We start from the raw sequence: 115343 nt of genomic DNA on the forward strand, positions 1-115343 counted from the left end.
CCCAACTCAACGATAAATTTTATCAAAAAATAAGAGGCTAGGATCTATCACCATAGCCTCTATAACTAGACTTGCTTTACCTTGTTTAGCAAGCTTAGTCTTCAATATCTGTATTGTAATAAACGTTTTGCACGTCATCATCATCTTCCAATTTATCGATTAAGCTTTCAAATTGTGTTTTATTTTCAGCTTGTAAAGGGATTTTAGTTTTAGGGACCATAGTTAATTCACCAGTCGCAAACTTGAATCCTTGCTCTTCTAAGGCATCACGGACATCTGCAAAGTCTTCGGCTTCAGTATAAATTTCAAAAACTTCATCAGAAGTTTGTAAATCTTCTGCACCAGCTTCGATAACAGCTTCAAACATTTCGTCTTCGTCGGTATCTAAACCTTCACGTTCAATGGCGAAATAACCTTTACGATCAAACATATAGGCCACAGAACCAGATTCTCCTAGACTACCACCATTCTTATTGAAAATGGTCCGTACGTTAGTTAAGGTCCGCATATTGTTATCAGTCAAGGTTTCCACGAAGACAGCAATCCCATCAGGACCGTAACCTTCATAGGTGATTTCAGCATAGTCTTCACCACCAGCAGAACTAGAGCCCTTGTCAATTGCCCGTTTGACATTATCATTAGGCATATTGGCGGACTTCGCCTTGTCCATTACCAAACGCAAGGAAGGGTTTGAGTCAGGGTCAGGGCCTCCTTGTTTTGTCGCCATATAAATTTCTCGAGATAATTTTTGGAAAACTTTAGCACGCTTGGCATCAGCGTCCCCTTTTTTGTTTTTGATCTTACTCCACTTATTATGTCCAGACAAGACAATACCTTCTTTCCTAATGTAAAATTCACCTTACCATTATAGCAAAAGACTAGACCTATAGCAATTTATGCTTTTGGCACCATCACTTTAAGCTTACTTGGCAAAATACTTAACTCCAAGGGAAGAGTCGGACCTGGGTCCCCGTCAACATTAGACTCAATATCATCTGATTTGTCATCGCTAGTAATTTCAATGTGCTGTCCCTTATAATAGCTCACATTATTGGCCTGTGAGACATTTCCATCGAATAAATTCTGCAAGGCCTCTTGACCAATTTCTAAGGCATTAGTATCCTTTAATACTAATAAATGCAACAAACCATCATCTACTCTAGCATCAGCCACCATCTGTTCCACTGAGCCCACACTATTGGTTAAAGCCACCAGGATAATTTCTGTGGTAATAGCATCAAGCTCTTCCCCATCTAACTTAATATGATAGGTTTGACCCTCATCATTAATTAAGGCATTGAAGCCATCTTTCAGGTAGGCAAAAAAGCCAAATTTTGACTTCTCTTCGCTCGATGTATGGTTTACTGCGTAAGGAATCTCTCCCAAGGCAACAACATTCATAAAATATTGGTCATTAATTTGACCAACATCTAATGGCTGCCAAGTGATATGCTCCAAAGCGCTTAATGCGTCTTCAAGTTTCAATGGGATTCCTAAGGCACGTGCTAAATCATTGACAGTACCCATTGGCAAAAAGCCAAATTTTAAAGGATTTTCCATCTTGGCTAAACCGTTAATGGCTTCATTTACGGTACCATCACCACCAACAACAAAATAGGTGTCCATATTTAAATCTTTGGCTAAATCAACAAAGGCTTCCGCATCTCCTGCTTTTTCTGTATAACGTAGCTCTATACGATCGAAATGCTTAGAGAGCATAGCCGAAATCTTCTCACTTAACCCATCTTTATTTTCTTTACCTGAACTAGGATTAATCACTAGTAAACAACCACTCATAAAACTTTCCTCCTCCAGTAATTCTAGAAGTTTGTAATAGTCACTCCCAGTATTCTTTGATATAATGATACCGTTAATTATTAAATTTGTCTTTAGATAAGAGAAGAAATTTGAGGTTTTTGTTATGGCGAATAGAGAAAATAAAGAATCAGTCTTTTTTTCTGTCAATGTTTTTCTTAAGGTACTTAAACGTTTTTTAGGACTCACCGCTTTAGGTCTGGGTCTATCTGCTTTACTAGGCTTAGGACTGGGTGTAGGTTACTTTGTAGGTTTGGTTGAAGATATGCCCGTCCCCAGCCAGGAAGAATTTGCTGGCACTATCAATAATGTAGAAGAACGCTCTCATCTCACTGACCACCAAGGAGAAGAAATCGGCACCTTACGGACAGACTTAGTCAGAACTAATGTGCCACTTGCTAACATTTCCGCGGATGTTGTTAACGGCTTGGTCGCCACTGAAGACGAAAACTTCTTCCACCATAATGGTGTAGTTCCTTCAGCAATCATTCGGGCTTTTGTGTCCCAATTTGCTTCTTCTGGTGCCTCTTCAGGAGGATCAACCATTACCCAACAATTAGTTAAACAACGCTTATTAACCAATGAGGTATCCATGGAACGTAAGGCTAAGGAAATTTTACTGTCCTTGCGTTTAGAACAGTTCTTCTCCAAAGAACAAATTCTAGAATCTTATTTAAATATTTCTCCTTATGGTCGTAATAACAAGGGAGAAAATATTGCAGGGATAGAAGAAGCTGCCAAAGGAGTATTCGGTGTGTCCGCTGATGAATTAAGCCTAGCCCAAGCGGCTTATCTAGTAGGAATGCCACAAAACCCTTACGCTTACACGCCTTACCAACAAGACGGTAGTTTAAAAAGCCAAGCCGAGTTACAAGCAGGTTTAGAGCGTCGTAAAGAAGTGCTCAATCGGATGTACCTAGAAGGCATTATTTCCAAATCAGATTACGACCAAGCCATGGCCTATGATGTCCGTCAAGACTTTATTGAGACAGAAGAAAGCGAATTGGAAGACGAAGATGACGATGAACGCTCATCCTTCCTCTACCAAGCCATTGAACGGGAAGCCCGACAATTGTTGTTTGATTATCTTCTTAGTAATGCTAACTTAGAAGCAGCCAACTTGTCAGATGAACAATATGCTAGCTATATGGAAGAAGCCGATTCTATGCTACGCAACAATGGCTTGACTATCCAATCTAGTATTGACTTAGACATATACAATGACATGAATGCCAATATAGAAAATGCCTATACTTCCTTTGGACCAACTTATACTTCTAGTCAAAATGATCCTGAAACCGGCGAAGAAGTCGAAGTCGTTGAACCCGTCCAAAATGGTACTGTCCTAATTGAAAATGCCACAGGTCGAATCATTGGTTTTGTTGGTGGGGTAGACTTTAATATCAGCCAAGTTGACCATGCCTTTTCATCACGGCGATCACCAGGATCAACCTTTAAACCCTTACTGACTTATGGACCTGCTATTGAAGAAGGCCTTGCAAGCCCAGCCACACCATTGGCAGATACTTATATGAAAGCCAAACAAGCTGACGGGACATACTGGGAACCAAGCAATTATGGTCAAAACATTTCTCACAGCTTTATTCCAGCCCGTCAAGCATTAGCTAATTCCCTCAACAATCCAACCATTTATCTCTATAATGAGTTATTAAATCAGGGGGTAGATGTTCAATCTTATGCCCAACGCTTAGGATTAAATAATGCTATTGCTGATGACGAATTTGAAAATATTGCCTTGTCGGTCGGAGGCACTTCTACTGGTCCAACCGTAGTGGAACTTGCTGGTGCCTATGCCAGTCTATCTAATCAGGGACAATACATCCAACCTTATCTGATTGAAGCCATCACCGATAGCAATGGCCATGAAATTTACCGTCACCAAGGGCAACCTGTCCAAGCCTTCTCACCTGATACAGCTTATATCGTAGGCGATATGTTAAGGGATGTGCTAACATCAGGCACTTGGTCACGGTTCAATGGGCAATTAGACACAAGTTTTGATTATTTCATCAAAACAGGAACATCAGAAGATAACCGTGACCTCTGGGTATCTGGTTCGACGCCAAGTGTCACCCTAACCTCTTGGATTGGTTATGACAATCTAACCCAATCACGAAATTTAGGTGATGATGCCCCATCAGATGTCTATGGTATGCCTGATAGCCGCCATGCCAATTATTGGATTCAACTCATGAATAACCTTGGAGCACAATACCCTGACTTAATGGGCGCCAATCAGATGCACCAAGAGCCAGAAGGTGTCCATGAAGAAACTATTGTTGCTGATACGGGTACCCTGCCAGGGTCATTTGAAGGACCTTACGGTAGCTCTTATACCATTCCAAATTCTGCTGAAATGACTACTGATCTCTTTCCAGCCGATATGAGTCCAAGAGAAGCTAACTTCTCTTATGCCATTGGTGGTAAATTAGATGAATTAGTCGAAGCTCTAGAAAAATATCGTAACCCTGGTAATGGACAAACAGAAACGCAGATTAATCGTGTGCGTAATAATTACCAAGAAAGACGAGCTGAGAATGAACGCGCCCGTCAAAACTTAGGTAATTAAAGCTTAAATGATATATAAAAAAAGCCGCCTATTTCAATAGGCGGCTTTTTTAGGTTATTAACCCATTATTTTGTAGAACCTTGTTCATTGATTTGATAATCCAAGGTCACTTTATTTTCAATTTCTTCGTCATCGTCAGCTTTACCCATTAATTTCGTTAAAATACGCATAGACACTGCTCCAATGTCGTATAGAGGCGGTTTAATAGAGCTTAAGTGTGGTCTAACTAGGTCAACTAATGGTGAGTTGTTAGATGAAACCACTTGGAAGTCCTCAGGAATTTTAACCCCATTGTCAATTAGGTAGTTACTTACAGTGACAGCTAGTTCGTCTCCTACAACGGCCAAGGCGTCAGCATCAGATGCCAAAATATCTTTGGCTACGTCATCACCGTTTTTGAAACGGGTGTCCTCAACCTTGAAGAGTAAGTTTTCATCCAAAGCAATACCTGCCTCTTCAAGTGCTTGTTTATAGCCATCAAAACGGTCAGTATTGTTATCAAAATAAGGTTCTGCTGCTAAGAAGGCAACTTTTTTAGCACCCTTATCAATCATACGCCCTACCATTTCCTTGAAAGCAGCCGTATAGTCAATATTAACTGAAGCAATGTCACTTTGATCATCTGATAAACCGGCCAAGACAAAAGGTGTCAACCGACGTTCCATTTCATCACGCACTTGATCAGGTAAATAATGTCCCATATAAACAATACCATCAACTTGTTTAGATAGGATTGAGGTTAAAACCTTCTGTGGATCCTTGGAATCCGCGTTAGCTAAAATGATATTGTAATCATACATTGAAGCTACATCATCAATTCCCAAAGCTAGAGAAGAGAAGAAAAGGTTTGTAACATTAGGAATGATTACACCAACTGTAGTGGTTTTTTTGCTGGCCAAACCACGAGCGACAGCATTAGGACGGTAGTCTAATTCTTTAATTACTGCTAGTACACGTTCTCTAGTCGCCGGTCTAACATTTGAATTTCCATTAACAACACGTGACACTGTGGCCATTGAAACCTCAGCTTCACGGGCAACATCATAGATTGTTACCGTTTGTTTTTCCATAAGTTAACATCTCCAATACACAATGATTTGATTTTAATATATCACGCGAACAGAAAAGGTGCAAGCGTTTCCTTTCACAGTCTTTTCTGTTTTCATCAACTTTCATAGTGTAACAGGAGAAAATAAAAATTGCAAGGAATAAGTTTTTTTAATCGGTTACCTTTCTTACTGGAAACGAAATCATCATTTGGCTAAGATAATATCGCAATAAAATTTATGCAGAGACTAAGGTAATCAATACAAAAAGAGGCTAGCACATTAGGCCAACCTCTTTAGGAATGATAAGTAATTATTTGTTTTCTTTATGATCTTTGGCTGTTGCCTTTACATCTTTAGCCACTTTGTCGGCATCTGCTTTTAAAGGTTGGGCAGTAGTTTTAGATTTTTCATTGGCTTTTTCTGCTTGTTTCTTACCATCTGCTAATTCTGCTTCAGCTTCTTTTGAAGCGTCTTTGGCTGTTTCTTTAGAGTCTTGGTAAGCTTTCTCAACTTCTTCACGAGCCACTTGATATTCCGAGCTAGCCACATCAGATACTTCATTTAATTGTACCTTCAAATTATCAGCACTTTCACGTAAGTTAGCGCGAATATCGTCTGCCGCTGTTGTTGCTGTGTCACGGATAACTGTTCCTTTTTCAGCTGCGATATCCGCATAATCCATAGCTGTCTCACGTAAACTTTCAGCTTGTTGGTTAATGTCTGCCCGCAATTCACGACCAGATTTTGGTGCGAATAATAAAGCTGTCACTGCAGCAGATGCTCCCCCGATAATTGCTCCTAATAAGAATGAACTTGTATTTCCTTTACCCATAATTAATCCCTCTTTCTATTAAAATGATTTTGATTTAGAGTGTTCTTTTGCTTTACGAATTTGCCGTCTTTTGGTCATTGCTTTAGCTGACTTACCAATTTTTTCGATCCCTGACACCCTAACTTTTTGACTGTCTTGATCGTCTTCTTGGTTATCATTGGTCATTTTGGCCTTGACGTCATCAACCTTTGTATTGGCAGTATTGGTGACATTCAACACTAAATCGCGGGTTGAATCATTGACATCAGAAACGGTAATCCCAATATCACCAATAGCTTTAAACAAAGGATCGGTATGGGAAACCTTACCATTGATATCATCTAATAAAACATTAGATTTATTGAGTAAGCCTTGTGCCTCGATAGAAATGCCATCGACATCCTTACGTAGTACCGCAATAGTTTGATTGGCTTCTTCGACCGTTTTACTTACTTCAGAAATTGTTTTGGTGAGTTGCCGTAACAATAGAATAATAAAAACGACCAGCGCAGCAAAGGCAACGGCTGCAATCAAACCAGCAACTTGGCCCCATGTCATTCGCTCATCACATCCTTCTCCTAATTATCATTAGATATTTTTTATAAGAATATAGTAACATTAATTGAAAGGCATTACAAAAGATAATTCGTTAAGCTAACAAATTATTCCAATCTTTGGTAAACTAACATTAAAATTGTGAAAGGATAAGATATATGCAATATATTCGTCAAACTTTAGTTAATTATTTTCAATCCATTGATTTTTCAGCGGTCATCGAAACGATACTCTTACGCACCATCCAAATTATTATGACTGTTATTATTTTATGGCTTTTAAAACGGATCTTGAGTCGTTTGGTAGAAGCTTATTTCGATAAAACCAAAGCGGTTGATGGCTCGCTCTACCGTCGCCTCACCCTTAAAAAACTCTTGCTCAATATCATCCAATACTCTTACTACTTCTTACTCGCCTACTCCTTATTAGCCATTATTGGCGTTCCTGTAGCCACTCTCTTAGCTGGGGCCGGGGTGGCCAGCTTAGCGATTGGTCTTGGAGCCCAAGGTTTTGTGACTGACATGGTCAATGGCATTTTCATTCTAGTAGAACGGCAATTCGATGTAGGTGAAGATGTTAGAATTAATGATTATTCGGGCACCATTGAAAATATTGGTATCCGAACAACTGTTTTGCGTGATTTTAATGGGGCAGTCCATTTCATTCCTAATCGTAATATCGAAAATGTTACCAATGATTCTCGCCTACCACGTCGAGCTGATATTGATTTAATGATTGATCCCACGACTGACATGGAAGCATTGGATCAATTAATTAAAGACACTGTTACTGCCAGCCTACCTAATGACCATCTCGTTCAAGAACCGAATTTTTATGGGGTGACTCGTGATAGTGAGGGGCGGTTAATTTACCGCGTTCGCTTTATGTGTAAAAACGATGAACAATGGGATGTCGAACCTTATTACTACGCCCTACTCACTCATACCCTGGCTAAAAATCATATCAACCAACCGCTTATAGTAAGTCCTTCCACCATAACTCCTAAATAATTAAACAACTAAATCATAAAAAAAGCGCTAGATCTGAGTGTAAACTACCACAAGAGCTAGCGCTTTTCATTGTTCAATTATTGCCAATAGTCTTCTGGAATTAAATTATTATCCCGATTATAGAAGGCCACTGATTTATTTCCTGCTTTATCTATAGTTAAAATGGCATAAGAAGGTTTTGGGTATTCTCCTCTTGGTAGGCGAATACTTCCAGGATTAATTATTAAAACACCCTCTGTTTCATGACAATCCATCACATGAGTGTGACCATAGCAAACAATATCTGCTTGCTTTTCTTTGGCTAAGGACACTAATGTCTGGTCCCCTTGCTTCACTTGGTGGAGGTGGCCATGGACAATGACAATTTTCCCTTGGTCAGTGTCTAAGACTGCCTCAGTCGCAAAAGGATAAAAATCCATATTGCCTTGAACAGTGGTATAGAGATTCCAGATAGTGTCTTGGTCAGATAATTCGGAATCACCACAATGAATATAATAATCCACCTGATCACTATAACGGCTAACTAAATCCGTTAAGATTTGACTGTCCCCATGGCTGTCACTAAGAATCAATATTTGCAAATAGGACACTTCCTTTCTCGTTGAAGTCAGCAGCGAGTTGGCGTAAGGCTTGACCGCGATGGGAAATGGCAGCTTTCTCTTCGGCAGTCATTTGGGCAGTGGTTTTATCCTTACTAGGAACATAAAATAAGGAATCATAACCAAAGCCGTTATCGCCAATTTCTTGCATCAGAATTTCACCTGCTAATTGCCCTTTATAGTCCCTTACTAATTGTCCCTGACCATCCGCAAGGGCTAAGACACAGGTGAAATGGGCTTGCCGCTTGCCAACTGGAACATCATTTAATTCTCGCAATAATTTTTCTCGGTTGGCTTGATCATTTTTTTCCAAGCCCGCATATCGGGCTGAATAAATTCCTGGGGCACCATCTAAGGCATCAACACTTAAACCCGAATCGTCGGCAATCACTGGTAAGCCTAAAAATTTGGCTGCTGTTTGGGCTTTAATAGCAGCATTTTCTGCAAAAGTTTGCCCTGTTTCGGCAATATCACCAATTTCAGGATGGTCTAATAAACTTTCTACTGTAATTCCAGACTCAGCAAACATTTGCTCAAACTCAGTTACTTTACCTGGGTTACTAGTAGCAATCACTACTTTTTTCACCACAACACTCATCCTTTCTCTGCTATATCGATATGCTTGGAACTTACGTTTCTGCCTAACCATTCACTGGCAATTTCATCAAATAATTCAGTCGATCCTGTTGTATAGAAATGGTACTGGGGTCTTTGCGCTTCTTCAGCCGTCAAATCTTCATAGTCTAAGATTGAAGCCAGGTCCGCTACAGTTTCCTTACCTGAGTCTATTAAACCAACACCAGATCCCATCGTTTTTTGAATAATAGGCGCCAATAAGGGAAAATGTGTACAGCCTAAAATCAGGGTATCCACTTTGGCCCGCCGCATACCTTGCAGTTGTTGGTGGACTAATTTTTTGGCTAGTGGGCTTTTATAATCATGACTCTCCACTAAGGACACAAAATTAGGACAAGCTAAAGCAGTGACTTGGAGATTAGGGTTTTTCTTATAAAGAATTCGTTCATAATAACCTGATTTTACGGTTCCCTCTGTCGCTATTAAACCAATCCGTCCAGTTTGACTATACTTATTGGCGGCTAAAGCTCCCGGCTTAATGACACCCAAAACTGGAATAGGCATATGGTCCTGTAAATAAGTCAAAGCAACGGCTGTAGCTGTATTACATGCAATGACTAGTACTTTAATGCCTTGGCTTAACAGAAATTGAGCAAGTTCCTCAGTAAATTCTAAGATTTGACTCGCCTCTCTCGGCCCATAAGGACAGCGTGCATTATCTCCTATATAAATCAAAGACTCATTAGGTAGCTGACGCATGGCTTCTTTAAAGACGGTCAACCCACCAACTCCCGAATCTAATATTCCAATGGCTCCTGACATGTCAATACCTCCAATGTCATGTTGCGCCTATTTCAAGGCCAATATGCTATAATTATATCAAAACAACTTATGAAAAACGACTCAATCAGCTTGCTTTAAAGGAGGAGCTTATGAATATTGCACTCATTGCACACGATTCAAAAAAGGCTTTAATGGTTGATTTTACGACGGCCTACCAAGATATTTTGGCTAAGCACCAGCTCTATGCCACTGGAACCACTGGCCAAAAAATTATGGATAATACTCAGTTAAATGTTCATCGTTTTCAATCTGGGCCTTTGGGAGGAGACCAACAAATTGGTGCTGCTGTCTCAGAAAATGACATGGACTTAGTCATCTTCCTCCGTGACCCCCTTGCAGCCATGCCCCATGAACCTGATGTCAACGCATTAATTCGACTTTGTGACGTTTACAATGTGCCCCTAGCCACTAATATCGGTACCGCTGAAGTCTTAGTACGGGGGCTAGAGGCTGGCTTCATGGACTGGCGCCCTAACTATGAACATGGAAGTCTTAACAAGGATATTCGGGCCAATCTTGCCCATGGAGATATTGACCGCGACTAGGCTTTCATCACGTCTTGAGGCTGTGATGGAGAACATAATAAATAAATAGTTAGATAATACAAAAAGAGAGGCTGGGACAAATGTCCCAGCCTCTTCGTAATATATGAACTCTTATCACTTCGTTGAATTCGCAAAAGCAAGAGCTTTGGTAGCTAATCGCTATCTTCAGTGTTTTGGTCCAAGGCTTCAGTTCTCCCGCTTTTTAGCGCATCTTCTCACAATTTTATTGATATTGTTCTAGAATTTGTTCTAAGCGTTCTTTTGGTGTATAACCAACTAATTGGTCAACCACTTGCCCGTTCTTTTTAATCATCAAGGTTGGGATAGACATGATACCAAATTCACTCGCTGTTTGCGGATTATCATCCACATCCATCTTAGTGAATTTCACTTGGTCGCCCATTTCATCATCTAATTGCTCCACGATTGGGGATTGCATCCGACATGGACCACACCAAGTTGCCCAAAAGTCGATTAAGACTAAACCGTCTTGAGTTTCTTCTGTAAAGTTTTGATCTGTAATTGCTTTAACCATTTACACGACCTCCTTAGTCAGTATTATAACATCGTCATCTTTGAATCCAGAATAATGTGCTTAACCTTTGAATTTAACAATGGTAGCACCATTACCTCCCATATTGTAAGGAGCGAATTCAAAACTTTCAACTTGGGAGTGTTGGCGCAAGTATTTATGGACACCCTTACGTAGGGCGCCCGTGCCGTGACCGTGAATAATGGTCACTTGACCATGGTTAGCTAATAAGGCCGAATCGATAAATTGGTCAAGCTGGGTCATGGCCTCTTCATAACGTTGCCCCCGCAAGTCTAACTCGGTTTTAACACTTTTGGCTTTTTTTGCTTTGATACCGGCCCGTTTGCCAGAATTCTCCTGGTGATTGTTTTTGGCTTGGATTAGAGTCACATTCTTTTTAGGCACTTCGACCTTAAGAGCACCCATTTGAACCAACCAGCCGCCATCACGTTTTTCCACCAAGGTTCCTCTCTGGTCATAAGGAGCAATCTTAACTTCATCTCCAGGACCAAGTTTATGGTCTTTTTGTTTTTGACGTTTGGCTTTTTTCAATACTTTATTATCTTTTAATTGTCGTTCTTCTTGACTTAGATTGTCAATTTCTTTTTGTTTGGCAATCATCTGGTGCTCTTTGACTGCTTGGCCATTAGGATTAGCCCGTTGCCATTCACGGATATCACCAATAAGTTTTTTAGCTTGGTCTTTGGTGTCAGAAACAATGGCATTGGCTTCTTTGCGCGCTCGTTCTAAGTAACGTTCCTTATCCGCTCTTAATTTATTATATACATCAGCAATTTCTTGTCGCAATTGTTCTGATTCTTGAATCTCTTGATTGAGATTAGCCAATTGTTCTTCATATGCCTGCCGTTTACTTTCCATTTCTAATAACATGTCATTGAGATTCTTCTCATCATGCGCAAGTTCAGACCGTGCTTCTTGAACGATGTTACTATCGAGGCCTAAACGTTGGGAAATATCCAAGGCATTACTCCCGCCCGGTATACCAATTAATAGTTCATAGGCAGGCTGCAAGCTCTCTTCATCGAAAACCATAGAGGCATTTATGGCTGCTGGATGGTCGAAAGCATAAGCCTTTAATTCTGGATAGTGAGTAGAGGTTAGCACCGTTGCTTGTAAAAAAGCCAAACGATTTAAAATGGCTTTAGCCAATGCTGCCCCTTCCTTAGGATCGGTTCCTGAACCCAACTCATCAATTAAAACCAAGTTCTGAGAATCCGCCTGCTCCAAAATATCAATAATATTTTTCATATGGCCTGAGAAAGTTGACAAACTTTGTTCCAAGGATTGCTCGTCACCAATATCGGCATAGATAGCGTTGAAAACAGCAATTTCACTACCTTCTTCTGCAGTAATATAGAGACCGGCTTGACCCATTAGCTGTAATAGCCCAGCTGTTTTTAAGGTGATGGTTTTCCCACCAGTGTTAGGGCCCGTAATAACAATCATGTCATAGTCATCGGTAAAATAAATATCATTGGCCACCACCTGGTCAATAGGAATAAAGGGGTGCCGTGCGCTATTCAAGTGCATATTTTGCTTGCTAGCCAGTTGAGGACGTTTGGCTTGGATGCGCTTGGCATAACGATACTTGGCTTGAACAAAGTCCAGATAAGCTAAGATATAGGCATTATGCTCAATCGCATCACGATAAGGCATCAAAGTTTGCGAGAGATCAGCTAAGATTTGCCGGATTTCTTCCTTTTCCTCACTGCGAAGACTAGATAACTTATTATTAGCATCTAGAACTGATTGAGGTTCGATATACAAGGTTTGCCCGCTAGAAGATTGGTCATGAACTACCCCACCAAAAGCATAGCGGTACTCTTGTTTAACTGGTAAAACAAAACGATTATTACGAATAGTAATTAATTGGTCACTCAATTGTTTGGCCTTATCAGACTTAATTAATTGATTGAGTTTAACCCGAATTTGTGCTTCTTCAGATTTTATCGCTTGACGTAAGCCATGGAGTTTAGGACTGGCCGCATCATAAACAGTTCCATCATCAGCAATCGACTCCACCAAACGCTTGCTTAGCTTAGACACATCCGCTAATTCTTCTTCATAAACTGCTAAAGCAGGTATTTCGATATCTGTTTCAGCAACTTTCTTATAAAAATCTGCCACCTCAGTTGCAGCACGTAAGACTTTAGCAATGGTCGCTAGTTCCTTACCGTTTAGGTCAGCTTCCATCGCTAGACGCTGCAAATAAGGACGTATATTCGCTAATTGTCCAATTGGAAAAGCCATTGCTTCTTCATCTAGACGCTGTACATCTTCAACCTCGTCTAGAGCTTTAACGATCGCTTGAGCATCAGTCATCGCTTCCAATTTCAAGGCCCGTTTTTGACCTAATTCCGTCTGCGTTTCTTGGGCCAATTCACGTCGGACCTGATCAAAAGCTAGTAATTGGTATATTTTTTGGTTCAATACAATCTCCTCTAATCATTCATCATTTCATTCTATAAAGTTGCTACCCCATCTAGCCATAAGGAGAGGATATGTTTAGAAAAGAATGGGACTTGGCGAATAAAGAAATCACTCACCATATTATCAGCTAGAAAATTCTGTAGCCACGGGAAAGTCAACGTTGCTAAAAAAGTAAACAAGAGACAAAGGCACAAGCTAGTATAAATAATAGCAACTATTCCCCCGACTAAAACATCGCGATTTTTAGGATACATTTTATCTTGTTTAGAGGGCATAAAAGCCTTGATACTGTGGGTTACAATCATTATTAGAATAAAGATTAAAATAAAGGCCACCGCTTGAAAATAAACCTGGTCCATCTGTCGAATCATATTTTGAGGAAAATAAACAAAATCACTTTGCAATGATAAGCCTGGATAAGGAACCCACAAAGCTGTCCAAGCCGCTAGGGGCTTGTAGAAAATACTGGCACAAAAATAGGCAAGTAACATGCCTACAAACTTTGCGGTTGCCTGGCGACTACCCTCTTGAATCGTGTGGAAGGCATCTAAACTATATAAAACCAAAACTAGGATTAGGGTCATAGTAAGCTCCTTTAAGGTCTAGGGGTTTGACGTAACTGATTTAAGCGTTTAGGCGCCTGGCTGAGTTGTTCGCTTAAGCGTCTAGGATTATAAGCTTTTAAATCATGATGATTTTTATTGACTTGTGCTGTTTTTTGACCACTCAGCATGGTGGCCTTTGTTGAAGACTTAGGATCGATAGACTGGGTTTTTCTTGTTTCTCCCGCAATGATAGGAGCAGTTTTAGTTTCAAATGGTTCTTGGTCAGTCTTATTATTTGGGTTTTCTGGGATTGGTCGACCACTAGAATCTTTGTCAGGTTCATCTCCATATTCCGCTACTTTACTTCCCTCTAATTCGGTATTTTCTGAATTAGCTACTTGCTGATTTTGCTTGCTAGCGTCTAGTTTAGCTTCTAAGGCCGCTAATTTATCCTCTAAGATTTGATTGCGTTCTAATAAGAACTTCTTATCTTCTTGGATGGTTTTTAAGTCATTAGCCAAGGTCATCCGGTCTGAATAAGCATTAAAAACTAACAAAGCCAATAAATCTTCCAAGGACCGATCAGCTTGCCGAATCGATAAAGACTTTAAATCCCCGTTTAACGACTGGCTGACTTTTTTGACTTGGTCGGCGGACCGATCAGTTCGTAAGGTTAATTTTTTATACCCAATATGGGTTGTATAACGTTTACTCATTGAGACATCTTCCATTTCCTTAAGTATTCATTGCTTGATTACTTAGTCTATTATGCCTTATTTTATCATTTTATCCCTTAACTGGCTAGTTCAGTTAATTAAAGCTTTTCTCATTTTAGCATTGCTTTTTTATTTAAATTAGTGTATCTTGATTACTAACAACCGAAAACACATTTTGAGATAGAGGAGCAAAACTCATCAGTAAACCACTGAGCGGCAGCTAGGAAGTGGTCAAAAGGGGTGTTTTGCCGAAGTTGGCTAGGCGTGGCGACGTCTACCTCCTGGGTATAAGTCATAATAGGCTTGTAACTGTCACGATTGTGATGTGCTATCCGAAAAGCATTGACTTTGGGGCCCCATTGTCTAACTTTTCCGTACCCTCCTCTACTCAATTATTGTGTAGAGGATTTTTATTTAGGAGGAAAACAAATGAAAAGCAGAACATGGACCCCCTTATTAACAACTTTATTATCCCTATTATTAGTGCTTAGTCCTTGGTCTTACCAAGTCGCCAAAGCCAACCAAAACGCAATCGCTGTTGATCAGAATGAATTAAACGCCAGCCTAGAAACTGACGGTGTCTTACGAGTCGGAATGGAGGCTGACTATGCGCCCTTCAACTGGACGCAGACTTCGGCTAGCGATGGGGCCGTTCCTATTAGTAATTCCCAAGGCGAATATGCCAATGGATACGATGTTCAAATCGCCAAAGCGATTGCTCAGCAGTTAGGTCTAGAATTAGAAATTGTCAAGGTAGAATGGGACGGCCTACCACCTGCCTTACAATCTGGCAAAATCGATGCCATTATTGCTGGGATGTCACCAACACCAGAACGTTTAGAACAGATTGATTTTTCTGATTCCTATTATGATTCTGATATTGTGGTAGTTACAGAGAGCGACAGTCAGTACGCTGATGCCAGTTCTCTAGCAGACTTATCCGGAGCCAGTCTTACTGGCCAACTTAATACTTTCCATTATGATTTAATTGACCAAATCCCTAATGTCAATAAAGAAACTGCCTTAGATACCTTCCCTACTATGATCACTTCCGTTCTATCAGGAAAAATTGATGGTTATATTTCTGAACGACCAGGCGCCTTAGCTGCCCTAGCCGCTAACCCAGACTTAAACATTGTTGAATTTGCTGACGGTCAAGGCTTCGACTTAGGAGACCAAACCACTGACATTGCAGTTGGGGTTCGTAAGAATTCTTCCCTAACGAACTACATCAACCAAGCACTAGAAACTATTCCCCAATCTGACCGCGATCAAATGATGGAGGACATGGTAGACCTAAATGAACGCGGCGAAAGTCAAGGTTTCTGGGCCGAAGTTGCAGGTATTTGGTCAAATTACGGTAGCCAATTTTTACGTGGCGCCCGTAACACCATGTTTATTGCCCTAATTTCTACTTTAATTGGTTTTATTATCGGTTTAATTATTGCCATCATTCGTTCCTTAAAAGTTGGCAAGGATAATCTGATTGCTTTTGTTTTCTATAAGCTTGTTGATTTCTTGATTGCTTGCTACATTGAAATTTTCCGTGGCACACCAATGATGGTCCAAGCCATGTTAATTTTCTATGGCTCTAAACTTTTCTTTGATTTAGACTTGTCATCAATGGCTGCTGCCCTACTCATTGTTTCCATTAATACTGGTGCTTACTTAGCTGAAGTTATCCGGGGAGGGATCAGCGGAGTTGACAAGGGCCAAACCGAAGCCGCTAAAGCGATTGGAATGAATCACTTCCAAACGATGACATCAATCATTTTACCCCAAGCCATTCGCACTACCCTGCCTGCCTTAGGAAATGAATTTGTCATCAACATCAAGGATACTTCCGTCTTGAACGTTATTGCGGTCACTGAACTATTCTTTATTACCCGGTCTACTGCTGGTTCAACCTACCTAACCTTCCAAACATTCTTTATCGCATCTATAATCTACCTAGTCTTAACCTTTACAACAACGCGACTATTGAATTTTGTGGAACGCAAATTTTCTGATGACCATTCTTACCGTGTTCATACCTCATCAACAATCCAACAGTAAACCATTAGGAGGAGTAAACTATGACAGAGCAATTAATTTTACAAGTTGATCATTTAGAGAAGACTTATACCGATAATTTAGTGTTAAAAGATATCGACTTCACTGTAAATACCGGTGAAGTCATCTCCATCATCGGTTCATCAGGTTCCGGGAAATCAACCCTATTACGATGCTTAAACTTGTTAGAAGAACCGACTAATGGTGATATTCGTTACCATGGAGAGTCCATACTTGCCCCTAAGTTCAACCGCAACCATTATCGGTCACAAGTTGGCATGGTCTTCCAACAATTTAATCTTTTCAAAAATATGAATGCCTTAGAAAACTGTGTCATTGGTCAAAAGAAAATCCTAGGTCGTAGCCAAGAGGAAGCTGAAAAAATCGCCCTTGCTAATCTAGAAAAAGTTGGCATGGCCCCATACCGCGAAGCCAAACCTCACCAATTATCTGGTGGGCAACAACAGCGGGTAGCCATTGCCAGAGCCTTATCTATGGAACCTGAGCTCTTACTCTTTGATGAGCCTACTTCCGCTCTAGACCCAGAAATGGTAGGTGAAGTATTAGAGACTATGACTCAATTAGCCAAAGAAGGTTTAACCATGATTGTGGTGACCCATGAAATGGAATTTGCCCGTGATGTATCAACTCGCGTTTGCTTTATGGACCAAGGGGTGATTGTTGAAGACGGCCCATCACAAGACGTTATCGGTAACCCTCAACACCAAAGAACCAAAACTTTCTTATCACGCTACCTCAGCGAACGCCAAAGTATCTAGTATAAAAAGGCTTAGCAACAGATCGTTCTGTGCTAAGCCTTTTATTATAACCACATTAATCTAATCGCGGCTGTATTTTTCTTCGATGCCTGAGAACCAATAAGAAAAAGCAATTCCCAAAGCAAACATTACTAATGAAATCAACAAGGTCATCATAAAGGATAAGCCTGTTTCCGCCAATGCTTCTGCCGTAAAAGCCGGAAAAACGACTGTTGGGAAGATGGCTAATGATGAGCCAATAACAGTCCCTAAAATAAAGTGATACATCTTGGCATAATAATGCGCAAAGGCCCAATTAGCGACTTTGGCTAAAGACAAGACACAAATCACCAATCCTAAGGCTAAGGGAATAATCACACCAAAATCAAAAGAAGAAATTCCCGCGGCCATTTTATCATATAAACCAAAATAGATAAGGAAGTTACTTGGACTCATACCAGGGACAATAACACCTAAGCCAATTAAGGCACCCGATAAGATCCAGGCCCAAAATGACGGTTGAACTTGAGTTAGAGACTGCCCTCCTATGACCATCAATAGGAAGATAACTAAGGCTGATCCTGTCATGGTTATTAAATCACTAGTGTCACGGCCTTTCTGACCCGCTTGCTTAAAGAGCGATGGCAAGGTACCCACTACAAAACCAATAAACAAACACGTAAAAAGCGCTTGGTAGCTACCAAAGGCCTTCTCCACCACTACGGAGAAAAGGACCACTCCCAGAACACCACCAATTCCAACTGGAATAAAATAAATCACATTTTTCCAGAAATCTTTGGTGATATTTCCGAGGAAGCTCAACATTTTATCGTAAATTCCAAAAATAACTGCTAAAACCCCACCAGATAGGCCAGGTAAAATACCCCCAATTCCTACTGTGGCCCCTTTAAACAGGCGAATTAGCCAGTCACGCATATCAACATTATTCATTGTTTCATTCCTTTCTCATTTCTCCATCTATTATACACATCTTCAACTCGCTTGGCGATAGGACCCACCGACTTTAAGAAAAATTGAAAAAATCACAAATAGAGCTGAGTCAGTCGCTTGAAAAACGAGAGATTTGTCATAATAGAAAAAGGATTGGGGGCTTAAATTCTCTGGTTTAAAAGATAAATGATCGAAGAACGCAAAAAGACTGGGACAAAAGCCCCAGTCTTTTTGTATAATCTTCTAGTCGGACTCCAAAAATTTTTGATAACTTATCGCTATCTGCAGTCTTTTGGTCCAAGGCTTCTGTTCTTAACGACTTTACTCCCCTTCTACTATTACTATGAAATAATTAACGGATACCGCCTCCGGATCCACCACCAAAGGAACCGCCTCCTCCGCCTAAGCTGGAGAATCCTCCGGCACCACTTGAGCTAGAAGGACTACTTGGTTTTGGTCTATTGAGTTCTCGGTAATAAGTATTAATGGCACGACTGAAGAGGTAGTACTGAGTGAAAGTAAAGTCACCGCTTCCGCCACTATAAACAGATTCTGTACGGTAATCTGGATAGAGTTTAGCAAATTCTGCTTCAACTTCATCAAGAATACCTAAGGCCGCCGCATATAACATTAGTTCATCCCATAAAACGACTTCTTTAGCGGACCGTTCATTAAGCAAAGAGTAGTCCTTAAGGTAATTATGAAACTTAACTAATTGATTGCGCTTTTCTAACCCTGTTTGAGTTAATGGGAATGCCGCTTCTTCGTTAGCTTTGTCCAAGTCGGTCATATCGGATTTCTTTTTAGCCGTCAAATGTTCTTCTTGATAGCCCTGAGCAAGCATATACTCTTCACTAGTTGCCTTAATTTTTTTAATATAGCGAGTAAAGTCACTGGAATGAGATTTTAAATACGCTTTAAAACGCTTTTCTTCGATATAACCTTCTTTATCAGCAGCTTTGACCAATATATCGTAAAACATAGCAATTGGCTCATCAAGTTCTGCCTCTTTATTGACAATTTGGAATTGCCCCTTGTCTTGTTCTGCTTCACCAAGAGGACGCAGATAACCTGCCTTAATCAACCATAGTAAACTAGCAGTCCACATTCCTTCTGAGGCCTCTTCTGTTTCTTCAGACATATTGTGGTTAGAGAGTACAACTAAACTGACGTAGGAATCAAAGACAGTTTCAAAGGGCTGATCACGATAGTACTCTCCTTCAAATTCATTCGAAAGATTTTCTAACTTAGGATACACCCGTTTCATGCGCCGACGTTGCTGCCAAAGCTTGATTCCTAATCTTAGTGATACAACAACAGAGGCTAAGCCAGCAAGGATAAATGCTCCTATTACGCCAATTTCAAAATTTGACATAGGGTCGGTTTCAACGTCCATTTTTTGTAAATCTTCTTGACTAGCATCCGGATCATAATCTTCCCAATTATAATTGGAGCCTGCAAAAGATTGTTTGACATAGTGATCAAAGTCATTATCTAAATGAAATCTTGTACTGTAGGCTTGGTCGGGGAGTCGCAATAAGATGGTTACGTAATTCCCTTCATTAAAATCGCCCTGACTCTCAGCTAAAACAGTTCCCTGCTTGGTAAAGCTAATATCACCATTATAACCAAATCCCCACACTCGATGGTCTTCAGCAGTAATATCACCTAATTCAGAAGCAATTTCCACCCGTACTGATTCAGGTGCTGGTGACATTGAATCATTGATAAACTGCCAATAAATCATCTGATAACTTTGGGTTTGAGCCACAAAATTAGTCACGGTATAAGTGATTTCATAAGTATTTTCACCATACTCAGAAATCCCCCAGTTCAACTCGTCAGAACCTTGGCCGTATTGATAAGCTTTACTGTCAAAATCAGCATCCACATCCCATGAAGCCACTTTTTGCATAGCGGTGCCATTTACGGATACCTGATAATCCGTGATCGTTTGTTCACTAGTTAATTCAATGGGTTTATATAGCTCTGTCCCTTCATCAACATCGGCTTTCCAAGTTTCAGTAAACTGGGCGGACCCATCTGACTGCAACTGCACTTGGACATCAATGCTTTCAATCGTGTTGGCCGCTACTAAACCATTGTCTACAATAAATAAAGTTAAAAGTAAAAGAACAATGGTCAGGACATTAGCTCTAATGGATTTTACCATTGAGGCATTTCCTGTTTTTCTACTGACGCTTCAAAGTAGTCAGATGCTTTAAAGCCAGTAATACCTGCCACAATTGAATTCGGGAATGTTTTAATTAAACGATTATATTTTGTCACCGTATCATTAAAAATCATCCGCGCTTGACGCACATTATTTTCATAATCGTTAACACTATTCATAGTACTTTGGTAGACATTAGCTGCTTTAAGGTCTGGATATTGTTCCACTACCACATCAATAGCACGCATGGCTTTAGCAAAAGCTTGGTCGTCTTTTTCAACATCTTTTACTGACGAGTTTTTGTCCACACCTGACCGATGTTTAACAATAGTTGTTAAAGTCTCGGATTCATGACTTTGGTATTTTGTCGTCGCTTGGATTAAGTTAGTCAAAGCATCCCAACGCGACTCCACTTGAGCAGCAATTTGTGCCATAGCATTAGTCACCATCTCTTGGCTTCCAATCATTTGGTTGTATAGTTTTATCCCCCAAACAACAAGCCCAACAATTAAAACAACAATTACAATTGCGATAATCCATCCAATATTCATAGGAAAACCCCCTCTTTTTGTTAATTTTAGTATAACGCATCCATAAGTTCTAGTCACTTATAAGCCGAAACTAGCTTGTCGAAATTAAATCAATTTCAGCATAGGCTCTCAACTACTTACAATCCATAACAATAAAAAAGCAGCTAGAAAACTAGCTGCTTTTAACACTTCATTATTTTGCTGTTTGTTGGCGAGCTTTTTTCCCATAGAGGTAACCCAGCAGACAAATGCCTAAGCAAATTAAGATAAAGATTGGTAGGAGTTGAGGACTAGCTAGATAACCCCCACCTATAATGACCAAGGAACCCAGGATTGCTAGTGAAGGAATCACTATACCCATAAAACGATTAGTAATTTCACCTTGCCGGCAAAGTTGGATCACTTTAGCATAAAGTAGGATATAGCCAATATAATTAAAGATAATAGCAATTTCACTAACATCACTGTGACCTAATAAGGCAAAACGTTGGACCACATAATGGATGGCCAGCCAGACTAAGGTCAAAGCAAAAGCAACTAGGGTTGAAGCTAGGGATAAGCCCCGTTGAAAATTAATTTCTTTGATTTGTTGAGAGTAAGGAATAATTTCTTTCAAAGCCAAGGCCTGGGGTAAGCGAATGAAGCCTAAAATCATTCCATTAACCACACCTACCACAGCCAACAGAATAAAGAAGGTAAGAATCTTGTCACCCCAAGCACCTAATAAGTTTTGTCCAACCACAGAAACAACACCGTCTCCAAGGCCAACAATGGCATCAACACCAGCTAAACGGACCAAACCGATAAAATAAGCCAGGTAAATAAGCAGAACAATAATTGGCCCAAAAAATAAGGCCAAGGGGATGTTTTTCTTAGCATCTTTGATTTCATTGGATATTCCAGTGGCAACAATCCAACCTTCATAGGAGAAAACCATTGGCGTCAAAGCAGCTAGCCAGGATAAAGGATGGGAATTAGTAGTCATCAATTCACCACGAGCTGGGGTCTGATCAACTTGACTCACTAGGAAGAAACTCACTAAGCCTATCCCTACTAGGGGAATTAATTTACCTATAGTCGTTAAATTTTGAAAACGCCCCGCCATAGTCAAGGATAAATAATTCATGGCGAATAACAATACCACATAGGTCACAGCAATTAGTATCTCCCAGGCCAGATTAGCTGGAAAACCGAACAACTGTAGGGTGTAAATTCCTGCAACCCATGACACCACTGCAGTAATGGTTGGATAATATATTAATAGGTAAAACCAGCCAAAACCATTACCAAAATCCTTAGAAATAAACTCATCGAAGTAAGCAACCACCCCACCAGTCTCGTTGGACCGGGTGGCCAATTGAGAGATGGACATGGCTCCAGTAATGACACATAGGGCAGCAATAATAAAAACCAATATACTCAATGCGACATTCCCATTGGTCAATGTTAAAATATTATCAGCCTTAAAGAAAATTCCCGATCCCACACAAATTCCTACAATCATGGAGATAGCGGTAAATAATCCGTAATGTTTTTCTTTGGCTTGCATAAATAAATCCTCTTTCTAACCCTTTATATAGGGAGGAAAATTTCACTAAAAAATATCAGCAAGCCTCATTATACAGAATTGTCAGTCAATAATCTAGCCTGAATGGAGTGGTCTTATGAAAATTTTAATTGATGGTGATGCCTGTCCAGTAAAAGCCGAAGCCATCGCCCTAGGGCAAAGCCATCATTGGCCCGTCACTATTGTTACGAGCATCGATCATTACAGTCCAAAGGCCAATCTTGAGGGTGTCTCAACCGTCTATGTCGATGCAGGTCCTGACGCAGCCGATTATAAAATTGTTGCTCTAGCAGAGAGAAACGATATCGTCATCACCCAAGATTACGGTCTCGCTTCCTTAATGATTAATAAGACAGAGGTCATCCACCACAGCGGTTTACGTTATTCTCAAGAGAATATAAACAGACTCCTAATGCAACGCTACCAAGGACAGCAAGCAAGGAAAGCAGGACAAAAAACTAAAGGACCCAAAGCGTTTACGGCAGCAGACCGTCGCTACTTCAGTAATCAGTTAGAAAAACTCATACTGGACTTAGAAAGAAGACAAACTAACGACCATTAAAACAGGCTGTAATTTAGTGTTAGATAATGCTAGACCTCTTATTCATAGAAAACATACTCTAAACAATCTACTGGATAATGTGTTTCCAACCATTCCATTAAATCAAGTAGACTTTGTCGGGTAGATTGATAACTGATACCTACTTTAGCTAGGCCAATAACTGCCAAGTTGACCGTGTCTTGCTCAGCCACTTCAGCAATGGACACACCAAACTTTTTAGGCGTTCTATCCTTAATTGACCGGAGAACTTGTCGCTTATCCTTTAAAGAATAGGCTTCAGGCAAACGTAAGATCAATTCTAATCCAATCATATACAAGATAAAGTCCCCCTTTTCTTTTATACTAGCACAGCTATACGTCCTGAAAATTTTCTTTTTCTATAATTAACAAATATCCTAGCCCCTGGATTGAATTTAATGGAAAAATCCCTTAAAGTTAGATTAAGACAAATTTCAAGTATTAGAAAGGTATGATATCATGCGTATTCATTTAATTGAGCCCCTACGTGTTCCAGAAGAAAAGATCAAGCAACTTGCTCAACCCTTGATTGATGCCGGTCATGAGTTCAAGTATTTTGACAATAAAACGACAGATCCTAATGAGCTGATTGCACGTTCTGAGGGAGCAGACATTGTCACTATTGCGAATAATCCCTATCCTGCTGAGGTTATTGCAGCCAATCCACAAATTCAACTATTAAATGTCGCCTTCACTGGGGTGGACCATGTCGATGCCGAGTCAGCCAAAGAAAATGATATCCAAGTTGCCAATGCTTCAGGTTATGCCAACACAGCGGTGAGTGAGTTAGTGATTGCACTGACCTTAGCCCTTTATCGGCAAATTCCCCAATCAAATGAAGCGATCCGTCAAGGAGAAAATTTCTCTGGGCCAATCCAAGGCCAAGAAATCAAAGGCAAAACAGTGGGAATTATTGGAACAGGAAATATTGGCTTAGAGACTGCTAAATTATTTAAAGCTTTTGGAGCCAATTTAATTGCTTATAGTCGCACAGAAAAAGAGGAAGCCAAAGAACTTGGCATTACTTATACTGACTTAGATACCCTATTAAAAACCGCAGACATTATCTCTGTTCATTTACCATTAAATGACCATACTAAGAATTTCTTGTCTCAAGAGAAACTAAGCTTAATCAAAGACTCTGCTATCTTAATCAATGCAGCACGAGGGCCTATCATCGATAACGCTGCCTTAGCTGACTTACTCAACAACGACCAAATTGCCGGAGCTGGGATTGATGTTTTTGATGGGGAACCGCCTTTAGCAGATGACTATCCGCTATTAAAGGCTAAAAATACTGTCCTTACCCCACATATCGCCTTCTTGAGTGATGAAGCGATGGTCGCTCGTGCTGAAATTGCCTTTGCCAATATTCAAGCCTTTATTGATGGTAAGCCAGAAAATATTGTAGAATTGTAGGCGAACTATGTCCAAAAAAGTAAAAACCAATGTAATGCGTCGCTTAGACCAAGCCAAAATTTCTTACCAAGATCAGGCTTATTTCGGTGATGATGTCCATAATGGTGTGGAAATCGCCAATAAATTGGGTAATGACCCTCAAGAACAGTTCAAAACATTAGTCACCCAAGCCAAATCTGGTGATCACTACGTTTTCCTCGTACCAGTTGCAGCCAGTCTTGACTTAAAAGCTGCTGCCAAAGCCGTCAACGAAAAATCAGTCACTATGATTAAAGAAAAAGAGCTCGAACCTTTGACAGGCTATGTTCACGGAGGCTGTTCACCAATTGGGATGAAACATGACTTTTTAACGACAATTGATGATTCTGCCCAAAATTATGAGCAAATTATTTTTTCAGCAGGTAAGGTGGGAGTTAGTGTCAAAGTCGCTACTAGCGATTTAGACGCGGCCATCAAGAAATTACAATTTGCCCCAGTGGCTCAATACAAGTAAAGTTTAAACCTATAATCAATAAATCTAATCACGAATAGCTGCGCTAAGTCTCTCTTGGCTTAGCGCCTTACTCATTTAATCCTAGGAGGAAAAAGAATGGACCAATCCTTTGCCGGTAGTATATTTCTCTTCGGCTTATGTGTCGTTTTATCAGCTTATTTTTCATCGTCAGAGACCGCCTTTACTTCGGTTTCATCGATCCGTCTACAAAATCAAGCAGACAATGGTGACCGGAAAGCCCAACAAGCTTTACACTTACTAGATAATTTTGAATCCTTATTATCGACCATTTTAATTGGAAATAATATCGTCAACATTGCTGCTTCAGCAATTGCAACAGTTGTTTTATTGGTATGGTTTCCTCGTTACGGGGCAACCCTATCAACCATTGTTACCACTGTTGTTCTCTTATTATTTTCAGAAATTACGCCAAAATTAATCGCTAAAATGGTTCCTGAACAGTTTGCTAAATTTTCCGCACCTATCCTACGTTTATTTATGGTAATTATGACACCTATTGTTTGGTTAATTAATGGTTGGCAACGAATGATCCAACACATAATTCCCCTAGAAAGTGATGATAGTATTAGTGAGGACGAATTACTATCCTTGGTCGATGAAGCACGATCTGGTGGTTCTATTGAATATGACGAACAACGCTTGGTTAAAGCTGCCATCAATTTTGACGACCGGACAGTTTCTTCCACCCTAACACCCCGAGTAGATGTTGAAGCGGTAGATATCAATGACTCTGACGATACCATTGACCAAAGCTTCCTCACCCACCCTTATTCACGTTTAGTCGTTTATGATGATACCATCGATAATGTTGTTGGGGTCTTACACGAGCGGGACTTTAATCGCTACCTACGTGCCAAACACAATAATAAGTCAGTTATCTTGCCAAGCATTGTCTCAGATGTTTTATTTATTCACCCTACGATTAAATTAGCTGACCTCTTGAGACAAATGCAAAAGCAAAAAATTCATATGGCAGTGGTCCGTGATGAACACGGCGGCGTCAATGGGATAGTGACTATGGAAGATGTTCTCGAGGAACTGGTCGGTGAGATTTGGGACGAAGATGATGTGGTGTCAACTGATATTAAGGAACTCTCGCCGGGGAATCATTATCAATTCAATGGAGTATGTTCCATAGAAAAAGCCTTACCATTATTAGGTATTCCCTTAGAAGAGCCCCAAATTTATCGAACCGTTAATGGTTTCGTTATCAACCAATTAGGCAAATTACCCGCTACTGGTGACCAATTCTCCACTAAGGGTTGGACCTTCCAAGTCTTATCAGAAGACAAACAACGCGTCTCGCTTCTAGACGCTAAGCGATTAGATTACGAAAGTGATGAAGATGTTGACCAATAGTATAAGCATAAAAACAAGCCCCTCAAAAAGTGAATTTTTGAGGGGCTTGTTGCATTTTAAACTGTTTCCTTATTTCACCTTAGCCAAGGCACCCATTGGATCCCATGGTTCCAATTCAATCGTCCCTTGGTCAAGAGCTTTTAACCATTCTTCAGGAATGTAATCTTTTAGGGCAGCGATTTGATAAGTGTATTCATCAAACCATTCATCTGACATAGAGAAAATTCCTTTGTCACCTACTTCATCACCCCAAGAGTTTTCAACCTTCCAGTTAATCGCGTGGCCTTGGTCATCAAGATCAACACCAACTAATACCATGGCATGAGTCAATAATGAGTCCCCATAATTCAAACGTTCAGCCTTGTTTAATTGGCTATAACCACCCAAGGTATCCGCATAATTATAGAGATCTAAATCCATGATTCCAGCTTGTCGGTCAGAAATTTTACCGACATCGCAACCAAACCAAACCGGGTGGCCATCCTTAATGGCATCAATAGCGGCTTGTTTTAAAACTTCCATTGGCACATTAATGTATTGAATAGCTTTGGCTTCTTTAATGGTACCTAGATATTTTACTGTAAAAGCTCGGCCATAAGGTTTGTCTTCGGTTGGCGCATTAATTAGACTCACCATATTATCAAGGTCCCAACCCACATAATCAGCAAAGAAGGTTTGTGGGGTCATTTTTTCTAAGCGGTGGAAGTTACCTTCTTTATCACGGTATTGATAGGTAAATTCACTCGGTGGCGTTCCCAAAGCTTTCACTAAGACTTGGTAAACAAAATAAAGCATATCTTCTTTTAAATTGGCCAATTCATCAAGCGTTTTGCCGTCGAAGTATGCCTGTCTAAGGGTATGTGCAAATTCCCGTAATTTAGAAGTGAGGAAAGAATCTAACACATTGGTATTAGAGGAGTGGTAAGTTTCCGGCATTTGTTCTTTGGGAACAGCACCATATTTCTGCAAGATACCAGCAAACATATCCCATTGTCCGCCATCCCCTAATGGATCAAACAATAGATGGGAAACAAGCCGGCCCGCTAAGTCTTCATCCACTGTCTCAATAATGGAGTCCAAGAAGTAATTGCTACGTTCTAATTTATCCCAGAACAAGGTGTAGTTTTGTGAAAACTCAAAAGTTTCTGCGCCTAACTTATCCATAGTGTCTACCCGCGCCGTGTTTAGAGCCGCAAACATCCAGCAGCGGCCAGATTTCTTTTGATTAGTAATTTTGCCACGTTTGGTTTCATGAGAAAAGGTAAAATCATGACGTCGTCGAGTGTTGTTGTTGTAGGTAGCCTGGTCAATACCAACCTTGGCAATGGCATTTTCCACGGCCTTATTAGCAGCTTGACCTTGATATTTATCATTGAAGCGTGAAATTAAATCTTGATTAATCATCACTCAACCTCCTTAAAAGTTTATAATAATAATCTTAGCGTTTTTTCATTTTTTTGCAAGGGTTGTCTCATAATTTTTTGCTAAATGAGTTTATGTAAACAATATTGTATTTTTTACCCTTACCTAGCTTGTCATCTTAGCCAAGGCTAGCATATCTCTAGCCATTTATGTTTTATTTTTCTATAATGGACAAAAGGAGGTAATTATGACAACAATTATTCGACCTTACAAAGATTCTGACTTTGATGCCTTGCATCTAATGACCAGACAAACATGGTATGCCGAACCCTATCAAAAAAGTCCCAAAATGACAGACGTTTTTGTTTCTTTGGACTCTAATCTTAGGCTCTACCAATCATCATTTGGGCTCACTGCAGAAAAAGATGGTGAAGTTCTGGGTATATTCTTAGGAAACATCCTTTCTCATGCCAAGGCCTTGCGTCTCTTTATGCGGGAAACCTTTAATGATGCTAAAGAATTAGGATTATCAACTGATCCAGTCAAAGATGAGCTACTCAAACAACTCGATGAAGAAAACGAGATCAATGTTGAACTCGATAAAAATCATCAAGAAGTCAACCAAGCGGTAGTTGAATTATTTATCCTCAGTCCTAGTGCTCGAGGCAAAGGAATCGGTGGCGAACTTTGGAAACAAGGATTAGCTGAGTTTAAAGACCATGGTGTTAGCCATTACACTTTGCACACGGATTCTGCCTGTGACTATGGCTTCTATGACTATAAGGGTTTAAAGGCTGACCCAGCCATCCCTTCTAGCAATGATCCTGATTACAAATTCTTCCTCTATGCCGGCAACATTGAAACTGATGAAAAAGCGTAGAAATTCTTTTTAAAGGATGATCAAAAAGCGTTTAGGCTTTAAACCTAAACGCTTTTTTGTCTCAACATAATTATAAAAAAAGCCAGTGTTTTGCGCCCCTGATCAGATCTAGACTATAATGAACTTAAATATTAATGAAGGAGGAGCCATTATGAAACTCTCGCGTCGGCGCCGTCAAGTAGGAAATATTCCTTTATTAGAACTTGCCCCTTATCCCCAACGCAATCAAGCCCTAAAACTTTTGATTCTTTACCACGGCTGGCAATCCAATAAAGAATTAAATTTTACCCTCGCTAAAAAGCTATGCTTCCTAGGTTACCGGGTAATAATTCCTGATGCTATCAATCATGGTGAACGATTTGTGAAAAAGTCTCCCATCCCTTCCTTCACTTTTTGGCAGTCCATTCAAGGCAATCTTTTTGAATTTTCCTATCTATTAGCCTATTACCATAAACATCATCTAATTGCTGATAATGATATTGCTGTTGCTGGTGTCTCCATGGGGGGAATGACTACTTGTGCCCTCTTAACTCATCATCCTGAAATAAAGGTGGCGGCATGTATAATGGGGACCCCTGATTTACTGACCTATCGAAAACGTCTCAAAGGTCATATCCACCAGGCGGGCTTGCATCTTCCAGAAAACTATAATCACTTAACTGCCTGGATTCCCAATTATGATTTGGCCAGTCAAGCCGAAAAATTAGGCCAACGTCCCATTCTATTCTGGCACGGGCAAAATGATTGGCGTGTACCCTATGCCCCCATTGCTGATTTTGTTGCCAAACATCCTGACCAAAAAATTCACTTTATTTCTGAAAACACTGGCCATTTAGTGACCATTGCCACTATGGACAAAATTCAAGCCTTCTTCAAAGAACATTTTTAGTGTGTGCCTTAACATTAAATTAGAAAACAAAAAACTGGGTGGGCCTTTTGCCCCACCCAGTTTTTTATTCAACATATTTAATAACAGATTGACAAGCTTGACCATCTTCATAATAGATCTCGGAATTGATTTGATAGCCTAACTTTTCATAGAAAGGAATAGCATCCATTTCGGCATGAATTTCAATGCTCTTGTAATTTTGAGCTTTAATTTCTTGCTCCAAGGCTTCCACCACTTGGCGGCCATAGCTCTTTCCCCTAGCTGCCTTTAAGGTGGCTACACGAGTGATCCTTACCTGATTATCTGATGCATTCAAGAGGCGCGCCGTGGCTAAGGGCTGATCACCTGAAAATGCCACTGCGTACACCGTTTGAGGTAAATCATTGGCATCAAATTCTTCTGCAGCTGGGATGCCACGTTCTAGTACAAATACTTGATAACGAATATAAGCTGATGCTGCGCGTAAATAAGGATTATGTCCTACTTTTACCGTCATTGTTATCCTTCTTTCTGCTTAAAACTCATTTAATTCCGACTTTAACTGACTGATAATTTGTAAACGTTTGAGTTTAGAGGTGTAATTTCGGCGACTAAGATTATTGTAACCATGTTGACGAATTTCATCTTCAATCGCGTGATAAATACGCGCTGAGGCTAGGACTGCCAACCGACAATTGGGATGAAAATAATGACTATTTTCTTCGATCGTCGCGTAATAATCTGATGACCATGACATGATTTCTTCTATTAGAGCTTGATAATTGCTGGAAATTTGTTTGGGATTATTTTGCATCTTTCGAAGGCTAATGGCATCCAAATCGTAGTCAGACAATAAGTCTTTTGGCAAGTATATCCGATTTAGTTTAGCTAAATCCTCACCCACATCCCGCAAGATATTAGTGAGCTGCATACCGATTCCTAAATCAATCACGGCTTGATGAAATTTGGGGTCCTGGTTATCATGATTTTCGGCAATTAAGATTGGCCCTAGCATCTCACCTACAGAGCCCGCTACATAACGACAATAGTTAATCAAATCTTCACGACTTTTCATAGCGGAAAAGCCTAAATCTAAGCGTTGACCATGACACTGGTTAAGGAAGGCTTGGTTAGGAATCTGAAAACGGCGCCGACTATCCTCAAAGGCAGCTTGCCAATCTTCATTAATTTCATTTTCCCCTATAATATAGGCTTCCAAATGACTGATATTCTCTTCTGCTTCTTGATCATTACTTGCTTCATCGACACTATCATCAGCCCAACGACAAAAGGCATAAACAGCGGCCACTGCATAAAAGCGTTCCTGGGGTAATTGCTTAAACGCGGCATAAAAACTTTTGGAAGCAGATTTCATGATGCTAATCGCTGCCTGATAAGACTCCTCCAACATAAGACACCTTTCCTTTGCTCAAATGCCTTAGCCTATTAATTATTAGCTAAGGCTTCTTCATATTTCGCTAAGATTATCATAGTCAGAATTAAATGACAATTATTTGCCATTCTTATCTCTAATTGACTGGTGCACTTAGCATGAATGAAAAATCATTTAGCCATTTTGGTTAAAGTGTTAGGCGACGAAATTGTCCGAAAATTGCATATTTTTTATGATATAATCAATGTAAAATTTTCACAAGGAGTCTTATGATGTTTACAGTAATTATTGATTTTTTATCAAAAATAAATGATTTTATCTATTTTCCTGTCTTGGTTCTCTTACTTATTGGCGTCGGTTTATATTTCACCTTTAAAACCGGATTTGTGCAAATTGCTAATTTCAAAGATGCCTTGCATACCATCTTCGAAAAGCCAGAAGGTGAAGACTCTGTTTCTTCCTTCCAAGCTTTAATGATTTCGACGGCTTCTCGTGTGGGAACAGGAAATATTGTGGGTATTTCCACAGCTATTTGTTTAGGAGGTTATGGTGCCGTTTTTTGGATGTGGTTAGTCGCCATTATCGGTGGGGCATCAGCCTTTATTGAATCAACTTTGGCACAGATTTATAAGAAAGGCTCCCAAGCTGGTGATAGTTACGGAGGACCTTCTTATTATATTGAAAATGCCCTACACAACCGCAAACTGGGTCTAATTTTTGCCATCTGCTTAATCTTAACCTATGCTGTTGGATTTAATATGCTGGCCTCATTTAACTTACGTGATAGTTTTGAAGTCTATTCCTTTTTCGATGCTAGCGTCACCCCATATATTGTTGGTTTAATTTTAGCAGTAGTCACTGGCTACTGTTTGTTTGGGGGAAACCAACGTATTATCCAATTTACCTCCTTCTTAGTGCCCTTTATGGGAATTATTTATATCGCTGTGGCCTTATTTATGACCCTAACGAATATCACTATCTTGCCTGAAATCATAAAACATATCGTAGCAGATGCCTTTAATTTCACTGCGATTTCAGGAGGAATTGCTGGCTCTAGTCTTGTCTATGGGATTAAACGTGGACTCTTCTCTAACGAGGCAGGGATTGGATCAGCACCCAATGCTGCCGCTGCTGCAGATGTTTCCCATCCTGTAAAACAAGGTTTAGTACAAATGATGTCCGTCTTTATTGATACCCTCATCATTTGTTCAGCCACTGCCTTTATGTGTCTAAGTTCTGGTATTGCACCAGATCCTAGCTTGGCCGGTGCGCCTTACGTCCAAGCTGCCTTATCCACTGTTTTAGGCCAATACGGCAACTTATTTATTACAATTTCGCTTGTATTATTTGGTTTTACCACTATTATCGGTAATCTTTATTACGTTGATAACAATCTTTATTATATTTTTGGTAAGATGCCAAGTAGACGCTTTATGATCATTTTTAGATCTTTTTGCGTTTTGCTTATCTTCTTAGGGGCTATCCAAGAAGCGAGTGCAGCTTGGTTAATCGCTGACCTCTTAATGGCAATCATGGCATTAATTAACTTACCAACTATTTTAATCTTATCCAAAACTGCCTTGGCTGCCTTAAAAGACTATAAGCAACAAAGACAACGCAAACAAAATCCTACTTTCTACGCCAAGAATATTGGTTTAGATGATAGCACTTTAGATTATTGGAAATAAGCAATTGAGGTTGGGACAAAAAAGTCCCAGCCTCTTTCACTTGACTTGTGGGATTATGCGCACAATCTACCCTACCACGCACTATAACCAGGTCATTATGCACAGAAAGCGAAAAAAGAAGTTAGACACAAGGTCTAGCTTCTTTTTATTAATAATTAAGTTTTATTCTAAATCGCGCATGACCTCTTTAGCACAAATACGACCACTTTCAATAACAATTGGTACACCTGCTCCCGGGTGAGTTGATGACCCAGTAAAGTATAAACCCTGACATGCTAAGGACTTAGCTTGGGGACGAAAATGATTAGACTGTAATAATGTCGGTTGCAGGCCAAAAGTCGCCCCATAATAAGCACCAAACTGTGCTTCGAAGTCATTGGGTGCCATTATCGTCTCACTCACAATTTGTGAAGCAATATTCTCAAGTCCTGGTAAAGCACTCAAGGCTTGCAGGGCCTTGTCTCGGTAATAAGCTAAGGTCGCTGACTGTCGATAATCATCTTCAGCGACATCTAAGGCGGGAACTGGAATCAAGGTGTAAAATGCATGGTGTCCTTGAGGGGCCAAACTTGAATCCGCCAGTGATGGAATATGTAGGTAAATAGAAGGATCCTTAAGTCGCTGACCTGAAAAAATTTCCGTAATATTTGTATCTAAGTCATCAGAAATAATAAAATTATGGACTTCTAACGGTAAATCTTCTGCCTTAATCCCCCAATAAAAAATTAAGCAAGAACAAGAATAGTCCATTTTATTTATTTTTTCTGGTGTGTATTTCCCACGTGCCTTAGGATTTTTAATTAAGTGCGCCATCGTCGTTGGAAAATCTACATTAGAAATAACACAATCACCGGCAATAAATTGATCGTTGGCAATAATGCCAGTGACTTTATCATCATCAGTAACAATTTCACTTACTTTTTGGCCATAATGAATGGTACCACCTAACTCTATCAATAATTTTGCCATCGCCTGAGCCATTTCATGCATACCACCCTTGATAAAGTGTACCCCATAAAGTAACTCAATCATGGGAATCATACTATACAGAGAAGGTCCCTTTTTAGGTGAAATTCCAATATACAAGGTTTGAAAAGCCAGCATATCTCGCAAGTCAGAATCAGGAATATAATCTGCCAACATATTGGCTGCAGAATCAAATGTTTTTAACTTCAGTGCTTGTTTTATCATATAAGGATTATAAAAATCACGCTTATGGCGGAAAGGCCGACGAATGAAATCGTCCTTAGCAATTTGATAACGATCATATATATCCGCTAAATAGTGGAGAAACCCTTGAGCCGAGTCGTACCCTCTTGACTCCACCAAGGCCATCATATCTTGCAAACGACTAGGAATAGAGTAATGACGACTAGAATCTGTCGATCCAGGTGAAAAATATACATCATACAATGGGTCTAGCGCTTGTATGTCCACATAATCTGCTGGGTCACGGCCAACCATTTGGAATACTTCTTCAAAGACTTCCGGCATCATAACAATTGTAGGCCCCACATCAAAAGTAAAGCCATCTTTTTCAATTCGAGCCATTTTACCGCCAGGCTGCATATTTTGTTCATAAATCGTTACTTGGTAGCCTGAATGCTGCAATACAATAGCCGCTGACAGCCCAGCAATTCCTGCCCCGACTACAATAATTTCCTCTTTATCCCCAATATTACACATTTTCTTAGTCACCTAACTATATAAGATTTTGAATTACTCTATCATAGTATAGGCAAGTTAACAATTATTGTCTAGAGACAGACTATTCCGCTTGTAAGGGCTAGCGAAATCCCAATAAAAATAAGCTATCTTGCCAATCGATATTAATGACATAATGCCTAATTACTTACTCTCAGACAATGAAAAAAACAGGAAGCTGTTCACTTCCTGTGTAATTATTTGAGAACTTATTGAATTTTTCCATTCAATTGAATTAAAGTGACACCAAGTTATGAATGATGAGATATCAACGATTTTATTATCAAAAAATCTTTAATTCCACCTATTACTGTAACTTAAATAATTAAATAAGTGGAGTCCAAATCAAAAGCATAAGATTCCTGTCTTTTTTATAAAAAAGTTCTTAAATTTTATCGACTTATAACACAATTGTGGTATAACAAGTATATAGGAAGATGAGGAAATGAAGTAGGAAAGACAAAAAGCAGTCTGACAGAAGAGAACGTGTTTTACTGGTAACGGCAATTATCAACGTAATAAAAACTATTCTCGAAATCGTCAAACTGCCAATACAATAAGGGCAAAGGGGTTCGCACCTTACCCTTTATATCTTACTTGTATAATACTATGAAACGAGATAAAACACAAATTTACATTATTATTATTTTGATATGTATGATTATTGACTTTTTGATTTTGCTATTTACTATAGGAGGGGCATTTATGAAAAAATTAAAACCCTATTATTTTTGGATTAGTATAATCGGGTTATTATCTTCTGTTTTTTTGATACTAGAAAAGTAGAAATATTCTTTTCAATTTTATTAATTATATATTTTGTAAACGAAATAATAGAAAATATAAAAAGGAAGAGATGACATCATCTCTTTCTTTTTAATTATCCCCTCCAAATAACAGTATTTTTTTGATCAATCAAATTATTTCTTTTTGCATCACTATAATATTTAATCTTAACTTCTTGACCTATAACCACCTCTTAGCCAGAAGAAGCTTTTACTAAGATATTACGTGTTGTATTTGAAGCCCATACTTCTGCTTCAGGAGGCAAAATACTTTCTGCAATATCAATAACAGTTATTAAATGACCGATATTTGCACCTCCAAAAGTAGCAATAATGGCAGACGCTACCTCCGCTGAAACTCTCTTTGCTCTCGTAGGAGAATAATTGAATATATTCCATTTACTATAACTAATATCTGTATACCCTAAATCTTTATAATCTTGGATAATATTCGGGTTAGATGCACTGCGCAAAGCAGTCCCTTCTCCATAAATATCTCTTTGGATATAATAACTAAGCATACAAATTTACCTAAAATTCGTGTGCATGATTTTAAGCACAGTCATGCCAGCTTACTAATAAAAGAGGGAGTGCAGCCTAAAGCCATCCAAAAAAAACTAGGACATAAAGATATCCAAACAATACTCAATACTTATAGCCATTTGTGGAACACAGCAGACAAAGAAGTTGCAGACCTTTTAAATAAATTAAGCCCATTTTAAGCCCAATCTACTATTTACCTCGTACTAAAACCTTGACACATCAATATTTATAGCCATTTTTGCAATTATTCCCACTCAATTGTTGCAGGTGGTTTGCTCGTAACATCTAAGACGACGCGGTTTATGTGTTGAACTTCATTAACAATACGTTGACTAATCTTATTAAGAACGTCATATGGGATACGAGCCCATTCTGAAGTCATCCCATCAACTGAAGTCACGGCACGAATACCGATTGTATAGTCATAAGTACGTACATCCCCCATAACACCAACTGATTTAAAACCAGGTAAGACAGTGAAGTATTGCCAGATATCACGTTCCAAGCCGCCTGCCTTGATTTCTTCACGCAAGATAGCGTCAGATTCACGTACAATGGCTAATTTTTCTTCGGTGACTTCACCAATCACTCGAATGGCAAGTCCTGGTCCTGGGAAAGGTTGACGCCAAACAATAGAATCAGGCATGCCTAATTCAGTACCTACTGCTCGAACTTCATCTTTGAACAGGGTATTCAAAGGCTCTAGCAGATCGAACTGCATGTCTTCTGGTAGTCCCCCAACATTGTGATGGGATTTAATAGTTTGGGCAGTATCGGTTCCTGATTCGATGACATCAGTATATAAGGTACCTTGGGCTAGAAAATCAATACCATCTAACTTAGTGGCTTCGTCGTCAAAAACGCGAACAAATTCGTTCCCAATTATCTTCCGTTTTTGTTCTGGGTCAGAAACGCCAGCTAATTTATTTAAGAAACGCTCAGAGGCATCCACTGGGATAATGTTCAAACCAAACTTACCGCCTAATGAATCCATAACTTGTTGCGCTTCTCCTTTGCGGAGTAAACCATGGTCTACAAAGATACAAACTAATTGGTCGCCAATCGCCTTTTGCAGTAGGACACCGACTACTGAGGAATCCACCCCACCTGACAAGCCTAGTAAAACTTTACGGTCGCCTACTAATTCGCGAACTTCAGCAATTTTTAAATCGATAAAGGAAGCAATCGACCAGTCACCTTGGGCACCACAAATATTGAAGACAAAGTTTTTCAGCATATCATTACCATGAACAGAGGCACGGACTTCTGGGTGGAATTGGAAACCAAAGAACTGTTGGTCCTCACTCTCAAAGGCCGCAGCAGGCGAATTAGGTGCAGTTGCGGTAATTTTGAAGTTACCAGGAATTTCAGTGATGCGGTCAGAATGACTCATTAAAACCAATTCTTCCGATTCTAAACCAGCAAAAATTGGTGATTGCGATTCAGTAATGGTTAAGGCTTGTTGGCCATATTCTCGTTTATCAGAAGCCTCAACGCAACCACCAAATTTCTTAGTCATTAATTGCATCCCATAGCAAACTCCTAAAACAGGAATGCCAAGATCAAAGATTTTCTCGTCAATATCAAAGGATCCTTCATTGTAAACAGAATTAGGTCCACCAGATAAAATAATTCCCTTAACATTTCCTTGGGCCATAATTTCATCAGCTGTCAATTTATGAGACAAAAGTTCAGAATACACGCCAAATTCCCGAATCCGACGAGTAATCAATTGGTTGTACTGACTCCCATAATCTAGAACAATTATTTTTTCTAATTGTTCCATTTGTTCCAATGGTTTCATTTCATCGCTCCCTTTTCTAATAATAGTGAAATTTTAACAAAGAAGTGGCAAAAATACTAGTCTCATTCCTATGAAAGCGTCACCTCAGACTATAATCTAAAAATTTGCAAAGAATAAGTACTTTCTAATGCCAGATGGCGGTAATTTCGTTATAATTAAAGGGATGCAATAGAGAGGGGAAAGACACTAATGACTGGAATTGGAAAAGCTTATGGAAAGATTATACTCATGGGAGAACATAGTGTGGTCTATGGCTATCCCTCAATCGCTCTTCCCTTTAAAGGGGCTGAGATTACCGCAAAAATTAATAGTTCTGATGGCGAACATTGGTTGGACAGCCAACTCTATGTTGGCCCACTAGCCAAAGTGCCTAGTAATTTAGCCAATGTCAGCCAACTTATTGCTAAATTATTAAGTGACCATCAGCTAGACCAGAATCTAGGTCTCCATATTGAAGTCATGAGCTCGATTCCTGCTGAACGTGGCATGGGGTCTTCGGCCGCCGTGGCTTGCGCTATTATTCGGGCCTTCTATGATTTCATCGAAGCAAACTTGGACACAGACACCCTGCTGGCTTATGCTGATTTCGCCGAAACTATTTGTCACGGTAATCCATCTGGCCTAGATGCTAGACTAGCCGCCCTTGCTAAGCCTTTACTCTATACCAAGGGACAAGCCCTTAAAGCCTTTCATTTTACCACGGATTATTGGTTGGTTGTCGCTGATACCGGCATTATTGGTAACACCAAGCAAGCAGTAGCGGATCTGCAAAGTCAACACGACTCCCCGCATCCGACCCGCTCGCAAGCTGTTAATTACTATTTGCACCATTTGGGCGACTTGGTAGACCAATTCAAAGACCAATTAATTCTAGATAAAGCCCAACAACGTTTTGAATCTATGGCCCAACTTGTTTCCCAAGCTCATCATGACTTGCAAGCTTTGCAAGTTTCATCAGCAGAACTGGACTATGGAGTCAGCATGGCCTGTCAATTAGGTGCGGGTGGCGCTAAGATGACTGGTGGCGGACGTGGAGGTTGCTACTACGCCTTAGCCAAAAGCCAAGAACAAGCCCTTAGCCTGGGCCAAAAACTTGTTGAGAAGGGCCTAGCCATCAAAACTTGGCAAGTTCCCTTTTCCTCTTAATAATTACGCCAACAAAGGAGATGCTTATGTCAATTAAGGAAGCTTATTGTCGTGCTCATACCAACATTGCCTTAATCAAATATTGGGGAAAAAGTGATCCCGTCAATATTGTGCCTACATCATCTAGCCTGTCTTTGACCCTAGATCGCTTTTATACTGACACTCGGGTGTCCTTTCAAGCACAACTTGACCAAGATCAGTTCTTTCTCAACGGACAGGAACAAGAGAAGGCGGAAAGGGATAAAATCTCCCGTTTCTTGGACCATTTCCGTCAGTTAAGTGGTGTCAATTATCGGGCCCAAGTGTCCTCTTATAACCATGTTCCTACTGCTGCTGGTTTAGCTAGCTCGGCTTCAGCCTATGCTGCCTTAGCTGGTGCCTGCCGTGAAGCCCTTGACTTAGACCTTACAGACAGCCAATTATCACGTTTTGCTAGACGAGGGTCGGGTTCAGCCACACGGTCAATTTTTGGTGGCTTTGTCGAATGGTCACAAGGTTCTAGTCCAGAAAACTCTATGGCCATTCCCATTGATGCTGCTAATTGGGATATCGGCATGGTAGTTATCGCCGTCAACAAAGGCGCCAAGAAAATTTCTTCACGCCAAGGGATGGCCCATACACTGGCAACTTCCCCATTTTATGAGGAATGGGTCAAACAATCCCGGCAAGATTTAGATGAGATAAAAACTGCCATTGCCCAACGCGACTTTACAACAGTAGGACAAATTGCTGAAGCCAATGCGATGCGGATGCACGCCACTACTTTGGCAGCTAACCCTCCCTTTACTTATTTTGAAGAAGAAACCCTAACGGCTATTCGAGCTGTACAGGACTTACGAGCAGCAGGTTATGATGTTTACTACACTATTGATGCCGGCCCTAATGTCAAGATTTTGTGTCCGGCTTCCCAAATGACGGCTATCGAAGAGGCGCTTGGCCAATATTTTGCTAGTGAGAAAATTATTTCAACTTTACCTGGTGGCCCAATCCAAATACTTTCCGAATGGACGTATGATAATAATGACTAAAATCATCTCACAAGCTCCGGGCAAACTCTTTATAGCTGGTGAGTATGCTGTTGTCTCTCCCTACCAGCCTGCTGTTCTTATGGCGGTCTCAAGTCATTTGACCGCCCAATTAGAATGCCAATTGCAAGGGCCCTACCAGTTCATTACTAACCAATGCCAGCATCCCATTCATTGGAGCTTCAACGACCAAGGCCAAGTAATCAGTTCAGACCCAGCTGCTGACAAATTTAAACTCATTTGGTCAGTCATAGAAACCATAACTAACTATGCCCAAAGTAAAAATAGGCTAAATCACCAAGCCTTCAAGTTAACTATCAGCTCCCGACTCGATGATCAATCTGGTCGCAAAATTGGATTAGGGTCATCTGGCGCAGTATCGGTTGCGGTAGCTGACTGTTTGGCTCAACACAACGGATTAAAAGCATACTTGTCAGAAAAAGACTACCAAAACTTATTGTTTAAGATCATAGCAATCAGTCAAAGCAAATTAGGAATGCGAGGGTCCTTGGGGGATGTGGCTTGTCAAATCACCGGTAGCCTGACCCACTACCAAAATTTTGATCGTAATTGGTTTAATCAGCATTTGGCCAAAATTGAAAGTAAAGATGATCTGGCTAGGTTAATAGAGCAGGACTGGCCGGGGCTAATCATTAAAAAACTCAGCTGGCCAGAAAATTGGCAAGTCAGTATTGTTTGGTCACAAAGTCCAGCTGACACTGAATCGTTACTTGCCCAATCTACAAACAGCCAATCAGCAATCAGTGATACAGGCTTTAAGAAAGACTCCCAACGGCAGGTCAATAAAATCGTCCAAGCGATAAATGAAAAAGACTGGTCTAACTTTAAAAGCACCCTAGCAGCCAATTACCAAAACATTTCGCACTACCGAGCAAATCAACAACAAATCTACCATACCTCTAGCTTTGACCTTGCTCAGCGTCTGTGTCAAGGCAAGGATACCGTCTTTAAAATTTCTGGGGCCGGAGCAGGCGATTGTGCATTAGCCTTTAGCCCCGACCTGCAAAGCAAGTTTCAAGTTGAAAAAGATTGGCAAGAAGCTGGACTTACTGTTTTAAAATTAAAACCTAACGAAAGAGAGGAAGCATACTATGACTAGTAACCGTAAAGATGATCATGTGAATGAAGCTGCCAAACAATTTGACCGCCAGGAAAACGGACTTGATCAAATCCGTTTTGTCCATCACTCCCTCTCTCACAAAGATATTGAAGCTATTGATACACAGACACAAATTTTAGGCCATAAGTTACGCCTTCCCTTCTACATCAATGCGATGACTGGAGGAAGTGAATGGACCAAACAAGTCAATAAACAATTAGCCATGGTAGCCAAAGAAACGGGACTCATGATGGCACCCGGCTCCATCTCTGCGGCTTTAAAGGATCCTAATGTTGCTGATTCCTTCAAGATTGTACGAGAAGTTAACCCGGATGGTTTTGTTTTAGCTAATTTAGGTGCCAACCATGGTTTAGAAAATGCTAAGCGAGCAGTGGATTTAATCCAGGCCAACGCCTTTCAAATCCATCTCAATATCCCACAAGAAATCGTGATGCCTGAAGGAGATCGCCACTTTTCAGAATTTCTTGACCATGTTGATGAAATCGTTAATGGACTTGACGTCCCTGTTATGGTTAAAGAAGTGGGCTTTGGGATGAGTCAAGAAAGTTTAGCCTTACTCTATGATATCGGGGTAAAAACGGTGGATATTTCTGGCTATGGGGGGACCAATTTTGCGACTATTGAAAATAGCCGCCGACCTGGGAAAAACTATGCTTTCATGGAAGACTGGGGACAGTCAACCGCCATTTCTCTATTAGAATCCCTAACCTATCAAGATTGTTTAGATATTGTTGCATCCGGTGGTATTAAAAACCCACTCCATATGGTTAAAGCCCTGGCTCTAGGAGCAAAAGCGGTGGCCATGTCAGGCGAATTTCTTCGTCAAATCCTCTATCTAGGGGTTGACCAAGCAATTGAACAGGTTGCTGAATGGGAAGAGCAAATTAAATTGCTCATGCTAATGTTAGATGCCAGCCAAATCGCTGACTTACAGAACACTGACCTAGTCATCAGTCCTGAACTCTATAATTGGACCCAACAAAGACATATCGACATCAGCCAACTCAGCCAGCGGTCACACAAAAAATCAATTTAAAAAAATGAACCCATCCTTGGTTGCTCTCACCGGCGAACTGAGGATGGGTTTTTACTATATAATTAAACAAAAACGACATACATTATAGTAATCAAAGCTAGACCAGCCAAAACTGTTTTAGTGATATCACCTGTCTTATAGGCCATCCAGGCAGCCAATACACTAGGCAAAAGCTTAATATTTGTCAAAATATTTAGGGAAAAATTCCCCTGCCAAAAGAATATATCTGTCGCAATCATCGCAGTAAAGATAATAATCGGTAAGTAATGAAAAGCATTTAATACTTGCGGAGATAATTGCAAGCGGCGCATAAATAAAATTGGCAAGACTCGCATTAAAATACAAACACTCCCCGCCAATAAAATTAAAAGGCCAATAGTCATTAAGACCACCCCCCTTTATCATGACGGGTGGTGCGATAGTAATCTTGGTAAAAAACCAAGGCTAGGCTTAAGAGTGAAGCGACAATAATCACCAAGCTATGATGAAAGATAATCATTAATACAATTGATAAAAAAAGCGACAAAGTGGCCACCTTTATTGTCTCTCTATTTTGTAGTTCTGGCACCAATAAGGCGATAAATAAGGCAATCAGCACAAAATTAGTCACCACATCAGGTAGCATCACCCATTGGCCAATAAAGGCACCTAAGACAGTAAAAATCAGCCATGATAAATAAGTTAGTGCGGCTAATGTTAACGCCTGGTCAATCGTCCAGTGCCGTTTACCTGCTTGTGCCTCTTTAAAACGAACCACATTCAAGGCATAGTTTTCATCGGAAGTCAGCATACCTAAGCTTGCTAGCTTGCTTAGCTTATCTGTGCGAACATAAGTTGATAAAGACGAGGTCAATAAAATATGCCGGGAATTTAAGAGGATAATAATTAAAAATACTTCCAAAAATTTGGCACCTGACAAAAGTAAAGAGGCCGCCATAAATTGGGCTGAACCCCCATAGACCGTGGCAGATACCAAAGCAATCTGCCACCAAGTCATACCAGCCTTAGCAGATAAGAGTCCACAGGCTAAGCCAATAGGAAGGTATCCTGCGATTATTGGCCAAGCATCCTTGAGACCATTGCGAATTAAATCAGTCATCAGCCACCACCTCTACATTATTGATTAACTGCACGGTTATAATTGGTAAATTTCTTAACAAAATTATAGGGATCTAGTAAATGGATTTGTTTGGCAAAGGTATATAAGCTAGATTCGCGTAGACCTCCTGCTTTTATCAAAAGGGGATCCACTGCCACACGAATAGGCGTCGTATCGGCTAGCAATTGCCCATCCCTTAAAACCAAACTACGGTGGCTAAACTCTAACGCTAAATCGATATCATGGGTATTAATAATGACCAAAATATGATGTTCATGGGCAATCGTATAAATATATTGCATTAATTCATTGTAATGATAATAATCTTGCCCTTCTGTGGGTTCATCTATAATTAATATCTCAGAGTCAAACATTAGCGCCTGGGCCAACAAGACTCGCTTCTGCTGGCCAAAACTCAAATATTCAATTGGAAAATCGATGGCATATTGTAAACCAAGAGCGGTTAAACTACGCATCATTGATTCTTGAACTTGATCTTCAGACATGCCAAATGCTAAACCCGACGCTTGTAGTTGCTGAGCTACCGTAGTTGGAGCTAATTTTTCCCATGGGTCATGGGGAATATAAGAAACTCGTCTACGAAAGGCTGAAAGATTATCGTGATTTAATGTTTCCTTCTTCCAAGAGATTTGACCTTGGTTGGGAATGAATTGGCCACTTAATAAGCGAGATAAGGTCGTTTTCCCTGCCCCATTACCGCCAAGAACACTAACAATCTCTCCTTTATTGAGCGTTAAATCAAAGCCTTTAATCGTGGCCTGTTCACGTTCTGGATACTGATAGGATACCCCGGAAAAGGATATTAACTCTGTATCATTTTCTGGATAGAGAAAATTAGGTACTGATAGCATCCATTTTTCGATACTGGTCTTTAAACCTGGGGCATAAATGTGATTGACATTACCGATATTAGCCACCTGATTAAGAGGATAGCCAGCATAACGCATGGCGGTTACATATAAGGGTTCTCGAATAAAGAAAGTATGGAGGATCTCGCTCTTGAGTAAGGCCTCCACTTGACCATCAAACACTACCCAACCTTCATTTAGTACAATCACTCGATCAATTGGTCGGTATAGCATCTGTTCCAGGCGGTATTCGACAAAGACAATGGAGGCCTGCTTGGCATGGGCCACATCATCCATCAAGTCCAAAAATTTTTCGCCAGTTTGTGGGGATAAGTTGGCTAAGGGTTCATCAAAGATAAAAACAGAATCATCATAGTTAGCCTGACTAATTAGCCGATAAATCTCTGTTTGGCTAATACTTAGATTAGTGTTTTGTGCTGTCGGATCTTTACCCTGTAATAAAGTTTGCCAATCTATCTTATCCATGACAGTGGCTTCCTTTTCTTCTGCTTGATCAACAGCAGAAACGAGGGGGTCTCCGTCAATTGTTGTCATGTCTTTACCAAACCGGATGATTTTACCATCTGAGTGGCCTTGAAAGGCACCTTGTCCTAGCTGATTGCTTAATGCTCGTACAAAGGTTGACTTACCTGAGGCATTGGCCCCTAATATTAACACTTTTTCTCCACGGTACAGTGTGAGGTTGATATCACGTAGAGCAGGGGCATACCCATTTTCATAGATGAAGGACCAATTTTTAAATTGTATCCACGGCTCAGCCATCACAACACCTTCTTTCTCCCCAAGATTTTTGCATCAAATAAACGATAAATACACTAAGTGTTTTTCTTAATTATAACTAAAATTCAAAATTTTTAAAGTCAAGATTGCTCAATAAAGCTCAATAAATTTCCATAAGAAAAAGTCGTAACCGTAGTCACAACTTAATCCTAGACAGACGATGTATCATCTCGACCGATAATACGCACTTCGCGTTCAAGTTGAACACCATTTTTGTGCCAAATTACTTCTTGAACATGGTGAATAACCGCTAAATAATCACTAGCAGTTGCCTGACCAATGTTCACTATAAAACCGGCATGCTTAGTAGACACTTGTGCGCCTCCTACAGTGTAGCCTTGTAGACCCGCTTCTTGGATTAATTTGCCCGTAAAATGCCCTTCTGGCCGTTTGAATACTGAGCCACATGAAGGTAAGTCGAGGGGTTGTTTAGACTCGCGCAAATAAGTCAATTCAGCCATCTTTTGGCGAATGGCTTCTTGGTCACCATTCTCTAGTGAAAATACTACTGATACAATAATGTCTCCGCTCGCTTGAATTTCACTATGCCGATAAGCAAAGTCTAATTCTTCCGGAGTATAAACTGCTTTCCGACCGGCTAATGTCACTACATGGACTTCTTTGACTACGGTAGAAATTTCACCACCATAGGCTCCTGCATTCATGTAGATAGCGCCACCCACAGAACCAGGAATGCCACAAGCAAATTCCAAACCAGTTAAACCGGCATCAGCTGCTAAACGCGACACATCAATGATTCGAGCCCCAGATTGAGCAGTTAATTCTTGATCAGAAACTGACATCGCTGTCATAGCTGTCAACATGATGACAATCCCAGCAATTCCTTGGTCTTGAATAATCAAGTTAGAAGCATTACCTAGGGCCATAACAGGAATGTGTTCTCGGTTAGCGTAGCGGATAATAGCCATAATTTCTTCTGCACTTTCAGGAAAAATTAAGGCATCCGCTGGCCCTCCTGTTTTAGTGTAGGAGTAATTGGCCATTGCTTCATTATATTTTATTGTGGATTCGGGAAATATCTCGCTTAAATACTTTAAATTCATTGGTCATCTTTCCTAACTTTGTTGAATCGTCAATTACTAAGTATAATGGTTTTTTGGGGCAAAAGCAATGTTTGCACATAGACATAAAGTTTTTCATCAAGCCTTTAAGCAGGCTTTGTGCTAAAATTAAATTATTATGATTTAGAAAGGATATTTCCATGAGCAAAATAAGACGTAATGCTTTAATGATGGTGGCCTTGACCCTCGTTTATTCTGGTTTACAGTTCTCTCGACCGATTGATCATGTCACCGTCTATAATACTATCTTATCCCTTGTTATTCCCGTAATCGGGATTATCTTCGCCTTAAACGAAAAAAACAACGCTTGGCGTTGGTCCTTAATTAGTATCAACTTTATTTTATGGCTTTTGATGGTATACCTAGCCTTCTTCAAAGCCTAAGTCAAGCAGGGTGCGACAAAAGTCGTTAAGAACAGAAGCTTTCGCTTGGTACTTAATTAAGACATAAATGTTCCGATAATAACAATAAGGTTGGGAATTTTGTGAACCGCCCCCTGTCTATTTGACAGGGGGCCTTTCATTATCCCAGCCTCTTTTGGTTAATCTTCAAGACTTTTAAACATAATAAGCGTATCCGCATAATCATGGCCAAGTTTGATGGCTTTAGGCAACTTTCCTAATCTTTCAAAGTCGTATTTCTCATAGAGTTTGATGGCCCGGATATTATCTGCAGCCACTTCTAAACGGATCAGGGTTAAAGGACTTTCTTCTTTGGCCCAATCAAAGAGGTCATCCAACAAAACTTGGGCCAAACCAAAACCCCAAAAACGTTGCAGGATGCATATACCTACCTCTCCCACATGTTTAACCTTTTCCTTGGATTCAGCCCCTATTGAAGCCACTCCAATAATTTCGTCTCCCAAGCGGGCAATTAATAGACGATTATTATCAGAAGTCTCTAAACTCTTAAGATATCGTGTTTCTTGCTCTTGATTAATCCCTAGACCTTCTGAGCCAAAATCAAGAAAATCTGTTTCTGCACCTACTTGTTTATAGAAGTCTAAGAGCGCCTTAGCATCACGAGGCCGCCCATCCATCACAGTTATTTCAATTTGTTCTTTTTTTCATTAATAGCGCTCCTTCACTGCTGCTAATAATTCTTCTCCACGCAGGCCAAAAGCTTTTATAGTGACTTCACGGCTAGTACTAGTTGTTTTACTAATACTTAACCATAAATAATCATCAGGTAAATCTTCAGCAATAAATTGTGGCCATTCAATTACACTAACACCTGGCCTAGATAAATATTCAATTAGAGCTAAATCGTCAGCTCCAGTTTCTTCTAAACGATAAGCATCCATATGATAGAAAGCTAATGGGCCTTCAGTATATTCTCGAACTATCGTATAGGTTGGGCTCTTAATAGGCCGTTTGATCCCTAAAGCCTGGGCGAAATAACGAGTGAAGGTTGTTTTCCCAGCACCTAAGCCCCCTTCTAAACAAATAATATCACCCGCTTGAACACAAGCGGCTAATAATTGTGCGAATCCTTGGGTTGACTCTTCATCTTGCCATAATACTTTAAATTCCATAGCCTTTCTCCTTTTTACTTCGTTAAAAAAGTCTGCAAGCAAGCACCCCTTGCCTACAGACTTTTACAAGAAAATTGAGTGAAAAATTAATCAAGCAAGCTTTGGTTAGCAGTAATAATTGCTAACTTGTAAACATCTTCTTCCACACAACCACGGGAAAGGTCAGAAACTGGTTTATTCATCCCTTGAAGAACCGGACCAATGGCTTCAAAACCACCCAAACGTTGAGCAATCTTGTAACCAATGTTACCTGATTGGATTTCTGGGAAGACAAATACCTTGGCATTTCCAGCTACGTCAGATTCTGGGGCTTTCTTTTGCGCTACATCTTGAGCAAAGGCTGCATCAAATTGTAGTTCCCCATCAATTTGGTAATTAGGGGCCAATTCTTTGGCAATTTTCGTGGCTTCCTCAACTTTTTCTTGTTCAGGAGAATGTGCAGAACCCTTAGATGAGAAGCTTAGCAAGGCAACTGTTGGATCAATATCAAACATTTCTGCTGTCTTAGCTGATTCCACAGCGATCTCAGCTAATTGTTGTGAGTTAGGATTGATGTTGATTGCACAGTCAGAGAAAACATATTTTTCTGCTTCATTACGAATCATAATAAAAGCACCGGAAGTTAATGATACCCCTGGTTTAGTTTTGATAATTTGTAAGGCTGGACGTACAGTGTCTCCAGTAGAGTGAACTGCGCCAGATACAAGACCATCTACTTTGTCTTGGTAAACAAGCATGGTACCGAAATAGTTTTCGTCTGTTAAGATTTCGCGGGCTTGTTCTTCACTAGCTTTACCGCGACGACGTTCCACAAAATCAGCTACCATTTGGTCGAAATCAGGATAGTTATTAGGGTCAACAATTTCGATTCCTTCTAGGTTAAATCCTCTATCTTTAGCTTTCTGATTTAAGTCATCAGGGTTACCAAGCAATACAGGTTCCACTAAGCCTTCTGACTTCAAACGTACAACTGCACCTTGAATACGTTCATCATAACCTTCTGGGAAGACAATTCGAAGATTCTTGCCTTTAATCTTATCAGATAAATCGCTAAACATTGTCATACAATAAATTCCTCCTAAACTTGTTATATTTATGATACTACAAAAAATTACATTTGTCTCATCAAGCCCTCAAATAATGTCACTTAAACTATTTTCATGGCAGGCTTGCGCTAGTTCGGCAAAACGGTGAAATTTTTTATCATAAGCCTGGGCACTAATTGGATGAGGACAATATTGTGGGCCACTAGAGACATCTGCTTTGACACCAGTTATTAAACGATTTGCGCCCAAGAGACTAGCATCACCCACATCAAGAACTTCAATGGTCCAGCCACTAATATCAGCCAACCACTGCCCCATACCAGGGTGAGTAAAAATTCGTCCATTAACCAGTAATTTCTTATCTTTTAACTTGATTTCCCTTTCCAATCCTGTTAAAACCAAGCGCAGCTGAAGAAAGATACCTTCTATTACTGCACGATGCTTGTCTTTAGGACGTGTTGTGGGCCGTATATCATAGAAGCCAGGCTTTAATCGCGCATTCCAAAACGGCGCGCGTTCACCGTGACAATAGGGCAGAAAAATTTCTGGTCCTGGTTGTTGGCTCGTTTGTGCTAAAAGCTGGTCTAGCATGGTGGAAAAACTGTATTGGCTATAAGCTTCTTGGTGAAGTCTAGCTAATACATTTCCCATATTATTTAATGGCGCTCCACGTAAATAATGACCATCATCATCTAAGATATAGGTAAAATATTGTCCAAGCTCATCCACGACAAAATTTCCTTGACTCAAACGAACAGCGCCTGAAGTCCCAAAGGATAACAAAGGATAAGATGTGGTTTGTTCTAAATAAGCAAAATTAGCTAAAGTACCGTCTGCCCCACCTAAGACAATTTCTAGTGATTCTTTTACTCCGAGTTCCTGAGCTACTTTTGAGCTAATAGGATAACTGCTAGCTAATTTTTTAACTGTGGGAAGCTGACTTTCACTAATACCTAAATCAGTTAGAATACTTGCTGCCCAGTGCCCAGTTTCACTAGCGTATAAACCTGTAGTTGACGCCAGAGATTGGTCACAAACATATTCACGAGTGAGAGAATAAATGATATAACTTTTAATCCCCATAATGTAATTGCTTGTTTGTAAAAGTTCAGCTTGGTGTAAGCGAAAATAGGCTAACTTTGCTAAGGGGGACATAGCATGCAGAGGAGTACCAGTTAATTTTTGATAATTTTGGCCCTTCTGACTGTGCCGCCAGCGTAAAGCCAAATCACCAGCTCGTTGATCAGCCCAAGTCAGTAATCTAGTCAAAGGGGTAAATGTCGAATCTGTAATCATCAAACTATGCATCTGACTAGAAAAGACAATTTTATTTACAGGATAGGATGACTTGGTCTTGGCGATTAGTACCTTAATTTGTTCTAAGATAAAATCTGGATTTTGCTCATGACGACCTGGCACTTGGGAAAAGGATTGATTATCACGATGGTAGGTAACTAATGGCCCCTGACCTTGACTCGTAAAAACGCCTAGTTTGATAGAAGTCGTCCCGATATCAATGACATAATGATAGGTCAAAAATCTGCTCCTTTCTGTGTTTTGGCTGGATGGTTTTATCAAATTGTACAGTAAATAGTGAGTTCTTGTACAATTTTTCCGCTAAAACTAGGACATAGTGATGATTGTGAGCACTAAGACACTTTATTGTGTGCGCATTCTCACAAAATAGAACTTCTCTCTAGAAAAATGAGGCTAGGACAAAATCCTAGCCTCATAATAATATATGAACTTTATCTCTTAATTGATTTTCAGAAGTCTTTGCTAGTTTGTCGCTATCTTCTAGTCTAGTTCACATTTCATTAACGAATTTCCGCATTGAGTTGATTTTCAAGCGCTTGAGTTACCTTATCAACATCTTCAGCAAGGCGGTCATCAGTCAAGGTCGCTTCTGGGTCTAAGTAATCAAGACGGTAAGCCATGGATTTCTTACCAGAACCAATATTTTCACCACGGTAAAGGTCGAAGAGATAGATAGCGTGCAAGTGATCTTGACTGGCTTCTTCAATCGTTGCAATGATATCTGCATGAGTCACCTCTTCAGCAACTACCATAGCAATATCTCGACTTGAACCAGGATATTTAGGTAGTGGCGATTGGGTGACGACTTTTTCTTCTAATCCAAAGAGAGTTTCTAAGGAAATTTCGAAAAGGAAAGTATCCTTCAAATCATAATCATCAGCTGTACTAGGATGAAGTTTGCCTAGGTAACCAAGGTAAAAGTCTTGATTGTCCTGATGCGCCCAAACTTCTGCTGTTTGCCCCGGATGCATGTCCTTTAAATCTTCCTTAGCACGGAAAAAATAAGTCGCTTTGCGGTTTGACTTATCTAGGATAGTAGTCAATACGGCCTTCATATCGTAGAAGTCTAAACTTTGCGCTGGACTATCCCAGGTTTTATCCGCTTTATTTCCTGTCCAAACTGCTGCCAAATGAGTTTCATCTTCTGGTAATTCACTATCTTGCCGCCATGAAAAAACACGACTCACTTCGTAAATAGCTACATTTTTATTTTGCCGAGCAGTATTGTATTGGGCCACATCTAAAAGAGCTTGGGCAAGATTAGTCCGCATATAACGTCGGTCATCTGACATGGGGAAGTCTAATTCAACCGCTTGTCGGTCGCCACTAGGCAGGTGGTCCTTCTTGTCAGCACTAGTCAATGAATAAGCAATCACTTGGTCAAATCCTAAGGCTTGCATTTGACGGTTATTTTGCCGTTTAAAACTTTGCCATGGAGTTAAACCAATGTGGTTGGCTTTTACTGCAGGAAGACTAGCAGGAATTTTGTCATAGCCATAAATACGAGCCACTTCTTCCACTAAATCGGCAGGGATACTGATGTCCCAACGACGACTAGGAACTTCCACAACAAATTGTTCAGCATTCCCGGTCATCGGGAAATCCAATTGTGCAAAAACTTGTTCAATTTCAGAGAAAGTTAAGTGAGTTCCTAATTGGCCATTGATATAGTCAAGAGAAGCTGTCACTGTTATGGGTGTTAAATCCAAGTGGTCTTCACTAGCACGTCCTGGATTAACTTGCCCACCTGCGTATTCAGCCATTAATTGTGCAGCGTAAGCACCGGCTTCAGCAATAGTGGCCTGGTTAATTCCTCGTTCGTTACGTAGACTTGATTCTGATCGTAAACCGAACTTACGAGCAGTTTTCCGAATATTGGAAGGATTAAAGCAAGCAGCTTCAATAAGTACATTATGGCTATCATTAGAAATTTCTGTATCGAAACCACCCATTACTCCGGCTAAGGCCACAGGATTTTCGCCATCAGTGATAACAATGTCATCGCTAGATAGTTTACGTTCAACCTCATCTAAAGTTTTAAGAATTTCGCCATCCTTAGCCATTCGTGTGTGAATTGCTTTATTGGCTAACTTATCATAGTCAAAGGCATGGAGGGGTTGACCATATTCAAGTAAAACATAGTTAGTAATATCAACAATATTATTTAGTGGTCGGATACCAGCCTTCATTAAACGGACTTGCATCCACAATGGGCTCTCTTTGACTTGGACATTTTCAACTAAGTAAGCATAATAAGCAGGCACTTGATTGGTTGATTCAATACTTAGTCTTAAAGCATCACCTAAATCACTATCCGCAAAATCGTTAGTAGGAACATGGTCCATAGATACTTGTTTATCATAAACAGCGGCTAACTCATAAGCGGTTCCTCGCATCGATAAGGCGTCTGCTCGATTTGGGGTGATATCTAATTCAATTATAGGATCATCCAAAGCCAAATAATCAATAACAGAATCTCCAACTGGTGCGTCTTGTGGTAAGACATATATCCCATCGGCGTAGGCTTTGGGAACAACATTTTCAGAAAATCCTAACTCCCCTAATGAGCAGACCATTCCTTTTGATTCCACGCCTCGCAATTTACCTTTTTTGATTTTGACATTGTCCTTGATACGCGATCCAGGTAGAGCCACGATGACCTTTTGACCAATAGCAATATTAGGCGCACCACAAACAATTTGGTAGGGTTCACCGAGCCCCACATCAATTTGGCAAACATGAAGCTTATCGGCATCAGGATGTTGGTCAACACTCTCAACATGACCAACTACAATTTTCTTGAGGCCAGCACCAATATTTTCAACGCCATCGACTTCAATCCCTGTTCGTGACATTTTCTCTGCCAATTCATCCGCAGAAATATCGCCAACCGGTACTAATTCATCAATCCATTGTTGTGAAATTTTCATTTAGTCATTATCCTTTCTCAGTAAATTGTTCGAGGAAACGGAGATCATTTTGATAAAAATGTCGAATATCATCAATACCATATTTCAACATAGCGACTCGGTCTGGTCCTAATCCAAAGGCAAATCCAGAATAGACTTGACTATCGATACCCGACATTTCGAGAACATTAGGATGGACCATTCCGCCACCTAAAATTTCAATCCAACCGGTTCCCTTACAAATATTGCAACCTTGTCCCCCACATTTAAAACAAGAAATATCAATTTCCACAGACGGTTCAGTAAAAGGGAAATAAGAAGGACGTAATCGAATTTCACGGTCTTCACCAAACATTTGCTTGGCAAATAATTCCAAGGTTCCTTTAAGATCAGAAAGTTTAATATCTTTGTCAACCACTAAGCCTTCAATTTGGTGGAATTGATGGGAATGGGTGGCATCATCGTCATCGCGTCGGTAAACCTTACCAGGACTAATCATTTTTAATGGTCCAGAAGAAAAATCATGCTGATCCATGGTCCGTGCTTGAACAGGTGAAGTATGGGTTCTCAAAAGTACATCTGGATTAATATAGAAGGTATCTTGCATATCGCGAGCGGGATGGTCTTTGGGTAAATTCATCCGTTCAAAGTTATAATAATCAGATTCAATTTCTGGCCCTTCAACCACTTCATATCCCATTGCTATAAAGAGGTCTTCAATATCTTCCATTACTTGGTTTAAAACATGGGGACGACCTAATTGTATTTCTTCAGCGGGCAGGGTTACATCAATGGCTTCGACTGCTAATTGCGCTTGCATAGCTGCGGCCGCCAACTCCTCTTCCTTAACCGTTAATTGATCCGCAAGGGCTGCCTTCATTTTGTTGGCGTAGGCTCCTACCTTAGGACGGTCTTCTACTGGCAGGTTTTTAACTTCTCGTAAGGCTTCTGTAATCGGCCCTTTTTTACCCAAGTAGCTTACCCGAATTTTTTTGACATCCTCTAAATCATTAATGCTAGCAATCTCTTGATCAATTTGCGCCTTAATGGCTTCTAAATCTGCAATAATATCCATAATACGCTCCTTTATCTACTCTACATGCAGACATTGTCTACAAGACGAGTTACAGCTCTTCTATTGTTATCTAACTAATTTCACTAAACAAAAAACACGACAAAACGTCCCAAGGGACGAAATTGTCGTGTTACCACCCTAGTTCTAAACCCTAAAATGGGTCTAGCACTCTCCTAGTTGTAACGGAACCACCGGAACATCTTTTGAGCGAACTCTCCCGATGTCGACTCGAGAAGTGAAAAATAATTGTCAGATTAGGTGGTACTTGCAGTTGGTAATACCACTCCCTAAACCAATCCTTAACAATTATCCGTTTCTGTTAGCGTCATTTATTCACTATTTTAACCATTTTTCTCTAAAGGGTCAACTTTTTTTAAAAATTATTGGCTAGCAGGATCCACCCATTGGTCTGCCCATGTATGTAAACTAGAAAAGACCTGTTTCAGATCTTGCCCTTTATCAGTGAGTTGATAAGTAACCAATTGATGACCGTCTGCATCAACACTCGTTTTGACTACCACTCCCGCAGCAATCAAATCACGCAAACGATCAATGAGGAGACGGTCTGAAATGCCATTGATAGAATCCCGTAATTCACAAAAACGCAAATCACGTTCCAACAAGGCTTCAATGATTAAGCCATTCCACTTCTTACCAATTAACTGAAAGGCTGCTTCAAAGCGTGGACACATCGCCACTAAGGTATGATCACTCATTCTTATCTAACTCCTCTAATGATTCTTCAAATGCATCTTCTAATTGCTGGTTATTGCTTTGCTTGTTGTTCAATTTCAAAGCTGGAAGTACTAAAGTTTTCACAAAGACACGAAATGCCTTCATCATTCGGCTAAAAGATGGTCGCACGAAATCATCAACGGCGATATACTTATCAACAAAGGTCACAACGAATGATTCCTTATACTTAGGCATAGCAGCAGTAGCCAGCCACATATGCTTAATAATAATGTCTTCTTCCATTGCGGACAAATCAGTTACTAAGCGGGCATTAATTAAGGCGATTTTAGGATGGTTGCGTAAATGATTGCCATGCGAAAAATCTAAATCACCCGGTTTATAATAAAACAAATCATGCAATAAACCGGCACGTGCTACCGCCCGATAATTCCATCCTAAGCTCTTAGCAATACGATAAGAATAGTAGGACACCATATAAGAATGGGTCTGGCGGTTACCATTCACGTGTTGGGGAAATAGGCTAAGATCAACAACAAAAGGATGATCCTTAATATCGTCAATAATTGCCATATACTCAGGATCTCGTTCCCAGATTTTACTTTCAACCATTATAAGACCACCTTACTTAATAAGCTTACTAAAAATAAGTTCAATAGTCCAATCTTATGCCAAGGCATACAACAAAATTCCTGCCGCTACAGCCACATTAAAGGACTCCGCTTGACCTGCCATCGGAATATAAAGCTTTTGATCGGCTAGGGCTAAGATTGACTCACTAACTCCTTGGCCTTCATTACCTAAAACCAAAACCCACTGATTATCACTGGGTTGATAGTCAGTTAAGGACTGGGCTTGGTCATCTAAGGCAGAAGCAAGCACATAATAGCCCCGCTCTTGCAACTTCCTAAGACTCGTTTTTAAATCAGCTTGGACGACTTCAAGATGAAAATGACTGCCTTGCATGGATCGCAAAACTTTGTCATTGTATAAGTCTACCGTTCCGCTACCCAATAAAATCTGTTGGTAGCCTAAAGCGTCCGCTGTCCGAATAATCGTGCCTAGGTTACCAGGGTCCTGAACACTATCTAAGGCAATTACGGGGCCTTGTAAGTCCTCAATTGGAAAATCAGTTTGAACTGACAAATCAATCCAAGCAAAAACCCCTTGGGACTGACCTGTTTCACTGATATAAGCGGCTAGTTCTTCAGTAATTTCCTCATTATCATAAGCATCATAAGCTGGTTGGTAGGCATCAGGACGGTAATAAATTCCCTTAATTGGGGCCTGACTCTTAATGGCCTCCTCCACCAAATGGGGGCCTTCGATCAGATAGGCCCCTATTTTTTTTCGTCCTTTACGACTTTGTAATTTTTTTAAGGTCTTAATTTGTTCATTTTGTTTTGACTGAATCATTAAGCAATCGATCCTGGTTTAACTAATTCATAAATGGCTTCACAGTAAATAGCTGTTGCTCTAAACAAGTCATCCAAGGCAATAAATTCATTGGCTTGGTGCATAGTATCTTGGCTATCAGGGAACAAAGCGCCATAAGCGACTCCGCGTTCTAACAAACGACCATACGTTCCGCCCCCAATTGATTTTTCATGTGCTTCTAAACCAGTTTGTTTATGGTAAACATCGAGTAGAACTTTTACTAGCGGATCATCAGCAGGGACATAATGCGGTTGTTTATTCGTTTTTTGCGCAGACCCTAGACTAAAGTGCTTTTCAGCAGCTAACTCAGCGAAACGCGCATCCAACTCAGCGTAATCTTTTCCTTTTGGCACACGAATATTTAGAGCAATTGATTGACCTAAACCTTCCCGTCTTACCACACCAGGGTTAACAGTTAAAACACCCATAATATCGTCATTATGGTCAATACCTAGAGCCTTACCGTAATAATCTTCATGGAGTGTTTGACCCAAGAAGTCAATAAATGGATCATTAGCAAGATCAGCATCAATCATAGTTAAGAATTTAGCTAAATGAGTTGCAGCATTGATCCCATTAGCTGGTGCCATGGCATGAGAAGCCTTACCAGTGACAGAAATAGCGAATGACCCAGTTCCTTGGTCAATTACCGTCAAATCAATACCTTCATAAGCATTAAAGGATTGTTCAATCTCGCTGAAATCATCTTTAATATCACGAACAACAGCAGTAGCTTGGCCAGGAACCATATTTTCCCGCTGACCAGCTTCAAAGGATACTAATTTGTCAGTAACATCATCAAATGTTAGTTTCACTGAGTACATTCCCTTTTCACCATTGATAATTGGAAAATCTGCATCAGGAGAAAAACCAAAATCAGGTTTTGCTTCATTAGCAAAATAGCGATCCATACATTCCCAACCGCTCTCTTCATCAGTACCCACAATAAAACGAATTTTTTTATCAATAGGAAGTTCCAACTCTTTAATAATCTTTAGGGCGTAATAGGCAGCTAAAGTCGGTCCTTTATCATCGCTAGCACCACGCGCATATAATTTGCCATCTTTGATTTCTGGTTGGAAAGGATTGGTATCCCAGAAGTCATCAACAGGAACAACGTCAACGTGACCAAGAACCCCTAATGTTTGATCCCCTTGGCCATATTCCACGTGACCTGCTATATTTTCCACATTTTTTGTAGTGAAGCCATCCCGCTCAGCCATATCTAAAAAGGCTTCCAATGCTTCCTTAGGTCCTGGACCAACTGGTGCATCTGGTGACGCTTGGTCGTCGTCACGGACACTCGGTATTTTCAATAATTCAAATAAATCAGTTAAAAGATCATCTTTACGTTTTTCTACTTCTTCTTTCCAAGCAATTGCCATGGGGCATTCCTCCTTTGAAATCTCTTACTTCTATTTTATCATAACTTCGCTAAAATCCAGATGAATAATCATTGAAGTCCTTCTTAAGTAATCTTAAAATTCAATTGACAAAGGCTTTCCATAAGCGTAAAATCATAAGCAGCTAAATTATCGGGAATGAAGATCTCCCCTAGTTCAACACTAAAACTGCCCTAGCGCTGATGACTTCTCCAATAATATGGGGAAGTTGTCAGCTTTTTTATTTTAAAATGTGAGTCAATCGCATATAGAGATGAAAAAATTAAGACCATCTCTTACATCACCCGTAATTAACCCATCCTAATCGTAAATAAACTTATAAGGAGGAACTTATGTTAATTAATCTTGTTATTATATTGATCGGTGGGGCTATTTTTGCCTCATTATTTGAGAAAATAAAAATGCCGGGACTAGTGGGAATGATTCTCTTTGGCTTGCTGATTTCTCCAGGTCTCTTAGATACCTTATCAGCTGATTTTTATGTCTGGTCGGGTGAGTTGCGACAGTTGGCCCTAATCATTATTTTGCTGCGCGCCGGTCTGACTCTTAATATTGCTAGCTTACGAAAAAATGGCTTACCTGCTATGCTCTTATGTTTTGTTCCAGCTTCATTTGAAATTGCTGCGGTGGCGGTTTTAGGGCCTTATTTGTTTGGTCTATCACTTGCAGATGCTCTTATTTTAGGTGCCGTTTTAGCTGCTGTATCTCCAGCCGTCATTGTGCCGCGAATGATTGACCTCATCAAATTAGGATATGGCCAATCAAAAGGCATTCCACAAATGCTTATAGCTGGTTCTTCTGCGGATGATATTTTTGTTATTATTCTTTTCTCAGCTTTTATGACTATGGCTCAGGGGGGCGGCTTTAATTTCAGCCTTTTATGGAACATCCCCATTTCAATCATTACCGGGTTAAGTGTTGGTTACTTATTAGGGAAATTAGTGGCCTTAATATTAAAATATTGGCAACCATCCCTAGCGATTACCACTGTTTTTATTTTAGGCATTTTAATTATTATGGTTAATTCCGAAGATTGGATAAATCGTTTCCTTCCTTTCTCTGCTCTATTAGCTGTTATGAGTTGTGGTTTAGCCTTACAAGTTGACCTTCCAGAAATCCAAACTGCTCTCAAGCAAAGCTATCAGCATTGTTGGAATGTAGCTCAGATTGTACTCTTTGTTTTGGTAGGAACTAGCTTAGACCTAGCTTATATCGGTGCAGCTGGCTTTGCTGCCTTGATATTAATTACGTTAGCTCTAATAGTTCGATCCTTAGGCGTTTGGCTATGCTTATTACCAAGTAACCTCTCCAAACAGGAAAAAACTTTTTCAACTTTCGCTTATCTACCTAAGGCCACTGTCCAAGCAGCAATTGGGGGAATCCCCTTGAGTGCCGGTTTAGCTTCAGGACCCATTATTTTAGCGGTTGCTATTATTGCTATCCTGACAACCGCTCCTATCGGTGCCTTTCTTATCGATCATACTTATGCTAAGCTTCTTGATCAATCTCACCAAACAAATACATAATCAAAATTAAAAAGGTGATTGGATTATCGTCCAATCACCTTTTCTCTAGTATATTTCTTTTTCCAAGTCCGCCTTGCTAAGTTTGATATATTCACCAAGACCTAAATCTTCTGGTAAATAAAACTTGCCAATTCGAATGCGCTTCAAGGCTGTAACCTGGCATCCAATTGCAGCAAACATGCGTTTCACCTGATGATATTTTCCTTCGCGGATGGTCACTCGAGCATGACTCATTTCACGATCCTTATCACGGTTAATGATTGTTAGTTTAGCAGGTAAGCATTGATCACCTTGGTCAATTTTTAAACCAGCTTGGAAATCATCAATAGCGGAATCAGGAATGAGCTCTGAAACTTCAACGGTGTATTCTTTTTCTACGTGACGTTTAGGGGACACAATTTGATGGTTAAACTGACCATCATTAGTGATAATAAGTAAGCCTTCTGTGTCCTTATCCAGACGTCCAACGGGAGCAGGTTCATAGATTGCCATATCCTCTTGGGGTAGGCAATCTAAGACAGTCGGCCACTGGGCATCCCAAGTCGCTGACACCACACCCTGGGGTTTGTTAAGGATATAATAGATAAAAGGCTCATAAGCGATAGAAATACCATCCAAGTTAACCTGATCTTGGTCAGGATTCACTTTGCTATCAGCTTTTTTAATGACTTGGCCATTAACTTGAACTCGCTTAGCTTTAACTAATTGTTTAATTTCTTTTCGGCTATAGAGAGTGTTTTCAGAAAGATATTTATCTAGACGAATTGTTTTAGCCACGGGCCTCAACTCCGAATAACTGACGTAAACGATCAGCCTTTTCTCCTAAAACCAAGTCAATAAAACGGAAGCGTAAGCCAAGCAATAAGTAAGTCCACGCACCGATAATTCCTACTATAGCAACAGCCAATAAGCTACCCAAACGATTTGGCTGTGGTAGTACCAAGGAAACTCCTAGGTTAGCAATAAAAGCTACGATTGCCATAACCAGCGTCGACAAGACGATAGGCCGTAATTTAGTCAACAACTGCCGATAAGGGAAATTTAGAATTTGCTTGATTCGGAAGAGGTAATAAGTACTCATGACGGCGAAGCCAATAATTGTGGCATACATGGCTCCTGGCGTTTGGAAAACTGCCAAGAGTGGGTATTGTAAGAGCAGTTTTACTCCCATACCAATTAACATGCCAAATATGGCATCTTTTTGATAATCCATGGCTTGCATATTATTAACCATGACACTAAACAAGCCCATTGCAATAGCCATGATGCTAGAAATCTGTAAAAACCACGCACCGTGCGGATCATAAGGGTAAATCATCGTATAAAGTGGGCCTGCGACAGCTGCCATCCCAGTCGCTGCTGGTAACATAATTAAGGCAAAGAGTTGTATATTATGGTTAACTAAAGCAATCGTATCAGGCCAAGATTTTGCTTCTACAGTGAGTTGCTGGTTCATTTCACTGGTATAAGTGGAACTTAAAATTGGAATGGATACCGATGAAATCGAAATAGCTAGGGATACCACTACGGTTACCAATTTATTGGCATTGGCAGAAAATACCGCATATTGGTTGATTAATTCTGCTTGAGATAAATTAGACACCTGTTCCATAATCGGCATAAAGGTGTTTGTATCAATCAGTTGACTCACTTCAATAGCTGCTCCGGCAATAATAAATGGAATAGCTACTCGAATGATTTCCCACAGTAATGACTTTGACGACACCGCAATGGTATCTTGATGACCTTCAGGAATCTGATAACGGCTTTTATTTTTAAATAAATAGTAGAGCAAACTTGCAATTGCCACAATCGCACCGATAAAAGCAGCAAAAGTGGAATGGGCAACTGCTGTAACCATGGTACCATTAGAAACAACCCTTAACAGATAAACCACAATCAACATATAAATCACTCGAAAAAGTTGCTCCATAATTTGCGAAACCGCAGAGGGCTTCATATCTTGATACCCTTGGAAGAACCCCCGGAATATTGACAGAATAGGTATAATTGCCAAGGCGGGAACCAAGGAACGAATCACAGTGATAGCGTACTCAGGACTTCTAGCTGGTGTATTAGCTGCTAACTGTGGCGCTAAGGTCCATAAAAGCACGGCTGATACCACCCCTGATATCGCCATCAAAACAAATCCACTTTTAAATAAACGTTGGGCCGTGTGGTATTGGCCCCTAGCATTGTAATTCGCAATTTGTTTGGATATCGCTCCCGGCACCCCTGCAATCGCAATGGCAATAAAAATGGAATACCATTTATAGCCAATATTGAATAGAGCATTAGCTTCATTAGCGATTTGTGGATCCCCCATCCACGACATCCAAGGAATAATATAGAGCACTCCTAAGACACGTGAAATAATAGAAGCTGCCGACATCCATGCCGACCCTGCATTCATTCGTTCCTGGGCCGATTTCACTTGTTCCTCATTATGACTTGCCATAATCAAACTCCTATTTCTAAACTTAGTATTCTAATCCGTTTCATTTTACTTAATAAATGCCATGAAAGCAAACTCCTCAACCTAATAAAAGCTAAGAAATCAATTAAAACTTTATTAAATTATATCACTATTGAAAATAGCAATATTTTAAAACGTTTCATATGTTTATTTCAAACTCAGAAATTGCTTTAACTTTTTTGAATAAACAGCCAATCTCATGTTGTTTCACCGAATGGCTTAAGAAAAAGCAATTTCTTGAAGTATTTGAACGGATTCCTTGTGAGCCCTGACTTCCTTTGGCTTTAACTATGCCATCCATGCGAAAACCATCTTCCTCTTACTTCAACAGCACCACCATAAGTATTTTGCTTTGTCTATACACAAGGAAAAGACCGCGATATCGCGGTCTTCATTCTTTATTATTTTTATTAGATTAGGTTCATTTCTTCAACTCACGAACGTATTGTGACAAATCGCCAAGGAAGCGTTCAAACTGCAAACCATTTTGTTCCATATTTGGGTCATCGAGTGAGATTTTAATAATCTTGGGTAAAGTTTCAACGGCAATACGAGTTGCTTCAGCTAAGTCAGCTCCGTTAACACTAGCGCCAACTAGAATAGAACCAAAAATATCACCCGTTCCATGGAAGCTACCACCAACAAAGTCAGCTTGCACTAAGCCAGATTGGTCGCTTACAGGGTCCTTGAAATAGGCACCAGTCTTCCCTTGTTCATCGAAACCTGCTCCGGTTAAGACTAAAGCCGCTTCAGTATATTGACCCAGAGCATGCTCTAATTCTTGAATTTTTTCTTCCGGCCACAAGCCTTCCTTATAATCCAAGTCAAAAAGATAAGCCGCCTCGGTCTGATTAGGCATCACGACATCTGCAATACGACACAAGTCTCGCATGGCATGGGCATAATTTTGATCAAAGCCTGGATAAAATTGGCCATTATCTGCCATGACTGGATCCAGATAAATCTTACCATTATCCGCCAATAATGCTGGTAATTCTTGACTTAAGAACTCAATTTGGGCAACATGACCTAGATAACCAATATAAATGGCATCAAACTTTAAACCAAATGACTTCCAATGGTCAGTAATTTTAGGCATTTCATCCTTTAAATCAAGGAAAGTAAATCCTTCGAAACCAGGACCGGTGTGAGTAGACAATAGTGCACTTGGAAGTAGAGTTCCGGTCAATTCCATACTAGATAAAATTGGTAATGCCACTGTTGTTGAGCACTTGCCATAACCAGAAATGTCGTGAATAATTAAAACGTTTTTCACGCTTAACCTCCTTAATTTGCTACAATATTAACTAATTTATTTGGTACCGCAATGACTTTACGGACCGTTTTACCTGCAATGGCTTCCTGAACAGCGTCATTTTCTTGGGCCACTTGGGCAAGTGTCTCTTTGTCCATATCAAGGGCTATCATGGCTTTGGCTTTGATCTTACCATTGACTTGGAAAACGACTTCAATTTCATCGTCAACTAAGAGGTTTTCATCATAAGTTGGCCATGGGACATAAGAAATACCAGCATCATTTCCAACGATAGTCCATAGCTCTTCTCCCAAGTGAGGCGCAATCGGTGCCAACAATTGAATAAAGCCTTTAACATATTCATAGTAGAGGGTCTCGGCTTTATTGGCTTCGTTAACAAAAACCATTAATTGTGAAATAGCAGTGTTAAAGTGCAAAGCCTCAAAGTCTTCAGTAACTTTCTTCACGGTTTGATGATAAACCTTATCAAGCTCTCCGGTGTTGATAGTAGTAATCCGGTCCCGCATATGGCCTTCCTCATCAACTAGTAGGCGCCAAACTCTATCTAGGAATTTACGTGAGCCTTCTAAACCATTTTCAGACCAAGCAATTGATGCATCCAAAGGTCCCATAAACATTTCATAAAGGCGAAGTGTATCCGCTCCATAATCTTTAACCACATCGTCTGGGTTAACCACATTGCCTTTTGACTTAGACATTTTTTCATGGCCTTCTCCTAAAATCATTCCTTGGTTGAACAATTTTTGGAAAGGTTCTTTAGTAGGAACAACACCCAAATCATAAAGTACTTTATGCCAGAAGCGAGCATAGAGCAAGTGCAATACAGCATGTTCAGCACCACCAATGTAAAGGTCAACATTCATCCAGTAGTCAGCGGCTTCTTTACTAATCACTTCATTATGATTATGCGGATCCGCGTAACGGATAAAGTACCAAGAAGAACCGGCCCATTGTGGCATAGTGTTGGTTTCACGACGCCCTTTCATTCCAGTTTTGGGATCAGTGACATTCAACCACTCGGTCATATTAGCTAAAGGTGATTCTCCCGTACCAGATGGTTTGATGTTTTCAGCCTTAGGAAGACGTACTGGTAATTCAGATTCCGGAACAGCCGTGGTACTACCATCTTCCCAATGAATAACAGGAATTGGTTCTCCCCAGTAACGTTGCCGTGAGAAAACCCAGTCACGGAGCCGATAAGATGTTACCGGACGACCGGCACCTTTTTCTTCCAAGTAGGCAATTGCCTTAGCAATGGCCTCTTCCTTGTTTAGACCATCAAGCATACCAGAATTAATGTGGTCGCCATCGCCAGTATAGGCCTCCTTAGAAATATCGCCACCTGCTAGCACTTGACGAATAGGGAGGTCATATTTCTTGGCAAATTCATAGTCGCGTTGGTCATGAGCTGGAACAGACATTACGGCACCAGTTCCATAAGAAGAAAGAACATAGTCACCTACCCAAATTGGTAATTCTTCTCCGTTAATTGGGTTGATCGCATAGGCACCCGTGAAAACACCGGATTTATCTTTGGCAAGGTCTGTCCGTTCTAAATCTGATTTCAACGCGGCAGCCTCAACATAGGCAGCTACGTCTTCTTGATGGGCATTATCAGTGATTTTTTGGACTAAATCGTGCTCAGGTGACAAGACGATAAAGCTCGCACCATATAAGGTATCGACCCGGGTAGTGAACACGTCAAAAGACAGGTCCTCTTGACCAGCAATGGTAAAGTGAACTTCGGCTCCTTCAGATTTACCAATCCAGTTTCTTTGCATGTCTTTAATGCTTTCAGGCCAATCCAAATCATCTAGATCTTCCAATAGACGATCAGCATAAGCAGTAATTTTAAGTACCCATTGTTTCATGGGTTTACGAACGACTGGGTATCCACCACGTTCTGACTTACCATCAATGACTTCTTCATTGGCTAGAACCGTTCCTAATTCCTCACACCAATTTACTGCAATTTCATCTTCATAGGCCAAGCCCATTTCATAGAGTTTTGTGAAAATCCATTGGGTCCATTTATAATATTTAGGATCTGTAGTAGCCAGCTCGCGGTCCCAATCATAAGAAAAACCAAGCGATTTAATTTGTTTCTTAAAGGTTGCAATATTTTTCTTAGTAAAGTCTGCAGGGTCATTACCAGTATCTAAGGCGTATTGCTCAGCAGGTAAACCAAAGGCATCCCAGCCCATAGGATGCAAGACATTATAGCCTTGCGCCCGTTTGAAACGAGACATAATGTCGGTTGCTGTATACCCCTCAGGATGACCAACATGAAGGCCTGCGCCAGAGGGATAAGGGAACATATCTAAGGCATAATATTTAGGCAAGGACATGTCCTCTTTGGTCTTAAATTCTTTGTGTTCATCCCAATATTTTTGCCATTTTTTCTCAATCACATGATGATTAAAAACCATAATTACTCTCTCCTTTATTTATAGATAAAAAAAGCCCTAAGCAGACTAAAAGCCTGCTTAGGACGCCTTGCGTGGTACCACCTAAAGTATTACTCTTCTTACCGATAACGCTGGCGGGGCGGTGTGACTTTATCATTAATCATCACACAATCCTTAGACAAGTTCGCTTAGTTAATCATTACGTGTTCACACCACCCACACGCTCGCTGAAAATTTTGGCTAAGTTAATAACTCTAATTTTAATTAATATTGCACTTATTCTAGCACTGGCTAAGCATAAATTCAAGTTTACTTACTAGCTATTAATCATTTTAATTAGGAATTACCAGATTTTGTCCCACATGAATGGCGTTAGAAGTCAATCCGTTGGCCGCTTTCAAGGTAGATAATTCAACCCCATGATTTAAGGCAATACGATAAAGGTTATCGCCCGCTTTAACGGTGTAGGCAGACGCTTGATTACTTGTTTGGGCAGCTACTTGTTTAGGTTGACTTTGTGGATTTGTTTGCTTAGTTGGTGTTTCTTTGACTTGACTTTGCGTTTGGCTACTTGCTGGTGCTTGGCCACTCACCCGTAAGTTTTGTCCAATGTAAAGATTAGCATTACTTAAACCATTCATTTGTAGTAATTGATCAACACTTAACCCATTAGCTTTAGCAATTCGCCAAGCTGTTTCGCCAGCCTTAACAGTATGGGTACCATTTGATGAACGACTTGTACTTTGACTGCTTGTCCCTTGTTGGATTGGCCCATTAGCGGAAGTAGCATTTGCTCCTGCTGTAAATTGTTGACCTGGATAGATAAAGTCTTTACCACCGTTCATTTGTCGGGCTTCAGACACTGAAATACCTAAGGCACGAGCGACTGAATACAAACCATCGCCTGATTTGACCGTGTAAGTCTTACCAGAAGCGTTTGAACTTGTCGCTGGTTTAGCTGAACTTTGCCCACTAGCAGAAGACTTAGCGCCGGCTGTGAATTGTTGACCTGGGAAAATTAAATCCTTGCCACCGTTCATTTGCCGGGCTTCAGATACAGAAATACCTAAGGCACGAGCAACTGAGTACAAGCCATCGCCTGATTTGACCGTGTAAGTCTTACCAGAAGCATTTGAACTTGTCGCTGGTTTAGCTGAACTTTGCCCACTAGCAGAAGTCTTGGCACCGGCTGTGAATTGTTGACCTGGGAAAATCAAATCCTTGCCACCGTTCATTTGCCGGGCTTCAGATACAGAAATACCTAAAGCACGAGCGACTGAATACAAACCATTGCCTGATTTAACCGTGTAAGTCTTACCAGAAGCATTTGAACTTGTCGCTGGTTTAGCTGAACTTTGCCCACTAGCAGAAGTCTTGGCACCGGTTGTGAATTGTTGACCTGGGAAAATCAAATCCTTGCCACCGTTCATTTGCCGGGCTTCAGATACAGAAATACCTAAAGCACGAGCGACTGAATACAAACCATCGCCTGATTTGACCGTGTAGGTCTTGGCTGAACCGCTTGTATTTTGACTTGAACCAGTCTCTTTCTGGCTAGTAGGTGCAGAAGGCTGACTGGATGATTTGGCTTTGCTAGTATATAGAACTTGGCCTGGGAAGATCAGGTTAGAGCTTAAACCATTAGTTGCTTTTAATTCAGCAACACTCGTTCCCAACGCACGAGCTGCAGAGTACAAGCCGTCACCTGCACGAACTGTATAACTTGCATTACTAGTTGTCACCTTTTGTTTAGGACGAGAGCTACTTTGTTCGAATTGAACATCTTGGTAGGACTCTTGGCCATCAGAAGTTAAAACGGCTTTGACATCACCGCTTGCACCTTTTGGCGTATCATATTTAGTTAAATTATTATTTTCAATAATTTGATTGAGCTTACCAGCATAACGTGTATCTGTAGCATAACGTCCTGTTAAGTACTGTGTAGCGTCACGATAAGAATTAGTGTTGGACTTCCAAACACCAGCATAGAAATTAGGTGAATAAGTTAACCCATTTCTAATCTTATCTGCATAGTCATATAAAGATTCACGATAAGACGGATAGACACGGAAACCATCTTGGATTTGATAGTAGTTTCCAGAGCCATCATCTTCGAGGGTATTGAATTGAGCAGATTGGCCATTATAAGACCCTTTGATTCCGAATAAGTTATTATAAGGTTGTTGTGATAAGCCTGAACTTCCCCAACCGGTCTCTAATACGGCTTGGGCCATCATTACAGAGGCATATAAGTCATTCTCATGCGCAATTTCATAGGCATAAGGAATTAAGGTGTTAAGAAAGTTATTTTGAGTAGCAGCAAAATGTACAGTTTTTTCTTCGGCTTTAACGGTTTCTACATTATCCCATGCATTAAATGCAGACACCGCTAAGGCTGAACCGAGTACAATCGATCCTACCGTTAAAGACTGCTTACTTAGATGATTTAAATAATCAATTTGTGATTGTCGTTTATCAGTCATTGTTGGCCTCCTAAATCCCTGAATAGTCTCCAGTTTATTATAGATTATTTAATAAATTCTTGCCTTTAAATTTATCCCTTTTTAGCTAGAATTAATATCTGTAACCTAAATGTAATATTGTAGGTGTTATACTTTGAATAAATTAATAGAGGAGAGACACATTTTGGGAAATATAGTCAGTATCAGCCATCGATTATTGGCTGAAATTGTAAAATCTGGTGACACTGTTTTAGACGCTACCTTAGGCAAGGGAAATGATAGTATATTCCTAGCAGAATTAGTGGGTCCTAATGGCCATGTTTATGCTTTTGATATTCAAGAAGAGGCCATTACCATTAGCAAACAACGGTTGCAAGAAAGAAATCTAGCTAAGCAAACTCGCCTTATTCAAGCCAATCACCAAGAAATTGACCATTACTTACCAGCAAAATGTCAACTCTCCGCTGCTATTTTTAATCTGGGATACTTACCAGGGGGCAATAAAACGATTACTACCCAATTCCAATCCACCTTAAGAGCTATTGACCAATGCCTAGAGCGGCTAGTAGCTGGAGGACGGCTAATCATCGCTTGTTATATCGGTCATCCTGGTGGCTTAGAAGAATATCAATCCGTTTATCATCAGCTTGAAAACTTGCCCCAAGAGTGTTATTCTGTGGGCCATTTTCAGTTTATCAACCAGAAAAATAATCCCCCTCGTCTTTTAATTGTCGAAAGGAGATCTTAGTGAAAATCAACTTAAAAAATTCCCAACAGCTGATTCCCCTACTGATTAATTTCTTAATTACCCTGCTCATTTTTACTCCAGGATTTATCTTTGCGTTAACCAACCACTTAATTAATTGGTGGCCATCCTTAGCAATGTGGATTTTACAAGTCTTATTTAGTCAAATGTATTATTTGTTTACCAAGCATAAAGCAATAACTTTCTTGCATAACGGTCTCTTATTAATGGGTGTTGAAATTTTAAGCTTGGTCATTATTATCGCCCTGTGGCCACAACTTGGTGGCTTATCTTTTTCCATGTTACTTATCCAGTGGCTCCTAGTCCATCTGGTAATCATTGCGAAACCTTTAATATCGACTGTCCCGATAATTACTTACGCCAGTCAAATTTTATTGGCGCAAAATGTTTTTGATCAATTACAAAGCAATCTTTTCCTCACTCAATTTGGCATTATACCTATTGTATTTAACCTATCACTAGCCTTCTTGATTGCCGGATTATTCAAAAGCGAAAACGAAAAAGCCATAAGTCATCGTCAAATCCTGTGTGCTTTTATCCTATTTATATTTTGGCTATTACTGGCCTTCTTCTTCGCTAAGATTCCTGTCACAAGCAGTCTAATAATGCTGGTTATTTATTTACTGATTTTGGGATTAGCTATTTATTATTTCAGAAAAGTAAACAAGTTAGGCCCTAAAGAAAGATAAAAAGAAGAGGCTGGGACAAAAGTCCCAGCCTCTTCTATATATACTTTAATTAGTCTTTTACAACGTTAGCAGCTTGTGGGCCACGTTCGCCTTCTTCAATATCGAAGCTTACTGCTTGACCTTCTTCAAGTGTTTTGAAACCTTCACCTTGAATTGCTGAGAAGTGAACGAAAACATCATCTTGTCCTTCACGTTCGATGAAGCCGAAGCCTTTGTCTGCGTTAAACCATTTCACTGTACCTTGTTCCATAAATAAAAATCCTCCTTGTGCCAATGCACATAATAATTAGTAATTCTTGCATGGCTCAAGCGAATAGATGTTGCTTTATTACTAGAGCAAATGTATAACTCGTTACCGATCCAAAAATACTACTAAGAGCATACCATTCCTAACTTATGAATGCAAACCTTTTCCTCTCTTTTTGCCTAAAAGCGATGTTTTATGACAAAAAAGCCCCATATTCCCGTAAACTTAAAAAGCGTTCCTGTCCCACAATAATATGGTCAAGGACATCGATACCGATGAGTTCACCACAGGCTATCAAACGTTTAGTGAAATCAATATCAGCTTGTGAAGGTTGCGGATTACCTGAGGGATGGTTGTGACCAATGATTAATGAAACTGCTGAACATCGTACTGCTGCTTTAAAAATTTCACGAGGATGAGCAACACTTGTATTAATTGAGCCAATAAAAACTGTCTCTTGTTTGATGATTTCATTTTTGGTGTTCAAAAAATAAACCAAGACATGTTCTTGTTGGAAGTCTTGCAAAGCTTCAGTAAAAAACTGACCAGCATCTTCTGAAGAGGTAATCAACCCCTTCTTAGCAATAAAAGTTGAATTCAAACGGTTACCAAACTCTATAGCCGCTTGAATTTCCACCGCCTTGGCAGGACCAATCCCTTCGATTTGTAGAAAGTCAGTATGAGAAGCGGTTTTAAGCTCATAAAGACTATCAAAATGATGAAGAACTTTCATTCCTAACTGGAGCGCATTCAGTTTCTGTGTCCCTGTTCGCAACAAAATAGCCAATAATTCATAAGTAGCTAAACTCTTAGGTCCATTCATCAACAGACGCTCTCGGGGGCGAATTTCCTCTGGTAATTCATGAATTGTCATCGTTTGTGTTTTCATAGCAAAACTCCTTTCATTTATAATTACGAGAAAAGGAGTTCAAATGTCCCAATGATTAAGCAAAATTTTATTCTCTTTATGTTAGGGCATAGCTATAAACAAAAAAGGCTGCGACAAAGCTTAGTATTGATAAGCCTCTGTCAAATCCTACGATATCATTCGCATTTTGGTCTAAGACTTCAACACTAAACGACTTATGTCACACCCTCATTTAATGCTTATTAATTTTTTATTAATTCAATCCTTTATTGATTAATCGAGAAAAGGAACAATATCATCAATTCTTGGCACAACGGCTAAACACTTGTCCAAGACCTCGTCATCTGGAGCGATGAGATCAGGCACCATAATCACATCAATATAAGCAGAGTAAGATGCCCGTACCCCATTAAGTGAGTCTTCTACAACCAAGGCCTCTTCGACTGTATAGCCAGTTAAGTCCAATGCTTTCAAAAAAATTTCAGGATCAGGTTTGGCTTCGCTGACCTGATCACCACCAATATATCCTTTAAAATATTTGGCTATTCCTGCCCGGTCGGTGAAATCAACAATTGTAGCATAGGCCGATGAGGAGGCCACATAGCAAGCAATCCCTTGATTATTTAAATGCTCTAACAAATCCATTACACCCACTTTTAAAGGAGGTACCTGGTGGTTCACCATTTCATTGAATAAAAAATCAGCTCGATCAAAAACCTTACTACCAAGTTCCACATCACCTAATAATTCACCAAAACCACGGCGAGAATAATCACTACCTACACCAATAAAGGGCTGGTAGTCCTCAGCAGTCAGGTCATAATCTACCTCAGCAAAGGCTTCTTTGTTAGACTTATAATAAATCGGCTCCGTATCAAAAAGAGTCCCATCCATATCAAAAATCACAGCTTTTTTCATCATCTGTCTCCTTACTGTCGTCTTTTACCCTATCATAACAATTTTTATGGCCTGAATATAGACAAAAGTCTAGTCAATTTAAATAAATTTACTTAAAGAAGGTCGTTTAGCTTCTCATTAGAAGAAAAAGTCGTTCTCTGAAAACGATGACCAAGACTATTCTGATTTTTCAAACGCACATACTACAAAAGAACCCCTTTCCTCAAAAGTTTTTACGAAAAAAGCCAGACCCTCTAAATACTAGGGATCTGGCTCTACATCTAGATCAATGATCTAGAGTCGAACTAGCTTACAGTCCTTTAATTTCACTTAAACGTTCTTGGCTGGCAGCGAGTTTTTGTCGATAGTCAACACCTTTGTCACGTTCAGCTTGGACAACAGCTTCTGGAGCGTTAGCCACAAATTTTTCATTGGCTAATTTCTTGTCAACACGGTCCACTTCACTTTGCCACTTAGCCACTTCGTCTTCTAAACGCTTAATTTCGTCTTCAATGTTGATGAATCCTTTTAGCGGCAAATAAATTTCACCCTTATCGAAGAAGCTCGTCAAGGCTTGATCGGGGGCTTCCATATCGATACTTAATTCGATGCTTTCTGGATTACAGAAGCGTTCGATGTAGGCCATATTGGCTTGTAAAATATCGAAACTTTCTTGATCATTTACCTTAACTAAGATATTAATGGCTTTAGATAAAGGCACATTTTGCTCGTTACGGGTATTACGGATAGCTCGAATAAAGCTGATCAATACCTGCATAGCATTAGAAGCTTGTGGGTTAGAATATGCTTCTACTTCTTCAGGATAAGCAGCTGTCACAATTGATTCGCCTTGGTGTGGTACATGTTGCCAGATTTCTTCTGTCACGAAAGGCATAATTGGGTGCAATAGACGTAAGGTATTATCTAAAACATAAGCCAAGACAGACCGAGTAGTCAACTTAGCGTCTTCATCATCACCAGATAGGACTTCCTTAGACATTTCAATATACCAGTTACAGAAATCATCCCAGATAAAGTGGTAGAGGTGACGACCAGCTTCACCAAACTCGAACTTATCAAAGTTACGGGTCACAGCAGCAATAGTTTCATTGAGACGAGTTAAAATCCATTGGTCAGTAATGGAATGAACATTAGATAGGTCGATATCTTCATAGGCTAGGTCATCTAAATTCATCAAAGCATAACGAGAAGCGTTCCAAATCTTATTAATAAAGTTCCAAGCTGCTTCTAATTTTTCGGTATTATAACGAATATCTTGACCAGGAGTAGAACCAGTGGCTAAGAACCAACGTAGAGCGTCAGCACCATATTGGTTGACCACATCCATAGGGTCAACCCCATTACCTAATGACTTAGACATCTTACGTCCTTGAGCATCACGGATCAAACCGTGAATTAACACATTTTTGAACGGTCGTTTACCGGTAAATTCAAGTGATTGGAAAATCATCCGGCTTACCCAGAAGAAGATAATATCATAACCAGTGACTAGTGTATTGGTTGGGAAGTAACGTTGGTAGTCAGCGGCATCTTCATTTGGCCAACCCATAGTAGAAAATGGCCATAAAGCACTAGAGAACCAAGTATCTAAGACATCTGGGTCTTGACGCCAATTTTCTTCATCTTCAGGTGCTTCCATGCCCACATACATTTCACCGGTTTCTTTATGGTACCAAGCTGGAATTTGGTGACCCCACCATAATTGCCGAGAAATCACCCAATCATGAACATTTTCCATCCAAGTGAGATAAGTATTCTCAAAACGTGGGGGATAGAAGTCCACCCGGTCTTCGGAATCTTGATTAGCAATCGCTTGTTTAGACAAGTGATCCATAGAAACAAACCATTGTGTTGATAGTCGTGGTTCTACAACCACGCCAGTCCGCTCTGAATGACCTACACTATGAACTTTGTCTTCAATTTCGACTAAGACCCCTTCTGTTTCTAGGTCTTTAACCACCGCTTTACGCGCTTCTTCGCGAGTTAAGCCAGCATATTTACCCGCATTATCATTCATAGTAGCGTCATCATTCATAATATTGATGCGTTCAAGGTCATGACGGTTTCCCACCGCGAAGTCATTAGGATCGTGGGCAGGCGTAATTTTAACCACACCCGTTCCAAAATCGCGGTCAACATAATCATCAGCTACAATTGGGATTTCACGTCCCACTAAGGGTAGGGTCACCGTTCTTCCAATCAAATCTTGGTAACGGTCATCTTCAGGATGAACGGCAACGGCAGTATCTCCGAGCATGGTCTCAGGACGAGTAGTTGCTAAACGAACTGACCCTGAACCATCAGTTAGAGGATATTCTAAATGATAGAAGGCCCCTGGATCATCTTGGTAGATGACTTCCATATCAGACAAGGCCGTTTGAGCTTTAGGGTCCCAGTTGATAATATATTCGCCCCGGTAGATAATCCCTTTTTCGTAGAGATCAACAAAAACCTTACGTACAGCTTCTGATAAGCCATCATCCAAAGTAAATCGTTCTCGGTCATAGTCAACAGAAATCCCCATTTTACCCCATTGTTGACGGATGGTTTGGGCATATTCTTCCTTCCATTCCCAAGTTTTATCGATAAACTTGTCTCGACCTAAATCATGACGAGAGACGCCTTCCTCAGCTAGTTTAGCCTCAACTTTAGCCTGGGTTGCAATACCAGCATGGTCCATACCAGGTAACCATAAAGTATCATAGCCCTGCATCCGTTTAAAACGAATCAACATGTCTTGTAGGGTGACATCCCAAGCATGTCCCAAATGCAATTTACCTGTAACATTAGGAGGTGGAATAACGATTGAATAAGCTTCTACTTCTTTATTTTCATTGGGAGCAAAGAGTCCCTTGTTCACCCAATCCTCATAACGCCCTTCTTCAACAGCATTAGGATTATATTTGCTAGGCATATTAATTTCTTGCATCGAAAAACCCCTTTCTGATAAAAAAAGCCCTATGTCAGCCTAAACTAACATAGGGCGCAAAATTCATTGACACGGTACCACCTAATCATTTCTACTCAACATGATAAGGGTATGTACCCGAGTAATTACCATTGAGCAACTATAACCCAGACCGATCGTGAATTTTCACCTGACATTCACTCGCTAAGCATCCTTCTGTGATTAACCTCTCAACCATTACTCAATATATTTAAGTTTCACTATATTTTAGCATGAGGTCGATTTTTTTTCAAGAATCAGAATAGTTTCTCAATCTTCTTCACGACGTTTGGTTTTACCCGTCCAATCGGCAAAACCACCTTTAAGAATATAGATATCATCATAACCTGCTTCTTTTAACTGACTTGCCACCCGTCCCGCAATCGAAACGCCATTTTCATAGAGGTAAATGGGTTGGCTTTTATTAAGTCCTGGTAAACCAGATTGTTGGATAGTAGAATAAGGGATATTTCGAGCTCCCACAATATGAGCAGAGCGAAAATCATTACTCTCACGCACATCAATGACTTGTGCTTGCCGTTTATTGGCATCAAATTCTTCAGCTGACAGCATTGTCGCTGCTTGCCGACGACGATTCCAATTAATCAACCAATAAATAGCGTAGGCCAAAATGATTATGATTAAAACTAGCCATAAAAGCATTCCAAATGTTATTTGCATTACGAAAAAACCTTTCTATTCCATTAAATTCTTAATTACTAAGGAACCTGCTCCAATAACGCCGGCAGTATTACCTAAAGAAGCAATTTTTAAGTCCGTCGTTGTACGTACACTAGGGTAGACATGAGGGAGGTAATGTGCCTTTACCTTATCTAATAAGTAGTCCCCAGCATTAGCAACTCCGCCACCAATAACAATGGTATCCGGATTTAATACTGAAGCGATTTGACCGAGAGCATGCCCCAAGTATCCCATACATTCTTCAACGACACTTTCTGCAAAAATATCACCAGCTTCTGCTGCTTGGAAAATGTCTTTGGTAGTCACTGCTTGGCCATTTTTTATTTGTTCACGAAGAGAACTATTGGCATCAGCAGTTTTGGCCCTAGCTTGGGCAGTCTGTACGATACCAGAAGCAGAAGCAACTGTTTCCAAACAACCTTGGTTACCACAAGTACATTGGAAGCCATCCGGATTAGCAACCATATGACCAATTTCACCAGCCGCTCCAGAGCCTACCACCAGCTGGTCATTAACGATGACACCACCACCGACACCAGTTCCCAGGGTCACTAAAACCATATTAGGATTTTTATCTCCGGCACCTAGCCATTGTTCACCTAGGGCAGCCACATTAGCATCATTTTCTAAATAAACTGGAATCCCAGGAAAATGAGCTTGGAAACTTTGCCGAATAGGCTGTACCTTTTTCCAATTCAAGTTATAAGCACCCACTACAGTACCCTGGTCACGATCAATGGTACCTGGTGTCCCAATGCCAATACCCAGGAAATCATCAATACTAAAGTCGTTTTTAGCCAAAAAATCATCAATACTAGCTAAAATATCTGGCACAATAGCTTGTCCTTCATCCTGACCACGAGTTAGAATATCCCATTGATGGAATATTTCCCCATTTTCACGAATAGCAGCTAGTTTAACCGATGTGCCTCCAATATCAATTCCCAATACTTTCTTCATTATTGTCACTCCTATTGTTTAACATAGCCCTATGATAACATTTTCATCACTTTGATGCACCGTCACTTCACTAGTAGTTATGATTTTAACCACTACTTGGCAACGACTAATTTCTGAACAGGAATATCATATGGGCCTACTTCCCAGAGTGGGGCTTCGACATGCATTTTGGGAAAAGCCAAACTTAGCGTTTGACCAGGAAAATCAGCTAAGAAACGATCATAATAGCCACCACCAAAACCGAGACGTTGCCCATTATCAGCAAACATTAAACCAGGAACAATAATTAAATCAATATTTTCCTTATCAACAAAATTAGCCGTTGATCGTGGTTCCATCACCCCAAAGGCTGACTCTAGTAAATCATCATCCTTTTCAAAGGGAGCAAAGGCCATTCGTCTTTTGGGTAAAGTTTTGGGAATCACAACTTGCTTACCTTGTCGCCAAGCTTCTTCAATAATGGGTTGGGTGTTAATTTCTCCTGCCATTGAGAGTGTAATCGCTAGAGTCTTTGCTTGAGAAAACACCTCGTCAGTAAAAACTTGTTGATACAAATTATTTTCCATCACTAAGCGTGTTTGCTTATCTAACTCTTGCCAGTAAGATTTAATATTTTGCCGTAAACGATGTTTAGATTCTTTCATTTCACTATCCTCCTCTAAATCAAGAGATTATAAATACCATGGTTCATTAGTATAAAGGCAAGAATTGCCCCATATCCTAATAAGGCTAAAGCTCGATGTCCCCAATTAAAGCTGTCCCTTTGACCTGCCATTATAACAAAGGTGAAGAGCATTCCACCTAGCATACCGCCGACATGGCCCCAAAGATCAACACCAGAAGAAAAAACGTTCAAGATAATATTAACAATAATTAAGGTACGATATTGCTTGCCTAGCACTTGAAAATAGTGGTTTTTGGGATAAAGGATTGCCAAAGCAATAAAAACAGCGAATAGACCAAAAAGAGAAGTCGAAGCCCCTGCTGATACACTCGGACTGAATTGGTAGCTCAAGGCATTTCCCATAACCCCAGCAGCTAGGTAAATCAATAAGAATTTGAAGTGCCCCGTAATCCTTTCCACCATGGGTCCTAAGAAAAATAAAGTCAAGGAGTTAATGATTAGATGGGACAAACCAATATGAATAAAGATTGGTAGGATTAAGCGCCACCACTGTCCTAGAGCAAGCAAGGGCGCATACTTGGCACCAAATAATATTAATGTTTGTGTATCACTAGTAGAGCCAACAGATTCCATAACCACAAACACTAGCAGCTGAATAGCTAATAATAACCATGAAACAAATGGACGTTTATTCACAATAGGGCCCTCCTAATTAAGCACATTCTCTGCTCAAAGTGCTTTAGTTGCTCTCTCCTAATACCGAAAGATAGTAAAAACGGCCAGTCGGTCAACAAGAAAACTTGCGACCAAACTGACCGGTAGATGGCTGCACCGATTATTTTACTTCGCGGAACAAGCACACTTTTTTCAATTTAGGACTGTATTTTTTCAATTCTAAACGGTCCGGGTTATTACGACGATTCTTTTCAGTCAAGTAAACGCGTTCCCCTTTTAATTCTGTGTTTTCTAAAATGATGTTTACACGCATCTTATTCCCTCCAATGCTTTAAGCTATCGTTGATTAAAAATCATACTCAAATAGTATAGCATATCCTACCGACAATATGCAAAATAAATTCCGTTTTTAATCCTCTTGATTAAAGTACATATCTAAGACTTCTCGACTCATTTCTTGGACATTAGTGCTTTGACCACTAATTTCGACCCCTGGAATGGCAATGGATACAGCTACTTCCGGATTTTCGTACGGCGCATAACCTACCCATGTGACATTCTCAATACCTTCACCAGCCTCGGCTGTCCCTGACTTACCAGCTACAGGAATATTAAAGCCTTCAAAGGCAGAATGACCTAAACCATAATCGGCATTCACCTGGTCATAAAAGCCTTCCTGGATTGCTGCTAATTCCTCGTTAGAAATTTGTACTGTATTTAAAATTTTTGGTTGGCTATCATAAACCACTGAGCCATTTTGATAATCATCTTGGCCTTGACGGATTTCCTTCATGACATGAGGAGCTATCCGTTTCCCTCCGTTAGCAATAGTTGAAACATATTGATTTAATGCCATAGGGGTATAAGTATCAAACTGTCCAAACGATAAGTCGAGTGAATTACCTGGGTTATCAGGAATCCCCCCATTGATACCAGCTGACTCATTTTGTAAGTCAATACCAGTGGGTACCCCTAAACCGAATTGTTGGTAAACCGCCCGTAACTTTTCAGGAGTTGACGGGTCAAGGTTCATTAGGGACATACCGTCATAATAGTCAGTAATACCACCAATAGCCATGGCTAATTTAATCATATAAACATTAGATGATCGGGCTAGAGCCATTTTTTCATCCAATTGTACTGGCTCTGAGTCGCGATTGTATGTATACCACCAAGAAGCCTTGGTTGGCGTGCCAGCAAAGTTCATTGGTTGGTCGGTCATGACATTGTCTTGGTCAGTGCCAATAATATCATAATGGAAACCAGCAGCAACGGTCGCCCCTTTAACCGCTGATCCCATTACAAAGGATGAGGAAATCGTTCCCAAAGCGTTGTCAACAATTTCGCCGTCTTCATTACGTTGCTTACCAACCATGGCTAAGACTTCGCCATTATTAGGGTTAGTCAAAACAATATAAATCTGATTGTTGCTTGGAGCGCTTCGATTTTGTAAATACTCCTCAGCAAATTTTTCTAACTTTTCTTGGAGCTTAGAATCGATAGTTAAGACTAAAGTGTCCCCCATTTCACCAGCATAGGTTTGTTCTTGGCGAACCACTTCACCATTTTGGTTGACTTCTGTTTCATTAATTGCCTTGGAGCCCCGTAAGGAATCTTCATACTCCAATTCTAAATAAGAATTCCCTACTCGGTCGTTACGAGCATAACCCTTAGCTAAATAATAGTCTGCCATTTCGGCTGGTAAGCCTTCTTCTGAAGTCGTAACATTTCCTAGAACAGAGCGCAAGAGATGGTCTTTAGGGTAAACACGTCGCCAATCCATGCCTGCTGCCACGCCTGGTAACTCATCACTATGCTCACTCACCAAGGCTACCTCCGTAGACGTCACTTCCTCATTCTTAATAAAAGTTGGCGTAAAAGCATAGGCCGCATTCATTTTTTTAAAAATAGCTGCTGCTTCCATTTCTTGGTCAGAAAAGTCTAAATCTTCCGCTTCAATCTTATCAATTTGTGCTTCATAAATATCATCATCCGATAAACTTTTCTCCTCATCAGAGAGTCGTTCAGTTAAGCGATCAATGTTTTTAGCGGCAAAGTAATCTTGTTTATCACGGTCGGTTAAATTATCCGCGTCCACATCAATATATTTGGCCAAGTTATCAGCGGTTCTAGCCATGTCCTCAGCCGACACATCTTGTCCACGAGTATAGGAAATTGCTTGTAATCCTTCATTATCAACTAACTTCTCACCATTACGGTCGACAATAAACCCCCGGGGGACTCCTACCCTAGCCACATTAGTATCAGTTTTTTGGACTAAGTGGGTAAACATATCCCCTTCAACCAATTGGATATAAGTTAAACGCAAAATTAATACCGCAAACATGGCAAAAACGGCAATCAAAATCACATTGAGGCGATTTAAAAACTTTCCCCAATGTGGCGCCTGTCTATTTTTACGATTAGCATCTGCCATGCCAACACCAACTCCCTACTCAATTCAAACTTAATGGTGACACTTATCATATCATACTATATTAGTATAACCTAAAGCCCAAGACCTAGACCATAGGAAAATATTAAGAATTTTATTAAGGACTAGCAACCAAAGAAGGTGAGTCAAAGCGATATGAATGAATAGAAGCCTATTTCTACAAAACAAAAAATCTAAGACTTTTGTTTCTAGCTCTTTATGCTCTTAAGAAAAAACACCAACAGCAATTTCACTACGCCCAGGCTAAGCATTTATGTTAAGCTAGGAACAAATTACATCACACATTAAGGACGGCTTTATTATGACTTTTAAATCCTTGTGTCAATCCTTTTGGAAACATCATCCCTTAGCTTGCCTTTTGCTGATAGCTTTTTTCTTGCCAATTATTTTAATGGCAGGGCTTTTTATTGCTATGGGAGTTTATCCTTTTGGCGACAACACACTTTTTACCGTTGACTTAGGCCAACAATACATCGATTTCTACCAATATTATCGCCAAGAATTTTTCCAAGGTTTTCCCCAATTCTTTTATTCTTTTGAAAAAGGGATAGGTGGAGAAATGTTAGGTACTTGGGCTTATTACTTATCAAGTCCATTTTTATTGGTTCTCCTCTTATTTCCACAATCGTTAATGTCTCTAGCTGTAGCCCTGATTATCTTACTCAAACTAGGCACAGCTAGTGCCAGTTTTCAATACTTATTGAGTAAAAAATATGGCGATCGAGGAATTAAATCACTGACCTTTTCCTTAGCCTACGCCTTTATTGGCTACTTATCAGCCAACCAACTCAATATTATGTGGTTAGATGGCGTAATCTTCTTGCCTCTTGTCTTATGGGGAATAGAGAAATTATTTAAAAAGGGGAGTCTAGGGACCTATGCTTTCAGTTTAGCTCTTATTCTAGTCACAAATTATTATATTGGCTATATGATCTGCTTATTTGTTGTCTTATTTTTTATTTACCGGTTAATAAGTGCAGATTTCTGGACTTTGAAAAAAACATGGCGTGGTAAAGCTAGAATTGCTAGTAAATTGATTGGTCACTTTACCTTGGCTTCTCTACTGGCTGGTGGCTTAGCAGCCTTTTCCTTACTCCCTACCTACCATTCTTTAATGGCTTCCAAAGGCGCCTACCAAGCAGATGCCTTGGATTGGTCCTTTGCCTATCCTATTACAGATATCTTATCTAAGTTTGTCATCGGCCCTTTTAACTTTGACCAGATGCCTGAGGGTTTACCAAATATTTTCGTTGGTTCACTTGCTCTAATCTTATTTTTGGCTTACTTCACCAATCGGCATTTCCCAATTCGTGAACGACTGGCTGCCTTTGCCTTGAGTCTTATTCTCATTTTATCCATGAATAACCAAGCTCTGAATACGATTTGGCATGGTTGGCAAAATCCCATTTGGTATCCCTATCGCTTTTCTTTTGTTTTTTCAGCCTTTATATTATACATCGGTTATCGTCACTACCGGTCCATAAGCCACTTTTCCTTAAAAGCTGCAATCATTTCCTTGAGCTTGATCGCTCTCTCTGTGATTTATCTCTTTCATAATATGAACGATATGACCTATCTGAGTCCCCGGACAATTTGGTTGACTTTCACCTTGATGATTTTAATTTTGCTGGCATTGTTAGTGATGGAAGATTACCCAAAGTACAGTATCATTTTTCTGCTGATTTTAAGCCTAGGCGAAGGCTTCACTAATTCTGCCTTGACCTTAACAAGTTTAGCTTATCTAAAAGCCGATGATGTAGCAGTACCCATTGAACTTAGTCAAGGAGTGATAGACCAGTATAAACCTAAAAATAATAACTTTTACCGTATGGCCAAAACCTTCCAACGCACCAAAAATGATAGCCTACAACTCTCTTATTATGGATTAAACCAATTTAATTCAACTCTAGAGGTAAACACTAGCCAGCTATTTAAGGCTTTAGGTCAACCTTCTAGCGAAGTCTTTATTAATTATGGTACTGGTACCCTAATTACTGATGCTCTATTCGACATTCGTTACTATCATCGCATGTCACCAGGATTGAATTTAGAGAACCGACCCAAGACTTATACCTATCGTCCAGATTTACGTAACTACCCTATCCAAAGTAATAACGGCCAAATTATTAGTCATGAAAATCCCAATGCTTTGGGTTTAGGCTTTGTCGCTAATGCTGATATTAAAGAGATTGATAGTCAGGATGTCTATCCTATTTACTTGCAAGATGATATTCTCAAGAGTTTGGATCAGCAGCAAAGAGCTGATAACGACCAGAAAATCACTCAGTATTTTCAGTTAGAAAACTTCCAAGGCATTGATTTAGTCAATGTCAGTAAAGATGAAGGTAATGGTGTCAGCGGGACCTATCGGCGTATTGATCCTGACCAAGAGGCCTATATTAATTTAGAAATGACGATTCCTGATGACCGTTCTTATTATCTGACCCTTCCAGGTTATCTCAATGAAAATGAGGTAAGTTTTTATCTCAACGGTCAAGAATTTCCATACGATAGCAGTTTCCGGTCTACCCAAATTTATAACTTAGCGAGTCAAAATCAAAATAAAAATATCGTCTTTCAAATCAAATTATTAACCGATGAAGTTCACCTACAAGACACTAATCTTTATTCATTAGATCCCAAAAAAGTCAGTAACTTGATGCAATCCGTTCAAAGTTTAGCTTTAGAACACTTTGATAATAATTCTTTTTCCGGAACCGTCACATCGCTAACCGACAAGCAAAAGCTGGTCCTCAGCTTTCCTTATTCAGAGGGTTGGCATTTTACTGTAAATGATCAAAAGGTAACCGCTCAACCTATCTTAGAAGGAGGAATGACAGCAATTGATTTAGATCAAGCTGGCACTTATAGGGTCAGTGCCTACTACCTGCCTCCCGGTCTCATTACTGGCATCGGTATTTCTTTAGCCTCCCTGCTACTCTATGGGTTAGTCATTCACCCAAAAGGAAAAACTTGGACTAAAAGGATGAGATGAAAAGCTGTAAGAGCTTAATTAGGAGATAAATAGTCGTCTATTATAAAAGGGCTGGGAATAATTCCCAGCCCTTTTATTATCTATTAATTTAGAAATTCTAGACATGATACTTGCTTTTCGGCCTTGTAAGCTACTAATAAACGAACGCTATCTCCGTCATTATAGCAAAAACCATGACAAATTATTACGCTTCTCCTAATAAATCAAAACTTACTGTTAAGAAAGCAGCCACACCTAAGTAGAAATATTTTTCTTCCATATCGAATTTTTCATGGTGGTGACCATTGAAGATACCATCGATTTCACGCGGATTGTTCAAGAATAGGAAGGTGCCAGGAACTTCTTGTAGATAGTAGGCAAAATCTTCTCCACCCATGCGTGGTTCCAAGCTTTCGTATAGTTGATCTGATGAGAAGACCTTAGCTAAAGCATCGACTACTCGCTGAGTAAAATCAGAATCATTAATCACAGCTGGATATTTATAATCGTAAGTCACTTCGGCATCAGCACCCATGGCTTGAGCGATATTTTTAGCCATAGTTTCTAATTCTTGGTGAACAAATTTCCGTTGGTCATCGTTAAAGGTCCGAACGGTTCCTTCTAATTCTACTTTATCAGGGATAATATTTTGGTTATACCCACCAGACACTCGAGTGATAGATACAACGACTGGTTCAGTGGCCTTAATCATACGACTCTTAATCATTTGGATACCGTTAATCATTAAACCAGCTGTCGCAATAGGGTCATGGGCAGTTTCAGGATATGCACCATGAGACCCCTTACCTAAAATATCAATTTGGAAGCGATCCATTGAGGCCATAAAATTTTCAGCTTTATAAGCAATAACGCCTTGAGGTGCCATTGGATCTAAGGAACCCGCATGAAGACCAATAACATGGTCTACATCAGGATTTTTAAACGCTCCCTCGTCTAACATAGGTTTGGCACCACCAGGGTATTCTTCCCCCGGTTGGAAAATCAGCTTAATGCTACCATGCAGTTGGTTTTTCATGTTTTGAAGTAGTTTCGCAGTTCCTAAAAGGATAGCAGTGTGGCCATCATGTCCACATGCATGCATATTGCCATTCGTTGAAGCAAAGTCTAGGCCAGTATTTTCAGCAATTGGCAAGCCATCCATATCGGCACGAATAGCTAAGACTGGTCCTGGATGACCACCTTCGATCAAACCGACAATAGCATTGCCATTAACTAAGGTATGGTAAGGAATACCCAATTCATCTAAAACTTTTTGTACATAGGCAGAAGTTTGCGGAATTTCCAACCCTAGTTCTGGGAATTGGTGAAGATCACGCCGCCAGCTGACCATATCATCTGCTACAGATTGTGCTAAAGCCATAATATCTACTTGTCCCATCATAGTCCCTCTTTTCTACATTCCATAAGTAACCAATTTACATAAATCGTGCCATTAATTCAGCAATTCCTCCTGATACTAGGAAAGTTCCCACAATAACTAAAAGAGAAACCACTAAACCACGCCAGCCCACCTTAGCAAAATCACGCCAGTCGCGGCCCACAACCACCCCTGCATATGCCAATACCGGAGTTGATAAGGCTGACAGGGAAATCTTATTCACCGAATCAATGACAAAATCTGAAACAGGCGAAAATGGTAAGGCTAACAAGAGCCCAATAACTGACACATAAATAACGGTTGGCATTTTAAAGGGCAAATCCTCAGATAATAGTAAACTCAGTAAAGCAATAATACCTAAAATAATCATGCCCGGAATCGATTCAATCATGCCAGCTGTCCCACTAATCCGATTACCAACAAGAGCAATTGCAATGACTATAATTAGTGCTAAACACCAATCTTGAATCTGAGCTGAAAGCTTTTTATTTGCTGACATGCTCGTCACCTCCTTGACGTCCTTTACCGGCTAAACGCATCATCCATTCCCCAATTGGCAAGGCAATGAAGATTGATAGATAAACAGAAATAGCGGACGAAATCACATTGGAAATACTAGCAAAGGCGGAAATTGTAGCATAATCGGCGTCAGGAACAGCCTCTTGGATAGCACCCAGACCGGCTGTCATCATGGAAGCTGATCCTGCTCCTACTGCCATAGCAGCCGACTCTGGTGAAAAGATACCTAAATCAATAAAAATAGGGGGTAAGAAAGACATCAAAATGGTTCCAAACAAAGTCCCCACAATATAACATGTCATGACCCCTTTGAATTCCATGGAACTAGGCCCATAGACATCTGAAATCAAAGCCACATTAGCTTCTCGGCCTAAGGAGTGAGTCATTCCAATAGCTTCCCGACCTAAGCCCAAAAGTAAAGCAATAGGTAAGGCTACCAAAAGGGTCCCCACATTCCCTAAGTTTTGTAATAAAAGTACCGGACCAGCGGAAATTACTGCGTCAATTGACTCACCACTAGCAACACCCAGTTTAGCTAATAACAAAAGTACCCCAATCGAAAGCATTTGCGAGGCCCCTTCTGCTTGTTTTTCTCCTAACCATTTAAAAGATTTAAATAAATAGGCAATAATTGTAAAAATCATTGCAAATAACATTGGTAAAATAGCAACAGCCACTTGTCCTATTTGGATTGTCTTAGCTCCAATGAGTTCAGCAAGTAAACAAGCCAAAAAGACAGACAAGTGCAGTCGATAATCCCGCCATAGTTTCATCCTAATTCCTCCATTCGTCTTCTTCAAGCACATATAATTACTTCCATTATAGACAATGCCTGAAAGCACTTCAATACGAATTAATAATAACCTACAATTGACTAAAAAAGCAGCAAATGTTACTCACCTTTTAAAGTATCATTTGCTGCATGATCTGAAGCTGATTTATATTGAATTAGAATACCTGTGCCAACAAGCTTACTGCCTCTTTACGGGCATCAATTCCTGGCATCAAAGGAATCAACAAGAGTTCATCTGCTTGGGTCTCATCAGCAATAGCATACATTTCATTAGCTACGGACTTAGCTCCACCCACTAACATCCGACTCCGGTTCTTAGCAATCTGCTCACGATCTTGGTCAGAATAATCATAGGTTTGGGCTGTTTCTAGAGAAGGAAAGGCAGAAAACTCAGCAAAATTATCCTTGCCTAGTAACCATAAATCCAAAACTTGACCATAAGCCTGAGCTAACTCTTCGTCATCAGCCACTGCGACAAAAGGCGCCACAGACACATAAGGCTTATCTAGAAAAGCTGAGGCTTGGAATTCTTCTCGGTAAACCCGGCAAGCTTCCTTAGCTACCTGGCGTTTATTGGCTGATGCATAAGGAAAAAGCCCAAAGGTATAAGCCATCCCTAGGCGAGCTGCCATGCGAGCGGACCGGACACTAGAAGATAAGGCCCACATAAGTGGTAGACTTTTGCTCGCAGGATTCGCCTTAGCTTGAGGCTGTTCAATAGATCCTACTGCTTGATCGAGTAGGTAAGCTTGTAGGGTTTGGATACTTTCTTCATAATCGAAGTCTGCTTTGCCCTTAGTCTCCATGGCTTTGCGCACTGCTAGGGTACCTGCTGTATTACCTAGGCCTAAGTCTATGCGATCAGGATGAAAGGCTAACATCATCTTAAAGTTTTCTGCAACCTTCATAGGAGCATAATGCGGTAACATAACGCCTCCTGAACCAATACGAATATTTTGCGTTTGGTTGAGTAATTGGGTCATGAAAACCTCTGGACTAGAAGAAGAAAAGGCTGGCACATCATGGTGTTCAGCCACCCAAAAACGTTGGTAGCCTAATTGGTCACAAAGTTGAGCCAGTTCAACACTATGGGCTAAAGCAGTTTCTGGGCTTTCCCCTTCATCACGTTGACCATAGTCTAATATCCCTAATTTAACCATTATTATCGTCTCCTTCATCAGGAATTTCTAATATAAAAGCGACAAATGCTTCATTGTCCATATTAGAAATATAGTCATTGACATTATAAGGAGCAAGAGCCTCTGCAATGGCTGACTTATCCAAGGCAACTCCCAATAATGCTTCTTCTAATTTATGGACATCTTCAATACCGAAGAAATCACCCCGAATTTCTATCGCTTGAATATAGGCTTTATGAATATTTAAGCCAACATGCAAGGTACCCACACCAGAAAAACGCTGGTCAACCTGGTACTCGAAATCGCGGAAACGTCCATAATTCCAATCCCAATTATTGAAGCGCTCTGCCGCAATTTGGTCAATAGTTTGCCAGTCTTCAGGAGTAAAAATATAGCGTTTAGCTTGGTCTAAATGATCGACTTCTAACAATTCCTTGAGAATCAAATCAGAAAACTCTTCCACTGTAATGTCTTGATATTCTGGAGCTAGAGCATCACGTAAGGTACCCACTCGTGCACGAACAGATTGAACACCATGGGAAGCAATTTTTTTCTGGTTGGGATTAAGCGCCTTTTCCATTACCTCATAATTAGGATCGAGAAGTAGTGAAAAACCAGCATAAACCCGACCTTTAACCACACTCATAGCAGCTCCAGAAATTTTATGGCCATTAAGAGTGAGGTCGTTACGCCCTTCTTGAGTTAAGCCATCAACACCCAACTTTTCCAAAACTTTTATTATTGGTTGGTAGAGTTTTCCATAATTGCCGTATATATCGGTTTGTGACGCATTATTAAATAAGAAACAATAAGACATATTACGATCATCCAAATACAAGGCGCCACCACCAGTTTCTCGGCGCACCAAGCCAATATTATGGGCATCCATATAGGGTTGGTTGACCTCTTCGTAAGCATTTTGGTTTAAGCCAATTTGTATGGACGGATTCACCATATAAGGAAAAATAATATCATCATCTAAAAATAAAGTATCACGGACATAGGCTTGAATCGCCATCGAAGTCCCTTGATCGTAAACCCATTGGCCATCACGTATTGGTTCAATTAAATACATTTTTATCGCTCTTTTCTATCATTAGACTATCGCATGCAAACATTGAGCAATATCATCAGTCAGCCGTAATGACTGGTCTTGAATATCGCTAGCAATTCGATAAGGTTTCTGATTCATAGTGATATACAGGGCATTGGGATTTTCTGCGGTCCATTTTTGGAAAGGATGACGAATAAATTGTGGGGTCGTCATTCCCACACCTATTTCTAAGTATAAGATTTTCTTACCCGCATTTTCTTTTAAGAAGACTTGGTAACGATCGTTTTGATCATGCCAATCCTTATCTTCAACCATACCTTTTTGAGCATCACGTTTATTGATTTCGAAAACAGCGCCACAGTGTGGACAATGCGGAACGAGCTCAGCAGGGATACGCATATTTTCTTGTTGAGCAACCATTTTCCGAATCAAATCTTCATCTTGATAAGTTTCTTGATGGCACATGGCTGAACATTGCCACAAGCCGTACTCCCCTTGAATACGAAAAACCTTGTCCATATCAAAATCAGCCGCATAAAAGGCATTATCTGCGTTGGTCGTTATCACATGATAGTTTTTGTCTGCTAAAATTTCTTTTAAGTCCACATAGGCTTGCCCTTGTGGCTGGTCAAAATAATTTAAGAGAGAAAAACGCGACTGAAAAGCCCAATATTCTTGAGCATCCTCAAAGTCAGCGAGGAAAGCTTGCAACATATCATAAAAATTATATTTTTCAATAAAATCAGGAAAGGCATTCTTAAAGCGCGGACCCACATAGGTAAAGCCTGTTGCGGCTGACATTCCAGCCCCCACACCTACTACGATAGCTTCAGCTTCGGCGATGGCTTTGGCTAATTGTTGGCTTTGAGACTCTGCATTTTGATTCAATACCATCCATGGCTTACTTTCTTGCATTCTCTAAACTCCTTCTATTGTTCCAATAAGTCTTGATAGATTTCCAGGTCCTTATCCAAGAAAACATTGAAAATAACTTTCAGTGAACTATTATTTTCATTTAGATACGTTTTGACCGTTTCAATGGCAACCTGGGCAGCTTGATCGTTAGGATAATGAAATTCACCAGTTGAAATACAACAAAAAGCCAGTGATTCCAAACCTTCTTGGTCAGCTAACTGTAAACAAGACCGATAAGAAGAGGCGAGTAAGTTTTCCTTAAGCGGGGAAACGCCACCCTCATCAATATAAGGACCTACTGTATGTAGGACATATTGAGCAGGTAAATTATAGGCTGGTGTTATTTTAGCCTTACCCATCGCTTCTTTGCGTCCTTGATTCTTAATGATCTGATGACAATCCAAACGCAATTGCATACCAGCTCGCGTATGGATAGCATTATCAATACAATTATGATTGGCTTGGGTACAACCTAGTAAGGCAGAATTAGCCGCATTAACAATTCCATCCACTGCTAGACAAGTGATATCTCCTTGCCAGAGATAGATTTGTTCTTGAATCGCTGTCAAATCGTCTAGGGAAACAATGTCTCGTTTGCTTAAAAGCGCTTGGAGGAGCTCATCTTGTAAACTTAAAATGTGGTTAGGAACGGCTTGAGGTGGGCGAATATTACAATAGCCACGGAAAATTTCATACTTATCTTCCCAAGTTTCATTCGGATAGCGGGAAAAATGTGATTCTACTTTAGGGTTTTCGCTGGCCAAATAGGCTATCAGCTGGTTCAATTTATCTGACAATTCTTGGTCAGTCATGCTAGTCCTCCCTCTCTTAATCTCATCGACAATACGAATTGAGACTGGAAAAACTTCCAGTCTCAATCCGAAATATTCCTATCCAAATAGGAATACTCAGTCACATATTAAGCTTCTTCTAAAGCAGAAAATTCTTCTGGATCCACATCTGTTAATTTTACCAACCAGTTTTCTTCTGCCTTGGCAGAATTTAATAAACTTGGCTCTGATACAGCCGCTTCATTTTTAGCCACAACTGTACCAGTTAAAGGACTTTGGATTTCCATAACTGTTTTAGAAGCTTCTAAGCTAGCTAAGGCATCATCTTTGTTAACATGGTCCACTTCCATGAATTCTAAGAAACCAACTGTACCAATATCGTCTTGTAATTCAGGGGTCATTGCTACAGTGTACTCGTCGCCATTTTGGCTAACAAATAAAAAGTTTCCACGTTTAGTCATCTAAAATTCCTCCTATTTAATTGCGTCTGATTTGCTCTTTTTATTCTAACAGATATTATAGTAAATTACTACTGTATCAGTAACCAACAAAATGTGTTATAGTGAAAGAGATTAATTTAAACTATTGTAAATTGTCTTTAACTCGATACATATAGATAGGAGCGCTTATGACAACAAAAAAATACCAAAGTTTATTCCAGCCAATTTCTCTTCCAAACGGCATTGAACTTGCTAACCGTTTTACCTTAAACCCTTTGACAACTAACGCCTCATCACGAGAAGGCTATGTCACTGAAGAAGAAACGCGCTATGCTGAACGCCGTAGCCAATCTGCACCCTTACAAGTGACAACTGCTGCCTATATTGAAGACTATGCCCAATTGTTTGAGTTCGGTCCTAGTGTCCGCGATGATTCCTTTATCTATGGCTTGTCTAAATTAGCCCAAGCCATGAAAAAAGACGGTGCCAAGGCGATTCTGCAACTTACCCATGCTGGACGTTTTGCTAAAATTGCCTTAAAAGATTATGGCGTGGTATACGGACCTAGTCCTATGCACCTCAACACTCCTGTCGAACACGATGTCCTAGCTATGTCCAAACGAAAAATTGACCATGTTATTGAACAATACGCCCAAGCAACCCGCCGTGCAATCGAAGCCGGATTTGATGGGGTGGAGATTTCTAATGCACAACGCTTATTACCTCAACAATTCTTCTCCCCATTCTCTAACCAACGTGACGATGAATACGGTAGCCAATCCCTTGAAAACCGGGCCCGTTTCGGTGTTGAAATAATGGCTGCTGTGCAAAAAGTAATCAATGAATCAGACAAGAAAGACTTTATTCTTGGTTTCCGGGGTACCCCAGAAGAAACCCGTGGCTCTGATGTAGGCTATACCGTTGAAGAATTCAATCAGTATTTCGATTGGATGATGGAAGTTTCTAATATCCAATACTATGCCATCGCTTCATGGGGCCACGATATTTACAAAGAAAAAGCTCGCGCTGGACAAGGTAAAGGTGAATATGTCAATAAATTAGTCCACGATCACATTGCTGGTCGTGTCCCTGTCATCGCAACTGGTGGAATCAATAGTCCTGACAAGGCTTTAGAAGCGCTAGAAAACGCCGACATGGTTGGAATGTCTTCTATATTCGTCACTGAGCCAGACTTTGTTTCTAAACTCGAAGCTGGACAAGAAGAAACTATCGATCTCTCAGTCGACCTTGAAACCCTAGACGACCTGGCCATCCCGCAACGCGCCTTCAAAGACCTCGTCGAATTTATGGACTTCGGAGGCTCCCTTCCCCAAGAAAGCCGCGACGAACTTCGCCGCCTCGCCCAACAAGACACCAGCTCCTACTTCAAAGAATTTAAATGATAGGGTGCGACAAAAGTCGTTAAGAACAGAAGCCTTGGATCAAAAGACTGTGGATAGCTATTCATATAATGCAAAAAAGGCTGGGAGAAAACTCCCAGCCTCTGATTTTTTCACTATTATTTAGCCGCTTGATAAAATTCGGCAATCTTGTCCCAGTTTACCACATCCCAAATTGCTTTAAGATAGTCTGGGCGAACGTTACGATAAGTTAAGTAATAAGCATGTTCCCAAACATCCACTCCAAAGATAGGTGTTGCACCATCCATCAAAGGATTGTCTTGGTTTGGCGTTGAAGTCAATTCCAATTCACCATCACGAACCGACAACCAGGCCCATCCTGAGCCAAATTGTCCCGCCGCTTGCGCTTGGAAATCTTCTTTGAATTGGTCTAGCTACCAAATTTAGCTTCAATAGCAGCCAATAAATCACCACTAGGTTCAGTTTTTTCTGGACTTAAGATTTCCCAGAAGAGCGAATGGTTGTAATGGCCACCTACATTATTACGGACTGGTGTTTGTAAGTCAGTTGGTAAGTTGTTGAAGTCTTTTAGTAAGTCTTCGGCACTTCTATCAGCGTATTCAGTACCTTCTAGAGCTTTATTCGCATTAGTGACATAAGTATTGTGGTGCTTATCATGGTGTAGGGTCATTGTTTCCTTGTCAATTGTTGGTTCTAAGGCATCGTATGCATATGGCAAATCAGGTAATGTAAAAGTCATTAAGCATTCCTCCTTAAGTTGTTGTCTTTATCTTAGCAAGGGCTTACATGAGATGCAATTTATCCGCTCGATACAAGTGAGTTTTTTTCCTGACCACTTATAATTCTGTTATAATGATATTTAATAAAAATTCAATGTGGAAAGAGGATTATATGCAGATTTTTCGTATCTTTAAAAATGCCCTAATTTATTTCGAAAGAAGTACCGAAATATTTTTCTTAAATGCTAAGAAAATTTTTCTCTATATGCTATTATTGTCTGCTATTATGGCTATCCCTCCTACTATTGCAGCTAGCAATATGATGCAGACCTTTACCAATAATTTCGCCACTGTTGCGGAACGGATGCCTGATTTTCAGCTGAAAAACCAGGAAATTCAAAATGATGATATTGACCCCTTTATTGTTAATACTGATTATGTGACCTATGCTTATGATCCTAACAATGAAAACAGCCAAAATCAGTTAAATGCTATCAATGCAAATGCCTTCAAGATTATAAATACAAAAGATCGCCTCATTCTTGATTTTGCTGACCAGAGTTATGGTTTAAACTATACTGATGATTTCACTGCTCAGCAACAAAAAGACTTATTTACAAGTATGGGGCATTTTCAGTGGGCTTATATCCCCATTGCCTTTCTAATTGTTACTTTTGGACAATTGGTCTTAGTCGCATTCATTGCCTTACTAGCAACTATGTTCACCGCCCTGTCTAAACACAGTCGACGCCTTAAGTTAAAATTTTCTAATCGTTTCCGTTTGGTTGTCGTCCAACTTACCGTCCCTGCAGTGGTAGTAACTATTATTAATCTATTTACCTTCTTTCCTTACCATTTTGAAATCATGCTCTTATATGCTACTATCCAAACCATTCGCCTAATGAAGCGAATTAAAGTGACTATACTATAAATAAAATGCTAAATCTTATAAAGAGGCTGGGATAATAAATCCCAGCCTCTTTGTAAGATTTAAAGGCTCCAAAAGTCAAAACAGACTGCCTTTTCCAAAATACGAAAGATGGCTGTTTGCCATATTTCGTATTTCGGGTCCAATCCTTCTGTTCTTAACAACTTTTGCCACACCTTAATTATTTAGTAGTCTACTCGATTACGTTCTTTATTCGCTTGTCGTTTTTGTTTACGATTTTGACGTTGAGCTTGCAGACGTTGTTTTTTCTTATGCTCTTTAATATTGCGTTTTAATTTTTGTTTATAGCCGGGTTTTACCTTACTTTTCTTAGTGCGGTTAATCATTCCCTTGACAGTATGGTCCACTTCTTGAGGTTTGCGCCGATTTTGACGTTGGGCGTGGTCTTTGGCATCTATCCATTGACCATCCTTAATATCCTTATTTTCGAAGCGAATCCCCTTGTCTTCTAACCAGGCAATATCTTTTTCTTGATCAGGCGTATAGAAAGTTACCGCAATTCCTGGCATCCCTTGGCGACCAGTTCGTCCCACACGGTGGACAAAGAATTCCAGCTCATTAGGCACTTCATAGTTGAAGACATGAGAAACCCCTTCAATATCAATACCTCGAGCGGCTAAATCTGTCGCTACTACATATTGGTAATCAAGATTTTGAATTTGCTTCATCACCCGACGCCGTTCTCTAGAATCAAGGTCCCCATGAATCATGGCAACTGACAAGCCCTTATCTTTAAGAAATTGATAGAGTTCACGAACGGTATCAATAGTATTGGCAAAAATCAAAGCCAAGTAAGGTTGACCAATCGTCAAAGACTCAAAAAGTAACTCAGGACGGGACCGCCCCCGCACAGACACCAAGTAATTATCAATAGTGTCAGCAATGTGGTGCTGATTATTGAGTTGAATCCATTCTGGCGCTTCCATATACTTACGCAAGAAGGGTTGCAACTTACTTGGAATGGTGGCTGAAAAGACATACATCCGTAATTCCTTGGGCATGCGGCTAGCAATTTGATCGACTTGTGCCAAAAAGCCCATGTCCAAAGTCATATCTGCTTCGTCAACAACAAAGTTCTCCACTTGATGAACAGAAATAACTTGCCGTTCAATTAGATCCAATAAGCGGCCTGGTGTTCCTACTACAATCTGAGGGACATGATTATCTAAACGGTCAGCTTGCCGGTGGGTATCGGTCCCACCAAAGGCCCGTTCCACAAAAATTGTTTCAGGATGGTGGTCAGTAATTTGCTTAGTGGCTTGGTATAATTGCTCACCCAGCTCCCGACTCGGTGCTGTAATCACCAACTGAGTGACTGCTTGACTAGTGATTTGGTCTAATAAGGGGAGAAGAAAAGCATGACTTTTTCCAGAACCCGTTTGGCTTTGGGCCACTAAACTTTTCCCTGTTTGAATGACGGGAATAACTTGTGCTTGAATTTCTGAAGGTTGGCTAAATTGTAGTTCTGCTAAGGCTTCGTAGATAAAGGGTTGAAATTGATAGTCTTTAAATGACATGATAAACCACCTTTCTTAGTCTCATCATATAGAATACCATGATTATTCCTATAAAATAAAGAATAAGCCAAAATAAATGAATTGTCAGAATTTAGAATTCCCTATATAATAAAGTTTAGACGAAAGGATGAGCAAAATGACCAGACAAAAGGTAGGCGGCTTAATCGTGCTCTTTGGAGCCACGGGAGACTTGGCCAGCCGTAAATTATATCCCGCCCTCTATCGCTTATATAAACGCCAACTCTTAACCCAGCATTTTGCTGTCATCGGTACTGCGCGCAGACAATGGGATGATGATCATTACCGTCAAGTTGTTAGCCAAGCCATTAGCGATTTAGTAGATGATCAAGATCTGTGTGATCGCTTTGTGAGTCATTTTCACTATGTTCCCCACGATGCTACTGACTTAGATCACTATCAAGTCCTCAAAAACAAAATGGATGGTCTGCGTCAAGACTATGAAACGGGGCCTTCAACGCTTTATTATCTATCTACTGCACCAGCTATCTTCCCTAGTATTACCCAATACTTAAAAGAAGCCAATATTGTCAATAACCAAGGCGAACATCGAGTTATTTTAGAGAAACCCTTTGGTAGCGATGCTCAAACAGCCAAGAGCTTGAATGATGCCTTGAGTCAAACTTTTAATGAAGAAGATATTTACCGCATCGACCATTATCTCGGTAAAGAATTGGTGCAAAATATTTTAGCTGTTCGTTACTTTAATCCTTTTATTGAAGCTATTTGGAACCACCACTATATTGATAATATTCAAATCACCTTGGCTGAAGACATGCCTATTGGTAGCCGAGGGGGATATTATGATCACTCAGGTGCTATTCGTGATATGGTACAAAATCATATCTTACAAGTCATGTCCTTGGTTGGGATGACCCTACCTGAACATCGGTCCCCCCATTCCATTCATGAAGCCAAAATTGACTTTTTGAAATCTATCCCTTCCTACACTCCCGAGCAAGTCAGTGACAATATTGTCCGTGGCCAGTACCATTCTAAAAAAGCCGGCATTCCTTCTTATCTAGAAGAAGACGAAGTTGCAATGAACTCAACCACTGAGTCGTATGTCGCTGGACGAATTATGATACCTAACGAACGCTGGCAAGGTGTTCCTTTCTATTTCCGAACTGGAAAGGCCTTGGCTAATAAGTATACCACCGTTCAGATCGTGCTCAAACCACGTCACTATAAGGAAGAAAACCTCCTACTACGTGACCGTGACAAACCACGTTTAAGTTTCAATATCCAACCTGAAGAAGGCGTTCAACTCTATCTCAATGAAAAACGTGCCGGTCAAGACCTACTGCCCCAACTCAATGCCTTAGTTGGCGACTGGTCAAGGGAATCCAACTATGCAGAAGACCCTTATGAAAAGCTCATTTACAATACCTTATTAGGAGATCCTACTTATTTCACTACTTGGGATGAATTGGCCGAACAATGGCGAATTGTTGATGCCATTATTGCCGGTTGGGAAAAAATGGCACTTAAGGAACTACCACAGTACCCTATCATGTCTCAAGGGCCAAAAGAAGCAGATGATCTTTTAGCCAAAGACAAACACCAATGGATCGATTATTAACAATTAGGAGAGCTTAAATGACATTCAAAATTGGAAATATTGCTTATTTAGGTGCTGCACTTCCTTTTCTCGTCTTAGCGATGACGCTCAAATCATACGCCTTCCTGCCTATTGCCTTTGTCTTTGTCATTCTTGCCTTTGATAAATCAGATGAAGATGACAACGCCTAAGATTAATAAATAAATAAAAAACTGTTTTCCTTGACTACTTTTAAAATTAAGGAAAACAGTTTTTTTGTTTTATGATTGGTGGTCTAGAGCTGCTTTGTCCAGTTCTGCGACAATAGTAGCCATTTCTGTTTGAGAATGAGCATTGGCTCCTGACGCCTTAGGATGGCCGCCACCATCGTGTTTTTCTGCCACCGTATTAATGATTGGCCCTTTAGAGCGAATACGACAACGAATCACTCCTGACGGCAACTCAATAAAGTTTACCCAAGCTTTAACCCCTTCAATACTTCCAGGTAATTGCACAATGCCATAAGTTTCGGAATCATTAAGACCATATTTTTTCAAGATATCTTGCGAAATATAGACAGAAGCAACTTGACCACTAGCAGTTAATTGAATGTGTTCCAAAACATAGCCTTGTAAACGTGCTTGGGCCAAAGTTTGAGTGTTAGAGGCCTGCATCAATTCAGTCGCTGGGAAATCAAAAGCCAGTAATTTTCCTGCAATGGCATGGGTATGAGGATGAGTGTTATCAAAGAGAAATCGCCCTGTATCACCCACAATACCTAAATAGAAACATTTAGCCGCCTCATCTGTCATCACTAAATCATTATCCGTTTGGAAGATAATACTAGCCCATAATTCGGAAGTAGATGAAATGTCGGGATCTACAATAGCAAAGTCTCCATAAGGATCCGTATTGGGATGGTGGTCAATCTTGATTAATTTGATTCCCATATCATAACGATCGTCATCCACACGAGGGAGATTAGCTGTATCATTAATAATGACTAAAGCTTCCTCATAGGCCTGGTCTGGAATTTCATCCATCGCACCAAAATGCGCCATTGAGTCATCCATATCCCCCACCGCATAAATATTTTTCTCAGGATAGGTTGCCTGAAGAACCGCCTTAAGGCCCATCTGTGACCCTAAGGCATCAGGGTCGGGACGTAGGTGGCGATGAATAATAATGGTTTCATAAGCACTAATAGTTTCTAATATATCTGCTAACATAGGGTCTCCTTCTATTGCACATTCAAATTACTAGCAGTCACTAGGGCCTTGGTCATTAGATTTTGTCCATGGTAGATACTAATTTCAACCTTAACATGACGGCGTCCTATCTCCAAGAAGGATAGATTGACATCTAGGGTAGATTGTAAAGGAATCAACTTCAAGAAATAAGTAGAAATAGAATCTATCACCACGGTTTGATTTTGACTTTCCTTAACAAATAATTGTACTGCCAACTGGATAAAGACTGTTAATAGGCCGGTTGATAAACCACCCACCCGGTCCGTCAAGGTGACATCGGAAATAAAACGATATCTTGCTTGACGTCGGTCCTTGGATAAGGTAATTAGCTTTAACTTTTGCGCCAGTAAATTTTCAATTCGATTATCACTTTGGTCATCTTGCCGGGTGTACTGTAGGGTCCGTAATACGTCCTGCCGAGTTAAAATTCCCAAGAGTTGGTTGTGGTCATCGACTACGGGTAATAATTCCAAACCATCCCATATCATCATATGGGTGACACTGGCCACGCTCATAGTTAATTTGGCCACAATAGGATGAGGAGTCATGGCAGCTGACAAGAGATCTTGACCATCATAGTCAAAGAGATCCTTAGCTGTCACCACGCCCACCAATTTCAGGTCCGAATTAACCACCGGGTACCGGGTATGACCAGTATTTTGGTTGAGTTCACGGTAGTCTTGCTTGACGTCACTCTCCTGGAGGTAATAGGTCGATTCAATTGGAATAAAAATATCTTCTACTAGGAGAATATCTTTTTGCATAGACCGTTCAATCATAGCCTTATTGATTAAGGTTGCGGTAGCATAAGTATCAAAATTTACACTCATCAAGGGAATTCCCTTGGTATTGGCCAAGGCAATAGTAGATTGATCAGGCGCAAACCCCCCAGTAATTAACACCGCCACATCATGTTTAAGGGCAATTCGTTGGGCTTCATCACGGTTCCCCACAATGATTAAGGAATGCGGGGACATATAAGTCTGCATATCGGTTTCTTGCATGGCTCCAATAATAAAACGCTTGACCTCACGATTAAGCCCTTGTTCACCCCCATGAACCTGGCAATCAGTAACCTTGACAATTTCCTCAATTGTTAAGTGCTTCATCCGCCGTAAATCACGCGCTTCGATACGGACAGTTCCCACCCGCTCTTTAGTAGCGACTAATTGTCGATTTTCAGCCTCTTTGATGGCGCGGTAAGCGGTCCCCTCGGAAACTGATAAATTTCGCGCAATCGAGCGAACCGAAATTTTATGATTAATGGGCAATTTCTCGATATATTCAATGATTTGTTCATGTTTGGTTGCCATATAATCTCCCTTACTAGTCAGAAAGTCGCGGATAAAGGGGAAGTTGCATGTTTTCAAAATCCACATCCGTCAAGTCTGACAAGGTGATACCCAGTAGGCGAACGCCTTGGCTGGCTTCCCCATAGTCACGAAATAAGTCTAATGCATAAAAATAAATACTGTCACTATCTTTGATAGGATCATGTAGCGATTGTTGCCTAGTCATCGTATTGAAGTCCCCATAACGTAACTTTAAGGTCACAACCTTGCCATGAACGCCATGTTTGGCCAAAGATTTAGCAACAGATTGGGCTAATTCTCTTAAGACCGCTTCAACTTCTTCATCATGGTAGAGAAAGGGATAAAAAGTTGTTTCTTTACCCAAAGACTTACGCTGACGAACCGTCTTAACTAATCGGTTATCCACGCCACGTACACGCTCATAAATAGCCAATCCAGTCTTGCCGAATAGAGTCAGGCATTGATCTTGACTAAGTGCTTTTAAATCTGCTCCCGTATAAATGCCTTGGTCATGTAACTTGGCTACCGATCGCTGACCAATACCATAAAATTTTTCAATCGGGAGTCCTTCCAAAAAGGCTGGTGCCCGTTTAGGGGTAATCACAGTCATACCAAAAGGTTTATTATAATCTGACGCTAATTTAGCAATAAATTTATTGTAGGAAACCCCAATAGAACACGTTAATTGGAGCTCTTGGTAAATCGCCTTTTGAATCGCCTTAGCAATATCCATCGCATAGGGCAGCCCTTGTTTATTATGCGTCACATCTAAAAAGGCTTCATCAATAGATAAGGGTTCTACCTGGTCCGTATAACGGAAGAAAATCTCACGCACCTGGCGGGAGACTTCTTGATAATAACTATGATTAGAAGCCACAAAAATTGCTTGTGGACATCGTTCATAGGCCTCTTGAGCAGCCATAGCCGAATGCACCCCATATTTACGGGCTTCATAACTAGCGGTTGCCACTACACCCTTACCGGAATTCTCCTTAGGATGACGGGCAATAATGATAGGTTTTCCCCGGTATTCGGGATGATCACGCTGCTCAATAGAGGCATAGAAAGCATCCATATCCACATGCAAAATCTTACGCGACCCATCAATTTGCGGGTCGTCAAAACGCAACATGCCAATGGTTCGCATGGTTGTCACATCCTAGTTTTCATCATCAACAAAAATATGCTTAGCTGCTGCTAGATTAACGGCGAAGTCATTTCCCTTTTTCTCTAACACATAATCATTAGTAAAGGATTCAATTTCCTTTAACTCATATTTCTTGCCAATTTTTAAGCCCAGCTTATCAAAGTACATTAAGAATTCTTTATCATCGGTAACCCGCTGGATGCGAATAGTATCTCCTGCTGAAAAATCAGTTAGCGGTTTTTGGCTCTCACTTGGCATGTGCCCTTCTTCATCAGGAATAGCACCGCCATGGGGGCAATATTTAGGCTCACCCAAAAAGTCAGCAAGTTTTTCTATAAAGAAATCAGACACATTATGCTCTAAAACTTCCGCTTCATCATGAACATTTTCCCAAGAATAATCTAATTTGTCATAAAGGAAAACTTCCCACAAACGGTGACGACGCACTAATTTTGCCCCTTGCAATTTTCCTTCTTCACTTAACTTGGTTCCCTTGTAAGGAATGTATTCCACAGTATCATCCGCCTGCATTTTATTAATCATTTCTGTTACTGAAGCAGGAGAAATACCTAAATTCTCAGAAATTGCTTTATTGGATACATGACTGTCAGCTCCACCCAACTCAAAAATCGTTTTTAAATAATCATCGCGACTTGTTGACATGATCACTACTCCCTTTCTCTTGATAGTTTTATTATAGCAAAAAATACATCCGAATGTATCGAATGTATTTTAGGATTACAATAAATTGTTAATGTCCATATCTTCTAATGGACTCACATCATAAACCGTTGCCTTCAGCTTGGCATAATCAAAATAATCATTGGCCGATAAACGTTTAATCATTTGCCGTTTTTTTACTAGGGATCGAGGTTTTTCTCGTTTCCACGCATAGTCCAAAAAATAACGTTCAATATCTTCCCAATTAATATGCCCATAGCCTTGTTTAGCGAATTCACGTGCCTTATGTCGAAAAGCCGGTCGCAGGCACATTAACGTATATTTCGAAATCTCCATAAGAGCCTCCTAGAATCGCAGAACCAGCAAAGCCACTATTCGTTATCAGAATCCGTTGAGTCATCATACATTTCAACGGTTTTTTCATTGTTTTCTGATTCAGAATTGGCGCGATTTTCGGCTGCATCACTCATGACATCATTAGCCATTTGAGAGCCAGAGGGATCATCCTTCTCAGTACGAGCAATCGCACGGCGATCAAATTCAAGATAAATTCCCTCACAATTCAAAGTAATTGTGTTTTTGTTTTCGTCAATTTCATCAATTATCCCATGCAAACCGCCGATAGTAACAGCATGGTCACCAACCGTCATAGCGGCCATCATGTCTGTTTGCGCTTTTTGGCGTTTACGTTGTGGACGAATAATCAAGAAATACATCAAAGCAATAATTACCACAAAATATAAAATTGTTCCCATAAAGTTCATTCACCTGTTCCTCCTAAAATTTATCTTATTTAATCCTAACATATTTCACTAAGCTGTGTTTAGAAATTTACCCGTGGAAGTCCCTTGGTTTTGTAGTAGCGCATAAAGAATTCATCACGGAATTCTGTTAAGTTGTCATCTGCAATCGCTTGGCGGATATCTGCCATTAAATGCGTCAAGAAATGTAAATTATGGATTGACGTTAAACGTAAACCGAACGTTTCATCCGTCTTGAGCAAGTGGCGAATATAAGCCCGACTGAAATTGCGACATGTATAGCAATCACAATCAGAATCAAGGGGACTAAAGTCACGCGCATATTTGGCATTTTTAATCACTACTCGTCCTTGACTAGTCATCGTAGTACCATTACGGGCAATCCGAGTCGGTAAGACACAGTCAAACATGTCCACTCCCCGCATAACCCCTTCAATCAAAGCATCCGGTGAGCCAACGCCCATTAAATACCGTGGTTTATTTTCTGGCATCACTGGTAAGAGATAATCCATCACTTCATACATCTCTTCCTTGGATTCTCCTACCGACAAACCACCAATCGAATAACCAGGAAAATCTAAAGCCACCATATCCTTAGCATGTTGGAGACGAAGATCCTTATACCCAGCTCCTTGTAAAATTCCAAACAAAGCTTGGTCGTCAGGGCGACTATGCGCTTTCAAACCACGTTCTGCCCACCGCGTGGTACGGGCAATGCTTTTCTTAACATAATCATAGTCATGATTGAAATCAGGACATTCATCAAAGGACATGATGATATCCGCACCCAAATTATTTTCAATTCCAATTGCTTCTTCCGGTCCTAAAAAAAGACGGCGTCCATCTAAGTGACTTCGGAAATAAACGCCCTCTTCTTTAATTTGCCGTAACTTAGCCAAGGAGAAAACTTGGAAGCCACCAGAATCCGTCAAAATTGGTCGATCCCAGTTCATAAACTTATGAAGACCGCCAGCTTCCTTGACCAGATCATCACCAGGCCGTAACCAAAGATGGTAGGTATTACTTAAAATAATTTCAGCATCCATGGCTTTCAATTCTTCTGGTGAGACAGACTTAACTGTTGCTTGGGTTCCCACTGGCATAAAAACAGGGGTCTGAATGGTCCCGTGAGCTGTCTTAATCTCCCCTAGACGCGCAGCAGTATGCTTTTCTTTCTTATGTAAGGTATATTCTAAAGCTTGGCTCACAATGACATCCTCTCATTAACTCAAGACAACACTTCAACTTATTAAGTTTATCATGACTAAACAAGGGCTTTCAAGCGTTTTGTTTACAAGTATTTCTTAGGAAAGATTATTAATTTCATGACTCTGCAATCAATAATCTCGTTATCACACCAACTTGTGTCAATTTTGCGTTAATAACTTTTATTAGATAGTTGACTACCAATGTATCTAGTATTGCCACCTTTTATGATATGCGACTTTCTGAGCACGTTTGATTCTTACCCAATCCATTCAAAAAGGCTCTACAATAAACAAAGCAATAACTGGTCAATAGTTATCCCTATTACTTATTGTAGAACCTAATCTTCTAATGTTTATTTGAAATAATTCTGCCTATTTCTATTCTTTAACGACGACGATTTCTTAAAGCCTTGGGTTCAGATAGTATTTCCTTGGCCAAAATAGCTTGACGCAGGGACAACTTTTTTTGCTGTCTGGTTTTTGACTCTCCATGTTTGCCAACGCGATAGTTAGTTTCGATGGCTGGACCAGCATTTTCAATATCTGCAAAGACCGTATCCAAATTACGATTGACTTGGTCTACCCGGTCTTGAATATTATCAGCACGACCGGCAGCTGATACTTCATGGTTAGGACTTTCTCCAGACATAGGTCCTTGTTGGCTTAGACGGGATTCTTGATTACCAGCAGAGGAAGCCTTGCGCTTATATTTCCGTATAGTTTGGGCTTTTTTGTTGGTAGCTTTTCTGTTTGGATTGTCAAGTCTTTGTTGTTGCTGAGCGTGCGCATTGCGACCGCTAGCTTGTTTTCTCGACTTAACTTGGCTTTTAGTCGACGATTTCCCCCCTTGATTAGAAGCAGTTTTTTTAGCTTGTTTTTCTGACAATCGCACTTCAATTTCGGTTCGTTTTTGCTTAACGTCTTCAGGATCAGTAGCGTGGCCTTCAGAGTCCTCTTCAAAAAGCCTTTCTAACCACTGTTCTAAGTCTTCGTCACCAGCTAATAGACGCTTCCAAAAACCAGGCTTAGTCATTTTGACCACCTGATGGCTTGTCATCGCCAGCTAAGGAGTGGCGCATATCAGTATCTGCTTTAACATTTTCTAAATTGTAGTAGTCAAGTACACCTAAATGGCCATCACGGAAGGCTTGGGCCAGAGCTTGAGGAACTTCAGATTGGGCCTCTACTACCTTAGCCCGCATTTCTTGAGTTTTAGCAATATTTTCTTGTTCTTGGGCCACTGCCATGGCACGCCGTTCTTCGGCTTTAGCTTGGGCAATTCGTTTATCTGCTTCAGCCTGTTCAGCTTGTAATTTGGCGCCAATATTACGTCCGACATCTACGTCAGCAATATCGATGGATAAAATTTCAAAGGCGGTACCTGAGTCTAATCCCTTACGCAAAATGGTTTGTGAAATGGAGTCAGGATTTTCTAAAACCGTGGTATGAGTAGTTGCAGAACCAACTGTAGTAACAATCCCTTCACCAACCCGGGCAATAATAGTGGATTCGCCAGCTCCACCGATTAAGCGTTCAATATTAGCCCGTACAGTGACCTTAGCTTTGGCACGCACTTCAATCCCGTCCATAGCCACCCCAGCAATAATTGGTGTTTCAATGACCTTAGGATTAACAGAAAACTGTACCGCTTCAAACACATCACGTCCAGCCAAGTCAATGGCAGCAGCTTTTTCAAAACGTAAGTCAATATTAGCTCGCTGTGCCGCGATTAAGGCATCAACTACCTTGTTGACATTACCACCTGCTAAAAGATGGGCTTCAAGTTCGTTAATCGATAAATTTAGGCCTGCCTTAGTCGCCTTAATCATTGGCCGGATGATATGACCAGGATTTACCCGACGTAAACGCATCCCAACTAAGGTATGGAGGCCAACCTTGACCCCGGAAAATTGCGCAGTCACCCAAAGTCCTACCGGAACAAAGGTAAAGAAGACGATTAGTAATAAGAGTATAATCACTGAAAAAATAATAACTGCCATTATTGTTTCCTCCTAACTAAGATTTGGTTATTTTTAACGGCTGTAACAACAATTCTTTCATCCGCATTGATAATTTCATAATCAGACACGATTTCCATAACTTGATTATCCGCAAAAATTGCCTTACCAGTAGGCCGTAAGGGGGTCATGGTTTGTCCTTCCTGACCAATATATTGCTCAAGGTCAGCCTTCTGTAAGGCGTTGCCAGACACATTAATGGCATCATTAAGTACCATCTTCTCAACAATTGGTAACCGATAACCCAACTTCAATAAGATATAAAAGCTTGTTAAGCCAATAATGACCCCTACTGAAAGGTCGATCAAACCAGTCAATAAGTCGCCGGTTCCATACATCAAGCCACCCCCAGCGAGCGCCAAACCCACAATTCCTAATAAGCCAAACGTGGGTAAAAATATCTCGGCCAAGATTAATAAAACACCAGTTGCAAAGAGTAACATTAGTAGCCAGTTACCATTCTCAATCAATGAAAAATAATAGAGCAATAAGACAATGCCAGACAGGCCACCAATCAAATAACGCTTGGTCATTAGACCTGCTACCAAAGCCAAAATGCCTAGTGCAAAAATAAAAGTCTCCATGACTGTCCCCCTTCCTAGCCTTATTTTAGCATAAAATTTAGGTTAACCGAATTTACTTTTACTAATTTCTGATAATAATCCGTGAAACTAATTTAACTAAGACTGATAAAATTCCTGTCCATTGATGTAAGTGGCCTTCACTGCCAAATCTTTATCTAAAACTATAAAGTCCGCCAAACGCCCCGGGGCAATTTGCCCACATTGATCAGCGAGTCCCACACTAGCTGCAGGGACATAAGAAGCCATTTTAATGGCTTGAGCAGGGCTGACAATCCCCCAAGCGACCATATTTTGAACGGCTTTAGCTAGGGTCAAGACACTACCTGCTAAATGATTATCAGATTTGAGACGAGCTGCCCCATCTTTGATATAAACAGGAAACTCACCCAAACGTGATTCTCCTTCACCGATACCACCGCCACGCATACAATCTGTAATTAAAACCGACTCGTTCACTCCGCGCGCCTTGGTGATTAACTTAGCAATAGCTGGGTGGAGATGGAAACCATCACAAATCATTTCAGCAAAAACATTGTCTAAGACCAATCCTGCTCCAGCTGTTCCTGGTTCTCGGTGGTGGATACCTTTCATCCCATTAAATTCATGGACAAAAATATTTGCCCCATGGTCTACTGCAGCCTGACATTGGTCAAATGTCGCATCAGTATGAGCAATGGCCACATAAATTCCTTGATCTTTAGCATAGTCAATAAATTCTAAGGCTCCTGACCGTTCGGGCGCAATGGCAATCTTCTTAACGACACCCTTGGATAAGGCTTGCCAGTCCGCTAAGTCAGAAATTTGAGGATCTGACATATAGGCAGGATTTTGTGCCCCCTTATATTTTTCACTGAAGAAGGGCCCCTCTAGAAAAATTCCTGCAATTTTAGCACCTGGTAATTGATCTTTGTATTGGCCAATCAATTGGCAGGCTTGGTCTAAATCTTCTTTAGAGGCCGTCAAGGTAGTAGCGAGATAAGACGTTACCCCATTAGCGGGAATCCCTTTAGAAATGGTTTCCAAGGCTTGAGGATTCAAATCCATTACATCTGCTCCCCCATAACCATGGATGTGAGTATCCACATAGCCAGGAGCGATTTGATAACCAGAATAATTAATAACCTCTTCCTCAGCAGGTGGTGTTTGCGAAAATTCACCAAAATATTGTCCCTCAATAGTTAAATAGCCTGGACCTGTTTCTTGATCGGGTAAAAAGAACTTATCGGCATAAATTGCAGTCATTACGCTCATCTCTCTTTCTCTATTATAGGTCCATTATAAAGGATAAGCTCCCAGTCTGCATCCTTTCTTGGCAAGAAAAAATCCCCCGCCCTGATATCAGAGCGGGGGATTATAACTTATTATCGGTCACCTTTTAGCGATTAAAGACGATTTCATTGTTGTCATTAAGGTCCACTTCAACTTGGTCACCTGATTGAATGTCACCAGCAATAATTGCCTTAGCCACTGGTGTTTCTACCTGGTTGGTAATAAAGCGGTTGAGTGGACGGGCACCAAACTGAGGTTCATAGGCAGTTTCACCTACCCAATCCACAAATTTATCAGTGAAGCTAATACTGATATTTTGTTGGGCCAAACGATGGGTCAATTGTTCCAACATCTTGCGAACAATCCCCGCCATATGTTTAAGACTAAGTGGAGTAAAGAGGATCGTATCATCAATCCGATTCAAGAATTCTGGTTTAAAATGCATATGCAAGCCTTCTAAAACCTTATCCTCAACGTCACTTGGAATATTGCCATTAGCATCCACACCATCTAACAATAGATCAGAACCAAGGTTACTTGTCATAATAATGATAGTATTCTTGAAGTCTACGACCCGACCTTGGGAATCGGTTAAACGACCATCATCTAAAATTTGTAGAAGCATATTAAAGACATCTGGATGAGCCTTTTCAATTTCGTCTAATAAGACAACGGTATAAGGGCGACGCCGAACCGCTTCTGTCAATTGACCCCCCTCTTCATAACCCACATATCCTGGAGCTGCTCCGACTAAACGGGAAACATTATGTTTTTCCATGTATTCAGACATATCAATTCGAACCATGTTGTCTTCAGAGTCGAAGAGATTTTCTGCTAGGGCTTTGGCTAATTCAGTTTTACCTACTCCAGTTGGTCCTAGGAATAAGAAGGAGCCTAGTGGGCGGTTAGGGTTTTGAATCCCCGCCCGTGACCGTAATACGGCATTAGTAACAGATTCCACTGCTTCGTCTTGACCAATAACCCGTTGGTGCAAGCTATCATCAAGGTGTAAGAGTTTTTCGCGTTCCCCTTCCACTAATTTCGCCACAGGAATACCAGTCATCCGTGCCACTACTTCAGCAATTGAATCTTCAGTAACAGATTCTTCCATCAAACTTTCTTGATTATCCATATGGTCATGATAAGTCGCTTCCATTTCATTTAATTCCTTTTCCAAAGCAGGAATCTTACCATGTTGAAGGGTAGCGGCTTTTTCTAGGTCATAGTTGCTTTCTGCTTGTTCCAAATCATGTTTGGCTTGGTCAATTTCTTGACGTTTGGCATTGATTTGGTTGAGACCATCTTTCTCAATTTCCCATTGCATGGTCAATTGATTGGTGTGTTCACGCACATCCGCAAGTTCGGCTTGGAGTTCTTCTAACCGCGTCTTGCTGGCTTCATCGGACTCTTCTTTCAAGGCTTGTTCTTCAATTTCTAATTGAATTTGCCGACGTCGATACATGTCTAATTCAGTGGGCATGGAGTTCATTTGAACACGAATTTCAGCAGACGCTTCATCCACTAAGTCAATGGCTTTGTCAGGTAAATAACGGTCCGTGATATAACGGCTCGACAATTCTACAGCTGCCACTAAGGCTTGGTCATGGATAGAGACTTGGTGGTGAATTTCAAAGCGTTCCTTCAAACCACGTAAGATAGATATGGCATCTTCCACGCTAGGTTCTTTAACCAAAACTTTTTGGAAACGCCGTTCAAGGGCCTTGTCAGTTTCCATATATTTCCGATATTCATCTAGGGTTGTTGCCCCAATACAATGGAGTTCACCACGGGCTAACATTGGTTTCAAGAGGTTACCGGCATCCATTGACCCTTCTGTTTTACCAGCACCAACGATCGTATGAATTTCATCAATAAAGAGTAGAATTTGTCCGTCTGCTTTTTTGATTTCATTTAAAACAGATTTCAAACGCTCTTCAAACTCACCCCGATATTTAGCCCCAGAAATAAGCGCCCCCATATCTAATGAGAAGACAGTCTTATTTTTTAAATTATCAGGCACATCGCCCTTGACAATACGTTGGGCCAATCCTTCCACGATGGCGGTTTTACCAACACCAGGTTCCCCAATTAACACCGGATTATTCTTGGTTTTCCGGGATAAAATCCGAATCACATCGCGAATTTCTTCATCACGGCCAATAATAGGGTCCATCTCGCCTGATTTGACTTGTTCTACCAAGTCGGTACCATATTTTTCTAAGGCATCATAAGTTTCTTCTTGTTGTTTAGAGGTCACATGATCACCCTTTCGTAACTCTTTTATTTTGTTTTTAACTTGATCCTGGCTAAGACCAACAGATTTTAACCATTTGGTCAAATCACTATAGGAAACATCAAAGATGGCATAAAGTATCATCTCTGTGGCAAGGAACTCATCTCCAGCTGCCTCAGCATGATTTTGGGCGGCTTGGATCAATTCCATCAAACAACGCGACAATTGTTGGCCATATTGGATACCTTGTCCTTGAACGATAGCAATTTTATCCAGTTCTCGATCAATTTCAGCATCTAGTCCGGCCATATCGACGCCTAAATCTTCATAAAAATTATAAGCAAAGTTTCCAGATTGAACTAAGGATCTAAATAAATGACTAATAGTAATTTCTTGATGGTGTCTTGTTTGAGCAATTTGTTGCGCATTGGCAACTGCTTCTTGTAAGGTTGTTGTCATTTCCATATTTGACATAATCTCAACTCCTTTACAAAGTCTATTATAACAAATTGGTCAGAAAAGGTCAAACTATTTCAGAGTTTTTTTGACCTTCTTTGATCTTTTTTATTTAGCTTTTTAATACAAAAAAAGGACTATGACAACTGTCATAGTCCTTAATCCAAGCCTCATTTATTACGGTCACGCTTGGTTTGATATTTCAATAACATAAACAAGATAATGCCATTAATGATTAATGACACAATATTAGACAAAATTAAACCAGGATCGAGAATAATAAGACCATGAATCAACCATAAGATTTGCCCCACCACTAAGCAAGTATACATTAGTAAGGACAAACCACTAACATCACGGGTACGAATTGTTTTCAAGGCTTGGGGCATGGCTGAAATGGTGGTTAATAGTCCAGCGATAATACCAAACATTTGCTTCCTCCTCTTTTAATGGTGCGTTCTGATCTTTGTTCATCTAGATACTCTCATTTAAAACATGGCAATTATAGCATAGCCTTAGAAAAATTACCTAAAAAGCCCTTTACTAATCAGCAGTAATTTCTTCAATTTCTTTGTCCTTTAGGTCTTGGTAAGGCATAAAGAAAACATAAAGAAAGGCTACTACAAAGGCAATAACCATGGTAATCACACCATTGACAAAGTTAGCTATAGAGCCATCAGGAGCAAAAAAGGCAGGAATGGCTGCTACTCCTGGGTTCACGAAGGCATAGAAGACAAAGTTAGTTAACCCAGCGTAAAGACCACCCAAGCCCCCACCAATAATAGAAGCAATCAAGGCTGGTCGCATTGGAACGATAATCCCATACAAGGCCGGTTGTGACACTCCCAAGGCAGCAGTTACTGTCGCTGACAAGGAATAGGACCGGAAAGATTGATTATTCGTTTTAATGGTCGTGGCTAAAGCTGCTCCAGCCAAGGCCATATTAGACGCCAGCAAACCAGGTGTCATAACATTATCGAAACCAACTGTCGCTAACAACTGAGTTGAAATTGGGAATAGGGTATAGTGTCCACCCGCCATAACGATAAAGGTCCCAAAAGCACCAAGAATAACGGGAACAATCCAATTAGCTACACCAGTCAACCAAGCAATGGCTGCGCCCAGTAAATCACCTAGGAAATTACCAATAGGCCCCAGAATTAAGATACCGATAATAGCTGTTAAAGATAAAAGAATTACCGGCAAGAAAACACCGCGTACAATTTCCGGAATCCATTTTTCACAGGCCTTCTCAATATAAGACTGAGCCCAAACGATTAGAATAATCGGAATAACACTGTTGGTGTAAGTTCCGCCATCTACAATCGGGATAAAGAAGAAATCTGAGTTTGGAGTAAAGTTACTCGTTTCTTGGACTACTTCAGGATGGACTAAGAATAAGGCCACTGCAGCTGCTAAAACCTTGTTGGTACCAAAAACAGCCGCTGAAGAATAAGCTAATAGTACTGGCAAAAAGTAAAAGATAGCTTCAGAAATATGACTTAAAATAAATTCTTCCGCCGTATTAGATTGGACAACACCGGTACTCTGTAAAATAATAAGTATCCCCTGTAAAATACCGGCTCCCATCAGGGCAATTAGGTTGGGTGCGAAAATATCCCGTAAGGCATTCAACACCTTCTCAAAAACCGAGGGCTGGGTGTCTTGACTTGCTTGTGCCATAAAATGACATTCCTCCTATACATAATTTATTTTTTCCTTTTAAGACAGACCGTATAGTTGCTTAATGCAACCCATTACAAATCTTATCAACATTTCTTAGTATAGAAGAAATTGACAATTTATGCAATCTTAACCCGAAATTTTTTATTTCTCTAAATCACTCCATTTTTTCTCCTTGAGTAAGCGGATATGGCGGATTTCTGACCATGCTATCCATTGCCCTTTAAAATATAAGGCCTGTCCATTGGCTTGACCGGTAAAGTAGCCCACCACTTCATTTTCAATATGTCCATAAGCATCCCGATGGTTTAATTGGATAGCTATCGCTTGATGGCGGGTAAAGGCCTGTTGCAGACAAACATCAATGTCTTGGCGACTCATTTGTGGCAAGACCTGGTTGACTTGCATCGCTTGGTCATAATTATCCTTGATGCCCTGACTGAGTTCATCCATAGCAAACGCCGTAGCCCACTTCATACCAAAACGACGATCTTCGTATTCATTATAAGGAATAAAGTGCTTTTTAGTCCGTTTAACCATGACCATCCCCCTCAATTCCCGCCATTCCACCAGCATGGCCACCCACCAACTTCGAGCGATCAATGGCCCGTCCACCCGATAAGAGCGAAGCAGCATGCACAATACTGGTAAAACCATACTTACCCCGAATTCGATCAACAATTTGTTCTACTTGAGCTTGGTTATCCTGTTGGGTTACTGATTGGAACAAATCTAATTGCTGGCTCCTTGATTGGGTCAAGTCATGACTAGTCAAGCCTACCTGACGAACTATCTGACCATGATAAGCCTGGCGAAAAAGAAAAAGCGCAACTTCTGCAATCTTTTTCCCACTATTAGTCACCTGGATACGCGCATGCTTATGAAAACTGCTTTTGCCTTCAGAATCGAGATAGGATTTGGAATAACCAATATACAAACTGATCACTTGAGCAGAATAGCCATAACGCCGAAGACGGGTAGCCACTTGGTCAGCCATCTCCTTAATCACTAGTTCAATCTCACTGGCCACGTGATAATCTCGTGGCAAAATTTGACTATTACCGATGGATTTGTCCTGACTCTGATAAGTGTCCCCTAGAAAACTCCGGTCAATCCCCCAAGCATGGGCATAAAGTTGAGTCCCCAAGACCCCAAAACTTTTCTTTAGCTGATAATAGGACGTATGAGCAAGGTCATAAACCGTATTGATTCCCATTCCCCCTAGTTTACGAGCGGTTCGCTTGCCAATACCCCAGACAGCAGTCAGGTCCTGGATTTGCCACAGGGTTTGGGCAACCTGCTCATAACGCCATTCTGCTATCATATCTGGCGCTTTTTTGGCGGCATTATCCAAGGCCACCTTAGCTAAAAAGGGGTTATCTCCGATACCAATTGTAGTATAAATGCCTAATTGCTCATAAACATCCCGCTGGATACGTAAAGCCAAGTCTTTGGCAGACTGAGCCTTAAATAAACGCAAGGAATTAGTGATGTCCAAAAAGCTCTCATCTACACTATAAACATGATGGTTGGCTTCATCCACATATGACTGGTAAATCTGGTTGACTTCCTTATTCTTTTGCATATAACGTCGCATCCGAGGGGGATAGATATAGAGGTCATCTGGATAAGGAAAAGGCAAGTCCCTAGCCCTAGAGACATTAGAAATCCCATAAGCCGCCTTAGCAGCTGGCGAACTCGCCAAAATCAAACCAGATCCTCGCTCGGTTTGAGCCCCACTAGGATAAGACATGACCACTAACTTAGCCGTCAGTGGATCTAAACCATGGTCAACTGCCTCCACTGAAGCATAAAATGATTTACAGTCAATACACAAAATATCGCGACTCGGCTCCCTGTCATAATCAAATTTTGGATTATTGGCAAACATTTTATCACTCCTTTTATCGAACAAGTGTTCGTATTTATGATAGAATGTTCCCCAAAAGATTGCAAGTCACGCTATAAAAAAAGTTGTGGATAAGCAAACTTATCCACAACTTTTTCTGATTTTTACTTTTATTTACATAAGTGAAATTAGTCACCGAACACAAAAACGCGATCTTCTAATGGCGCAAAGTCTTTATCACCAGCAGGCGCTTCGATTGAACCAAATGGCATTTGAGCAACCATTTCAAAAGTTTCTGGTAAGTTGAACATTTCTTTAGTGGCTTTGTCAAAACCTTGTTCATAGCCCAAGTTAAAGTGTTGTAAATTGGCGCCTAGACCAAGAGAAGCAAGTGTCAACCAAGTACCATATTGGACGTTAGCATCAGCAGTATGTTTGTAAACGGCAGTCCGTTCTGGGTTGGTTGGTAATTGGTCAGCCACAGCATTATCTTCGAAGAATAGAACTGTACCAAAAGCATTATCACGAGCACCTGCTATATTGCCTTCCATTTGTTGCCACATTTCTTCAGAAAGCACGTCTTTTTGGACATCGTAAATATGTTGCCAGAATTTTTGCTTGTCTTCACCAAACAAGATAACTACACGACTTGATTGGTTGTTGAAGGCAGAAGGCGCATGTTTAAGAACATGGCTCACAGCGTCAACGATTTCTTGTTTAGAATTGTCAACGTTCTTACCTAAGGCGTAAACTGAGCGACGAGTTTCTAATGCTTTTTGTAATTCCATATAAATAATTCTCCTTTAATACGTTTTATAGTCTGTTATTAACTACATTGCTTACTATAACAGCTTGAATTGTTGACTGCAATTATTTTTACTTACAAAAAGTAAGTATTTTTAAAAAAGGAGCATTTTTCTAAAAATATACACGTGCAAGAATCAGTTTAAGACAAGTGACTCGTCATAAAAGCCACTGACCCCTCAATCACAGGGTAAGGAATCCAGTGGGTCTCATCCGCTACTTCTAAATAATGAAAAGGCGCATCAGGATAAGCAGCAGCCATTTTTTGGGCCAAATTTTGGTCATAAATCACTGGAACAAACTCATCAGCTGTACCATGGTAAACAAAATAAGGCAAATTAGCCACTTGGTCTAAGTGATCAATCAAACTATGCTCTTTGAAAAAAGCCAACTCTTCCTCACTTACGCCTTGGTCACCTGCTGAAGATTGTAAATTAGCTTCCGTCGCCGTCAAGAACTCATAAGGTGCTGCCGTCGAAATATACTGCACTAGCCCAGCCAATTCTTTGGCATAGGCACTTGCAATGGTTGATACCATCATCCCTCCCATAGATGTTCCCACAATTAGTGGGCGGAAAGCTTCCGCTACATGGGCTTCTTGGCCAATCGCTGCCTTTAGATCAGGAAATTCAGCAAAAGCTTGTTGAATGGTCGCTAACAATTGCGGATAAGCTTGATATTGGTGGCCTTGCGGACGACGCTCCCCATGAAGATAGGCATCCGGACAAAAAACCCGGTAACCCGCCTGAGCAAAAGCACTTGCTTGGGGAAGGGTCGACTCCTTGACATTGGTCCAACCATGATAGCAAATCACCACTGGTAATTGATTCGTCACCAAATCTTCCCGAACCACCATTAAGCTAGGAATCTCTCCTAAATGTAAAAAGGACGTTATGATAGACCGCCCTTTTTCATTGCTTACTTGTGTCATACATAACATCCTTCCTATTTATTTGTTTTTATTATAATTTAAAACCTCAACCTCACGGCCATTAATCGCTTTCTCCAATTTAGGATAAACTACCCGCGCCGTTGCCGAACCGAAAACAAGTAATTCATAAAGAATTTTGACATCTGTCGTCGTCCGCGACAACAAGCGAAGATAAATTTCCCCATCGCCAGCTAGAACTAGATTATAATAACCAGACGCTGTCCGGTTGAGATCATTAATCACTTCTAAAGCTTGCGGGGTCTTGTTATAGTCCTGCACTTGGCTAATCTTGCGGTAGGAAATTTGATATTCAGTGACATCAGAGCCCTCCTTGAAGTCCCGTACCACAATATTAAAAGGAATGGTATGGTCTTCAGCTAAACGATAAGCTCCTGAATACAAATGTTGGTTATTTTCCAACTCCCGCTTTTCAATTGGCATATTCTTTTCCTTGAACATCTTCTCTAAGGCATTTGTAATTGGTTCCATAAGTCAACTCCTCAGTTCAAAATTTAAAGCTAATTTTATTGTAACATAGAAAGGAGCAGAAGCTAGTCATCGCTAGCAAGCTGAAAAGGATTAATGGTGAAAAGTAGCTTGGAGTAGATTAAGATGAGGGATTAGAGAGAGTTCTAGCGGTTGAACATAAGCTTCATTAGGTATTAAGCCAAATTCATCGCGATAGCTTGTTTTTTTCGAGCTATTTTAGAGAATTCATTGAAATAATCCATTTTTCTCAAGCTATTTCAACAAATTTATTGAGATAAGTGAATTTAATCTTCCTTCAACCACTTCATCCATGAGCACAGTCCATGCGCTCAGCCAATTCTCACGAGAACTCGCCTCCGAGTTTTAGACAAAATAAAAACCAGCAGTCGCAACTGCTGGCTACCGATCAGATAATAACTGATCACTATATCTATACTAGGCAAAGATTATTTGCGACGACGTTCTGGAATACGTGCAGCCTTACCATGTAAGTCACGTAAGTAGAACAATTTAGCACGACGTACTTTACCTTGGCGAAGTACTTCGATTTTAGCAACACGTGGAGTGTGTACTGGGAAAGTACGTTCCACACCGACACCAGATGAAATTTTACGAACAGTATAAGTTTCGCTGATTCCTTGGCCACGGCGTTGAATAACCACACCATCGAATAACTGAATACGTTCACGATCACCTTCGACAACCTTGGCATGAACACGAACAGTGTCACCAGGACGGAAGTCTGGGATGTCAGTACGTAATTGTTCTTGGGTAATTTCCTCGATTAATTTACTCATGATAAATCTCCTTCCAACTAATATTCATGTCTAGTCATCACAGCGGAATATCGTTTTAATTATGAGTCAAAACTCACCTAATCTATATTAGCAGAAATCAAGAGTGAAGTAAAGGATTTTTTGCCTTATGTCCAAAAATATGCCTAGTTTTCTTCTGACTCATCCTCTTCTGATTGAGCAAATTCTGCTAGCCATTGTTTATCTTGATCAGTTAAAGGATAATCGTCCAATAAATCTGGGCGCCGCTCATAGGTTCGTCTTAAGGCTTCCTTAGCTTTCCAAGTTGCAATTTTTCCATGGTCACCAGAAAAAAGTACCTCTGGGACGGCCATCCCTTTGTATTCACGAGGACGGGTATATTGTGGATATTCCAACAATCCAGTCGAAAAAGAATCCCCAGTAATGGAAGCTTCATTACCCACTGTTTCTGCTAACAACCGGACCGTGGCATCGATGACCACCATAGCACCTAACTCACCACCAGTCAGCACGTAATCACCCAGAGAAATTTCATCTGTCACATAATTGCGAATACGCTCAT

Annotated in this window: 107 protein-coding genes, 2 pseudogenes and 2 riboswitches (1 of these 111 cut by a window edge); of the genes and pseudogenes, 26 read left to right on the forward strand and 83 right to left on the reverse strand. The window is 40.3% G+C overall.

Translation table 11 applies throughout. From position 1 onward, the window contains the following. Positions 1 to 94 precede the first annotated feature (94 nt). Together OW157_RS01920 and OW157_RS01925 are read right to left on the reverse strand one after the other, a co-directional pair. Positions 95 to 826 (reverse strand): YebC/PmpR family DNA-binding transcriptional regulator, encoded by a 732-nt coding sequence (locus OW157_RS01920; protein WP_268751644.1) that lies wholly within the window; start codon positions 824 to 826, stop codon positions 95 to 97. A gap of 68 nt (positions 827 to 894) precedes the next feature. Then, positions 895 to 1797, reverse strand: coding sequence for a diacylglycerol/lipid kinase family protein (locus OW157_RS01925; RefSeq protein WP_268751645.1), 903 nt, complete (start codon positions 1795 to 1797; stop codon positions 895 to 897). Between the two features lie 124 nt (positions 1798 to 1921). Here OW157_RS01925 and OW157_RS01930 point away from each other — a divergent pair, with 124 nt between their 5' ends. After that, entirely contained in the window at positions 1922 to 4405 is a 2484-nt protein-coding gene (locus tag OW157_RS01930) for a transglycosylase domain-containing protein (protein ID WP_268751646.1), read from the forward strand. A gap of 65 nt (positions 4406 to 4470) precedes the next feature. Here the strand turns inward: OW157_RS01930 and OW157_RS01935 are convergent, their stop codons facing one another. From OW157_RS01935 to OW157_RS01945, 3 genes are all read right to left on the reverse strand, one after another. Further along, complete coding sequence (locus tag OW157_RS01935) at positions 4471 to 5475, reverse strand: substrate-binding domain-containing protein (protein WP_268751647.1); 1005 nt, start codon at positions 5473 to 5475, stop codon at positions 4471 to 4473. Between the two features lie 289 nt (positions 5476 to 5764). Beyond that, complete coding sequence (locus OW157_RS01940) at positions 5765 to 6286, reverse strand: YtxH domain-containing protein (RefSeq protein ID WP_268751648.1); 522 nt, start codon at positions 6284 to 6286, stop codon at positions 5765 to 5767. A gap of 18 nt (positions 6287 to 6304) precedes the next feature. Beyond that, complete coding sequence (locus OW157_RS01945) at positions 6305 to 6823, reverse strand: DUF948 domain-containing protein (RefSeq protein WP_268751649.1); 519 nt, start codon at positions 6821 to 6823, stop codon at positions 6305 to 6307. A gap of 155 nt (positions 6824 to 6978) precedes the next feature. Here OW157_RS01945 and OW157_RS01950 point away from each other — a divergent pair, with 155 nt between their 5' ends. Next, the gene (locus OW157_RS01950; RefSeq protein ID WP_268751650.1) at positions 6979 to 7830 is read left to right on the forward strand and encodes a mechanosensitive ion channel family protein; all 852 of its coding nucleotides are present in this window, start codon (positions 6979 to 6981) and stop codon (positions 7828 to 7830) included. A gap of 77 nt (positions 7831 to 7907) precedes the next feature. Here the strand turns inward: OW157_RS01950 and OW157_RS01955 are convergent, their stop codons facing one another. Genes OW157_RS01955 through racE form a run of 3 tightly spaced genes read right to left on the reverse strand, consistent with a single transcriptional unit; the run spans position 7908 to position 9827 of the window. Beyond that, the gene (locus OW157_RS01955) at positions 7908 to 8411 is read right to left on the reverse strand and encodes a metallophosphoesterase (RefSeq protein ID WP_268751651.1); all 504 of its coding nucleotides are present in this window, start codon (positions 8409 to 8411) and stop codon (positions 7908 to 7910) included. Further along, positions 8392 to 9018: an XTP/dITP diphosphatase gene (locus OW157_RS01960; protein WP_268751652.1), complete on the reverse strand. Its 627-nt coding sequence runs from the start codon at positions 9016 to 9018 to the stop codon at positions 8392 to 8394. Before OW157_RS01960 ends, OW157_RS01955 begins: the two co-directional genes overlap by 20 nt. 5 nt (positions 9019 to 9023) lie before the next feature. Continuing rightward, entirely contained in the window at positions 9024 to 9827 is an 804-nt protein-coding gene (racE, locus tag OW157_RS01965) for a glutamate racemase (protein WP_268751653.1), read from the reverse strand. 110 nt (positions 9828 to 9937) lie between these two features. Here racE and mgsA point away from each other — a divergent pair, with 110 nt between their 5' ends. Continuing rightward, positions 9938 to 10393: a methylglyoxal synthase gene (mgsA, locus tag OW157_RS01970; protein ID WP_268751654.1), complete on the forward strand. Its 456-nt coding sequence runs from the start codon at positions 9938 to 9940 to the stop codon at positions 10391 to 10393. 223 nt (positions 10394 to 10616) lie between these two features. Here the strand turns inward: mgsA and trxA are convergent, their stop codons facing one another. From trxA to OW157_RS01990, 4 genes are read right to left on the reverse strand one after another with little or no spacing between them, the layout of a single operon-like run. Further along, on the reverse strand, positions 10617 to 10928 hold the full coding sequence (gene trxA / locus OW157_RS01975; protein WP_268751655.1) for a thioredoxin: 312 nt from the start codon (positions 10926 to 10928) through the stop codon (positions 10617 to 10619). Positions 10929 to 10988: 60 nt separating this feature from the next. Continuing rightward, positions 10989 to 13376 carry an endonuclease MutS2 gene (locus tag OW157_RS01980; protein ID WP_268751656.1) on the reverse strand — a complete coding sequence of 796 codons (2388 nt, stop codon included), beginning with the start codon at positions 13374 to 13376 and terminating at the stop codon, positions 10989 to 10991. A 32-nt stretch (positions 13377 to 13408) separates the two neighbouring features. Further along, the gene (locus OW157_RS01985) at positions 13409 to 13960 is read right to left on the reverse strand and encodes a CvpA family protein (protein ID WP_268751657.1); all 552 of its coding nucleotides are present in this window, start codon (positions 13958 to 13960) and stop codon (positions 13409 to 13411) included. Between the two features lie 11 nt (positions 13961 to 13971). Further along, a complete protein-coding gene (locus OW157_RS01990) occupies positions 13972 to 14637 on the reverse strand; it encodes a hypothetical protein (protein ID WP_268752768.1) in 666 nt (221 codons plus the stop codon). Between the two features lie 173 nt (positions 14638 to 14810). Next, positions 14811 to 14976, forward strand: a riboswitch (Lysine riboswitch). Between the two features lie 90 nt (positions 14977 to 15066). Between OW157_RS01990 and OW157_RS01995 the strand changes: the two genes are divergently transcribed. Together OW157_RS01995 and OW157_RS02000 are read left to right on the forward strand one after the other, a co-directional pair. Beyond that, positions 15067 to 16692 carry an ABC transporter permease subunit gene (locus OW157_RS01995; RefSeq protein ID WP_268751659.1) on the forward strand — a complete coding sequence of 542 codons (1626 nt, stop codon included), beginning with the start codon at positions 15067 to 15069 and terminating at the stop codon, positions 16690 to 16692. A 20-nt stretch (positions 16693 to 16712) separates the two neighbouring features. Beyond that, positions 16713 to 17468, forward strand: a complete 756-nt coding sequence (locus OW157_RS02000; RefSeq protein WP_326938032.1) for an amino acid ABC transporter ATP-binding protein — start codon at positions 16713 to 16715, stop codon at positions 17466 to 17468. A 60-nt stretch (positions 17469 to 17528) separates the two neighbouring features. On the opposite strand, the gene OW157_RS02005 is transcribed toward OW157_RS02000, so the two are convergent. The 4 genes from OW157_RS02005 to OW157_RS02020 all read right to left on the reverse strand — a co-directional run bounded on the left by OW157_RS02005 (position 17529) and on the right by OW157_RS02020 (position 22650). Continuing rightward, complete coding sequence (locus OW157_RS02005) at positions 17529 to 18398, reverse strand: DUF368 domain-containing protein (RefSeq protein WP_268751660.1); 870 nt, start codon at positions 18396 to 18398, stop codon at positions 17529 to 17531. A 352-nt stretch (positions 18399 to 18750) separates the two neighbouring features. After that, entirely contained in the window at positions 18751 to 20571 is a 1821-nt protein-coding gene (locus OW157_RS02010; RefSeq protein WP_268752769.1) for a DUF2207 family protein, read from the reverse strand. Further along, positions 20565 to 21122 (reverse strand): LemA family protein, encoded by a 558-nt coding sequence (locus tag OW157_RS02015; protein WP_268751662.1) that lies wholly within the window; start codon positions 21120 to 21122, stop codon positions 20565 to 20567. Before OW157_RS02015 ends, OW157_RS02010 begins: the two co-directional genes overlap by 7 nt. 172 nt (positions 21123 to 21294) lie before the next feature. Then, positions 21295 to 22650: an APC family permease gene (locus tag OW157_RS02020; protein WP_268751663.1), complete on the reverse strand. Its 1356-nt coding sequence runs from the start codon at positions 22648 to 22650 to the stop codon at positions 21295 to 21297. Between the two features lie 115 nt (positions 22651 to 22765). Between OW157_RS02020 and OW157_RS02025 the strand changes: the two genes are divergently transcribed. Then, positions 22766 to 23230 carry a YaiI/YqxD family protein gene (locus OW157_RS02025; protein WP_268751664.1) on the forward strand — a complete coding sequence of 155 codons (465 nt, stop codon included), beginning with the start codon at positions 22766 to 22768 and terminating at the stop codon, positions 23228 to 23230. Positions 23231 to 23268: 38 nt separating this feature from the next. Here the strand turns inward: OW157_RS02025 and OW157_RS02030 are convergent, their stop codons facing one another. Next, entirely contained in the window at positions 23269 to 23541 is a 273-nt protein-coding gene (locus OW157_RS02030) for a DUF503 domain-containing protein (RefSeq protein WP_268752236.1), read from the reverse strand. Between the two features lie 166 nt (positions 23542 to 23707). Between OW157_RS02030 and OW157_RS02035 the strand changes: the two genes are divergently transcribed. From OW157_RS02035 to OW157_RS02045, 3 genes are all read left to right on the forward strand, one after another. Beyond that, on the forward strand, positions 23708 to 24667 hold the full coding sequence (locus OW157_RS02035) for a 2-hydroxyacid dehydrogenase (RefSeq protein WP_268751665.1): 960 nt from the start codon (positions 23708 to 23710) through the stop codon (positions 24665 to 24667). Between the two features lie 7 nt (positions 24668 to 24674). After that, on the forward strand, positions 24675 to 25160 hold the full coding sequence (ybaK, locus tag OW157_RS02040) for a Cys-tRNA(Pro) deacylase (protein ID WP_268751666.1): 486 nt from the start codon (positions 24675 to 24677) through the stop codon (positions 25158 to 25160). A gap of 96 nt (positions 25161 to 25256) precedes the next feature. Then, a complete protein-coding gene (locus OW157_RS02045) occupies positions 25257 to 26540 on the forward strand; it encodes an HlyC/CorC family transporter (protein WP_268751667.1) in 1284 nt (427 codons plus the stop codon). A gap of 69 nt (positions 26541 to 26609) precedes the next feature. Here the strand turns inward: OW157_RS02045 and OW157_RS02050 are convergent, their stop codons facing one another. Then, positions 26610 to 27944: a C1 family peptidase gene (locus OW157_RS02050; RefSeq protein ID WP_268751668.1), complete on the reverse strand. Its 1335-nt coding sequence runs from the start codon at positions 27942 to 27944 to the stop codon at positions 26610 to 26612. A gap of 205 nt (positions 27945 to 28149) precedes the next feature. On the opposite strand from OW157_RS02050, the gene OW157_RS02055 reads away from it, so the two are divergent. Together OW157_RS02055 and OW157_RS02060 are read left to right on the forward strand one after the other, a co-directional pair. Continuing rightward, positions 28150 to 28782, forward strand: a complete 633-nt coding sequence (locus OW157_RS02055) for a GNAT family N-acetyltransferase (RefSeq protein ID WP_268751669.1) — start codon at positions 28150 to 28152, stop codon at positions 28780 to 28782. A 151-nt stretch (positions 28783 to 28933) separates the two neighbouring features. After that, a complete protein-coding gene (locus OW157_RS02060; RefSeq protein ID WP_268751670.1) occupies positions 28934 to 29671 on the forward strand; it encodes an alpha/beta fold hydrolase in 738 nt (245 codons plus the stop codon). Between the two features lie 64 nt (positions 29672 to 29735). Here the strand turns inward: OW157_RS02060 and OW157_RS02065 are convergent, their stop codons facing one another. Further along, positions 29736 to 30167, reverse strand: a complete 432-nt coding sequence (locus OW157_RS02065; RefSeq protein WP_268751671.1) for a GNAT family N-acetyltransferase — start codon at positions 30165 to 30167, stop codon at positions 29736 to 29738. An 18-nt stretch (positions 30168 to 30185) separates the two neighbouring features. Beyond that, positions 30186 to 31061 carry a phytoene/squalene synthase family protein gene (locus tag OW157_RS02070; protein WP_268751672.1) on the reverse strand — a complete coding sequence of 292 codons (876 nt, stop codon included), beginning with the start codon at positions 31059 to 31061 and terminating at the stop codon, positions 30186 to 30188. Between the two features lie 254 nt (positions 31062 to 31315). Here OW157_RS02070 and OW157_RS02075 point away from each other — a divergent pair, with 254 nt between their 5' ends. Next, complete coding sequence (locus OW157_RS02075; RefSeq protein ID WP_268751673.1) at positions 31316 to 32731, forward strand: alanine/glycine:cation symporter family protein; 1416 nt, start codon at positions 31316 to 31318, stop codon at positions 32729 to 32731. A 162-nt stretch (positions 32732 to 32893) separates the two neighbouring features. Here OW157_RS02075 and OW157_RS02080 read toward each other — a convergent pair whose 3' ends face one another. After that, positions 32894 to 34417, reverse strand: a complete 1524-nt coding sequence (locus OW157_RS02080; protein ID WP_268751674.1) for a phytoene desaturase family protein — start codon at positions 34415 to 34417, stop codon at positions 32894 to 32896. A 997-nt stretch (positions 34418 to 35414) separates the two neighbouring features. Next, positions 35415 to 35741: a hypothetical protein gene (locus OW157_RS02085; RefSeq protein WP_268751675.1), complete on the reverse strand. Its 327-nt coding sequence runs from the start codon at positions 35739 to 35741 to the stop codon at positions 35415 to 35417. A gap of 21 nt (positions 35742 to 35762) precedes the next feature. Here OW157_RS02085 and OW157_RS07610 point away from each other — a divergent pair, with 21 nt between their 5' ends. Next, positions 35763 to 35942 (forward strand): tyrosine-type recombinase/integrase, encoded by a 180-nt coding sequence (locus tag OW157_RS07610; RefSeq protein ID WP_417882747.1) that lies wholly within the window; start codon positions 35763 to 35765, stop codon positions 35940 to 35942. A 65-nt stretch (positions 35943 to 36007) separates the two neighbouring features. On the opposite strand, the gene guaA is transcribed toward OW157_RS07610, so the two are convergent. Next, the gene (gene guaA / locus OW157_RS02090; RefSeq protein ID WP_268751676.1) at positions 36008 to 37567 is read right to left on the reverse strand and encodes a glutamine-hydrolyzing GMP synthase; all 1560 of its coding nucleotides are present in this window, start codon (positions 37565 to 37567) and stop codon (positions 36008 to 36010) included. A gap of 189 nt (positions 37568 to 37756) precedes the next feature. Here guaA and mvk point away from each other — a divergent pair, with 189 nt between their 5' ends. The 4 genes from mvk to fni are packed head-to-tail and all read left to right on the forward strand — an operon-like array spanning position 37757 to position 41915. Further along, positions 37757 to 38713, forward strand: a complete 957-nt coding sequence (gene mvk, locus OW157_RS02095; RefSeq protein ID WP_268751677.1) for a mevalonate kinase — start codon at positions 37757 to 37759, stop codon at positions 38711 to 38713. Positions 38714 to 38739: 26 nt separating this feature from the next. After that, positions 38740 to 39741 (forward strand): diphosphomevalonate decarboxylase, encoded by a 1002-nt coding sequence (gene mvaD / locus OW157_RS02100; protein WP_268751678.1) that lies wholly within the window; start codon positions 38740 to 38742, stop codon positions 39739 to 39741. Continuing rightward, a complete protein-coding gene (locus OW157_RS02105) occupies positions 39734 to 40858 on the forward strand; it encodes a phosphomevalonate kinase (RefSeq protein ID WP_268751679.1) in 1125 nt (374 codons plus the stop codon). The genes mvaD and OW157_RS02105 overlap by 8 nt, the downstream gene beginning before the upstream one ends. Further along, the gene (fni, locus tag OW157_RS02110; protein WP_268751680.1) at positions 40851 to 41915 is read left to right on the forward strand and encodes a type 2 isopentenyl-diphosphate Delta-isomerase; all 1065 of its coding nucleotides are present in this window, start codon (positions 40851 to 40853) and stop codon (positions 41913 to 41915) included. Before OW157_RS02105 ends, fni begins: the two co-directional genes overlap by 8 nt. Positions 41916 to 41977: 62 nt before the next feature. Here the strand turns inward: fni and OW157_RS02115 are convergent, their stop codons facing one another. From OW157_RS02115 to murB, 4 genes are all read right to left on the reverse strand, one after another. Continuing rightward, positions 41978 to 42298: an AzlD domain-containing protein gene (locus OW157_RS02115; protein WP_268751681.1), complete on the reverse strand. Its 321-nt coding sequence runs from the start codon at positions 42296 to 42298 to the stop codon at positions 41978 to 41980. Then, on the reverse strand, positions 42298 to 43014 hold the full coding sequence (locus tag OW157_RS02120) for an AzlC family ABC transporter permease (RefSeq protein ID WP_268751682.1): 717 nt from the start codon (positions 43012 to 43014) through the stop codon (positions 42298 to 42300). Before OW157_RS02120 ends, OW157_RS02115 begins: the two co-directional genes overlap by 1 nt. A 17-nt stretch (positions 43015 to 43031) precedes the next feature. After that, a complete protein-coding gene (locus OW157_RS02125; protein ID WP_268751683.1) occupies positions 43032 to 44666 on the reverse strand; it encodes an ATP-binding cassette domain-containing protein in 1635 nt (544 codons plus the stop codon). Positions 44667 to 44833: 167 nt separating this feature from the next. After that, positions 44834 to 45748, reverse strand: a complete 915-nt coding sequence (gene murB, locus OW157_RS02130) for a UDP-N-acetylmuramate dehydrogenase (RefSeq protein WP_268751684.1) — start codon at positions 45746 to 45748, stop codon at positions 44834 to 44836. 158 nt (positions 45749 to 45906) lie between these two features. Here murB and OW157_RS02135 point away from each other — a divergent pair, with 158 nt between their 5' ends. Then, a complete protein-coding gene (locus tag OW157_RS02135) occupies positions 45907 to 46149 on the forward strand; it encodes a TraX protein (protein ID WP_268751685.1) in 243 nt (80 codons plus the stop codon). A gap of 158 nt (positions 46150 to 46307) precedes the next feature. Here OW157_RS02135 and OW157_RS02140 read toward each other — a convergent pair whose 3' ends face one another. The 10 genes and pseudogenes from OW157_RS02140 to pepV all read right to left on the reverse strand — a co-directional run bounded on the left by OW157_RS02140 (position 46308) and on the right by pepV (position 57162). Further along, positions 46308 to 46805 (reverse strand): GNAT family N-acetyltransferase, encoded by a 498-nt coding sequence (locus OW157_RS02140; RefSeq protein ID WP_268751686.1) that lies wholly within the window; start codon positions 46803 to 46805, stop codon positions 46308 to 46310. A 30-nt stretch (positions 46806 to 46835) separates the two neighbouring features. Continuing rightward, positions 46836 to 47300 (reverse strand): tRNA (adenosine(37)-N6)-threonylcarbamoyltransferase complex ATPase subunit type 1 TsaE, encoded by a 465-nt coding sequence (gene tsaE, locus OW157_RS02145; protein WP_268751687.1) that lies wholly within the window; start codon positions 47298 to 47300, stop codon positions 46836 to 46838. An 86-nt stretch (positions 47301 to 47386) separates the two neighbouring features. Continuing rightward, positions 47387 to 48364, reverse strand: coding sequence for a phosphate acetyltransferase (pta, locus tag OW157_RS02150; RefSeq protein WP_268751688.1), 978 nt, complete (start codon positions 48362 to 48364; stop codon positions 47387 to 47389). 69 nt (positions 48365 to 48433) lie between these two features. After that, a complete protein-coding gene (locus OW157_RS02155) occupies positions 48434 to 49882 on the reverse strand; it encodes a gluconokinase (RefSeq protein WP_268751689.1) in 1449 nt (482 codons plus the stop codon). A 281-nt stretch (positions 49883 to 50163) separates the two neighbouring features. Next, positions 50164 to 52593, reverse strand: coding sequence for a phenylalanine--tRNA ligase subunit beta (gene pheT, locus OW157_RS02160; RefSeq protein WP_268751690.1), 2430 nt, complete (start codon positions 52591 to 52593; stop codon positions 50164 to 50166). Positions 52594 to 52600: 7 nt separating this feature from the next. Further along, positions 52601 to 53557, reverse strand: a pseudogene (gene pheS, locus OW157_RS02165) (phenylalanine--tRNA ligase subunit alpha); the annotation flags it as partial. Positions 53558 to 54027: 470 nt separating this feature from the next. After that, positions 54028 to 54363, reverse strand: coding sequence for a winged helix-turn-helix transcriptional regulator (locus OW157_RS02170; RefSeq protein ID WP_268751692.1), 336 nt, complete (start codon positions 54361 to 54363; stop codon positions 54028 to 54030). Beyond that, the gene (locus tag OW157_RS02175) at positions 54356 to 54952 is read right to left on the reverse strand and encodes an HD domain-containing protein (protein WP_268751693.1); all 597 of its coding nucleotides are present in this window, start codon (positions 54950 to 54952) and stop codon (positions 54356 to 54358) included. The genes OW157_RS02170 and OW157_RS02175 overlap by 8 nt, the downstream gene beginning before the upstream one ends. A gap of 54 nt (positions 54953 to 55006) precedes the next feature. Then, the gene (locus tag OW157_RS02180; protein ID WP_268751694.1) at positions 55007 to 55756 is read right to left on the reverse strand and encodes a TrmH family RNA methyltransferase; all 750 of its coding nucleotides are present in this window, start codon (positions 55754 to 55756) and stop codon (positions 55007 to 55009) included. Next, complete coding sequence (gene pepV, locus OW157_RS02185; protein ID WP_268751695.1) at positions 55756 to 57162, reverse strand: dipeptidase PepV; 1407 nt, start codon at positions 57160 to 57162, stop codon at positions 55756 to 55758. The genes OW157_RS02180 and pepV overlap by 1 nt, the downstream gene beginning before the upstream one ends. 143 nt (positions 57163 to 57305) lie before the next feature. After that, a riboswitch (Fluoride riboswitch) is annotated at positions 57306 to 57379 on the forward strand. Between the two features lie 133 nt (positions 57380 to 57512). Between pepV and OW157_RS02190 the strand changes: the two genes are divergently transcribed. After that, complete coding sequence (locus OW157_RS02190; RefSeq protein WP_268751696.1) at positions 57513 to 58706, forward strand: cation:proton antiporter; 1194 nt, start codon at positions 57513 to 57515, stop codon at positions 58704 to 58706. A 45-nt stretch (positions 58707 to 58751) separates the two neighbouring features. Here OW157_RS02190 and OW157_RS02195 read toward each other — a convergent pair whose 3' ends face one another. From OW157_RS02195 to OW157_RS02215, 5 genes are all read right to left on the reverse strand, one after another. Further along, positions 58752 to 59471 carry a pseudouridine synthase gene (locus OW157_RS02195; RefSeq protein WP_268752237.1) on the reverse strand — a complete coding sequence of 240 codons (720 nt, stop codon included), beginning with the start codon at positions 59469 to 59471 and terminating at the stop codon, positions 58752 to 58754. Positions 59472 to 59475: 4 nt separating this feature from the next. Further along, positions 59476 to 61164, reverse strand: coding sequence for a putative polysaccharide biosynthesis protein (locus tag OW157_RS02200; RefSeq protein WP_268751697.1), 1689 nt, complete (start codon positions 61162 to 61164; stop codon positions 59476 to 59478). A gap of 439 nt (positions 61165 to 61603) precedes the next feature. Further along, on the reverse strand, positions 61604 to 62458 hold the full coding sequence (locus tag OW157_RS02205) for a pyridoxamine kinase (RefSeq protein ID WP_268751698.1): 855 nt from the start codon (positions 62456 to 62458) through the stop codon (positions 61604 to 61606). 11 nt (positions 62459 to 62469) lie between these two features. After that, on the reverse strand, positions 62470 to 64887 hold the full coding sequence (leuS, locus tag OW157_RS02210; RefSeq protein WP_268751699.1) for a leucine--tRNA ligase: 2418 nt from the start codon (positions 64885 to 64887) through the stop codon (positions 62470 to 62472). A 311-nt stretch (positions 64888 to 65198) separates the two neighbouring features. Further along, entirely contained in the window at positions 65199 to 67349 is a 2151-nt protein-coding gene (locus OW157_RS02215; RefSeq protein WP_268751700.1) for a LysM peptidoglycan-binding domain-containing protein, read from the reverse strand. A gap of 163 nt (positions 67350 to 67512) precedes the next feature. Between OW157_RS02215 and mnmM the strand changes: the two genes are divergently transcribed. After that, entirely contained in the window at positions 67513 to 68076 is a 564-nt protein-coding gene (gene mnmM / locus OW157_RS02220; RefSeq protein WP_326938033.1) for a tRNA 5-(aminomethyl)-2-thiouridylate-methyltransferase MnmM, read from the forward strand. Further along, a complete protein-coding gene (locus OW157_RS02225; protein ID WP_268751701.1) occupies positions 68076 to 68783 on the forward strand; it encodes a hypothetical protein in 708 nt (235 codons plus the stop codon). The genes mnmM and OW157_RS02225 overlap by 1 nt, the downstream gene beginning before the upstream one ends. A gap of 49 nt (positions 68784 to 68832) precedes the next feature. Here OW157_RS02225 and OW157_RS02230 read toward each other — a convergent pair whose 3' ends face one another. The 10 genes from OW157_RS02230 to OW157_RS02275 form a co-directional block, all read right to left on the reverse strand. Then, positions 68833 to 69033 carry a cold-shock protein gene (locus OW157_RS02230; protein ID WP_268751702.1) on the reverse strand — a complete coding sequence of 67 codons (201 nt, stop codon included), beginning with the start codon at positions 69031 to 69033 and terminating at the stop codon, positions 68833 to 68835. A 190-nt stretch (positions 69034 to 69223) separates the two neighbouring features. After that, complete coding sequence (gene radC, locus OW157_RS02235) at positions 69224 to 69919, reverse strand: RadC family protein (RefSeq protein ID WP_268751703.1); 696 nt, start codon at positions 69917 to 69919, stop codon at positions 69224 to 69226. 252 nt (positions 69920 to 70171) lie between these two features. Then, complete coding sequence (locus OW157_RS02240) at positions 70172 to 70819, reverse strand: HAD family hydrolase (protein WP_268752770.1); 648 nt, start codon at positions 70817 to 70819, stop codon at positions 70172 to 70174. A 286-nt stretch (positions 70820 to 71105) separates the two neighbouring features. Further along, positions 71106 to 73745, reverse strand: a complete 2640-nt coding sequence (locus OW157_RS02245; RefSeq protein ID WP_268751705.1) for a valine--tRNA ligase — start codon at positions 73743 to 73745, stop codon at positions 71106 to 71108. A 288-nt stretch (positions 73746 to 74033) separates the two neighbouring features. Further along, entirely contained in the window at positions 74034 to 74444 is a 411-nt protein-coding gene (locus OW157_RS02250; RefSeq protein WP_268751706.1) for a rhodanese-like domain-containing protein, read from the reverse strand. Between the two features lie 15 nt (positions 74445 to 74459). Continuing rightward, a complete protein-coding gene (locus tag OW157_RS02255) occupies positions 74460 to 75428 on the reverse strand; it encodes an ROK family glucokinase (protein ID WP_268752239.1) in 969 nt (322 codons plus the stop codon). An 89-nt stretch (positions 75429 to 75517) separates the two neighbouring features. Further along, a complete protein-coding gene (locus tag OW157_RS02260; protein WP_268751707.1) occupies positions 75518 to 76069 on the reverse strand; it encodes a 5-formyltetrahydrofolate cyclo-ligase in 552 nt (183 codons plus the stop codon). A gap of 14 nt (positions 76070 to 76083) precedes the next feature. After that, entirely contained in the window at positions 76084 to 76746 is a 663-nt protein-coding gene (locus tag OW157_RS02265; RefSeq protein ID WP_268751708.1) for a rhomboid family intramembrane serine protease, read from the reverse strand. Positions 76747 to 76885: 139 nt separating this feature from the next. Further along, a complete protein-coding gene (rpmG, locus tag OW157_RS02270; RefSeq protein WP_268751709.1) occupies positions 76886 to 77038 on the reverse strand; it encodes a 50S ribosomal protein L33 in 153 nt (50 codons plus the stop codon). A gap of 96 nt (positions 77039 to 77134) precedes the next feature. After that, positions 77135 to 79162, reverse strand: a complete 2028-nt coding sequence (locus OW157_RS02275) for a penicillin-binding transpeptidase domain-containing protein (protein ID WP_268751710.1) — start codon at positions 79160 to 79162, stop codon at positions 77135 to 77137. A gap of 319 nt (positions 79163 to 79481) precedes the next feature. Here OW157_RS02275 and OW157_RS02280 point away from each other — a divergent pair, with 319 nt between their 5' ends. Beyond that, positions 79482 to 82175 carry a YfhO family protein gene (locus OW157_RS02280; protein WP_268751711.1) on the forward strand — a complete coding sequence of 898 codons (2694 nt, stop codon included), beginning with the start codon at positions 79482 to 79484 and terminating at the stop codon, positions 82173 to 82175. Between the two features lie 184 nt (positions 82176 to 82359). Here OW157_RS02280 and OW157_RS02285 read toward each other — a convergent pair whose 3' ends face one another. The 8 genes from OW157_RS02285 to OW157_RS02320 all read right to left on the reverse strand — a co-directional run bounded on the left by OW157_RS02285 (position 82360) and on the right by OW157_RS02320 (position 89225). Continuing rightward, on the reverse strand, positions 82360 to 83556 hold the full coding sequence (locus OW157_RS02285) for a M20 metallopeptidase family protein (protein WP_268751712.1): 1197 nt from the start codon (positions 83554 to 83556) through the stop codon (positions 82360 to 82362). Between the two features lie 34 nt (positions 83557 to 83590). Then, positions 83591 to 84052, reverse strand: coding sequence for a hypothetical protein (locus OW157_RS02290; RefSeq protein ID WP_268751713.1), 462 nt, complete (start codon positions 84050 to 84052; stop codon positions 83591 to 83593). Next, complete coding sequence (locus OW157_RS02295; RefSeq protein ID WP_268751714.1) at positions 84039 to 84845, reverse strand: DUF3100 domain-containing protein; 807 nt, start codon at positions 84843 to 84845, stop codon at positions 84039 to 84041. Before OW157_RS02295 ends, OW157_RS02290 begins: the two co-directional genes overlap by 14 nt. A gap of 175 nt (positions 84846 to 85020) precedes the next feature. Further along, a complete protein-coding gene (locus tag OW157_RS02300) occupies positions 85021 to 86025 on the reverse strand; it encodes an LLM class flavin-dependent oxidoreductase (RefSeq protein WP_268751715.1) in 1005 nt (334 codons plus the stop codon). Further along, positions 86018 to 87079, reverse strand: coding sequence for a lipoate--protein ligase (locus tag OW157_RS02305; protein WP_268751716.1), 1062 nt, complete (start codon positions 87077 to 87079; stop codon positions 86018 to 86020). Before OW157_RS02305 ends, OW157_RS02300 begins: the two co-directional genes overlap by 8 nt. A 21-nt stretch (positions 87080 to 87100) precedes the next feature. Further along, the gene (locus tag OW157_RS02310; protein WP_268751717.1) at positions 87101 to 87973 is read right to left on the reverse strand and encodes an SIR2 family NAD-dependent protein deacylase; all 873 of its coding nucleotides are present in this window, start codon (positions 87971 to 87973) and stop codon (positions 87101 to 87103) included. Positions 87974 to 87987: 14 nt separating this feature from the next. Next, positions 87988 to 88785, reverse strand: a complete 798-nt coding sequence (locus OW157_RS02315) for a protein-ADP-ribose hydrolase (RefSeq protein WP_268751718.1) — start codon at positions 88783 to 88785, stop codon at positions 87988 to 87990. Positions 88786 to 88892: 107 nt separating this feature from the next. Further along, positions 88893 to 89225, reverse strand: a complete 333-nt coding sequence (locus OW157_RS02320; protein WP_268751719.1) for a glycine cleavage system H family protein — start codon at positions 89223 to 89225, stop codon at positions 88893 to 88895. Between the two features lie 167 nt (positions 89226 to 89392). Between OW157_RS02320 and OW157_RS02325 the strand changes: the two genes are divergently transcribed. Then, the gene (locus OW157_RS02325) at positions 89393 to 90607 is read left to right on the forward strand and encodes an NADH-dependent flavin oxidoreductase (protein WP_268751720.1); all 1215 of its coding nucleotides are present in this window, start codon (positions 89393 to 89395) and stop codon (positions 90605 to 90607) included. A 116-nt stretch (positions 90608 to 90723) separates the two neighbouring features. Here OW157_RS02325 and OW157_RS02330 read toward each other — a convergent pair. Then, positions 90724 to 91325, reverse strand: a pseudogene (locus tag OW157_RS02330) (superoxide dismutase). A gap of 152 nt (positions 91326 to 91477) precedes the next feature. On the opposite strand from OW157_RS02330, the gene OW157_RS02335 reads away from it, so the two are divergent. Beyond that, positions 91478 to 92236 carry a DUF1189 family protein gene (locus OW157_RS02335; RefSeq protein ID WP_268751721.1) on the forward strand — a complete coding sequence of 253 codons (759 nt, stop codon included), beginning with the start codon at positions 91478 to 91480 and terminating at the stop codon, positions 92234 to 92236. 182 nt (positions 92237 to 92418) lie between these two features. On the opposite strand, the gene OW157_RS02340 is transcribed toward OW157_RS02335, so the two are convergent. Further along, positions 92419 to 93771, reverse strand: a complete 1353-nt coding sequence (locus OW157_RS02340) for a DEAD/DEAH box helicase (protein ID WP_268751722.1) — start codon at positions 93769 to 93771, stop codon at positions 92419 to 92421. 136 nt (positions 93772 to 93907) lie between these two features. Here OW157_RS02340 and zwf point away from each other — a divergent pair, with 136 nt between their 5' ends. Beyond that, positions 93908 to 95371: a glucose-6-phosphate dehydrogenase gene (zwf, locus tag OW157_RS02345; protein ID WP_268751723.1), complete on the forward strand. Its 1464-nt coding sequence runs from the start codon at positions 93908 to 93910 to the stop codon at positions 95369 to 95371. 17 nt (positions 95372 to 95388) lie between these two features. Beyond that, complete coding sequence (locus OW157_RS02350; RefSeq protein WP_268751724.1) at positions 95389 to 95541, forward strand: hypothetical protein; 153 nt, start codon at positions 95389 to 95391, stop codon at positions 95539 to 95541. 69 nt (positions 95542 to 95610) lie between these two features. On the opposite strand, the gene OW157_RS02355 is transcribed toward OW157_RS02350, so the two are convergent. The 21 genes from OW157_RS02355 to trmD all read right to left on the reverse strand — a co-directional run. Further along, positions 95611 to 96558, reverse strand: a complete 948-nt coding sequence (locus OW157_RS02355) for a DHH family phosphoesterase (protein WP_268751725.1) — start codon at positions 96556 to 96558, stop codon at positions 95611 to 95613. Positions 96559 to 96569: 11 nt separating this feature from the next. Next, complete coding sequence (locus OW157_RS02360; RefSeq protein WP_268751726.1) at positions 96570 to 97892, reverse strand: DRTGG domain-containing protein; 1323 nt, start codon at positions 97890 to 97892, stop codon at positions 96570 to 96572. 13 nt (positions 97893 to 97905) lie between these two features. Next, positions 97906 to 99039 carry a DNA polymerase IV gene (dinB, locus tag OW157_RS02365; RefSeq protein WP_268751727.1) on the reverse strand — a complete coding sequence of 378 codons (1134 nt, stop codon included), beginning with the start codon at positions 99037 to 99039 and terminating at the stop codon, positions 97906 to 97908. 12 nt (positions 99040 to 99051) lie between these two features. Next, positions 99052 to 99702, reverse strand: coding sequence for a metal-dependent transcriptional regulator (locus tag OW157_RS02370; RefSeq protein WP_268751728.1), 651 nt, complete (start codon positions 99700 to 99702; stop codon positions 99052 to 99054). A gap of 75 nt (positions 99703 to 99777) precedes the next feature. Then, positions 99778 to 100056, reverse strand: a complete 279-nt coding sequence (locus tag OW157_RS02375; RefSeq protein ID WP_268751729.1) for a post-transcriptional regulator — start codon at positions 100054 to 100056, stop codon at positions 99778 to 99780. 35 nt (positions 100057 to 100091) lie between these two features. After that, a complete protein-coding gene (yajC, locus tag OW157_RS02380) occupies positions 100092 to 100484 on the reverse strand; it encodes a preprotein translocase subunit YajC (protein ID WP_268751730.1) in 393 nt (130 codons plus the stop codon). 59 nt (positions 100485 to 100543) lie between these two features. Continuing rightward, positions 100544 to 101692, reverse strand: a complete 1149-nt coding sequence (gene tgt / locus OW157_RS02385) for a tRNA guanosine(34) transglycosylase Tgt (protein ID WP_268752240.1) — start codon at positions 101690 to 101692, stop codon at positions 100544 to 100546. A 382-nt stretch (positions 101693 to 102074) separates the two neighbouring features. Beyond that, on the reverse strand, positions 102075 to 102722 hold the full coding sequence (locus OW157_RS02390) for a hypothetical protein (protein WP_268751731.1): 648 nt from the start codon (positions 102720 to 102722) through the stop codon (positions 102075 to 102077). Continuing rightward, positions 102715 to 103689, reverse strand: a complete 975-nt coding sequence (gene floA / locus OW157_RS02395; protein ID WP_268751732.1) for a flotillin-like protein FloA — start codon at positions 103687 to 103689, stop codon at positions 102715 to 102717. The genes OW157_RS02390 and floA overlap by 8 nt, the downstream gene beginning before the upstream one ends. Then, a complete protein-coding gene (locus OW157_RS02400) occupies positions 103689 to 104291 on the reverse strand; it encodes an NfeD family protein (protein WP_268751733.1) in 603 nt (200 codons plus the stop codon). Before OW157_RS02400 ends, floA begins: the two co-directional genes overlap by 1 nt. Positions 104292 to 104387: 96 nt before the next feature. After that, positions 104388 to 105533 (reverse strand): N-acetylglucosamine-6-phosphate deacetylase, encoded by a 1146-nt coding sequence (nagA, locus tag OW157_RS02405; RefSeq protein WP_268751734.1) that lies wholly within the window; start codon positions 105531 to 105533, stop codon positions 104388 to 104390. Between the two features lie 133 nt (positions 105534 to 105666). Continuing rightward, a complete protein-coding gene (gene clpB / locus OW157_RS02410) occupies positions 105667 to 108267 on the reverse strand; it encodes an ATP-dependent chaperone ClpB (protein ID WP_268751735.1) in 2601 nt (866 codons plus the stop codon). A gap of 152 nt (positions 108268 to 108419) precedes the next feature. Continuing rightward, positions 108420 to 108680, reverse strand: coding sequence for a SemiSWEET transporter (locus OW157_RS02415; protein WP_268751736.1), 261 nt, complete (start codon positions 108678 to 108680; stop codon positions 108420 to 108422). A 112-nt stretch (positions 108681 to 108792) separates the two neighbouring features. Further along, positions 108793 to 109932, reverse strand: coding sequence for a PTS sugar transporter subunit IIC (locus tag OW157_RS02420; protein WP_268751737.1), 1140 nt, complete (start codon positions 109930 to 109932; stop codon positions 108793 to 108795). A gap of 144 nt (positions 109933 to 110076) precedes the next feature. Further along, the gene (locus tag OW157_RS02425) at positions 110077 to 110472 is read right to left on the reverse strand and encodes a hypothetical protein (protein WP_268751738.1); all 396 of its coding nucleotides are present in this window, start codon (positions 110470 to 110472) and stop codon (positions 110077 to 110079) included. After that, positions 110465 to 111823 (reverse strand): Y-family DNA polymerase, encoded by a 1359-nt coding sequence (locus tag OW157_RS02430; protein ID WP_268751739.1) that lies wholly within the window; start codon positions 111821 to 111823, stop codon positions 110465 to 110467. Before OW157_RS02430 ends, OW157_RS02425 begins: the two co-directional genes overlap by 8 nt. 146 nt (positions 111824 to 111969) lie before the next feature. After that, positions 111970 to 112569 (reverse strand): nitroreductase family protein, encoded by a 600-nt coding sequence (locus OW157_RS02435; RefSeq protein ID WP_268751740.1) that lies wholly within the window; start codon positions 112567 to 112569, stop codon positions 111970 to 111972. A gap of 158 nt (positions 112570 to 112727) precedes the next feature. Continuing rightward, positions 112728 to 113516, reverse strand: coding sequence for an alpha/beta fold hydrolase (locus tag OW157_RS02440; protein WP_268751741.1), 789 nt, complete (start codon positions 113514 to 113516; stop codon positions 112728 to 112730). Between the two features lie 18 nt (positions 113517 to 113534). After that, positions 113535 to 114005 carry a hypothetical protein gene (locus tag OW157_RS02445; protein WP_268751742.1) on the reverse strand — a complete coding sequence of 157 codons (471 nt, stop codon included), beginning with the start codon at positions 114003 to 114005 and terminating at the stop codon, positions 113535 to 113537. A gap of 446 nt (positions 114006 to 114451) precedes the next feature. After that, positions 114452 to 114802 (reverse strand): 50S ribosomal protein L19, encoded by a 351-nt coding sequence (gene rplS / locus OW157_RS02450; RefSeq protein WP_268751743.1) that lies wholly within the window; start codon positions 114800 to 114802, stop codon positions 114452 to 114454. Between the two features lie 143 nt (positions 114803 to 114945). After that, positions 114946 to 115343, reverse strand: partial view of a tRNA (guanosine(37)-N1)-methyltransferase TrmD gene (gene trmD / locus OW157_RS02455; protein ID WP_268751744.1) — the 3' portion only. The gene runs 358 nt beyond the window's last position; the window shows 398 of its 756 coding nt (coding positions 359-756); its start codon lies off the right edge, out of view; its stop codon occupies positions 114946 to 114948.

The organism is Aerococcus kribbianus, from assembly GCF_026805545.1.
Lineage (GTDB): Bacteria > Bacillota > Bacilli > Lactobacillales > Aerococcaceae > Aerococcus > Aerococcus kribbianus.

What these genes read in the sequence shown, in the direction of transcription:
- OW157_RS01940 (WP_268751648.1), bottom strand. Translation starts at nt 6,286, where the DNA reads ATGGGTAAAGGAAATACAAGTTCATTCTTATTAGGAGCAATTATCGGG.
- OW157_RS02425 (WP_268751738.1), bottom strand. Translation starts at nt 110,472, where the DNA reads ATGGTTAAACGGACTAAAAAGCACTTTATTCCTTATAATGAATACGAA.
- OW157_RS02055 (WP_268751669.1), top strand. Translation starts at nt 28,150, where the DNA reads ATGACAACAATTATTCGACCTTACAAAGATTCTGACTTTGATGCCTTG.
- OW157_RS02370 (WP_268751728.1), bottom strand. Translation starts at nt 99,702, where the DNA reads ATGTCAACAAGTCGCGATGATTATTTAAAAACGATTTTTGAGTTGGGT.
- OW157_RS02025 (WP_268751664.1), top strand. Translation starts at nt 22,766, where the DNA reads ATGAAAATTTTAATTGATGGTGATGCCTGTCCAGTAAAAGCCGAAGCC.
- OW157_RS02080 (WP_268751674.1), bottom strand. Translation starts at nt 34,417, where the DNA reads ATGTGTAATATTGGGGATAAAGAGGAAATTATTGTAGTCGGGGCAGGA.
- OW157_RS02035 (WP_268751665.1), top strand. Translation starts at nt 23,708, where the DNA reads ATGCGTATTCATTTAATTGAGCCCCTACGTGTTCCAGAAGAAAAGATC.
- OW157_RS02445 (WP_268751742.1), bottom strand. Translation starts at nt 114,005, where the DNA reads ATGGAACCAATTACAAATGCCTTAGAGAAGATGTTCAAGGAAAAGAAT.
- OW157_RS02290 (WP_268751713.1), bottom strand. Translation starts at nt 84,052, where the DNA reads ATGTCAGCAAATAAAAAGCTTTCAGCTCAGATTCAAGATTGGTGTTTA.
- rpmG (WP_268751709.1), bottom strand. Translation starts at nt 77,038, where the DNA reads ATGCGTGTAAACATCATTTTAGAAAACACAGAATTAAAAGGGGAACGC.
- clpB (WP_268751735.1), bottom strand. Translation starts at nt 108,267, where the DNA reads ATGTCAAATATGGAAATGACAACAACCTTACAAGAAGCAGTTGCCAAT.
- OW157_RS02050 (WP_268751668.1), bottom strand. Translation starts at nt 27,944, where the DNA reads ATGATTAATCAAGATTTAATTTCACGCTTCAATGATAAATATCAAGGT.
- murB (WP_268751684.1), bottom strand. Translation starts at nt 45,748, where the DNA reads ATGAATTTAAAGTATTTAAGCGAGATATTTCCCGAATCCACAATAAAA.
- OW157_RS02375 (WP_268751729.1), bottom strand. Translation starts at nt 100,056, where the DNA reads ATGGAGATTTCGAAATATACGTTAATGTGCCTGCGACCGGCTTTTCGA.
- OW157_RS02000 (WP_326938032.1), top strand. Translation starts at nt 16,713, where the DNA reads ATGACAGAGCAATTAATTTTACAAGTTGATCATTTAGAGAAGACTTAT.
- OW157_RS02315 (WP_268751718.1), bottom strand. Translation starts at nt 88,785, where the DNA reads ATGACTGACCAAGAATTGTCAGATAAATTGAACCAGCTGATAGCCTAT.
- OW157_RS02045 (WP_268751667.1), top strand. Translation starts at nt 25,257, where the DNA reads ATGGACCAATCCTTTGCCGGTAGTATATTTCTCTTCGGCTTATGTGTC.
- radC (WP_268751703.1), bottom strand. Translation starts at nt 69,919, where the DNA reads ATGAAAACACAAACGATGACAATTCATGAATTACCAGAGGAAATTCGC.
- OW157_RS02010 (WP_268752769.1), bottom strand. Translation starts at nt 20,571, where the DNA reads ATGGTAAAATCCATTAGAGCTAATGTCCTGACCATTGTTCTTTTACTT.
- OW157_RS02030 (WP_268752236.1), bottom strand. Translation starts at nt 23,541, where the DNA reads ATGATTGGATTAGAATTGATCTTACGTTTGCCTGAAGCCTATTCTTTA.
- OW157_RS02060 (WP_268751670.1), top strand. Translation starts at nt 28,934, where the DNA reads ATGAAACTCTCGCGTCGGCGCCGTCAAGTAGGAAATATTCCTTTATTA.
- OW157_RS01950 (WP_268751650.1), top strand. Translation starts at nt 6,979, where the DNA reads ATGCAATATATTCGTCAAACTTTAGTTAATTATTTTCAATCCATTGAT.
- OW157_RS02215 (WP_268751700.1), bottom strand. Translation starts at nt 67,349, where the DNA reads ATGACTGATAAACGACAATCACAAATTGATTATTTAAATCATCTAAGT.
- trxA (WP_268751655.1), bottom strand. Translation starts at nt 10,928, where the DNA reads ATGGTTAAAGCAATTACAGATCAAAACTTTACAGAAGAAACTCAAGAC.
- OW157_RS01945 (WP_268751649.1), bottom strand. Translation starts at nt 6,823, where the DNA reads ATGACATGGGGCCAAGTTGCTGGTTTGATTGCAGCCGTTGCCTTTGCT.
- OW157_RS01930 (WP_268751646.1), top strand. Translation starts at nt 1,922, where the DNA reads ATGGCGAATAGAGAAAATAAAGAATCAGTCTTTTTTTCTGTCAATGTT.
- OW157_RS02325 (WP_268751720.1), top strand. Translation starts at nt 89,393, where the DNA reads ATGACAACAAAAAAATACCAAAGTTTATTCCAGCCAATTTCTCTTCCA.
- rplS (WP_268751743.1), bottom strand. Translation starts at nt 114,802, where the DNA reads ATGAGTAAATTAATCGAGGAAATTACCCAAGAACAATTACGTACTGAC.
- OW157_RS02250 (WP_268751706.1), bottom strand. Translation starts at nt 74,444, where the DNA reads ATGCAAATAACATTTGGAATGCTTTTATGGCTAGTTTTAATCATAATC.
- mgsA (WP_268751654.1), top strand. Translation starts at nt 9,938, where the DNA reads ATGAATATTGCACTCATTGCACACGATTCAAAAAAGGCTTTAATGGTT.
- OW157_RS02190 (WP_268751696.1), top strand. Translation starts at nt 57,513, where the DNA reads ATGTTAATTAATCTTGTTATTATATTGATCGGTGGGGCTATTTTTGCC.
- pta (WP_268751688.1), bottom strand. Translation starts at nt 48,364, where the DNA reads ATGACAATGTTTAGCGATTTATCTGATAAGATTAAAGGCAAGAATCTT.
- OW157_RS02430 (WP_268751739.1), bottom strand. Translation starts at nt 111,823, where the DNA reads ATGTTTGCCAATAATCCAAAATTTGATTATGACAGGGAGCCGAGTCGC.
- OW157_RS02240 (WP_268752770.1), bottom strand. Translation starts at nt 70,819, where the DNA reads ATGATGAAAAAAGCTGTGATTTTTGATATGGATGGGACTCTTTTTGAT.
- mvaD (WP_268751678.1), top strand. Translation starts at nt 38,740, where the DNA reads ATGTCAATTAAGGAAGCTTATTGTCGTGCTCATACCAACATTGCCTTA.
- OW157_RS02260 (WP_268751707.1), bottom strand. Translation starts at nt 76,069, where the DNA reads ATGAAAGAATCTAAACATCGTTTACGGCAAAATATTAAATCTTACTGG.
- OW157_RS02065 (WP_268751671.1), bottom strand. Translation starts at nt 30,167, where the DNA reads ATGACGGTAAAAGTAGGACATAATCCTTATTTACGCGCAGCATCAGCT.
- OW157_RS01925 (WP_268751645.1), bottom strand. Translation starts at nt 1,797, where the DNA reads ATGAGTGGTTGTTTACTAGTGATTAATCCTAGTTCAGGTAAAGAAAAT.
- pepV (WP_268751695.1), bottom strand. Translation starts at nt 57,162, where the DNA reads ATGGCAATTGCTTGGAAAGAAGAAGTAGAAAAACGTAAAGATGATCTT.
- guaA (WP_268751676.1), bottom strand. Translation starts at nt 37,567, where the DNA reads ATGAAACCATTGGAACAAATGGAACAATTAGAAAAAATAATTGTTCTA.
- OW157_RS02180 (WP_268751694.1), bottom strand. Translation starts at nt 55,756, where the DNA reads ATGATTCAGTCAAAACAAAATGAACAAATTAAGACCTTAAAAAAATTA.
- OW157_RS01995 (WP_268751659.1), top strand. Translation starts at nt 15,067, where the DNA reads ATGAAAAGCAGAACATGGACCCCCTTATTAACAACTTTATTATCCCTA.
- OW157_RS02135 (WP_268751685.1), top strand. Translation starts at nt 45,907, where the DNA reads ATGAGCAAAATAAGACGTAATGCTTTAATGATGGTGGCCTTGACCCTC.
- pheT (WP_268751690.1), bottom strand. Translation starts at nt 52,593, where the DNA reads ATGAAAATTTCACAACAATGGATTGATGAATTAGTACCGGTTGGCGAT.
- OW157_RS01990 (WP_268752768.1), bottom strand. Translation starts at nt 14,637, where the DNA reads ATGAGTAAACGTTATACAACCCATATTGGGTATAAAAAATTAACCTTA.
- OW157_RS02275 (WP_268751710.1), bottom strand. Translation starts at nt 79,162, where the DNA reads ATGGCAGATGCTAATCGTAAAAATAGACAGGCGCCACATTGGGGAAAG.
- OW157_RS02230 (WP_268751702.1), bottom strand. Translation starts at nt 69,033, where the DNA reads ATGGAACAAGGTACAGTGAAATGGTTTAACGCAGACAAAGGCTTCGGC.
- OW157_RS02120 (WP_268751682.1), bottom strand. Translation starts at nt 43,014, where the DNA reads ATGACTGATTTAATTCGCAATGGTCTCAAGGATGCTTGGCCAATAATC.
- OW157_RS02020 (WP_268751663.1), bottom strand. Translation starts at nt 22,650, where the DNA reads ATGCAAGCCAAAGAAAAACATTACGGATTATTTACCGCTATCTCCATG.
- OW157_RS02140 (WP_268751686.1), bottom strand. Translation starts at nt 46,805, where the DNA reads ATGGATGGGCGGCCTCGTGATGCTAAGGCGCTCTTAGACTTCTATAAA.
- OW157_RS02280 (WP_268751711.1), top strand. Translation starts at nt 79,482, where the DNA reads ATGACTTTTAAATCCTTGTGTCAATCCTTTTGGAAACATCATCCCTTA.
- leuS (WP_268751699.1), bottom strand. Translation starts at nt 64,887, where the DNA reads ATGGTTTTTAATCATCATGTGATTGAGAAAAAATGGCAAAAATATTGG.
- tsaE (WP_268751687.1), bottom strand. Translation starts at nt 47,300, where the DNA reads ATGGAATTTAAAGTATTATGGCAAGATGAAGAGTCAACCCAAGGATTC.
- OW157_RS02415 (WP_268751736.1), bottom strand. Translation starts at nt 108,680, where the DNA reads ATGTTTGGTATTATCGCTGGACTATTAACCACCATTTCAGCCATGCCC.
- OW157_RS02005 (WP_268751660.1), bottom strand. Translation starts at nt 18,398, where the DNA reads ATGAATAATGTTGATATGCGTGACTGGCTAATTCGCCTGTTTAAAGGG.
- OW157_RS02355 (WP_268751725.1), bottom strand. Translation starts at nt 96,558, where the DNA reads ATGTTAGCAGATATATTAGAAACTATTAGTGCTTATGAAACCATTATT.
- OW157_RS02125 (WP_268751683.1), bottom strand. Translation starts at nt 44,666, where the DNA reads ATGGCTGAGCCGTGGATACAATTTAAAAATTGGTCCTTCATCTATGAA.
- OW157_RS02175 (WP_268751693.1), bottom strand. Translation starts at nt 54,952, where the DNA reads ATGGTTGAAAGTAAAATCTGGGAACGAGATCCTGAGTATATGGCAATT.
- ybaK (WP_268751666.1), top strand. Translation starts at nt 24,675, where the DNA reads ATGTCCAAAAAAGTAAAAACCAATGTAATGCGTCGCTTAGACCAAGCC.
- OW157_RS02015 (WP_268751662.1), bottom strand. Translation starts at nt 21,122, where the DNA reads ATGAATATTGGATGGATTATCGCAATTGTAATTGTTGTTTTAATTGTT.
- dinB (WP_268751727.1), bottom strand. Translation starts at nt 99,039, where the DNA reads ATGCGAACCATTGGCATGTTGCGTTTTGACGACCCGCAAATTGATGGG.
- OW157_RS02360 (WP_268751726.1), bottom strand. Translation starts at nt 97,892, where the DNA reads ATGGCAACCAAACATGAACAAATCATTGAATATATCGAGAAATTGCCC.
- zwf (WP_268751723.1), top strand. Translation starts at nt 93,908, where the DNA reads ATGACCAGACAAAAGGTAGGCGGCTTAATCGTGCTCTTTGGAGCCACG.
- OW157_RS02285 (WP_268751712.1), bottom strand. Translation starts at nt 83,556, where the DNA reads ATGATGGGACAAGTAGATATTATGGCTTTAGCACAATCTGTAGCAGAT.
- OW157_RS02105 (WP_268751679.1), top strand. Translation starts at nt 39,734, where the DNA reads ATGACTAAAATCATCTCACAAGCTCCGGGCAAACTCTTTATAGCTGGT.
- OW157_RS01985 (WP_268751657.1), bottom strand. Translation starts at nt 13,960, where the DNA reads ATGACCCTAATCCTAGTTTTGGTTTTATATAGTTTAGATGCCTTCCAC.
- OW157_RS02440 (WP_268751741.1), bottom strand. Translation starts at nt 113,516, where the DNA reads ATGACACAAGTAAGCAATGAAAAAGGGCGGTCTATCATAACGTCCTTT.
- OW157_RS02115 (WP_268751681.1), bottom strand. Translation starts at nt 42,298, where the DNA reads ATGACTATTGGCCTTTTAATTTTATTGGCGGGGAGTGTTTGTATTTTA.
- racE (WP_268751653.1), bottom strand. Translation starts at nt 9,827, where the DNA reads ATGTCAGGAGCCATTGGAATATTAGATTCGGGAGTTGGTGGGTTGACC.
- fni (WP_268751680.1), top strand. Translation starts at nt 40,851, where the DNA reads ATGACTAGTAACCGTAAAGATGATCATGTGAATGAAGCTGCCAAACAA.
- yajC (WP_268751730.1), bottom strand. Translation starts at nt 100,484, where the DNA reads ATGAACTTTATGGGAACAATTTTATATTTTGTGGTAATTATTGCTTTG.
- OW157_RS02420 (WP_268751737.1), bottom strand. Translation starts at nt 109,932, where the DNA reads ATGGCACAAGCAAGTCAAGACACCCAGCCCTCGGTTTTTGAGAAGGTG.
- OW157_RS02245 (WP_268751705.1), bottom strand. Translation starts at nt 73,745, where the DNA reads ATGCAAGAAATTAATATGCCTAGCAAATATAATCCTAATGCTGTTGAA.
- OW157_RS02435 (WP_268751740.1), bottom strand. Translation starts at nt 112,569, where the DNA reads ATGGAATTACAAAAAGCATTAGAAACTCGTCGCTCAGTTTACGCCTTA.
- OW157_RS02070 (WP_268751672.1), bottom strand. Translation starts at nt 31,061, where the DNA reads ATGTTGGAGGAGTCTTATCAGGCAGCGATTAGCATCATGAAATCTGCT.
- OW157_RS02085 (WP_268751675.1), bottom strand. Translation starts at nt 35,741, where the DNA reads ATGCTTAGTTATTATATCCAAAGAGATATTTATGGAGAAGGGACTGCT.
- OW157_RS02320 (WP_268751719.1), bottom strand. Translation starts at nt 89,225, where the DNA reads ATGACTAAACGTGGAAACTTTTTATTTGTTAGCCAAAATGGCGACGAG.
- OW157_RS02075 (WP_268751673.1), top strand. Translation starts at nt 31,316, where the DNA reads ATGTTTACAGTAATTATTGATTTTTTATCAAAAATAAATGATTTTATC.
- OW157_RS02400 (WP_268751733.1), bottom strand. Translation starts at nt 104,291, where the DNA reads ATGGAGACTTTTATTTTTGCACTAGGCATTTTGGCTTTGGTAGCAGGT.
- nagA (WP_268751734.1), bottom strand. Translation starts at nt 105,533, where the DNA reads ATGACTGCAATTTATGCCGATAAGTTCTTTTTACCCGATCAAGAAACA.
- OW157_RS01935 (WP_268751647.1), bottom strand. Translation starts at nt 5,475, where the DNA reads ATGGAAAAACAAACGGTAACAATCTATGATGTTGCCCGTGAAGCTGAG.
- OW157_RS02340 (WP_268751722.1), bottom strand. Translation starts at nt 93,771, where the DNA reads ATGTCATTTAAAGACTATCAATTTCAACCCTTTATCTACGAAGCCTTA.
- OW157_RS02300 (WP_268751715.1), bottom strand. Translation starts at nt 86,025, where the DNA reads ATGGTTAAATTAGGGATATTAGACTATGGTCAACGTGATGAAGGGGAA.
- OW157_RS02200 (WP_268751697.1), bottom strand. Translation starts at nt 61,164, where the DNA reads ATGGCAAGTCATAATGAGGAACAAGTGAAATCGGCCCAGGAACGAATG.
- OW157_RS02335 (WP_268751721.1), top strand. Translation starts at nt 91,478, where the DNA reads ATGCAGATTTTTCGTATCTTTAAAAATGCCCTAATTTATTTCGAAAGA.
- mvk (WP_268751677.1), top strand. Translation starts at nt 37,757, where the DNA reads ATGACTGGAATTGGAAAAGCTTATGGAAAGATTATACTCATGGGAGAA.
- OW157_RS02390 (WP_268751731.1), bottom strand. Translation starts at nt 102,722, where the DNA reads ATGACTAAGCCTGGTTTTTGGAAGCGTCTATTAGCTGGTGACGAAGAC.
- OW157_RS02310 (WP_268751717.1), bottom strand. Translation starts at nt 87,973, where the DNA reads ATGCAAGAAAGTAAGCCATGGATGGTATTGAATCAAAATGCAGAGTCT.
- OW157_RS02305 (WP_268751716.1), bottom strand. Translation starts at nt 87,079, where the DNA reads ATGTATTTAATTGAACCAATACGTGATGGCCAATGGGTTTACGATCAA.
- OW157_RS02170 (WP_268751692.1), bottom strand. Translation starts at nt 54,363, where the DNA reads ATGAGTGATCATACCTTAGTGGCGATGTGTCCACGCTTTGAAGCAGCC.
- OW157_RS02295 (WP_268751714.1), bottom strand. Translation starts at nt 84,845, where the DNA reads ATGAAACTATGGCGGGATTATCGACTGCACTTGTCTGTCTTTTTGGCT.
- OW157_RS02350 (WP_268751724.1), top strand. Translation starts at nt 95,389, where the DNA reads ATGACATTCAAAATTGGAAATATTGCTTATTTAGGTGCTGCACTTCCT.
- floA (WP_268751732.1), bottom strand. Translation starts at nt 103,689, where the DNA reads ATGGCAGTTATTATTTTTTCAGTGATTATACTCTTATTACTAATCGTC.